A 113,264-nucleotide genomic window follows, 5' to 3' on the forward strand; every position below is an offset into this window, starting at 1 on the left:
GGCCATTCCGCATCGCGGCGACGGCGATGCGTTACAAGCGCGACACGCGGCCGGTGGTGCTGGCGGTGACGCACCCATATGGCGGCGGGGTTGAGCGCCAGATCGATGATGTGAAGGAGCTTTGTGCTCCGTACGCCCTGTTCCTGACCCTCCGGCCCGCCGCCGATGGCATGGTGCGCCTGGAAAGCGATACGCTGGACGGGGTCGAGGCTGAATACCATTTGGAGCTGGAGCGCGGCGATCTTATCCGCCAGCTCAAGGATTTCGGTGTCGAGCGCGTACACATCCATCATTCCATGGGGTACTCAGACGCCCTGCATGACCTGGTCAGGGAACTGGGCGTGCCGTTCGATTTCACTGTACACGATTATTATTCGATCTGCCCGCGGGCGCATCTTGGCGGCACGGAAAGCACCTATTGCGGCGAGCCGGACGAAGCCGCCTGCAATGCCTGTATCAAACGCGATTTCCCTGTCTATCACAGCACTATTTCTGACTACCGAGACCAGCAGGCGTGGACGGTTCGGGACGCCGACCGTGTGATCGCGCCCAGCGCCGATACCGCCCGCCGCATGACCCGCTATTTTCCGGATGCGGAAATCCGCACGATACCGCACACGCCGAAGCGGGCCTTGTCGCTGGACATTGGAGCGCCGCCTCTCGCACGTGACGAACGGCTGCGTATTCTCGTGCTGGGCGTCCTCGCGCCGCACAAGGGCCTGTCCCGCGTGGCCGAGTTTGTCCGGCTGGCCGATGAGGCCGGGGCACCTGTGGAGGTCCATCTTCTGGGCTCCGTTGGCGGCGCCATGCCGGAGTCAGACCGGTTCACCGATCACGGAACCTATATTGATGCCGAACTGGGCAAGCTTATCGACCAGGTCGATCCGCACCTGATCTGGTTCCCGGCGCAGGTGCCGGAAACCTTCAGCTTCACGCTGGGCGCGGCGATTGCCTCCGGGCGGCCTGTTGCGGCGGCGGATCTCGGCGCGTTGCCGGAACGCCTGTCCGGACGGCCCTGGTCCTGGGTGCTGCCATGGAAGCAGACAGCTGAAGAGTTCCTGGGCTTTGTCACCGATGCCCGCGAGAAATCCTTCCTGACAGGCGCGCCGCCCGTTGCGCCGCAGTCGGAACTTGCCGCGCCGCTGCCGACGGCGTTCTACCAGATTGACTACCTGGCTCCGATGCAGGCGAAGGCCCCGATGATCGGACGCGGCGCGCGGCGGCGCATCGTCGCCGTGGACCATAATGTCATGCCGACGGCGTGCGGCCAGATCAGGCTGGCCCTGCCGCTGACCCATCCTGCGCTCTCAAGCGATGTGGCGTTCAGTGTGCTGCCTCTTGAAGAGGCCATGAAGGCTGATGCGGATGCGATTGTCGTCCAGCGCACGGCCGTGCCGGATCCGGACATGGCCAATCGCCTGGCGGACCGATGCGACCGGAAGGGAATCCGGAAACTGTTCGAAATCGACGATGATCTCTTCGAACTGCCGGAATCGCACCCGGAAAAGGCCATCTACGCAGACTTGCTGCGCGGTGCCGAGGCGTTCATGACGCGGGCAGACCGTGTGGTCGTCACGACCGAGGTCATTGCCGAGCGGATGCAGCGCTACAATCCTGCCGTGACGGTGTTCCCGAACTATCTCGATGACCGGATCTGGTTCGCAGGCGCCTTCGGCGCCCCATTGGCGCGGGAAGCAGGGGAACCGTTGCGGGTCGCTTTTGCAGGCGGCAGCACGCACCGCGAGGATATCGATTCGATCATGGAAGGCCTGCGGGCGGCCGTGTCGAAGCGGCCCGGCAAGTTCGAGTTCCACATGGTCGGGGCAGGGCCGACGGACGATGCGGGCCTGCCGCTGATCCGGCGCCAGCCTCCGCCGGAGCGTGCAGGGCACTATGTCCGCTTCGTCGACTGGCTGCGCCGTTCGGCGGACTGGCATGCGGCGATTGCGCCGCTGGTGCCGGACCGGTTCAACAGGGCCAAGAGCCCGCTGAAATTCCTGGACTATGGCGCCCTCGGCCTTGCGGGTATCTATGCGTCTGGCGCGCCGTTCGAGGGCGTCGTGGCGGATGGCGAAACCGGTATTCTGGCGACCGACCCGGAAGAATGGGCAGAGGCGCTGATCCGCCTCGCCGATGACGAGGCCGCGCGCTTCGCCATGGCCGCCGCCGCCCGCGCCGAAATCCGCAACCACCACACGCTGGCCGCGAATGCGGAAACGATCCGCACCCTCTGGCAGGAGCTGGCCGGCTAGGCCTTGCGGCCCTATGCCGGGCCGTGTCCTATGCGGTGAGTCTGAGTCGGAAGTGTGAGGTTCCATGTCTGATCTTGTGACCGGCCGCAAAGCTGCGGGCCGATGGAGCAGGCTGCAACAGCCGGAATACCTGGCGGCATTGCTGGTTGCGGCTGTGTTCGCACTCATCCTGTCCCACCTCTGGGTGGGGGACCTCCTGAATTCCTACGCCTACATGTCAGACGACAGTTTCGACTGGGTGACCCAGGGCATGGCGCTGGTGGAATTCACGACGGGAGAAGACAGGTCTGCATGGCCCATCCTGCGGCCGCCGCTGTTCGTCCTGGTCTGGGCAATGGATTACCTTCTTGAACCGCCGGGGCTTGTCTTCCTGCTTTGCCAGGTGGCGGCGCTTGCAGCCGTGACCTTCGGGATTGCCCGGTTCGCCCGGATCAAAGGGGCAGGGGCCATCGCTGCTGCGCTCGCTGGTCTGGCTGCTCCCTTTTCGGTTCTGGGTTTCTATTCCCTCTGGGTCTTGTCCGACGCGATGGCGTCCAGCCTGATGACGTTGAGTGCCATCGTTGCGGTCCTGACGCTCGCACGCCCGGCGCCCGGCTCGCTTGGGGCGGAGCTGAGGCAGCTCGCGCCTGCCATCGCGCTCGGCGTTGCGGCAGGCCTCACGCAGACCTACGGGATGATCCCGATCATGGTCATCGGATTTGTGCATGGCGCAGATCGCTTTCTGCGCGGCGCAAAACCTGCGCGATGGTTCGCGCCCTTCCTCCTTTCCGTCATCACTGCAGTGATCGGGTTCGGGCTCCAGAAACTTTGGGCGCTCGTCATTCCCCACGGCATGCAGCCTGCGAATTTTACCCTGCTGGAACCGTCACTTGGCATGCTGGATTTCTATATGAATGTCTGGCCGCTCTGTTTTGGTGTGTTCCTGCCGGCGCTCGGCTGGGCGGCATGGCGCTACATTTCGGCGCGGACGCTGCCGGATGCCGGCTCGCTGTCGCTCATTGGGGCAGTCGGTGCGTTTGCGACGCTGAGCTTCGTCTATCAGTGGCCGGAATCGCGGATGACCTACATCTATATCCCGCTCTTCATCGTGATGGTCCTGTCACTGGTGCTGAATGCGCCGGCACCCCAGACGCAGAGTGCTGCGCGCAGTCCCGCGGCGGTTCTGCTGCCGACATTTGCCGCAGCGCTGCTGGTCACCCTGTTTGTCTTCCCGGGGGATTACTGGCGGCCATCCCTCGCGCGCACGCAGATTGCGCCGAAGGCGACCTGGATCGCCGCGGCCCTGCAGGCAGACCCGGTCGACCGCTACCGCTTGCGTATCGTCTGCGATGGCATGTCGGATGTCTGCGACCGCGCCGACGCCGGCCCGCAATCCAGCCCCTACCGCGACATGATGCTCAAGGAGTATCGCCGCCGGCAGTTGGAGTAGCGGCGCTGCGCGTTTCGGATCTCTTCAGAAGAACGTGCAACTGGCGCTGATAAGGTCCCGGGAAAGACTGGATTTCCGAGTAACCTGCGTTCTCCGCCGCGCTTGAGATGGCAGGGTCCGCCGTGACAAGGAAGTTCGCTGTATTGTTATCATCCGAGACGACGGGATTGGCCCATTCCGTCATGGGTACGTGTCTGAGCGCATCGCGATAACGGTAGCCGGTGTAAACATTTGCCGCCCAGGTCCAGGGTATCAGACCCGGAATGTCGGGATCCGCTATGACGAGGTCGACCTGTTCAGCCGGGATACCGCCGGACTTCGCTGTACTCACAACCGACGCAAATGCCGGGCGCAACCAAGCAGTCCATTCGTCATCTGTCATTGCTTTCAGATTGTTCGAGTAGACAAAGATTACCCCAACACAGACAAGCCAGGACGCAGGGATGGCGACCAGGCGCCCTTTTGCACTGGAAAGAGCGTCCAGGAATCCTGCGCAACCTCCGACCGTCAGGAATGCAATCGGGATGGCGGCAAAGCGAAGATAGAACTTGTCGACCACCAGTGGGGAAAAAACCTCGAGCATTGCCATCCCGATGAAACCGGAGACGATCAGCATGGTGTACCGTGTCGGGCCGCGGGCGATGGCGACGCAGTTCATCGCGATCAGAAGGATGGAGAAAGCGGGGAACTGGGCGAAAAGGCGTGTCGTGTAGCCGAAAATGAAGTTTGGATTCTGCTGGTCGAACATGCTACTCCAGTACGATTCATCGTGATCCAGGCTCTGCATGTGCCACATGGATATCGTCTTTATCTCGATGAGGGGGTCGCCAAAGGCGATCCACTCACTGACGATCACGATCGCGTACATTCCGACCGCGCCGATGGCAGGCCAGAGGCCAGCGAGGAATGCGTCTCTCAACCAATTGGAGGTCCGGGGGCCGGACATATAAGCGAGATACCAGATGATCGGCGCGGAAAAAATGACGACCTGAGCGGCATTGATTGCGATCGCAGCGCAGGCGCCGCCAAGCACAAGCGCAAGCCAGTGACGCTTTTCCCCTGCGAGTACAATGATCGCCGCACCAGCCATGAACCAGGCACAAGCGACGGGCTCACTCAGGATGCGCGGTGACAGAAGTTCGAAGGGGACGAGCGGAATGGCTGCGCAGGCGGCCAGGGGAAGGAGTTTCGATGGCGCGATCTTTTGCAGGATCAGAAGGAATGCAGCGCCAGCTGCAACGATATGCAACGGACCGAACAATTTGAGAATTACAGGTCCTGAACCGAACAGGGATTGCATTGCGCCAAGAGGCAGGATGACCGCCCATCTGAGATAATGGTGGAAGGGCGAAAACGGGGATGGAGGCTGATACAGGCCGTGCGAAAGCTTCCAAGCGGCGTCGATGTAGAACATGTCGTCCGTCGGACGAGGGCTGTTCAGTTGTTTGGAAAGCACGATGCAGAGAATGAAAACGATCGCGAACACCAGGAAAGCAACGCGCGGAGCCCACTTTGTGACTGTTTCCATTTCCAAACGGACCGGGAAGCGCGTGTCCGTTTTTGTGCCCGTCTCCAGCATTCCGTTTTCCTTCGCAAAAGGCTTGCAATACAAGGTTGAACCTTCAGGTGCGGATAGAATAAATTGGCGTGCAGCGCCATAGGGAATTGCAACAGTTACAGCAGATCAGTCAGCGTCGACCTGAGATCACCAAACCGCGAGAATACTGCATCCGGAGTCGCAGCGGCGTCGGGGGTGAACTTTTCCAGTTTGTGCACTTTCTGGAGGGTCGTGCAGCCGAGGGCGTCGCGCGCACCGGCAATGTCTTTGCCCGGATCATCTCCGATCATCCAGACTTTTCCTTCAACGCCGCCGATCTTTGCCAGCGCGAGGTGGAATATCCCGATGGCGGGTTTGTCCGCCCCGCTTTCTTCGGACGTTACCATCCAGTCCACATATTTATTGAGATTGAAGTAGAGTAGCTTTCTCAGCTGAATTTGTGCCGTCAGGTCCGTAACGATAATGGCTGGAATGCCAGCAATCCTCAGGTCGTCCAGGAATTCCAGAACCTCGTCGAACAGCGTGGCTTTGCTGAGGAACGCGCTCCAGTACACTTGCTCCATCTGCAACGCGTTCATGGGTTGGGTGGCGAGCCCCGCCTTTTCGAGCGTGCGCTGGAAATAGAGCAGCCGATGGTGGGACGACCCGGTGGGACCAAGGCGCTGCTTGATTTCGGCGCGGGCGGCGTGGAAACAGTCATCGAAATCTGCCGCGGAGATACGAAGCTGTTGTTCCGCATATTCCCGCACTGCATCCATGCCGGCGGTATGTGCCGGATCATATTCGTAGAGCGTATTGTCGAGGTCGAGCAAGACGCAGCTTGGCGCTTCGGACAACGCAATAGGGTTCAATATTTTCACTCTCTGCCTCCAGCAGCGGCTCGCACGCGATCGATCTGACTTAGAATAACAAGCTGAAGCAGGCCGGCCTGATCAGCGTGCCAGTTGGGATTGAGGGCCAGGTGTTCAGCCATGCCCGGCGTAAGCTCTGGCACCACACTGCCGATTTGTCCCTTTGTTGCTGTTCCCTCAATCAACAATTCGAACGACCCATCATCATGGACAAGGTCGATCACATTCAAACCGCAGGCGGATATGAGCAGGCGGGCCAGCGAACGCATGGAATCGAAATGCCGTCCGGATATGCGGATGCGCAGGGCAATGTCTTCAGGTGGGAGGTCGAAATCGAGCACATCCTGCTCCCGCACCGGCTCGAGCGATATAACGATGTCGGCCAATTGTTTCTGGGGCTGGATGTAAGCCCGGCTATCCGGATACCGATCTTCAATCGAGCGGAGGACCTTTTCCGGTGCATGTCCGCGGACCTTTACGTCACGGCGGATCTTGAAATAGCGACGAAGCCCTTCGTGCATATCGAGGAAGATTTTCAGGTCGAACCTCTGCGCCAATGTATGCGGATAGAGTGCATGCAGCCCAGAGACGATGACGAACTCCCGGGGTTCAATCCGGTGAGGCTTGGTCATTCGTCCCACAGAATGATCATAGTGCGGTGCGCGTACTGTTTGCCGTTCGCTCAGTGCCAGGACATCAGACTCAAAACGCACCAGATCATTGGCATTCGGGTGCAAGTGGGTCAGTGCGCGCCACATGGGCTTGTGCCGGTCCCACGAGTGATAATCGTCGCCGGAAATGGCCGATGAGGCATTCCTGCCGAACATGTCACGTATGAGATCGCTGAGTGTGTCTTTTCCTGCGCCGCTATCGCCTGCGATGCCGACCACGAACGGGCGCCGCGTCCACAAGTGATAATTTTCCTGGAGGATTTGTTCCCGGAACATCTGGATCGCAATCGCGACAGCGGTCACTGCCAGCAGGGAGAAGATCCATCCGGTCGGTTCGCCGATGGGAACGAGGCCGGCCGGGAGACTTAGTTCATCCAGATTCCAGTAGGGCGGAATGAGCAACCGGCTGCCGGTGGAGACCAGAAGGTGCAGGGCCACGAAGCTGATGTTGAGCGCGAGATACAACATGCCTGCCCGCAGTCCCGACTTGGCCGTGTGCAGGGCAAGGAAAACGGTGAACCAGAGTGCCCAGCCAGGTGCTGCGGGTGTCAGTATGTAAAGCGCCAGGAACACCAGGCCGACCAGACAGAGAAGGCCGTTGACCGACAACCGGCGGATACGCCAGATGGTGAGCAGAAGCCCGGCATAGACCATGGGCAGCAGATAGAGCGTCAGCCCGCCACCGTAATTGATCGCCAGCGCGATACTCTTCTGCAATTCCGGTGTGCCGAGTGCCATGGATTGAAAGCCGGGCAGCAGGGCACTGGGGCCGAAGGCCAGCAGGAACACGAGGACCGTTTGCGCGATATAGGCGATGGTATCCTTGTGGTGCCGGGGCGATCCCCACAAATACGCAAATACCAAGGGAGCTGCGATCACCATACTTATCTTGGCGGCGATCGCGAGGGCGAGGAATGCCGCAGAGAACGGAAGCCTGTTTTGCTTCAGCAGCAGCAGGCTGACCGAAAGGAGCAAGGTCGGCAGGATGTCGAGATGGCCATGCCAGTAGCCGATATATATCGTGATCGGTGACAGCCAATAGAGCAGCAGGAGCTTGCCTGACAGCGCGCGGGAGCCGAATGCCTGCAAGGTACGGAGCATGGCATAATCGAGCGCTATGATTGTCAGGCCCAGGCCGAGCTTGGCCCCCGCCGCTCCAGCGATGACGTTTCCCAGCACCGTAAGCGGCGCGTATGCGATCACATAGATGAAACCGTAAGGAAAGGCGTTGCTGGCGCCTCCGGAGGCGACGAAATCAGACCATAAGTCCAGGCTGTTCGAGGCGGGAGCGTGGGTCAGGAAAGGCAGGAACCAGTGCTCCTGGGTCCATGGCAGGACTGCCACAACCAGAACGAGCCGGATCAAAAGACCAAGCAGGAATAAAGGAGACTCTTGTTTCAATTGCTCGTTTCCCACAGATCCGGGCGTTTGGTGCAGACGGCATGGAAGGGAATTGTTTCACGAGACAGCATAGCCCGCATCTCGGGGATACTCGCGTCAGCCGGACGGCCCTGCAGTTCGGGGGAAACGAGGCACAGTTTGAACCCGGCATCAATCAAATGGTTTGCGCCCGCAGCATCCAGCGGAAACCTGGTGAAACAGTCGACCCAAACCCAGTCGACTTTACCCGCGAGAGACATGGCTGTCTCGGCGTGCTCGAACTCCGACACACGCACAGCACAACGGCGTTCGCCGGTCCGGGAAGTGCGGATCAGGAATGGAAAGGATTGGTCCAGGAAAAAGAAATCCTCAATTCCGTGCTTCTTCATCAGTTCCAGCAGGACGGATTCGAGGCCCTCTTCCTTGACGTTCAGGATCAGGGTTCCGTGCTTGTAGTGCGTGATCCATTCGCGGAAGTCTTCGCCATCCTCAAAGGGATCATGATGAATGATCAGCTCGCGGCCGCGGCTACGGATATCTACTTCGATCCCATACTGAGCCGGTGTTTCCGTCAGTTCCTCGATCGTGTTCTTTCGGTGTGCAATCAAGTGCATACGGCAAGTCCCTCAGGTTTGTTCCCGGTTCACGGAAAAACGCTTGCGTAGCTGAAAGCTGAATTCCACGGTTCTTTTGATGAACTTGTATTTCGATTGCCAGTTCACATTCCATGAAGACTGGCCCTGTTCGCGATTTGCGAAATTAACCGGGAAGCGCCTGACCTTTTTCTTCTGCCGTTTGGCGAGCGCGTACGCATAGAGGTCGAGCGAAAAATCGTGCGGCGGAGATGTCCAGGACTCAAAGAACTTGCGTGAGAACATGGTGGGTTGCGCATTCACGTCGGCAAGCACGTGACCTAGCAGGACTGTTTCGAACACAGTCATGCCCATGGTGAACACCGTGTCCGCGACCGGGCGTCCATAACGTCTGCCTTTTACGAACAGGTTTTCGGGATCGTCGCTGTTGGTGAAGAGTTTCATAGCGGCAACGGCATCCATGGGGTCTGTCTGCATGTCCGCGTGAGTCCAGCCGATTATGTCTCCAGACGCGGCTCTCAGACCCGACAGGATGCCAAACCCGTAACCCTGGTTCACCTCTACCGTCTCGATCCTTATTCCCGGTTTTCCTGCCGTGCACTCTGCGAGGACTTCCGCAGAGTTGTCGTTCGAGCCGTTGTTCACCAGTATGAACTCGCAATCGATCAGCGCGACAACTTCTTCGCAACGCTTCACCAGCCGCGGTATTCCGGCAGATTCATTGTAGCAGGGAAGAACGAGCGAAAGTTTCATCTGGCTGTTTATACTTTTCGAGGCTGTTGGTCGAGGCGGAAGTGAGGGGCGCTAAACGTAGTCCACTACTTGATTCCGTGGACGATGGTGGTCTTGTAAGCAGTGATCTGCTGATCTCCAAGCGGCGGTTCTCAACTCATTCGGACGGGATTGTGTACGGGGTGGCAATCGGGCAGCGGGAACCAGACTCCTGATCGACACCGTACAGGTTCACACTGCCTGACATGACCGGAACGAAGACGGAAAACCCGACATCATCACTGCCGAGTTCCGGGTATGCCGCGGCGACATCGGCCCGTCCGATTGGCGCACCGGAAGCACCGATGACCTTGCCGTCACTGTTCGCTGCGATGACGGCATCGAATTGGCTCGAAGGATTGCCATGCCATCCCCAGCCGCCGAGGACGACCCCTTCGCCAGCATTGCCGGCAATCCATTCTATGACGCCTTCCATGTGAACAGTGCAGCCTGGCATTTGTTTCGGAAACGCCTCGTCCATTGGCTGTCCGATGAATTCCTTCATGGAAGGCAGCATTTCCGGAAGTGTGTCTCTGAGGTGAGCTCTTCCACGTGCGCCTGCCGGGCGGTTGAAGACGGACATAACCAGGCCGGAGGAGGGGTCAGGGAAATCCTCTCTCTCCCAATGAAGATCGGTAAAATACTGGAGTGCACCATAGTCGGCTTCATTATCGACGATCAGGGCACCGATGTCCCGGTCAGAAACAACCCCGTCGAAATTGACAGACCAGCCGCTTCTGTGACGTTCGTTGACATTGGAGAACAAAGCGAATTGCGAGGCGCTGTCTCCCTGCAGAACAGCTGGAAATCCACCATACCAGTAGCCGATGTAATAAGGTGTGCTGCCCGGGCTTAGTTCGCGCGCCCGGCTGTAAGCGTGCCTGAAGTCGAACAGCGCGTCGGCAGAGGACGTGTGAGGCGGGGTTGGGTGAGGAAGGAAACGCGCGCCGTTATGGTCGACTGCAGCAAGTGCGAACAGATTTGCCGCAATCACGAGGCCCATGGGGGAGAGGCCGAGCAAGGCGCGCGCCCAATTCGGAAGGACTTCTGTTTGGCGCCACTGCAAGTTGGGCAGTTTGCCTCTTGAGCTGAATAGAAATGCAGACAAGCCAGCCGCCAGAATGGGCGTCGCCAGTTCCGCCTGGTATCTCGGAGTCCCCCACAGACTACTTTTCGTCGGACCATAGAAAACCAGGATGCCGAGCGTCAGGAAGCCGACCACTGCGGCGGCAAGGAACGCGCCATGGGTGCTTCGTATACGGATTGCATGACCAAGAAAGAAGAAAGGCACGAGCCCCATAACCGTGACGAGCGCAACAGCCGGAATGCCGCCGACAAGCGCTGTGAGCACCTGACGGGACGGGGGCGCTTCGGAAATAGCCGGGGTGCCAAACAGGATGAAGACGAGGGCGCCCGTGACCGCGAGTGCCATCAGTCCGACGAGGACGACGAGGTCAGATGTTTTTTGAGGACGGCGCGAGACAGCCAGGGCACAGAATAGAAACAGGGGGGCAAGCGCTATAAATCCCGGGGCTCGCATCAGCGCCGCAAGAGCGGTAACGACAGCGAGCGGCACAAGACAGGCGACGGGGCTGTTGTCATCCTCTGAGGCGGCAAAGAATGCAAATGTCATCCATCCCGCGAGCGGCGGCCAGATCGAGGCCTCAACCAGAGCCGAGGTCTGGAGAAGGCCGGGTAGACTGGCAATTGCAATGAGGCCAACGGCAGAATTCAAGCGGTCGAGCCGGGTTCTAAGAAGAAAATAGAAGGCCCACATCGCGGCCAGCAAGCCCGTAAAGCCGGCCATTCGAAACCCGAATGCGTCTGTCCCGAAAACGGCGCTCGAAACGATCAGTGGAAGCAGGCGGAGCGGAGGGTGCGGGTCACGCATAGACTCGTTTGCGAAGAGTACCGGGAACCCTTCCGATCCCTTCAGGAGCCCCAGATCGGTGGAAAACAGAACCCTTCCGGCAATGAGGGCCGCAATCCAAACCAGCGCTATCGCAAGCGGCCGGTTGCCCAGCAGGCGCGGTACAACGAAAAAGAGCACGAGCAGTGCGATTACGATGCCGCTGTGGACCAGTCGGATGAATGTTCCGGCATTCATTTCCAGGCCCGGGGTACCTGTTTCCGGATCACCACCCACCAAGCTGTACAGGAGCAATTGAGCCGGCCTGGATGCAATCGAGGCATGGTAGATCGCGTCGGACCAGAGATCAGCGGTAAGCCTCGAAAAAACAACAAGTCCGAGAGCGATCCACGTCAGAAACACTATCAGGGCATCCACAAGCTTGGTGCCTGGCGGGACCAGCTGCACGCTGAAACTGTTCATTCGAGAGGCATAGGCAAGAGTCAGCAACGCGAGGGCGGTTGCAACGACATGTACTGCTGCGAGTGGTGTCCGGATCCACGGGCCAGATGGGAACAGGGCGATAAAGAACAGGGCCATCGCGAGCAGGAAGGCAAAGTTCAGCACCGGCCCGCGAGATGCTGCTTTCTTGTTCGACATCCCGCGCCCCACCGTTGATGTGTTGGTTCTTTACAGGTTCTGGAGTCCGTCAATTTTGTATGCCGGTCAAGCATTGGTGCCAAGGTAACTCATGGTTGACTGACAATTGGGCGGCGTTAGGTGTAAAGTCTCCCAAAGAGATGATCCGGACGACACCATGACACCTGAATTGCAAGGGCTACGGGAGGTCTCGGCCCGTCTCGGAAGCGATCCATTGCTGGTGCAGGGAGGCGGTGGGAATGCCTCCCTCAAGGAAGGGGGCATTCTGCATGTCAAATCCTCCGGAACCTGGATGTCGGATGCGCTGAAAAGGGACATTTTCGTCTCACTTGACCTTGCAGGTGTCCGAAAAGGCGTAAAAGCGGGCGAGGAGGATTTTTCGAGCCTGGTGCTGCCTTCTGCCCAAGGGGACGGGCGCCCATCCATCGAGACTGCCCTTCACGCGATCATGCCACACGCGGTCGTGATTCACGCGCATGCGGTCAATTCGATCTGCACAACCCTCCTGCCTTCGGCGGTGGAGCGGCTGACGCAAAAGCTTGGCGGCATACGGTGGGCCATCGTGCCATATGCAAAACCGGGAGCCGACCTGGCGCGGGCTATTCAGGATGTCCTGGAAGCAGACGCGCCGGATGTCGTTTTTATGTCCAATCATGGCGTCGTCGCGGGTGGTGCATCAGCCCGGGAAGTCGAAGAACGGTTGCGGGACGTCGAGTCGCGACTGTCATTTGATCAGACAGTATCCTCCCAGCCTGCCGTTCAGGCTGATCGTCCGGATGTGGCTGGGTATCGTTGGCATGATGACGCAGGTTTAGGCGCGCTGGCCTTCGATCCCTCCCGGGCGCAAAAACTGTGTCGCCGGGCGCTCGTGCCGGATCAGGTCGTGTATCTGGGCGGCCCGGCAGTTTGGAGCGAAACGGTCGAGGATTTGTCAGACATCCGGGCGGAGTGGTTGCGCTCCAGAGGCGTAGAACCGCGTCTTGTCTTCGTCAGCGGCTTGGGTGCGCTGGTTCACGAAGATGTGGGATCGGGTGGAATGTCGATGATCTTCCTTTTGGGAGAAATTGCCCACCGGCTGCCGATCACGGTTGTGCCGTCGATGCTGAGTGTGGAAGACGAGTTGAAATTGCTCAACTGGGACGCAGAGAAATACCGTCAGGCGCTTGATGCTCAGCGCGGCTCTGCAGGCAACTGACCGGTGCCAGAAGAAAGGTGCAGCGATATGCAGATCGTCATTCCCATGTCTGGCTTTGGCGAGCGCTTCAGGCGTGCCGGATACGACACGCCCAAACCCCTGATCCCGGTCGATGGCAAACCCATTATCGCCCACGTGCTGGACATGTTTCCTGGCGAGACGGACGTCGTGTTCATCTGCAACAAGGACCATCTGTCCAATCCCGACTACCGGATGGCCGAGATCCTGCGCCGTTATTGTCCGACCGGAAAGATCGTGGCGATCCCGCCGCACAAGCTGGGACCGGTGAATGCCGTCCTGCTTGCACGGGAAGCCATCGACCCGGACAAGCCCGTCGTGGTCAACTACTGTGATTTCACCTGCTACTGGGACTATAAGGATTTCAGGCGTTTCGTGACGGAGACCGACTGCGATGGCTGCGTGCCCGCATATCGGGGCTTCCATCCCCACAGCCTCGGGTCGACCTTTTATGCCTATATGAAGCATACGGGGCTCTGGATGGACGATATCCAGGAGAAAAAGCCGTGGACGGATGACCCGCCGAGTGAATACGCGTCAAGCGGAACCTATTATTTCCGCAGCGGGGCACTCTGTCTTGAGACACTGGAAAAGCAGGTCCGCCAGGAACTGGACGTCAATGGCGAGTATTATGTGAGCCTTGCTTACCGGGTGCTCAAACAGGGCGGATACCGCACCGCCATCTATGACCTTCAGCATTTCATGCAGTGGGGGACCCCGGAAGACCTCGCAGAGTATGTCGCGTGGTCCAAAGCCTTTCGCCGCCTTGCGGTGGATGATGCCGTCCGGCCCCGGCATGGTGGCACGCTGCTTGTGCCCATGGCAGGCCTTGGCAAACGTTTTGCGGACGAAGGCTACGCGCAGGTGAAGCCGCTTATCCCTGTATCCGGCCGCCCCATGGCCATTCAGGCCACGCGCGACCTGCCCGAAGCGCACAAAACCGTTTTCGTTCTGCGGCGCGATATTCCCGGCGTTGAGGAGATCGAGCTGAAGCTGCTGACGTCCTTCGTCGGTGCCGAAACGGTGATGCTGGATGAGGTCACAGAGGGGCAGGCCATCACTTGCAAACATGGGCTTTCCCGCGTGGCTCCGGACCAGCCCGTGACGGTGGGGGCCTGCGATAACGGCATGCTGTACGACCCGAAAAAGTTCGAAGCCGCGATGGCCGGCGACGCGGATGTGCTTGTCTGGACCGTGAGAGGTCATGTGGATGGCAAGATGCGGCCGAAGCAGTTCGGCTGGGTTCAGGCCGACAAGGATGGTGCCGTCCGCGACGTGCTGGTGAAAGAGGCTCCCGAGGATCCGGCGACGGCACCAATGATCGTCGGCGCATTCACATTCCGAAGGGCGTCGGACTTTGCGGCATGCATCGATGCGCTCGTGGATCGTGATGGCCGGGTCAATGGCGAATTCTATGTCGACAGCCTGATTGCCGATGCGGTGGCGAAAGGGCTGAACTGCCAGATATTCGAAATCGATCATTATATTGGCTGGGGAACGCCGAATGACCTGAAGACCTTCGAATATTGGCAATCCTGTTTCCACAAATGGCCATCGCATCCCTACAAGCTGCAAAATGACCGCCGTATTCCAGGGGCAAGTATTGGTGGATTGGCAGACCGCTACGCCGCGACTGTTCCGGATCGTCCGGAAGGAGTGTCGGTCAAGACGGCTGAAGCGAAGGGCACTGCGAATCCCCTTCGTCAGATCCGTTCGATTTGGGATTTGGTCTCCGGTTCTTCGCCCAGATCATAAACAATCGGGAGCCGTTTCCGCCGGTGCTGATCTGGTGGTTGCACCGATGCGCCGTATTAGACTACAGCAGGTTGGCTGCTGATTTCCTGAGGCTGAATATGTTTTCAATTGCTAAGAACAGTCACTGGCTCCAAACGCTGGCGGCCAAGATGATCACGAGTGTCCACCCGTCGATTCGGCACAATGTCGAAAAGATCGAGGGCCTTCAGAAGGCTTTCTATCTGACCAACCTGGAAAGTATCCCCGGGGACTACATGGAATTCGGCATGTTCGAGGGGACTTCGTTCATCGGCGCGTTCGAAGCCAACCGGAAAACAGGCACGTCTGAATCGCCCAAACGAAAGTTCTGGGGGTATGATTCTTTTGAAGGGTTCAAATATTCGGACGAGAAAGACCGCCACCCGTTTTTCCGGGAAGGCGACTTCAAAAGCAGTTACGACAAAGTGTCAAAGCGCATCCGGAAACATTTCAAAGATGCGGCTCCTTGGGCCATTACAAAGGGGTATGTTGAGGACACGATCGGGGGAAAAACAGCCGCTGAAATAGGTATTCCAAAGGTCGCTGTCGCGCTTGTCGATCTCGATCTGGGTGCACCTGCGCGGGTTTGCCTCGAAGTCATGAGCGGGTCGCTCCAGAGAGGCAGTATCATCATATTCGACGACTATTTCGCCTATCAAGGACGACTCGACAGGGGGGTGGCGAAGGCCTTCGAAGACTTTAAGGTCGACCATCCGCGTTTCGTTTTCCGCAGACTGTTTGACTACGGAATGGGCGGACAAGCTTACATCGTTGCGGACGATGGTACGCCGGAAGACTGAGGGCGCGTTTGGTCATGCCGTCTGTCTCCAGTCTGGCGCGCGAGGTCTATAATCGCATACCGGTTTCGGTGAAGCGGTTTGCGGTCGCTGGCGGCGCGACGGTCGTCGTTGATGCGATTGCGTATTCCCTTTTCCTCAAGATTGGCGTGCCAATTGATATTGCCAAGGCAAGCGGTCTCGTCGTTGCAACGATCTTTGCTTATACGGTAAATCGGAACTGGACTTTCTCAGGCTCAGAAGGAAGCTGGAAAAGCATCATCCTTTTCCTGGTGCTGTATGTTTTTGCATCCGCGTCAAATGTGATCGTGAACCGGCTCGTGATCGACGCAATCACGAGTTTCCGTTTTGTCATTCCGGTTGCATGGTTCATCGCCACCGGGACATCCGCAACCATCAACTATCTCGGTATGCGGTTCATCGTGTTCCCGGTTCGCAAAGACACCTGAAGGCAACGATCAATCAGGTTTTTTTCAGGATCGTGTTGAATTCATTGTAGCCGTGAGGGGTGTTATAGACCCGTTCGACGGTGAAGTTGCAGGCTTTCCGGACAGACTTGTTGTTCATCAGTTTGCGGAAGCTTTCCGGTGTGTAGAACCAGGTGTGCACGTCGACATAGCCTCCGTCGGCCTCTTCCAGTTGACGTTCTGCTTCTTTCAGGCGGTCGTCGAAATCCGTCCGTGGGACGGGGCCGTGATCGCCGGCCCAGTGTGCGGCCGGGTTGTTGTGGGTCGAAAGCGTGTAGTGGGCAATCACCGCATCGCGCCCATGTACCTTGCGCTGCTCCTCGTGCGCCTTCAGCACTTCGCCCGGCTGGGTCGGCTCGCGATAATAGTCGAAGGTGAAGCGCATATCCGGAATGGTCAGCATGTACACGCCGCCCGGGTTCAGGATGCGGTGAACCTGTTGGAGGTGCGCAATCATGTCAGGCGTGTGCTCGATACAGTGCGCGCTGTAGACCACATCGAAGCCCGGCGGCACGACGGACAGGTCGCCCGTGGGCGAAACATATTCGATCCGCACGGGCTCGATGACCGGGTAATTGTGTTCCTTGGCCCGCTGGCGCAGCCCGTCCGGGTCAAGGACATCGAAATACTGGATGTTGTCGCCGCGTAGGGTCGGGGCGGTGAACGGGCCGATTTCCAGGACTTTCGCGTCTGGGGCGATGCCGGAGACGAACGCGAATCTGAGGTCGGCAGGGCTGCCCGTGCGGCCTTCGTCGCGGCCATGCCGGTCATAGTGGGATCGCAAGGCGCTGTCTGAAAGGTGCTGAAGGTCAGGGAACAGGCATCGGTAGTATTTGGGGATGCACTCATCCGGCAGCTCGCCCGTTTCGACGAACGCCTTCGCAAGGTTTTCAAAATGGATCATGGCGCCGCCGGAATACCCTCGAACTGATTTGCGACCTTATAGCAACGGTGTGAATCTTTGCCACTACAGGATGCCTGTTCGGCCGCTTCGCGTCGCGTGTCGGGTGTACGCCGGGCAACGCTGTCCGGCAATCCGCCAGGCGGAGCCGATTTGCATATGGTTACAAAAGAAACTAAATTGCACCTTTCGCGCCCTGCCTGCAGATGGCGCTCCTGGAGATTTGCTATGACGGCCAGCGATCCACGTCCGAAGAACAGATATGCCACCGCGCCTCGCGCGGCCGACTACACGATCGATCAGGCGTGGCAGACCTATTCCCGCGAGGAGCACGACCGTTGGGACCGGCTTTTCCACCGGCAGAAGGCGGTCACCAGGGGCAGGGCCTGCACGGCGGCCCTGGAGGCAATGGACAAGCTTGAGCTGTCTGCATCGGGCATCCCGCACATGGGCGAGCTTTCCGACAAATTGCAGAAGCTGACAGGCTGGCAGGTCGTGCCTGTCGCCGAGCTGGTTCCGGACGATGTGTTTTTCAATCATCTGGCGAATCGCCGGTTCCCCGCAGGGGCCTTTATCCGCCCCGAGGCGGAGTTCGACTATCTGCAGGAACCCGACGTCTTCCACGATATTTTCGGCCATGTACCGATGCTGGCCAATCCGGTGTTTGCGGACTTCATGGAGGCCTACGGCAAGGGCGGACAACGTGCGATGCGCCTCGGCCAGTTGCACAATCTTGCACGGCTCTACTGGTATACTGTGGAATTCGGCCTGATCCGCGAAGCTGAGGGCCTGCGCATCTACGGCGCCGGAATTCTCTCCAGCCCGCAGGAGACGGTGTTCGCGCTGGAAGACGACAGCCCCAACCGCATCGGCTTCGATGTGCAGCGTCTGATGCGCACAAATTACATCATCGACGATTTCCAGCAGACCTATTTCGTCATCGACAGTTTCGAAGCCCTGCTCGATGCGTGTTACCAGGATTTCGGCTCGGTCTACCATGATGTGAAGGGGAAGACGGATTTCGAACCGTTCCAGGTCGTGTCCGGCGACGAGGTCCTTCATCGCGGAACGCATGCCTATTTCGAGGACGCCTGATCTTCCGGAATAAAGGGGAGCTGCCGCAGGCTGATAGGACGGCTTGTTCCAACCAGACCTAGAGGATAGGTTCCGCCCGCTGGTTCGGCACTTGTGATTCAGGCTAGGTTTTTCATGCATTATGTCCCCCGTATTCTTGTCACCGGCGGTGCCGGCTTCATTGGCTCGTTTCTCTGCGAGCGCCTGCTGGAGACGGGGGCGGAAGTGCTCTGCGTGGACAATTTCTTTACCGGCCGCCGCTCGAACGTCGCCCACCTGATGGAAAACCCGCGCTTCGAGATCATGCGGCATGACGTGACCTTCCCGCTCTTCGTGGAGGTCGACCAGATCTACAACATGGCCTGTCCGGCCAGCCCGATCCACTACCAGTTCGACCCTGTGCAAACCACGAAAACCAGCGTGCACGGCGCCATCAACATGCTGGGCCTGGCCAAGCGGACCAAGGCGAAGATTCTCCAGGCGTCCACGTCGGAAGTATACGGCGATCCGGACGTTCACCCGCAGCAGGAAGAATACTGGGGCAATGTGAACCCGATCGGCATCCGCTCCTGCTATGACGAGGGCAAGCGCTGTGCCGAGACCCTGTTCTTCGACTATCACCGCCAGCACGATGTGAAGATCAAGGTGGCCCGGATCTTCAACACCTACGGTCCGCGTATGCATCCAAACGATGGTCGCGTCGTGTCGAACTTCATCGTACAGGCCCTGCGCGGCGACGACATCACGCTCTATGGCGACGGCCAGCAGACGCGCAGCTTCTGCTATGTGTCTGATCTGGTGGACGGGCTGATCCGGCTGATGAATTCCGACGATGACGTCACCGGGCCCATCAATCTCGGCAATCCCGGCGAGTTCAGCATGCTGCAGCTGGCCGAGAAAGTGCTGGAGCTTACCGGTTCGTCTTCCAAGATCGTCCATAAACCGCTGCCGCAGGACGATCCGCGCAAGCGCCGCCCGGACATCACGCGTGCCAAGGAAGTGCTGGAGTGGGCACCCACGGTGAAGCTGGAAGACGGCCTGCGTCCGACGATTGAATATTTTACCGCCGAGATCAGCCAGCTGGCATCCTGAACTGACTGGCACAGTCCGGTTCGCGAACTCAAAGAAGGCGAATGTGTCCATGAGCACTAACAAGACCATGGCGATCGTGACCCCGGTTCTCAATGACTGGGCGTCCTTTGCCATGCTGGTGAAAGACATCGCCCAGCAGGACAGCCTGGCTGCCTACGACATCACGGTCGTCGCGGTTGATGACGGCTCGACCGTGATCGAGCCGCCGCCGCCGTCCAGCCTGACAGGACCGGTAAAGCGGGTCGTCGTCATTGAGTTGAACGCCAATCAGGGGCACCAGCGGGCGATTGCGCTTGGCCTCGCTCATGTGCACCAGACGCTGAAGCCGGATGTCGTCATCGCCATGGACAGTGATGGGGAGGATGTTCCATCCGACATCGGATCCATGATGGATCTCAGCGCCGAAAAGCCGGGCACGCTCATCGTTGCACAGCGGGCCAAGCGGTCCGAGAACATCATCTTCAAAACGTTCTATGGCGTTTACAAGCTGGCCTTCCGCCTGCTGACGGGCAAGCTGATCTCGTTCGGGAATTTTTCCCTGATCCCGGCAGACCGCGTGCCGAACCTGATCTTCAATTCAGGCATCTGGAACAATTTTGCCGCGACCATGCTGAAAAGCCGGGTTCCGATCGATTTCGTGCCAACCCATCGGGGGACACGTTACCAGGGCGAGTCGAAGATGAATTTCACCTCGCTCATGATCCACGGGTTTTCGGCCATCTCCGTTTTCACGGATGTCGTCATTGGGCGGATCATCCTGGGCCTCGTCGGAACCAGCGTGCTCGCCGCGCTTCTGGTTTGTCTCGTCGTGTTCATGAAGTTCTTCACCACGGCATTCGTCCCCGGCTATGCGACGAACGTCATCCTGTTCGTGCTGACCGTGCTGGCGCTGACCCTGTTCACCGGTTTTCTTCTCGTCCTGTCGCTGCTGGCAGGCCGGGACAAGCAGAGCGCCCTGCCCACGGACCTGTTCGGCAAACTGGTTCGCCAGATCCGGCAGATCGACGCGGAGACGCTTGTTGAGGTTTCCGCGAAAAGCAGTGCAGGGGCCTGAACTTGCTGGCGAAATTCCTGTCCCCGGCATTTATCGCGCGCACATTCCGTTTCGCGATCGTCGGGATTGCCAGCACGATCATCTATGCGGCGCTCGCCTTCGGGCTGCTGGCTGCAGGCTTTGCGACGCTGTGGGCGCACTCCATCGCTTATGTGATCAGCATTCTGGCCTCCTATGCGGGCCAGAAAGTCTTCACGTTCGGCATTCGCGGCCAGCACCGGCGCAACATGCCCCGCTTCATCATCGCGACGATCGGCCTGGCTGTGACGCAATTCCTGCTGGTCGCGTTGCTGGAATTCCTGAAGGTCGACCCGAGGATCACGCTGGCGATCAGCACGCTCTATTATCCACCGGCCAGTTTTGTCGTTCACAATCTCTGGACGTTCCGCGGCTCATCCAGTCAGCCGGCTACGGAGGCCTGACGCAGGCCCAGCTGGAATCAGGGCGCCACAGGCGGGCAGGTCGTATCCACGACGGCCGCCTTGCCCGCGAACGGATCTGTCAGCTGGTCTGAGACCTCTCCCATCAGAACGCGCTTACGCGGCAACAATGTCTTGCGGTACCAGTTGGCGAACCGCGACAGGCGCTTGCCTTTCGGAGTCAGGATCACGCAGCCGTTTTCGATGTTCACGGTGCCGGACGTCACCTGTTCCGTCATGCGGACATCCACGAGCCGGAATTCCGGCATGTATTCCTTCACGAAGATTTCCGGCATCTTTGCCTCTGCGACCCGCCCGCCCCGCTGGTCGATCTTCTGGACGATATAGATGGACAGGGACCGGTCGATCACCGTTGGTCCCATCACGGCGTAGAGCATGATGAGGATAAAGCTGGCGATTCCGACAAGGCCGAACTCGGTCGAAAGCAACGGACCTTTCCTGAGGCGGAACCAGCCATACGGCCCCAGCACGAGAAGCCCGGCGATCAGCGCATCCCAGATGCAGGCATAAAGTATCACGCTGACCTGGATATTCTGGAAATGGATGTAGTTCACGATCAGGAACACAAGACCGAAGGCGCCCGAGAGCAGCGTCATTTCGATCAGTTTCGCTTTCACGCCGCTGCCCTGTGCAGTCAGTTCGTTCATCTGTGACAGTCCTTCGTGATGCGTCCGCGTGCGGAGATGCTGATGGTGGGCCCGGCAGGATTTGAACCCGCGACCAAACCGTTATGAGCGGTCCGCTCTAACCAACTGAGCTACAGGCCCACCGAAACATTCGTTTAGGCGGCTGCCGCGCGCCTTGCAATGGGCCTGATGAATCCGATCGAATCCCGTAACGGAGTCTTACCGCTCTTGTGGTTAACACCCTGAAACCCGGCGTAATTCTTGCTAGGCAGGGGCCATGACACGCGTACTTGTAACCGGCGGTGCCGGATATATCGGATCGCACACCTGCGTGGAGCTTGTCTCACGCGGCTACGAACCCGTGATCGTGGACAATTTCGTCAATTCCTCGCCCAAGGCGATCGACCGGATCTGCCAGCTGACCAATCGTCCGGTGGACTGGTACGAGGCCGATGTGCGCGACACGGCCCGCATCGCCGAGATCATTGCGAAGCATGAATGCGAGGCGGCCATCCATTTTGCCGGGCTGAAGGCGGTGGGCGAGTCGACCGAGAAACCGCTCGAATATTACAGCGCCAATGTCATGGGCACGCACAGCCTGATTGAGGCGATGCTGCAGTCCGGCGCCAGCCAGATCGTGTTTTCGTCCAGCGCGACCGTCTATGGCGAGCCGGAATTCCTGCCCTATACCGAATCCCATCGGCTGCGCCCGACCAATCCCTATGGCAATACCAAGCTCACTGCGGAAATGCTGCTGAACGACGTGGCCGGATCGGGCGCCCTGACGGATGTCGCGATCCTGCGCTATTTCAATCCGATTGGTGCGCATCCAAGCGGCATGATCGGGGAAGACCCGAACGATATTCCGAACAACCTGATGCCTTATGTGGCGCAGGTGGCCGTCGGCCGCCGGCCGCATCTCAACGTGTTCGGCAATGACTATGACACGGCCGACGGGACCGGCGTGCGTGACTATCTTCACGTCGTGGACCTTGCCCGCGCCCATGTGCTGGCACTCGACCGGTTCAAGCATACGCATGGCCCCTTTACCGTGAATCTTGGCACCGGCAACGGCTCCTCCGTCCTGGATGTCGTGCGGGCGTTCGAAGCGGCTTGCGGCAAGTCCATCGCCATGGAATTTGCGCCGCGCCGGGCAGGCGACATCGCTGCCTTCTGGGCCGACCCATCCCTGGCGCACGAGCTGCTCGGCTGGCACGCGGAGCTGACGCTGGAAGACATGTGCCGCGATCAGTGGGCCTGGCAGAGTCAGAATCCGCAAGGGTATGAAGCTGCCTGATTTGGTGTCGGTCTGAGACACAATCGGAACAAGATTGCCTCCCAGAGTGTTCCGTAGAACACTCGGATTTATACCATAGGGAGATTCTCATGCGCCGATTTTTGCCCCTCTTTACATCCACTGCCGCCCTGGCCCTGATCCTGCCGCAGGCGGCCTGCGCGCAGATGCAGGGCCCGGCTCTCGGCCTCACCCAGCAATCGGTGGCGGGTGCCTATCAGGCGCCGAACTCGATCCAGCCTGAAACCACGCTTTCGATCACGGCGCAGGCGACCGTGAAGCGGGAACCCGACATTGCCTACATCAATGCCGGCGTTCAGGCCGAAGGTGACACCGCGACGGAGGCCATGGAATCGCAGGCCGAGGCCATGACCAGCGTGTTCGACGCCCTGGAAACGGCGGGCGTCGCCGAGAAAGACATGCAGACATCCAATTTCTCACTCTGGCCGCGCTACACTTATATCGAGACCAAGCTGAAGGACGGCTCGTCCCGCGGGGAGCAGAAGCTGATCGGCTATACGGCCTCCAACCAGCTGACCATCAAGGTGCGGGATCTCGACAATCTGGGCGCAATGCTCGACAGCCTGGTGAAGGCGGGTGGCAACACGTTCAATGGCCTGAACTTCGCGCTCGACGACAATACCGAGGTACGTAACGAGGCCCGCCGCGAAGCCATGGCCCAGGCCCGTGCCCGGGCAGACCTTTATGCCGAAGCGGCCGGTCTGCGCGTGATGCGCATCGTGACAATCAGTGAAAGCGGCAACTACTCGCCCTCACCCATGCCGATGGCGCGTATGGAAGTCATGGCGTCCGACAAGGCGAACACACCGATGGCTGGCGGCGAGGTTGGCTACAATGCGACGGTGAACGTGGTCTTCGAACTCGGCCAGTAAGGTTCGGCATCAGCCGGATCAGACATACCCTTCGGCAAGCAGGTCCTTCATATCGATGATGCCGACCGGCTTGCCGTCGACTGTCACAAAGGCGTTTGAGATCCGCTGGGCCGTGAAGGTCTTGATGACCGTGGACATGCGGTCGTCCGGGCTCAGCGCCTTCGGGTCCGGCGTCATGACATCGGCCGCCGTTCCGGCGAGCTTGCCGGCGAGCATGGCGCGGCGCAGGTCGCCATCAGTGACCATGCCGACCAGCTTGCCATCCGCGTCGGTCACGCCGACGCAGCCCTTGCGGCCTTCGGAGACAGCCAGGATCACGTCCCGGACATCGGCAGACGCGCTGATGATCGGCATATGATCCGTTTTAGTCTCGATATAGTCGCCTGCAGTCTGCAGGGAGCGGCCGAGTTTGCCGCCCGGATGACGGAAGCCGAACTCCTCCCGCGAGAAGCCCCGGCGGGCCATGAGCACAATGGTCAGCGCATCGCCCAGCGCCAGCGCCATGGTCGTGGATGAGGTTGGCGCCAGGCCATTCGGGCAGGCTTCGGCCACGTCCGGCATTTCCAGCAGCACGTCAGACGCCCTGCCCAATGTCGATTCGGCCGAGCGCGTCATGCCAATGAGCGGGATGTTGTTGCCTTTGCAGAACCGCAGCAGGTCCACCAGTTCCCGGCTTTCGCCGGAATAGGAAATCGCGATCACGACAGAGCCGGGGACGACCATACCAAGGTCGCCATGGCTGGCTTCGGTCGGGTGCAGGAAGAAGCTCGGCGTGCCGGTCGAGGCGAGGCTGGCGGCGATCTTCTGGCCGATATGTCCGGACTTGCCGACGCCCGCGACGATCACATGCCGGTCGGTCGCCATGATCCGGTCTGCGGCTTCAGCGATGGAGGGGCCGATACTGGCTTCCAGCTGTTCAAGCGCATCCCGCTCAATGCGGATTGTGTTGCGGGCGAGGTCTTGATCGGATTCCTGGGCCACGGGCGCTGCTCCTGCTGGATCGGCGCGTGTTTTCCGGCAAGCCGGACGCCGTGACAACCCTACTTGGCCAGTTGGCGGCGGCGATACTCGTCCGGCGAGAAGGCCGGGGCGTCCGCAGCGGGCGCTTCGGCATAGTAGCGGCCGAGCGAGGTTGTCTCCGGATCGATCGGCAGGGATTGCTCGGGCTCAGGCGCCGACTCGGCGACCAGAACCGGTGCATCCATGGCGGGAATGACTGGGGTATCGTCGGCATCGCCCTGGGCCGATCCGGTCAGCTGATTGTCGTTGGCGGCCAGTTTTTGTGCAGCCGCTTCGGTCGCGAGGATCACCGACAATGGCTTGCCGTTCAACATGGGTTCGGCCGCCGCTTCCGGGCTCAGCGGTTCTTCCAGCATGGCGAAGGCGAGGCGGGTGCGCAGTTCCGGGTCGTCCGCCGGCAGCGTGTAGGAGCTGAAGGCGGCTTCAAGCAGGGCTTCGACGTGACGGTCGCGGGCGCGGGCTGTGGTGCCGCCGAGCATGATGGCAATGATCCGGTGTCCGTCGCGCTTGGCCGAGGCCATCAGGTTGAAGCCCGACGCGCGGGTGTAGCCGGTCTTGATGCCGTCCACGCCGTTCACATCACCCAGAAGGTTGTTGTGGTTCTTGTAGGTCTTGCGGCCCCAGGAGAATTTCTCGGTCGCGAAATAGTGATAATAGTCGGCATGGTCGGTCAGCATGGCATCGGCCAGCACGGCCATGTCGCGGGCCGTGGTCAGCTGGCGCGTATCCGGCAGGCCGGATGCGTTGACGAAACGCGTATTCTCCAGGCCAAGCGCCTTGGCTTTCACGGTCATCAGCTGAGCGAAACGGCGTTCGGTGCCTCCGAGACGTTCGGCGACCACGACAGCGACGTCGTTTGCGGACTTGGTGACAAGGGCGCCGATCGCATCGCGTACCTTGATGGTGGAGCCGGTTCTCAGTTTGAGATTCGATGGAGCCTGCGATGCTGCAAAACGGGACACCGTCATACGCTCATCAAGGGTGACCTCGCCGCTCTTGAGGGCGTCGAACAGCATGTAGAGTGTCATGACCTTGGTCAGCGAGGCCGGATAGCGCGGTTCATCGGCATGCCGGTCGTGAAGCACCTGCTGGGTGTCGGCGTCGATGACGATTGCGGCGTATTTTTCAGCCAGGGCAGTCCCGCCGCCGAACGCCATGACCGTCAGGATCGCTGCGGTGCAAACGGCTCGGTTCAGGGCTGCGAGTGCGCGCAGGAACATTCAGGTCTCCCGATTGTTAATCCCGGCCCTCCGGGATTTAACTTAGAATCGTGCAAATCCCTTGACCACACCTTAACGGCAGATGGAGGCACGGATTGCGAAATCGTAATGGAACCGATGCAAATAACGTGCAGACTGCCTTATGTTGCAGCGCACAAAAATATGTTGCGGAAGCGAAGGAAAAAGCGTATAAGCTCCCCTAGGGTAAGCGCAGGGTAGTTTATAAAGGAACGATCGATGACCAAGGCAAAGACAGCTAGCACCGCAAAGCGCGCAAAGGCCGAAGCCAGCGCAGCTACGGACACAACCACCAAGATGCTGGGCGAAGGCATGGAACAGTTTTCCGGATTTGCCGGCATGTTTGGCGATTATGCCGAAACCGGTCTGAAAGCTTTCAGCGAGCGCACCGCGGCTTCGACCGACATGGCGCGCGAGATCGGCAGCCGGAACATGGACTTCTTCACCAAGTCGCTTGAGCAGAGCGTTGAAGTCACACAGGCGATCACTTCCGCAAAAGATGTGCGCGAAGTGATGGAAATTCAGGCCGGATTTGCGAAAAACATGTTTTCCGCATATACAAAAGAAATGAACGCCCAGGCAGAACTTTGCATGTCTGCATGGCGCAGCGCCGCCAAGCCTTTCATGGGCTTCGCTGCGAAATAAGCTTCTGGGATCGGGCCACACCGCCTGATTGTAGAGTGCAGTAGACTGGAAAGAGCCGGACCTGATTGGTCCGGTTCTTTTGTTCCGGGGGCACGATTCGGCCGGTCCGGCCCCAAGCTGCAGGCCCGAAAAAAACCGGATTGGCCAGTCTGACACAACGGGATTAGATGCCACCATGTCACGTCTACCTGATCTGATTGAGTTTCCCGCGCTGAAGCGCCCCGCACGGCCGAACAATTGCCTGATCGCTCCGGAAGGCTTTGCCGGCATGGTGCGGGTTGATGAAACGGCACCTGTTTTCGACAAGACGCCAAAGCAGGTTTTTGACGTCGTGATGGACCTGGTGCTGGAGCGGGTGGAGTGGCGTTTACGTGCGTCAGACCCGGATACGCTGCGAATTTCGTTCATCGCGGTGACGCCACTGCTTAAATTCAAGGACGATGTTTATGTCCAGGCCGTGCCGGTGGACGGTGAGGCCGGCCGGTCCAGCGTGGCCATATATTCCGGTTCGCGCATTGGGTATTCCGATCTCGGAACCAACGAAAAACGGGTGAAGGAACTGCTCGAATTGATAGGTACACGTTGAGCACGCATGCCTTAAAAGCAGGCAGGAAATGAATTTGCCGCGTGTTACATCTTCAATCTCGCCCTGAACCGTATATCTTAAGAGTCATGAGCAAGGGCATTCCGCATTACCGAATGAACGATCCCGAGCCGCCGGCACCGCCCGGCGACGGAGGAACAGGCGACGACGGGATCGAGTATGGCCTGTCCACGCAGACCCGCGTGCGCACCAAGAAGCCCTCGCTCTATCGCGTGCTGTTGCTCAATGATGACTACACGCCGATGGAATTCGTCGTGTTCATTCTCGAGCGGTTTTTCAATCGCTCGCGAGAGCAGGCGACCCGCATCATGCTTCACGTGCATCAGAAGGGCGTCGGCCTGTGCGGGGTCTACACATATGAGGTGGCCGAAACAAAGGTTGCCCAGGTGCTTGACCTTGCGAAACGGCACGAACACCCTCTCCAATGTGTCATGGAGAAAGACGACTAGACCTCTAACCCCGGAAGGCTTCCACATTGCCACGCTTGTCCCCCTCCTTGGAAACGGCTCTCGAAAAGGCCCTCACTCTGGCCTCCGAACGCGAGCATGAGTATGCAACGCTCGAGCATCTCTTGCTGGCCCTGACAGATGATGAGCACGCCAAGGAAGTGATGGGGGCCTGCAAGGTCGATATAGAAGTCCTGACCGCAGAGCTCGTCCGCTACATTGATGACGAACTGACCAGCCTGATCGTCGAAGACGGCGAAGGCCGCGTCCAGCCGACCGCCGCCTTCCAGCGGGTGGTCCAGCGCGCTATTCTGCACGTCGAAAGTTCCGGCCGGGATGAAGTGACCGGCGCGAATGTCCTGGTCTCCATCTTCTCCGAGCGTGAAAGCCACGCTGCCTACTTCCTGCAGGAGCAGGACATGACCCGCTATGACGCGGTCAACTTCATCTCGCATGGCGTGGCCAAGCAGCCGGGCATGTCCCGCCCGTCCAGCCCGCGCGGTGCAGAGCCTGCCGAAGAAGAGGCCGTGAAGCAGGGGCACGAGGCGCTCGATGCCTATTGCGTGAACCTCAATGCCAAGGCCCGTGCCGGCAAGATCGATCCGCTGATCGGCCGCGACATGGAAATCAACCGCTGCATCGAGGTGCTTTGCCGGCGGAACAAGAACAACCCAATTCTCGTGGGCGATCCCGGTGTCGGCAAAACGGCCATCGCGGAAGGCCTGGCCAAGAAGATTGTCGATGGCGAAGCGCCCGAAATCCTCAACGAAGCCATCATCTGGTCGCTCGACATGGGCGCCCTTCTGGCGGGGACCCGCTATCGCGGTGACTTCGAGGAACGCCTGAAGTCGGTCATGAAGGAGCTGGAGCAGCAGGAGAAAGCGATCCTGTTCATCGACGAGATCCACACGATCATCGGTGCGGGCGCGACCTCCGGTGGAGCCATGGATGCATCGAACCTGCTGAAGCCTGCCCTTCAAAGCGGCGGTCTGCGCTGCATGGGTTCGACCACGTTCAAGGAATACAAGCAGCACTTTGAGAAGGACCGGGCCCTGTCCCGCCGGTTCCGCAAGATCGACGTGGTGGAGCCGACTGTGGCGGATGCCATCAAGATCCTGACCGGGCTGAAGTCCCGCTTCGAGGATTTCCACGGCCTTCGCTACACGAATGACGCGATCAAATCGGCTGTGGAACTGTCCGACCGCTACATCACCGACCGCAAATTGCCGGACAAGGCGATTGATGTGGTCGATGAAGCCGGCGCAGCGCAATGGCTGCTCCCGGCGAGCAAGCGGAAGAAGACCGTCGGCGTGCGGGATGTCGAGGCCGTCGTGGCCAAGATTGCCCGCATTCCTCCGAAACAGGTATCGACCGACGATGCCGAAGCGCTCCGGTCGCTCGAGTCCGATCTCAAGCGCGTGGTGTATGGTCAGGATGAAGCCATTGAGGCGTTGTCTGCTTCGATCAAGCTGGCCCGTGCCGGCCTGCGCGAACCGAACAAGCCGATCGGCTCCTACCTGTTCGCGGGCCCGACCGGTGTCGGCAAGACCGAAGTCGCCAAGCAACTCGCCTCGATCATGGGCGTCGAGATGCTGCGCTTCGACATGTCGGAATACATGGAACGGCACACCGTTTCCCGCCTGATCGGCGCGCCTCCGGGCTATGTCGGCTATGACGAAGGCGGCCTGCTGACCGATGGCGTCGACCAGCACCCGCATTGCGTGCTGTTGCTCGACGAAATCGAGAAGGCTCACCCGGACCTGTTCAATATCCTGCTGCAGGTGATGGACAATGGCTCGCTCACCGATGCGAACGGCCGCAAGGTCGACTTCCGCAACGTGGTCGTCATCATGACGACCAATGCGGGCGCGTCGGATGCCGCGAAGAATGCCATCGGCTTCGGCGCCGGCAAGAAGGATGACGAGCAGGACGAGGCCATCAAGCGCCTGTTCACGCCGGAATTCCGCAACCGTCTCGATTCGGTGATCACCTTCGGTGGCCTGACCCCGGAAATCATCGACCGCGTGGTCGAGAAGTTCATCCTGCAGCTGGAAGTCCAGCTGGAAGACCGCAACGTCTCGATCGAGATCTCCAAGGCGGCCCGCGACTGGCTGGCCAAGCGGGGCTTCGACGCCGACATGGGCGCCCGGCCTCTGGCCAGGACGATCCAGGAACACGTCAAAAAGCCGATGGCGGAGGAACTCCTCTTCGGCGAGCTTCAGAAGGGCGGCGTTGTCCATATCGACATCGACAAGGACGACGACAGCAAGCTGGCCTTCAAATACGTGGCCGAAAAGCCGAAGAAGAAGAAACCGGCTGCCAAGAAAGGTTCTCAGGAACCTGCCTGACGCAACAGCAAATTAGTTGGCGGATTGCCGCGACGTTATGGGGCCGTGCCGGAAGGTACGGCCCTTTTCGTGCTCGCATCCTCCGGCACGGGTGCTTATGCTCGCGGGAAAATACCGGGAGGAAATAAATGTCCGATAGCCAGGTGCACGGCACATGCGATCCGCGCTTCGAGGAAGTGAAGCGCGAACTCGAAAAGAATCTTGCAGAGCGCGGCGAGGTCGGCGCGTCAGTCTGCCTGTCCGTGAATGGCGAAACGCTGGTGGACCTTTGGGGCGGCATGGCCAACCCCGAATCCAATGACCCCTGGCAGGAAGACACGATCTCCATCGTCTTCTCCTGCTCCAAGGCGGCGACGGCGATCTGCGCGCATATCCTGATCGACCGGGGCGAACTCGATCCCGATGCGCTGGTCTCGGAGTATTGGCCGGAATTTGCGAAGAACGGCAAAGAGAAGACCACGGTTCAGATGATGCTGAACCATGAAAGCGCCCTGCCAACCTTGCGCGATCCGGTGAAGCCGGGCGGGTTTGCCGATTGGGATTACATGGTCCAGCGCATGGCAGACGAGGAACCGTTCTGGGAACCCGGCACCCGCAATGGCTATCACATGATCAATTTCGGCTGGACGGTTGGCGAACTGGTGCGCCGCGTGTCCGGCAAGTCGCTCGGCACATTCTTCCGGGAAGAAGTGGCGGAGAAGACCGGCGCCCGCTTCTGGCTGGGCCTTCCGGAAACGGAAGATGTCCACATTGCCCCGATCCGCCAGTATGAGCCGAAGCCAGGCGACGAGGCGACGGAGTTCGGCATCAAGCTGATGACCGATCCGGAATCGATCCAGCACAAGAGCTTCATGAATACAGGCGGATGGGATTTCAATGACCGCAAGGGCCAGGCCGCTGAAATCGGCGGCGGTGGCGGCTTGTCAAACGCGCGCGGGCAGGTGGCGATGTACACACCGCTGGCCACCGATGACGGATCATTGGTGTCGGAAGACCGTCTCAACAACATGACCATGGTGTCGACGGCGACGCATCGTGATGCGACGCTGCTTATTCCGACGCGGTTTGCGTCCGGCTTCATGAAGTCGATGGACAACCGGAAGCGCAAGATGGGGCCGGGCACCAGCGCGATCATCGGCGAGCGGGCCTTCGGGCATGTCGGGGCCGGCGGGTCCATCGGGTTTGCCGATCCTGATTGCGGTCTCGCCTTCAGCTATACGATGAATCAGATGGGCAATGGCATTCTACTGAATGACCGTGGGCAGAGCCTGATCGATGCGGCCTACCGGTCGCTCGGTTATCGGACGAATGCCCCCGGTGCCTGGGTGAAATAGTCCGGATTTCCGGAATGGCCCGCCGCATGGTACGCTCGCCGCGAGGGTGGTGGAGGAACATGCGTGATGCGGTATGCCGGTCTGTGCTCAATACTCCTGCTGATACCCGCCGCGTGTGACGATGCGGCAGGGTCGGCTTATCCGGGTGGTTCGTCCCCGATTGCGGTCGAGGGGGCCGATCCGGAAACGCCGTCCCCAGAGGATTCGCGTAGCGAAACTGTAACAGATGCTGCAGGAACGGCAGATGTTTCCGCCTCCGCCGCAGCGGAGGATCTGGAGGCGCGGGCGGCATCGCTCGGCCTGACACAAGAGATGGATTTCACTTGCGTTAGCGAGGGCGGCAATGACGGCGACAGTGCGCATGTCGTGCTCTACGGCAATGAAGAGCTGGCCGCCGTGCTGATTCCCCGAAAGGTGAATGTGCCGCTTTACCTGGACTGTTCGCCCACACGGATCGGTCCGGAATGCAGCGATGGCGTGTTCACAGCACTGATCAACACGCTTGAGGACAAAGCCCGGTTTGACGGCCTCGATGACGCTGCGCCGCTGACCTGCACTCTGGTGCAGCCGGGGCGGCCGCCTGACGTGGAATAGGCGGCGCCGGCCTCACTGACCGCGATCAGCCATCGTCGTCGGCTTCGCCAATGCCGCGGCGTTTCCCGGTATTTTCGATCATTTGTTGTGCACGGGCCACGCCTTCGCTGCGGGCCGGCGGGGCCATGATTTCCGGCGGATCGGTTTGCTGCATGTAGATTGTCCGGCTCGGGAAGGCGAAGCCCGTGCCGGCCTTCTCGATGATGTCCATGACCACGACGGCAAACTCTTCCTTGATCGCGAGCCACTCGCCCCAGTTCTTCGTGTGGGTGAAGGTGTAGATGAGAAAGTCGATGGAGCTGGCGTTGAAATTGTCGACGCGCACGAACAGCGCCGCTTCAGGCGGTTTGACGAAGCGGTCATCATTCCACAGCCAGGCTTCGATCTCGTCCCGGATGTATTTCAGCTGCTCGACCGTTGTGCGGTATTCGACGCCGATGGCCCATTTGATCCGCCGGTAGGTCATGCGGGAAAAGTTCGTCACCGCGGCGTCTGACAGGGCGCTGTTGGGCACATAGACCGGGCTCTTGTCGAATCTGCGGATCAGGGTTGAGCGGAAATTGATTTTCTCCACCGTGCCTTCGACGACCCCGTCCACCTTGATCCATTCGCCCGGCACGAAACGTTTCTCGGTAATGATCAGGATGCCGGAGATCAGGTTCTTGAACAGGTCCTGCGCGCCAAGGCCGACGGCAATGCCCAGAACGCCAAGGCCGGCCAGGAGCGGCGCGATCTGGATGCCCCACTGTTCGGCCACAGCGCCGAGGCCCAGAACGACGAGAAGCACCTGAAGCGCTTTCACCATCCAGTCGACCGCCGCCGAAGACAGCGCGTTGCGCAGCGTGCCGAACAAGAACTCGAAGGCGTTCACGGCGCGGGCCAGGGTCCAGAACACGGCCAGCGTAATGACCGAGCGCAGGATGCGGTCGGCATAGACTTCCGCCTCGCCCGATATGTCGGTGACCTGAAGCGCGATATAAATGCCGATGATGACCGGTACGACCTTCAACGGCGTCGCGATCGAATTGACCAACGCATCGTCGAACCGTGTTTTGGTGCCGGCCGTGAGCCGCATGATGGAAGACACGATGATTCGCGCGAACAGGCCGCGCACCAGCAGCGCGATGACCACAATCAGGACAGCCGTAATGATCTCGCCATAGGTCAGGCCATAATTGCCCTGGTTCCAGATGGTGGCGATATAGCTCGCGGCGTCCCTCGCCCATTGCGGCGCATTCTGATCGAACCAGCCACCGATGGACTGGAACTGGGCGATATTTTCCATTCTGGTTCCCCTTGGGCTTGGTGTTCCCTGTGGTGTCAGTGGCGCAATCTGCCCCGACTCCTGTGTTTCGGCGGCTGCGGCACATGGCCCTCGCGCCACTCGCCGGGCTGGAGGTTGCCGAGTTCCCACTCGCCAATGCGAACCCGGACCAGCCGCAGCGTCGGATGGCCGACGGTGGCCGTCATCCGGCGGACCTGGCGGTTACGGCCTTCCGTGATGGTGAGTTCGATCCAGCTGTCGGGCACGGACTTCCTGTACCGGATCGGCGGCACGCGCGGCCAGAGGGTTTCCGGTGCGGGCAGGGCGCTGGCTTTCGCCGGTGCGGTCAGGCCATCGGAGAGGTCCACGCCGTCGCGCAGGCGCTGCAGGGCGGCCTCATCCGGCACGCCTTCCACCTGTGCCCAATAAGTCTTGGGCATCTTGTTCGCTGGATTGGCGATGCGGTGCTGCAGGCGGCCATCATTGGTGAGAATCATCAGGCCTTCGGAGTCCTGGTCCAGCCGGCCGGCCGGATAGACGCCCGGAATGTCGATCAGTTCCGACAGGGTGCGCCGCTTCGATCCGGCGTTTCCCCGGTCGGTGAACTGCGAAAGCACCCCGAAGGGTTTGTTCAGCAGGAGGAGCCGCGTTTCCTGATCGGTAGTCCGCGTCACGCAGCAACCACCTCGTGCACCGCCTTGAGGGTTGTCAGCAGGCCTTCGGCGTCAGAAATCGGCAGGCAGCTCGGCCCGTCGCACAGCGCCTTGTCCGGATCGGTGTGGAATTCGAGGAAGACGCCGTCCGCGCCAGCGGCAATGGCTGACTTGGCGATGATCGACACCCCGTCCCGGCGTCCGCCTGTGGAAGCGCCTGCCGTGCGCGGGTCGGCCCCTGGCAGCTGGACGGCATGAGTTGCGTCGATGGTCACCGGGCAGCCGAGTTTCTGCATCTCCGCAATGCCCAGCATGTCGACGACCAGATTGTTGTAACCGAAGCTGGAGCCGCGCTCGCAAAGGATCACGCCGACCTCGGCCGCCTCGCCGATCTTGGAGACAATATTCTTCGTGTCCCATGGCGCGATGAACTGGGCTTTCTTCACCTGCACGATGCCGCCAGCCGCTGCGGTGGCTTTTGCGGTGGCGACGACCAGGTCCGTCTGCCGGCAAAGGAAGGCCGGGATCTGGACGATGTCCACCACTTCGGCGACCGGTTCGGCCTGGCCGGGTTCATGCAGGTCCGCGCAGATCGGCACGCCCAGCTTGGCTTTGACACTCGCCAAGGTCTTCAGGCCCGATTCCATGCCCGGTCCGCGATAGGATTTGATCGAGGAACGATTCGCCTTGTCGAAGCTGGCCTTGAACACATAAGGCAGGCCGAGCGCAGCGCAGATCCGCTTCAGTTCCGTGCCGATTTCAAGGGCGAGTCCCTCATCTTCCAGCACGTTCAGGCCCGCGATCACGGACAATGGCTTTCCCGTCCCGATGGTCCATCCGGAGGCGGTGTGGGTGAGGACGGTCATTGGCGGTTCTCCCTTAAGAATCCTGCAAGCCAGATAGCCGAATAGCGCCCCGGCGCGAACCCGTTTCGGCCAGCGATGGGGCCGATAGAGCCTGAAAAGGCTGCCGGAATCAAAGAAGCCGCCCAGATGGGGGCGGCTTCCGTGAGTCCGTTGAGGACAATGGTCCCGGCAGCGTTTCAGCGTGCCGGTACAAATCTCTAGGCACTGACCGGAGGCTGCTCCAGCCAGACACCATAGGACTTGGACCACTTGGCCTCACCTGGTTTCTCACTCGACATGGATCACCTCCTTTCAGGCGCGCAACAGGCGCGTACTTTTTGTCCGGGACCATCCCGGACGACTCAGAGTTAAGCATGATTTGCGCCATGCAAAAGTTAAGAACGCGACTTTTTGGCCTAAATTTGCGTGATGAACAGAAAACGCCCGGATGCCGGGAAGACATCCGAGCGTTCACCAAGCGGGCAGGACGCCCGATCAGCCTTAATCGTAGGCGAGCGCGCCGACGACGAGGCCAATGATTGCGCCTGTGGCCACCGAGGCGAGAATCGCGTCGCCGCGATCATAGTCGTGCACCCAGTAATATCCGGGCGGTGGGGCATACAGGCCGTAAGAGGCATAATCGCGAATGTAGACCGTGCGCGGGTGCGGACGGTAATAGCCGCCGATCCGGTAGGGCGAGATATAGCCCGAGCGGAAATACGGCCCTGTCCTGTAGCCATAGGTCACGTAGGAGCTATAGCGAGGCGGGGGCGCATAGTACCGGGCAGGCGGTCGCCGGTAAGCATAGCGCGGGTGGTGATAGCTGCGGCGGTAATCATGGCGGTCACGCCGCTCATGTCGGTACTGCCGGTCAGTGCGGCGGTGGTCTCCACGGTAGTCGCGACGGTCTCCGCGGCGATAGTCTTGCCGACGGTCGTGATCCCTGCGGCCACGATCACCGCGGTCCCCGCGATCCCATCCACCCCGGTCACGGTCGCCCCGGTCGGCACTTGCGATGGGGGCGATGGTCAGGCCGGCAATGGCCAGCGCGGCCATGGCTTTTCCGAATGTGTTCATCAATTTCATGGCAGGCCGAGCCTCCGTTGAAATGGCCTGCCGCTGTGTGATTGGCTGGCCGTCAGGTTGTCGCGCATTGCGCATTGGAGCAAACCTACATTTTCCGGCCTGAACGGTCTCTGAACGAGGGGTTAAGCTTTATCCATGTCCGATTTCGGCGATCTTCGCGTGTCAGACAGCCTTACCGTGCCAGCCTGGGAGCTGTCCGAAGCCTTCGTGCGCGCGTCCGGGCCGGGGGGGCAGCATGTGAACAAGGTTTCCACCGCTGTGCAGCTGACCTGGCAGGTCGAGGCGTCGTCCCTGCCGGCGGAGGTCAAGGCGCGATTCGTGAAGCTGTTTGGCAGCCGGATGACCAATGACGGGCGCCTGATCCTCGAAGCCAGCAGCCATCGCAGCCAGGTGCTGAACCGGGAAGCCGCCCGGAAACGGCTGGCGGAGATGATTCTCAAGGCCAGCCACAAGCCCAAGCGGCGCATCCGCACCAAACCGACCAAAGGCAGCATCCGCCGCCGCATCGCGGCCAAGAAGCACCGGGGCGAAATCAAATCCCTGCGCGGGAATGTGGACCGGACAGACGATTAGGGATCAACGCGCGGAATCGAGGGCGACCCGCAATTTGTTCAGGAGCGGCAGGAGCTGCTTCCATTCCTGGCGGGTCAGGGATGCCAACTCGCTTCTCGAGGCATCCAGCGCCTGCACAGCCGCTTTCCTCGCGGCCGTGCCGGCTGGAGTCACTCTGATCCGACGGATGCGCCGGTCATCCGGATCGGGAACCGGTGTCACCAGCCCTTTCTCCTCCAGCCGGCGGACCGTGGACGACATGGTCGGCTGGGAGACCTGAAGCGCGCGGGCCAGTTCGCCGATCGTCTGTTGTGTGTCCAGACGCAGCAAATGGTTCAGGACAGCGAATTGCGCCGTGGTCAAACCATCTGGCAGACGCCGGGCAAAGGCCGTATCCGCCAGATGGGCAATGATGGAAATCTCCGTCATTGCCGCAAACTCGACCGGATCGCCTGCGAGGCCTGCGGGCCGGCTCATGTGATGAGCCGCGATTCCAGCGGCCAGCGCGGGGACGCTCCCTGGCCGCCTGCATAGCCGAGCCGGAACAGGCCCTGGATTCGGCTCGGCAAAGTGACGCCGAAGCGGTCATGGATCTCCGCAAAAGGGCCTGCCATTTCGCTGTATTCCTCGAGAACCTGCGACAGAGGATGAAACCCGATGCCGACGGCTGCTGCGGCCAGCTGCAACCGGATCCAGACAGCGCCGCTGTCCAGCTGTTCGGACCGCGAATTGCCGGGGGTGGTGAACCAGACGAAGGTTGGCGCGCTTTCGATCAGGCCATTGTAGGTGGAGAGGGTCGCCTGCCATGCGGTGGAGCCGATTTCATCCATACTGTCCTGCGTCAGGATGCCGGTCATGCGATAGGCTTCCATCATCGGGCCTGCGAGGAAGATGCCATCTGGGTTGGCGTTGATCTGCTTTGCGCCAATCCGGGTGAGATACGCACTTTCATGGCAGGTCTCGGGTTTGCGCATCTCGATCTCCCAGGCGCGCTTGCAGATATCTCTCAGCCAGCTGACGGTTTCCGGCTTGCTGCTACCGGCCACATCGATCGCGCCAAGGCCGGGCAGGGCGTTGGATATCTCCATCAGCGCCGCCAGCTTGTCGGACGGCACCGGACGTCCGGGATCGAATTTCGCGCGTGCCGTGCGCCGCCTCAGCGCGTAGCCGAACAGCGGGTCACGCTCGACATCCGGATCCTGGACAAAGCGCACATGTGCGATGGGGCGTTCGTCCAGCCGGTCTCCCGGTTCGCCTTCCGGGAACCGGGTGATCTCCAGCCGGTGATCCTGTTCGGCCGCGGCCTGACGCAACAGCTCGAGGAAAGCGCCGAGGCCGATCGTCGTCTGGCGGTCTGGCGGGTCTGTTTCGGGCAGGCGGCGGTCCAGGTCGCAGAACAGGGTGAGGCTGTCGTCGCCGGCCAGCCGGATCATCCATGGCTGCAGATTGTGCGGACTGGGCGCAAGGATGGCATAGGCCGCGGCGTTGAGACGGGCATCGCCAAAGCCCTCGGTTGCCTGCCGCCAGGGCTCGCGTGCCGGGGCGATGTTGCTCATCGCAGAGAGGCCCGCATATCCGCCGCCAAGAACAAGAATGCTGGCGCCGCCAGTGATCAGGAGTGTTCGCCGGGAAAGCATCGCTGCCACCTTTCGTGATTATATATAGATATCTATATAATTTCACGAAGAAAGGCAATCCGGAGGAGTACTTATTCTTTCGGGATCAGCCGCAACAGCCGCCGGGCGAGGCGGGCGCTTCGTCCGCATCCGTGCTGGCGAACACATCCGGCGCGGCGCAGCCTGGGAACAGGCCGTAATGCGTAGCCCCGTCGCCGACCACGTCAAAGTAGGACGCAAAGCGTGTATCCATCAGCATGGCCAGCGTGTTGCCGCAGACAGGGAAAACCCGGCCGGCTTCGATACTGTGCTCTGCATCCAGCACGAACACCTGTTCCATGCCCGGAATACCGCCCTTGTAGATCACGGCCTGGCCGTAATCCTCGCAGGCCGCGTCCAGCCCGTCCAGTTTGATCAGGCGTGCGGTGACCGACGCGAAGCGGATCGGGCCGAGCTTGTCCTTCAGGGCTGGGTCGATAATGCCGAGGCGGCGATGGTTCACCGTGCGCGGGTCGGTAAAGCCGGCAGCCTTGGCGATGGACTGGAAGTCCCCCCAGTAAAGCGCGCCGGAGAGGCATTCGCCATACAGCACCGGGTCGGCGGCAAGGTCTGCCGGAATGCGCCGGTCGGCATAGACATCGGAGAAGTAGAGCTCACCGCCGGGCTTCAGCAGGCGGTGTGCCTGGCGGAAGACTTCCGGCTTGTCGGTGCACAGATTGATGACGCAGTTTGAAATGATCAGGTCGAACGTGTTCGGCTCAAGGTCCAGCTCACCCAGCTTTTCGAGATACCCTTTCACGAAACGGGTGTTCGGCGCGTCATAGCCGAACTGTTCGGCGTGCCAGGCTTCGTGTTCGCGGGCGACGTCCAGCTGCGCGTCGGTCATGTCGACGCCGGTGACGTGGCCGTCCGGGCCGACCAGTTTGGCGAGCGCAAACACATCACGCCCGGCGCCGCAGCCAAGGTCCAGTACCTTCAGGCCTTCGAGCAGGGAAGGAATGGCGAGGCCGCAGCCATAATACTTCGAGGCGACTTCATCATGCACGGCCGCAAGGGCAGCGGAGACATGCGGCGGCGGGCGGTCCGCCGTGGTGCAGGCATCGGTCTTCAGGTCGTTCGAAGTGGACAGGGTTTCCCCGTAATAGGTCTTCACGATGTCCTGAATCTGGTTCATGCCGCGGCTCCTTCTGATAGGCCCTTCTTCATATAAAGGCGGACGCTATCAGACGAATAACATTCTGGTGTGCAGGCCTTAGTGCTTGCTGCCCTTTTTCGAGGGCGGCTTCTGGAACCCGCCCGGCTTGTCGGCATAGGGGTTCTTGCCCTGCCGGACGAACAGGCGGATCGGCACGCCGTGCAGGTCGAAATCGCTGCGAAGCTCGTTGATCAGATAGCGCTTGTAGGTCTCCGGCATCTGGTCGCCACGTGACGCGATCAGCACGAATGTCGGCGGCCGCGACTTCATCTGCGCCATGTAGCGCGGCTTGATCCGCTTGCCCTGCACGGCCGGGGGCGGGTGGCGCTCGATCGTATGGCGCAGCCAGCGGTTCAGGTCGCCGGTTTTCACCCGTGCGGTCCAGTCCTTGTGGACCTGCAGGACAGCCGGCATCAGCCGGTCGACATGTTTGCCCGTCAGGCCGGACAGGTAGACGACTGGCGCACCGCCGGCATTCGGCATGAGACGGTTCGCGATGTCGCGGATATGGCGCGCGGCGCCGTCCTGATCCTTCACCGTATCCCATTTGGATACGACAAGAACGAGGCCGCGTCCTTCGCGCAGGCAGAGGTCTGCGATCTGCAGGTCCTGTTTCTCCAGCGCGTCGTGCGGATCCATCACCAGCGCGACGATCTCGGCATATTTCAGTGACCGGATGGTCTCGGCGGTGGACATGCGTTCCAGCCGTTCCTGCACCTTGCTCTTCCGGCGGAGGCCCGCCGTGTCGACGAGGCGCACGCGGCGGCCTTCCCATTCCCAGTCGAGCGTGACGGAATCCCGCGTGATGCCGGCTTCCGGGCCGGTCAGCAGGCGGTCAGACTTCAGCAATTGGTTGATCAGCGTGGACTTGCCGGCATTCGGGCGGCCGACAATGGCGAGCTTCACCGGCTTGTCGACTCGCGGAGGCTCCGGCTCGACATCGACGTCAGCCTCCTCAATCGCGGCGACAAGGTCGTCGTCGGACAGGGTGTCGTCGTCAATGTCGATATGCGCGAGCTTTTCGAGGATGTCGTCGCCGCCGCCGCGGGCGTAATCCGGCTCGGGCTCTTCCATCGCCTTTTCGAAGGCTTCCTCGCCGAGGGCCTGCCGGATGGCGCTGAACAGTTCGGCAAAGCCTTCGCCATGCTCGGCCGACAGCCCAACCGGCTCGCCGAAGCCCAGCGACCAGGCGTCCATCACCCCGGCCTCGCCCTGACGCCCTTCCGCCTTGTTGGCGGCCAGGACGATTGGCAGGCCGGATTTGCGCAGCAGCTGGGCGAAGGTCTCGTCATCCGGTGTGATGCCGGTGCGGGCATCGACCAGGAAGAGGCACAGTTCGGCTTCCGCGATTGCAGCTTCTGTCTGCGCACGCATGCGCGACTCCAGGCTGTCATCATGGACGCTCTCATAGCCCGCCGTATCAATCAGGATCAGCGGCATGGAGGCAAGGTTGCCTTCGGCTTCCTTGCGGTCGCGGGTGACGCCGGGCTGGTCGTCGACGAGCGCGATCTTCTTCCCGGCGAGCCGGTTGAAGAGTGTGGACTTTCCAACATTTGGACGTCCGACAATGGCGAGTTTAAGCGGCATGGCAGGCCCGTAGCGTAAACGGGGGTTCGCGCCTGCCGGCGCCGCCCCTTATTTGATTGCGATCAGTTTTGCATCATCCGTCAGGACAAGGACCTTGTCCTGCACAGCGATGGGTTCGAGGTAAACGCGGTCACCCAGTTTGGCAGACCCCACCTCTTCGCCTGTTTGCGGCGAGTAGGCGAGCAGGTGTCCGGTCGAGGAGACGACCAGCACGCGGCCGGACGCGACAATCGGGCCGGAATAGGAGATGCGTTTTTTCTTTTTCTTTTCCTTCTCGAACTGGCGCAGCTGGACAACCCAGTAGGCTTCGCCCGAGTTGGTGTTGAGGCAGGCGAGCTTTCCGTCCGTTCCGAGCACGAACATCTGTTCGCCGGTTACTGCCGGGGCCTGAACGGAGCCGATTTGCGACGACCAGATGCGCTGGCCGCTGCGTCCGTCGATGGCGATGGTGATGCCCGACTGGCTGGAGGCAAAGACAAGGCCGCCGGCAAGGACCGGGTGCGAGCCAATGTCATTGATTTCCGAGATGGGGGTAAACCGCCCGGCGCTGGAAATGGCATCGGTCCACAGACGGCGGCCGTTGGACGCGAGATAAGCGATCACTTCGCCGGAAGAGAAGGGCGCAATGACGAAATCTTCCACGGCGGCGGGGCTGGGGCTGCCCAGCACGCGGGCCGTTTCGGAGATGGCCTGGTCAGACCATTCGATCTCGCCGGTATCCTTCGCCAAGGCAAAGATCTCGTTATTGTTGGACTCGACGAAGATGCGGTCGTCCTTGATGGTCGGCGCGCCGGTCATCGGCGCGCTCATCGTGTTCTTCCACTTTTCGTCGCCGGTACTGGCATCGAGTGCGGTGACGTAACCGAAGCCGCTGGCCACGATCAGCGTGTCGCCATCGACGGCGAGTCCGCCGCCGAGCGCGGCCTTGTCACGCTTCGACAGGCCCTTCAGCTTCTTGCGCCATTTCGTGTTTCCGCTCGCCAGGTCCGTTGCGACGATCTGTTGTTCGGAGTCGAGCGTGAAGACGGTTGTCTTGCTAGCAACCGGCGGTGTGGAGATCGCAGACTTCTTGCTCGAGCCTTTGCCGACGCCATTGCGCCAGGCGATCGACAGTGTCTCGGCCGCCTTGATGTGCCCCACGACTTTCGCGGCGCTGGCACCGGCCTGGGGCCAGGAGTCGATTTCCCGCGGCGGGGGGAGGGTGATGGTTTCGGTGGCGAGTTCCGGATTGGCTTCGAGGTCGGTGTCCGACAGGACCATGGTGATCCGCCCGGCCTTTTCAGCCTCGGCCAGTTCCTTCGCCTTGCTGTTCCCGAAATTGAAGCTGGGAAGGCTTGAGCAGGCAGTCAGGCCCAGGAAGCCGAGCGCGGCTCCGGCCAGAAGGAACTTGCGGGTTGGGGTCATTGACCGGTCTCCTCGGTGGTTTCGGGCGCCTCTGCGGATGCAGCCTCATCAGCGGGTTCTTCTGCGGCGGCTTCCTCAGGGATCGGGATCGCAGCGAGGGCAATTTCCGCACGCCGGACCAGACCTTGCGGCGCGGCGGCATCGAATTTCAGCCGGTTGTAGGCCATCCGCGCCCGCGCCGTGTCCCCTTCGGTAAAGGCCTTTGCGGCGATCAGTTCCCGCGCCAGCGCGCCGAGACCGGATTCCTCTTCCTTCAGATCGCCCAGCAGGGCTTCCAGTTCGGCCAGCGACGCGGTGTCCGCCTTGGCATAGGCAGCTTTCAGCAGCGCCAGACGCTCGAACGGAGTTCCGTCGGCCTTGCCTGAGGCTTCCAGTACCCGGGTTGCGCCCGCGGCATCGCCGTTGCCCTCATACAGGGTCTGGGCCAGATAGTTCGCGGCGAGCGGTGACAGGCTCGATTCCTCGCTGACGAGCGTCTCGAAGCCGGCTTCGGCGTCGGTATAGTCGCCGTCTGCCAGTTGTGTCGCGGCTTGTTCGAAGGCCTTCGCCCGTTCGGCGCGGACCTGTGCGAAATGCGGGTGAAGCACGAATTCATTGAGGGCCACCGCACCGATCAGAAGCGCTGCGCCGCCATAGACAAACAGACGATAGCGCTTCCAGGCGGTCTCGATCTTGTCCTGGCGTAGGCTGTCGTCGACTTCTTCAAAAATGTCGCTCAAGGGGCCGCTCCGGTCGGGGTTCACAATTCTGGCGGGAACCTAGACGTCGCCGCCGCTGGCTGCAATGTGCCAGCGCTGTTCTCATCAAGGTTTTCGCAGGCTGTAGGTTTCAGCTTTTCCGGGGAATTTGCGGCTTCGGACGTCGTCGGCATAGGCCTTCACCGCGGATTCCGTCTCGGCGCGCAGGTCTGCATAGCGGCGGACGAATTTCGGGGCCCAGTCGAACAGGCCCAGCATGTCCTGCGCAACGAGAACCTGCCCGTCGCAGGAGGCCGAGGCGCCGATACCGATTGTCGGGCAGCTGACCTCGGCCGTTATCTCGGCGGCGAGGTCTTCGGCGACCCCCTCGATGACGATGGCGAAGGCCCCGGCGCGGTCGGCGGCGCGGGCTTCGTTGATGACGATTTCGCGTTCGGTTTCGGTCCGGCCCTTGGCGCGGAAACCGCCGTCGACATTGATCGCCTGCGGGCGCAGGCCGACATGGCCCATGACCGGGATGCCGCGTTCGACCAGATGCGAGATCTGTTTGGCGGCATAGGCGCCGCTTTCGATCTTCACCGCCTGGCAGCCGGTTTCCTTCATGATCCGAACAGCGTTCAGGAAGGCCTGGTCCTCGCTGGTCTCGTAGCTGCCGAAGGGCATGTCGACGACCACGAAGGCCTGCTCAGACCCGCGCATGACTGCCTGGCCGTGCAGGATCATCATCTCCATCGTCACGCCGACGGTGGACGGGAGGCCGTGGACAACCATGCCGAGGCTGTCGCCGACGAGCAGCATGTCCACATGCGGGTCCATCAGTTCGGCCATCGGCGCGTCATAGGCCGTCAGCATGACCAGTGGCGTGCCGCCCTTGGCCTTTGCGATGTCCTTGACGGTCTTGCGGGTGATCTGTGTTTGCTTTGACATGCGCTGCGGCTTATCCGGTCCGGCAGTTGCGGGCAAGAATTCCTTCCGGGATTACAAGGAAGTTATCCGGCCATTCAGCCCGGCCCGTTCAACCTGGCATGATCACCGGCACGCCGATCAGGACCCTGTGCAGGTACATGACAAATGCCACATACAGGACGATCCCGCCGACCACCGAGACGATATCAGCCCAGAGTTTGACGGGCGTCTCCGGCGCCGGGCCCGTGTCACCGCGCCGTTTCACCATGATCCGGTCGAAGACTGCGAAGGTGAGGAAGGCGGTAAACAGCAGGAAGGCGTTCAGCTGGCCGGTGGCGAAAAAGTGCCCCAGCGCCCAGAGTTTCACGGCCACCAGCATGGGATGTTTCGCCCATTTCTTGATCCGCCCGGCCGGCAGTTGCGAGGCCACCAGCAGAATGAGGGCAGGCGGCATCAGGGCGAAATTGACATGCTTGCCCCAGCTGGGCGGCGAATAGACAAGGCCCATGCCGCGGGTTTCGTTGAAGCCGACGCAGATCAGGAAGAAACCGATGATGGAGACGAAAGTGTAGGTCCCCATAAAGGGCCCGTATCCCATCTTCTTCTTGAGGTCCTTGCCAGGTTCACGTGAGCGCACGGCAGAAAACACGTGCGCGCCGAAAAAGATCACCAGACCGAGAATGAATAACGCCATGACGGAGGCCCTCCCTTGCGGGGCACACTAAGGCGGCTTGATGGGCGCGGAAAGGGAATCTTTGCCGAAGTCCGTGGTTTGCGATACTATTCTGTTTCCCAGAGACCGGCGTCTGCCGGGGAAACTTCCTCGAGACCGTTCGTAGCGAATTTCGCCATTGTCTGCCCTTCCGGGGCGGATCAGCTGGACTGGAGCTCGTCATGTCTGGAATTCTTACGGCACTGTACAGTGCCATTTGCTACGTCATCTTCTTTTTGACGTTCCTTTACGCCATCGGTTTTGTCGAAAACGCCGTCGTGCCAAAAACAATCGACAGCGGAACGCCGGGGCCATTCCTCCCATCCTTGCTGATCAACGCCGTGCTGCTGAGTGTTTTCGCCGTCCAGCACAGCCTCATGGCCCGGCCGAAATTCAAGGCGGCCTGGACGCGAATTGTTCCGCAGCCGGCAGAGCGGAGCACCTATGTCCTGTTCACCAGCCTGGCCCTGATCCTGTTGTTCTGGCTCTGGCAGCCCATGCCACAGACCATGTGGGAAACGCAGGGAGGCCTGGCGCAGTTCCTGTTCGTTTTATCGCTGCTCGGCTGGGCCATGGTCCTGGTCAGCACGTTCCTGATCAGCCATTTCCATCTCTTCGGCCTGCATCAGGGGTTTGCCCGGATGATGGGCTATGAACCAGCAGGCGGTCCGTTCGTCACGCCGCTGTTCTATAAATATATCCGTCACCCGATCTATGCGGGCTTCATCATCGCCTTCTGGTCAGCCCCTGTCATGAGCCTGGGCCACCTTGTCTTCGCGGTTGCGACAACCGGCTATATCCTGATCGGCATCTGGTTCGAGGAACGCGACCTGACCACGCATTTCGGTGAGCGCTACACGCTTTATCAGAAGGATGTGGGGATGCTTGTGCCGAAAGTCGGGCGGGGCGGCCGGGGGCATTCGCCGACGGTGGAATAGGGCCGGGGCTTATTCGCCTTCGCCGTCCTTGATCCAGACTTCGACCTTGCCCTTCAGCTTCAAGGTCAGCGGCTTGCCCTTGCGGTCAAGCGCCTTGCCGGCGGCCACTTTGATCCAGCCTTCGGAGATGCAGTATTCCTCGACATTGGTTTTTTCCGTGCCGTTGAACAGGACACCGATCTCCTTCTGGAGCAGGTCCGGATCGTGGAACGGGCTATCGGGGTCGACGCAGAGGCGGTCGGGAAGCTGGTCAGTCATGGCAGGGGTTTTAGCGCGGGCCGCGCCAACGGCAAGAGGGAGCAGGCAGGCAAGTTTGCGGCCAGCACGTGCGGCGCCCGTGAAGGCGCTTATGGAAGTCGTCTGAATTTCAGGGAGACAGGCCCGGTCAGGTTTCCGGCAGGGGCAGGAGTCCGGCGGCCGCCCGGCGGCAGGGGGCAGGCGTCAGGATGGACGGCGCCCGTGCGTCGGCGCCGCCGCGGCCTTCACCTTGGCGCACAAGGCATTGCAGCCAGGCCGGGGTCAGGAGACGTCCATCGCAGGCCGCCGCGACGCGGTCGCTGGCGTGGAGGCGAGGCTTCAGCCATGCGCGGTCCGCCTTCTGGAACGGGATCCAATCGATCGAAGTCAGGAAGACACGGCCGTATGGGCTGACGCTCCAGTGATACTGCACGCCTTTGCCATAGGCCGCCCGGACCGCTGCGCGCAGCAACAGCAGCTGGCCCCATATCAGGGGCCAGATCACGGCAAGGTGTGGCGGGAAGCCGGAAGGCGGATGCAGGAATGACATGGCGCCATCCTGAACCGGCCCGTTACCTGTTGGATTGCCGCGCGGGACACGCAATGATTGCAGCAGATCGCGCGAGTTGGCCGGGGGACATCCCGGCAGCCATCCAACATGTTAAACAGATGCTTAACCAAGCCCGCAAATTCGCGCCCGGAATCCACTGAAGATTAGGGAATGCGGTTTAGTCAGGAGAGACTAAACCTGGCGGAGAGCATGCTCAAAAGGACGAATATCAATACGTATCGGAGGATGCTGCAAAACGCGCGCACGCCGGAAGAGGCCGTGACGATGGAGCAGCTGCGGGCGATCTCGCAGAATATTCCAGCGCTCTACCTGATGCTGACGGTTGCGGCCATCGCCCTGGGGGCGACGTTTATTGGCAACGCTCCAACCCTCCTGACGGTCGGTGTTCCGGGTATCTTCGTGGCCCTCAGCACCATTCGTCTGGCCTTCTGGAAATTCGGCGACAGTCGGCTGATGCATCCGGAAGAGGCACGCACCAAGCTGAAGCAGGTTGAAGTGCTCACGTCGGTCCTGTTCCTTTTCCTGGGTGTCTGGGTCTGGACATTGCTGCCTTATGCCTCCGGCGAGGAGCGGCTCTACCTGTCCTTCTTTACGGCCTTTACCGGCGCGTCCTCGACCATTTGTGCCATTTCACGGCCGCGGCTTGTCGGCGTGTGCCTGTTCATGACTCTGGGCGTATTCTGCCTGCTGTTCTTCGACTGGAACGAGCGGTTTTATTTCTACGCAACCATGCAGCTCGGGGTCACTTATCTCGTTTTCTTCCTTGCGTCGCGGACATACAAAATGCGTCTTGCGCAGTCCGTTGTGCTGCTCAACCGGCTGAACGCAGAAAACCGGCGCTCATCGGAACTGGCGGACACGAACGAGTCGATGGCGTTGACCGACATGCTGACCGGCCTTCCGAACCGGCGGCAATTCTTCCAGGATGTGGAGGCGTCCTATGATCCGAAGACGGATGAAAAACTGCCGGTGATCGGCCTGATCGATCTGGACGGGTTCAAACCAATCAATGACGTGTTCGGACATACGGCAGGCGATACGGTGCTTGTTGAAACGGCCCGCCGCCTGAAACGTGTCTTGGGCGACAAGGCAAGTGTTTCCCGTCTCGGCGGCGATGAATTTGCCTATATCCTGCCCAGGACGGTGAGCCAGAAAGAAGCCAAACGCATCGCCCAGCAGATCGTCAATGCGATGAACGAACCGGTGCAGTTGCCGAACAGGGATACGAGCCGCGTGTCAGCATCCGTTGGCTATTCCTCGCGGGCGTTCGCTGTAAAGTCTGCTCACGACCTCTTGGAACAGGCCGACTTCGCCCTGTTCCGGGCCAAGGAACACAAGGTGGGGCAGGCAATCGAATTCTCCGCGAGTCATGCGGAAAGCCAGTTGCGCGAAGCGGTGGTGCACCAGGCACTCAAGAAAGCCGATCTCGAAAAAGAGTTGCGGCTTGTCTTCCAGCCGATCGTGAACTCCACCGATGGCGCCGTGAACCGGTGCGAGGCGCTCGCCCGTTGGGACAGCCCGCAACTTGGCTCTGTGCCGCCGCTCGAATTCGTGGCCATTGCCGAGAAGATGGGCATGACCCAGCAGCTGACCCGTGTCGTGGTTCGCAAGGCGCTGGAGCAGCTGCGCAGATGGCCTGAACTGCCATCCATGTCGGTGAACCTGTCGGCCCAGGACATTATCAGCCGCGAGACCAGCGACTCTCTGGTGGCGATGATCCTGGCCGAACCGGAAAGCGTGCGCGAGCGGCTGGTTCTGGAAGTGACGGAATCGTCGCTGCTGAACGACATGGAAGAAGCGCGCTACAATCTGATGAAGTTCCGCTTCATGGGCCTGAAGATCGCGCTCGACGATTTCGGCACGGGCTATTCCTCGCTGCGTTACCTTCAGGAACTGGAATTCGACATTGTGAAGATTGACCGCAGCTTCGGCGCCGCGATCAACACCACGGCGCGCGGCCTCGGACTTGTCGCGACGATCCAGCACCTGTGCCGGTCTCTCGCCATCGAGTGCATCATCGAAGGCATCGAAACACGCGAGCAGCTGGAAACGGCGCGCAGCGCCGGGTGCCGGCTGGTTCAGGGCTATCTCTATGCCGCGCCGCTGGACGCGCTGGAACTGCACGCCTACCTGACCGGTGAGAAGAAATTCCCGTCATACCGGGAGTTGCTGGAAGGGCCGGCGCGCGACGTCGCCTGAGCCAGCCCGCCGGCCCGCCCGCGGACTCCGGCTTCCCTTGCGTCTCCTCTTGCCGCTTCGGCAGGGTCGGCGCATGATTTCCGGTATAAAATATACCGGGAGGACATCATGAAAGATCTGGCAGGCAAGGTTGCCTTTGTAACCGGGGCCGCTTCGGGCATCGGACTCGGCATCTCCACCGCGTTGGCGCAGGCCGGCGTGAAGGTGATGATGTGCGACATCGAAAAAGATGCGCTGGACGATGCGATCAGTGGACTGAAGCAGACCAATGCCGATGTCGACGGTGTCATCGCCGACGTCTCGCTGAAGGAACAGCTGCAGGCGGCGGCCGATGCCACGATGGAGCGGTTCGGCCGGGTGGACATCCTGGTCAACAATGCGGGTGTCGGCGGCGGCGGCCGCTATGGCGAGTGGACCGATGCAGGCTGGAACTGGACCATCGGGGTGAACCTGATGTCGGTGGTGTGGGGGATCGAGATCTTCGGCCCGCTGATCGAAGCACATGGCGAGGGCGGACAGATCGTGTCGACGGCCTCGATCGCCGGCATGCTGCCGGCCACCAACCCGCCCTACAATGTCACCAAGTTCGGCGTTGTGGCGCTCAGCGAAGGCCTGCGGGCAGAGCTGGAGCCGCGCGGTATCGGCGTGTCGGTCCTGTGCCCGGGATTCATCCGGACAAAGATCATGGAGTCTGCCCGCAATGTACCGGATCGCTTCGCCGGTGCACGCGACACGACGGGGGAGGACGCCGACATGTCCGATTCCGAATTCGCCGAAATGGCGCGCCAGGCCATCGCGCACGGCATCGACCCGCTCTATGTGGGCGAACTTGTGCGCGAAGGGATTGAAGGCAACTGGCCCTACATCTTCACGGACACCGAGTTCGAACCTGCCATCATGGAACGCTTCGCCAATGTGAAGGCAGGCTTCGATCTGATCCGTGACCGGATCCCGCGCCACTAAGGATCTTGTGTCGTGCTGCAGCCATTTGTGCTAGCGCAATAGGCAACACCCGGAAAACCGGGGGCTCAGGGAGGACAGGATGACACTCAAGGTTATCAGTGCCGGCTTCGGCCGGACGGGGACGATGTCCCTCAAACTCGCGCTGGAACAACTGGGCCTCGGGCCCTGCCATCACATGATCGAAGTGATCGGGAATGGCGAGAAACAGGTGCCGCTGTGGAACGACGCGCTGGCCGGCAAGCCGGACTTCGACGCCATCTATGACGGCTACAATTCGGCGGTGGACTGGCCGTCTGCTGCTTTCTGGAAGGACCTGGCGGACTATTACCCCGACGCGAAAATCATCCTGTCGTCCCGCTCTGCCGAGAGCTGGTACGGCAGCATTTCCGAGACGATCCTCGCCGCGGTCTGGGCGCCGGAGAACTGGCCGCCGCAGGCCGTCGAATGGTTCACCATGGTCAGCAAGGTGCTGGAACGCAGCTTCGATGGCGCAAAGACGAAGGAAGAACTGATCGAAGTCTTCAACGCGCACGAAGCCGCCGTGAAGGCCGCCATCCCGGCAGACCGCCTGCTGGTGCATTCGGCCAAGGATGGCTGGGACCCGCTCTGCGCCTTCCTCGGCATGCCCGTGCCGGACGGCGATTATCCCCGCACCAACAGCAAGGAAGAATTCTTCCAGCACATGACCAAAACCGACGATCTGTAGACCGGCAGGTTTACACGCCATCGCCGCGCGCTTACCTGACGCTGTCGGGGCAGCACGGGGCGCACAGATGGCAATATCCCAGAAATGGTGGGACCGCTGGTGGGACGAGGATTATTCCTGGGACGGTCTGGCGAAGAAGGACTGGGATGGCTGGGTCGTGCCGGAGGATGGCGTTCCGGTGCCGGGCAAAGTTGGTGTGGACGGCGATCAGGCTACGCTGCAGGATTATTGGCGGCGCGCAGGCCTCGAGGAGGATATCAAGCGTGAGGGGCATACGTGTCCCAAAACGGGCAAACAGTTCACCCGCATCCACCTGCCCCTGACATTCGAAGATGGCAGCGAGACGCTGAAGGGGAACGACGACAAAGCCTTCCTGGAGGAGGTGTATGATGTGCTTCGTTCCGAACTGGCCCGGCCGATCATGGAAACCAAATATCTGGATTGGGGCGAGCTTGAAGGGCCGGACCACCGGATGCAGTGGCGCGGAGTCGTCCTGCCGCATTTCGACCTTGAAGACCTGTCCGCCCAATCCCGGGACGAGGATGACAGGATTCCCCTCTCCCTGCATGCAATAGATGCCGCCTTCTTGGGAGACGCTTGGTTCAACAGCGCCGCCTTCTCGGGAGACGTCAGCTTCTACAGCGCCGCCTTCTCGGGAGACGTCAGCTTCTACAGCGCCGTCTTCTCGGGAGACACTCGCTTCGACAGCGCCGTCTTCTCGGGAGACGCTCGCTTCGACAGCGCCGCCTTCTCGGTAGACGCCAGCTTCTACAGCGCCACCTTCTCGGGAGTTGCTGAATTCGAGAGCGCCGTCTTCTCGGGAGACGCCATTTTCTACGGCGCCGCCTTCTCGGGAGACGCCGGGTTCAGCAGCGCCGCCTTCTCGGGAAACGCTCGCTTCGACAGCGCCTCCTTCTCGGGAGACGCCGGCTTCTACGGCGCCGCCTTCTCGGGAGACGCCGTGTTCAGCAGCGCCGCCTTCTCGGGAAAGGCCCGCTTCTTCAGCGCTGCCTTCTCGGGAGACGCCAGCTTCAACAGCGCCGCCTTCTCGGGAGTTGCTGAATTCGACAGTGCCGCCTTCTCGGGAAACGCCAACTTCGATAGCGCCACCTTCTCGGGACACGCCCGCTTCAACAGCGCGGCCTTCTCTGGATACGCCAGCTTCGAGAGCGTCACGTTCTCGGGAGACGCCGTCTTCGCCAGCGCCGCCTTCTCGGGAGATGCGATCTTCGAGAGCGCCGCGTTCTCGGGAAACACCAACTTCGATAGCGCCGTCTTCTCGGGATACGCCATCTTCGAGAGCGCCGCCTTTTCGAGAGGTGCCATCTTCGAGATCGCCACCTTCTCGGGAGATGCTTGGTTCGACAACGCTGCCTTCTCAGAAGACGCTTGTTTCGCCAGCGCTGCCTTCTCGGGAGAAGCTCATTTCAACTGTGCTGTCTTTTTAGGTGATGCCGATTTCGGCGGGGAGGGGCGCAGCCTGATGAGCGAGCGGCGTTCCATTCAGCGTTTCGTCGCCAATGGAGCCATGTTTCTGGGGCCCGCCAACTTTTCCAATCGGAACTTTCTGAGTGGGCCTGAGGGTGTTGAATCCGATTTCGATGATGCTCACTTTTTCCATCTGTTCAAACTCCATGACAGTTCGCTGCACCGTGGCATCAACTTTGGGAAAGCCCGTGTTGAGTTAGCTCTGGAGCAGGGGAAGGCTCAGGAGTCTTGTCTGCCAGTCCCCGGTGCGCTGATGGAAGGACTGGAGACTTTGAAGCGGGCTGTTCCGGAAAAGCCGCAGCCGCCCAAGGAAGATGCGCTTGAATCGAATAAAGAGCAGTATGTGCGAGACGCCTCAAAATGGTCAGCGCTTTATGAAGGTGGCCTTGAGGAATTTCAGGCGTGGCGGCGGAGTGAGGCGCAGGCTTTTGCGGAAGGTTCGGTCGAAGATCGGAACGAGTACTTTCGCGCTCTGGAAGACTGCTATCGTACCCTGAAGCTGTTCAATGAAGACAGGCGGGACAGGGTGGAAGAGGGCCGTTTCCACCGGCTGGAACTGATCGCCCGGCGCAGGCGTGGCCGCCCGAAATATACGCCGCTTCAAATGCTGGCCTTCTGGCAGGAGAAAGAGGGCATCCCGATCTGGGAACGGGTTCTGTCTCACATCTATGGTGGGGCATCCAGGTATGGAAACTCAGTCGTGTTGCCGATTGTCTGGCTAATTTGCGGTGTTCTGCTGTTCGCCGCGATTTATGCCGCGATGGCATCCTTTCCGCATCACACGCCTACGGTGAGCGAGCTCGAAAACGCGCTCTCATTTTCGGCAGGCCGGGTGTTGCCATTTGGTCCGTGGGCGGATCCGGAGGCGTGTTCCCGCATTGGACAAATGCTGGAAACAGCGGGTCGTGAAAATTGCACCGGAGGTGCAATTCACTATGGCACATGGGTGCCGTTTGGCCTGCGCCTGCTGGCGAGCTTTCAGTCGCTGACCGCGATTATCCTGGCCTTCCTGTCAGGTCTCGCGATCCGGCGGCGGTTCCAGATGAACTAGTAGCTCTTCGGCAGGCCCAGGACGCGTTCGGCGATGAAGTTGAGGATCATTTCGCGGCTGACCGGGGCGATGCGGGCGAGCATGGCTTCGCGCATCATGCGCTCGACATGGTACTCTTTCGCATAGCCCATGCCGCCATGGGTCAGCACGGCAGTCTCGCAGGCGGTGAAGCCGGCTTCGGTGCCAAGGTATTTCGAGGCGTTGGCTTCGGCGCCGCACTCCTCGCCCTTGTCGTACAGCCCGGCCGCCTTGTAGGCGAGCAGCTCAGCGGCGGAGAGTTCCGCCCATGACCTGGCCAGCGGATGCTGGATGCCCTGGTTCTGGCCGATCGGCCGGCCGAACACGACGCGCTCATTGGCGTAGCGGGCAGCGCGTTCCAGCGCGGCAAAGCCGAGGCCAACGCTTTCCACCGCGAACAGCACACGTTCCGGGTTCAGGCCCTGCAGCAGGTATTTGAAGCCCGCGCCTTCCTCGCCGATCAGGTGTTCCTTCGGCACTTCCAGATTGTCGATGAAGAGCGTGTTGCACTCCACCGCCTTGCGGCCCATTTTCGGGATCGGATTGGCTTCGATCCGGTCACGGTTGAGATCGGTATAGAACAGCGACAGGCCGAGGTGCGGCTTGGAACACTGATCCTTCGGCGTGGTGCGCGCGATGATCAGGATCTTGTCGGCGCGCTGGGCGCCGGTCGTCCAGATCTTGCGGCCATTGATGACATAGCCATTGTTCGTGCGCTCGGCCTTGGTTTCCAGGCTGGACGTGTCGAGGCCGGAATTCGGCTCGGTCACCGCAAAGCACATCTTCTCCTCGCCGGAGATGATTTTGGGCAGGTTCTCCTGCTTCAGTTCCGGATTGCCGAACTTCTCCAGCGGCTTCGGCCCGAAGATGTTGAGGTGAATGGCGGAGGCGCCGGAAAAGCCTGCGCCGGTGCGCGTCACCGTCTGCATCATCAGCGCCGCTTCGGTCAGGCCGAGGCCCGCGCCGCCATATTCCTCCGGAAAGGCAATGCCCAGCCAGCCGCCGGCCGCCATGGCATCGCAGAACTCTTCCGGCCAGTTGCCGGTCTCGTCCACTTTACCCCAGTATTCGTCGTCGAACGGCTCCAGCGTCTTCTCGACGGCGGCCTTGATGGCTTCCTGGTCCTCGGTCATCGGCGCAATCTGGTACATCCGGTGGTCTCCTCTTGTGGCAGGGAGACTTAAGCCTCGCGGCCGGAAGCGTCCAGATGTGGCCCTGCGTCACTCAGCCGGGGGTGGGCATCGTCCGGGAGGAGCCATCCGGAATAGCTGACCACATGGCCGCCAAATGGCAGGTCTATCCTGACGCTGAAACAGGCGCGGCCTTCGGGATCGACGAATTCTGCCGTTGTACTGCGCGGCAGCAGGAATGCGGGCCAGGGGATGCCGAGGAAACTGCCCGAAAGGACGGGGTATTCGAGGCGGCCTTCTCGCACCTGCAGGCCGATGCGGAAGCGCATCAGGCCGAAGCGTTCCTGTATCCGGCCACTGCCGGGCGGCCCGGCGGGGGAAAGGAAAGAGCGGAAGCGGCGGGCGCCGAAAGTGCGCACCCAGGTTTCCTTGGTGCCGCGGCGGGTCATCTCGACGGAGACGGGCACGTTTTCCCCCGCGGGCGGGAAGCCGGCAAATGCCCCGGCGAGGCGCGAGATGAGGCCGGTGCCGCGTTCGATGCGGGCACGGCCCGTCCAGCGGCGGGCATGGGTGATGGCGTGCAGTTCCCGTATCTCTGACGGCAGGGCAGACCAGGCCTCGCCGAGGATATTTTCGAAGATGAAAGGCGTCTCCTGCCGGGTGCGGGCGGTGGCGGTGCGCAGGCGGGCGAGGGCGGCTTCGGCCTCCGCCAGCGTGAATTCACCAAGGCAGGGCCGGGCGCCGGGCGGCACGGTTCCGGCGGCAAGGCGGCGGCAGAGGATTTCGGCGGGGATTGCCGGAATGGACGGGCCGTCGCCGCCGCGCACGATCAGCGTCCAGTCGCGTTGTTCAGGTCGTCCGTCCATCGTGACGCCGGAGACCGACACGCGCATGCCGCCGGTGGACGAGCCGAAGGGCTCCAGCCGGTCGGCCATCCATTTGAGCGCGGGGGCGAGGGGCGACAGGCTTCGGATGAGCCCCCACCGAACCGGCAGCGACAGGAAAGCGAGGCCGCCATGCATCAGCTTCAGGTCCAGCCCGGCGCGGAAGGTGACCGAGCGGGCATGGAAATGGTCCGGAAAAAGGGTGAGGTCCGGTGCGCCGATCAGGCTGGCCCAGCGGTTGCGGACGGGGCGCGCGCCGGGGGCATCCAGCGTGATCGTGCGGCGTTCGCCCCAGCCGGTGGCGGAGACGAGGCGCCCGGCCCGCCAGAGCGGCAGCGGCTGGCCGGCCTGGCCGACAATGGCCCGTACGACAGAGAGGCCGCGTGGCGCCCGGTTGCCCGGCAGGATGACGCTTTCGATGTGGTCGATCTCTGTGAGGTCTTCGGCGAGCGAAGCGACGGCCGCCGAGGACAGCGCCGGCACGCTGGAGACGCCGGAGAGGACGGTGAGGCCTTTTGCGGTGGCGGTCGCATTGAGGACGCTGATGCCGCTGGTGAATGCTCCGTCATCGGAGAGGTCCAGATAGTGCGCGCCGCAGGCGAGGGCGGCTTCGGCAACGCGGTAGGGGGCGTCGCTGCGTGCCTGGAAGGGGCCGGAGGCGTCGACAACAATAAACGGACGCGCGCCGGCGAGGGTGGCGGCAAGGTCCGGTGCGGCGGTGTCGAGCAACAGGGGACGGCAGGGCTTGCCTTCGCAGAAGCGTTCGGCGCTGGACAGGCTGCGCCCGGCGACGATGACATCGAAAGCCGGATCGTCGGAGAGGGCGTCTGCGAGCTTGCCGCCAAAGACGCCGTATCCGCCGATGATGAGGATGGTTTTACTCAATCAGGCGCGCCTTCAGTTCGGGCGAAGGCATCGGACAAGCCCGGCGGCCGAAACGGTAGCGGTTGCGAGCGATGAACAGGTAGACCGGCTTCGAGATGGCGTCCGGCAAGAGACCCAGCACGGCGGCGGCCTTCCATGGCCAGGCGAGCGTGCGCACCGCGGCGGCGAAGGCGTGCATGTGCGTGTGGGCCTTGCCATCGACGATGACGATATTGGTCTCCATTTCGACCGGATCGAGATTGTATTGCCGGTAGAGATTTTGCCCGGTGGGCGAATGCGCCGTCACGAAGCGGAAGCGGCGGGCCGTGTCATGCCGCGTCATGAATTGTGCGAAGCCGGAACAGAAGACGCAGGTGCCGTCAAAGACGATGAGGTCTTCCGGCGTGTCTTGCTGGACGGCGGCGGGCATCGGGATCGGCTCCATCGGTCTTTCTGCAATCTAGTGTTGCAGAGGTTTCCATTCCATCAAATTCCGTGCGGCACATTGTCAAAGCGCCAGCGTCCGCGTGACGCCGATGGCGTTCAGGAAGGCCGGGTCGTGGCTGACGAGCAGGATGGCGCCGTCCCAGGCGTTGAGGCCGGTTTCGAGGGCTTCGATGGCGCGGAGGTCAAGGTGATTGGTCGGCTCGTCGAGGATCAGCAGGTCTGGCGGCTCGGGCCGGGCGAAGACGCAGGCGAGGCCCGCGCGCAGTTTCTCCCCACCGCTCAGCGTGCCGGCCACCTGAAGCGCATCGTCATTGCGGAAGCCGAACCGGGCGAGGGCGGCATGCGCGGCATTGGCGCCGAGGCCGGGGTTCAGCCGGTGCATGTTCTCGAGAATGGTCTCGTCCGCCGCCAGCAGGCTGACATGCTGATCCAGCAGGGCGAAGTTTTCAGTCAGGCGGGCGGCCGTCCCAGAAGTGGGTTGCAGGTCGCCCGTGACGAGACGGAGCAGGGTGGATTTGCCGGAGCCATTCGGCCCGGCAATGGCGACCCGTTCCGGCCCTGTCAGCATGAAGTCCAGCGGGCCGAACAGGTGCCGGTCCCCGAACTTCATTTCGACGCCGCGGAACTCGATCAGGCGCCGTCCGGACGGCAAGCCGCACAGCGGCAGGTCCATCGTGAGGGGGGCGAGGATTTCGATCCGCTCGCGGGCCTCGGCGACGTGCGCCTCGCTTTCTGACATCTGCCGCGCGGCGAGGGTGCTGCCTTTGCCGCGGGTCGCCTCGGCGCGTTCCTGGCGCTTGTCGAGCAGCATTTTCGGGGCGTCGCCTTTCGCTCTTGCGGCGCGGCCCGCCTTGTCTCGCCGGTCCTGCTTTTCCTTTGCCTGCTGGGCGCTCTTCCGTGTGCGTTTCAGCGCATCGCTCGCGCGGGCCAGATCCGCTTCGGCGGCTTCGCGGGCGGCCTCCCGTGCTGCCGCATATTCGTGCCAGCCGCCGGAGAAGATGGTGATGCCGACAGGGGAAAGCTCCACGATCCGGTCGACCTGTTCCAGCAGGTCCCGGTCATGGCTGGCAATCAGCAGCCCGCCCGGCCAGGTGCGCAGGAGGGTCGAGATCGCCTCTCGGCCTTCTGTGTCCAGATTATTTGTCGGTTCGTCCAGCAACAGCAGATCCGGCGCTTCAATGATCTGCCGGGCAAGGGCGGCGCGCATGCGTTCGCCACCACTCAGTATGGCGACGGGGGTGTCGAGCGGGATCTGGCGCAACCCCGTCTCGGTGAGTGCCTGTTCGATGCGTGATGGCAGCGTCCAGTCTGCTGCGGCCGCGTCCTCGACGTTGCCTTCACCCGCTTCCAGCCGGGCGAGGCAGGCAAGGGCGCCGGTGACGCCGAGCGCGCCGGCAAGGTCCTGCGTTTCGTCCAGGACCTGCTGAAGCATGCCGACTGTGCCGCCGGAATGAATGTGTCCGCCCGAAGGGGGCACGTCTCCCATGATGGCGCGCAGCAGCGTGGACTTGCCGGAGCCGTTGCGGCCGACAAGGCCCACGCGCTCCCGGCCGAGCGAGAGCGTCAGGTCACGGAAAAGCGGCGTGCCGTCAGGCGTGGAAAGGGAGAGGGCGTCGAGCGTGAGAAAGCAGGTCATGGAAAGGCCGTGAAATGAAGGAAGAACGCAGGGCGAAGTGCGGTGCGTTGTTCATTTCAGACCTCCTGAAGCTTTCTGGCGAGGTTCGCCGAAAGGCCGATTTAGAGGCCGGGCGAGCCGATTGCAAGGGGTTGAGGAAAGTTTCAGGCGGCCGTGCAGAGACGGCCGGGCGCGAAACTCTCATGCAGTTCCTTCAGCGGCTTGCACAGCATCAGGTCTGCGATGATCCGTGCCGTGATCGGCGCCAGCAGGATGCCGTTCCGGTAATGGCCAGCTGCAACGAACAGGCCCTGCGCGGCAGTTGCGCCGATCATCGGGGCGCGATCCGGCGTGCCGGGGCGGATCCCGGCCCAGGTCTCGATCACCGGCAGATCATTCAGCACAGGGCAGAGACGGGCGGCGCGGGCGTGCAGGGCCGCGATGGCGTCCGGCTCGGGCGTTTCGGTGGCAACGCCTGGTTCCACCGTTGCGCCAATGATCACGCGGTCGGCCTTGGGGGCGATGTAGATCGCGCCGCATCGCAGCGTCGTTTCCGGCGACCCGTAGCCATGGGCGACCGACAGCATCTGCCCGCCATAGCAATCAATCTGGTCGAGGGCCGGATCCCAGTTCACGAGGCTAAGCGGCTGGCCGTTTTCTTCCACCTTGATCGCGGCAGTGTTCCAGCCGCCAGCGGCGAGGATCAGGTCATGACCCTCCAGCGTGAGGCGGCCCCCTTCGCTGCGCAGGGGCGCGGCTTCACTGCGAAGCGTCGCCAGCGGGCTGCGTTGCAGGGCCATGATCAGAGCACGGACGACGGCGCGGTTGTCCACCTGACCGTCGGTCGGCATCTGCAGGGCCGCGATCAGGTCTTTCGCAATGGAGGGTTCCAGCAGGTGCGCCGTGGCGGGTGGCAGCTCCTCATGCGCAATGCCGCGCGTATCGAGGGCACGGGCCAGCTTGTGCATGGCGGCGGTCTCTGCCTTGTCGAAGGCGAGTGCCAGCGACGGCCGGCCGCTATAGCCGGAATCGGTGTCGGCGGCGTGGGCCAGGTCGATGGAGAAGTCCGGCCAGAGTTCGGCGGCCTCCAGGCACAGGTCGAACAGGTGCGGGTGCACGCCCTCTTCAGCGGCGGCCTCGTAGGCCGGGGCCAGCATGCCGGCAGCGGCCCAGCTGGCGCCGCGGCCCATTGGAGCGGGATCGTAAATCGTCACCGGCACGCCGCGTTTGACGGCCAGTTCGAAGGCGGTCGCAAGGCCGATAATGCCCGCGCCAAGGATGGCGACTTTCGGTGTGAAACTCGAAATCGGTGGAGGCAGGGGCGGGCTCATGGCCCTTCATTTAGGAGGTTTGCGCGCGAAGGTGAACTATCCGCTTTGACGCGGCGGCAAATGGTCTAGTTTCAGGCCCGGATCAGGCGGCGTCGACCTGGTTTTTCTGGACTTCCCAGAAATTGAGGAAGGCGTCGGCCCATTTCCGGTCCTGGAAGATCACCGCTTTGGAGACTTCGCCGTCCGGCGTGAAGGCCGTACGGACCATCATGTCCGGTGCGTCGCTGCCAAAGCGGTTCCGTCCCAGGAACTGCTGCACGAATGCGTCTGCCACAGTTGCAAGAAGGGCGATTTCTTCCGCCGACTTCAAGCCAAGATCCACCACAATGTCGGTTGTCATAACCACCAACCCCCATGTTCCCTGGGTTTCGATTTAGTAAATCGGAAACCGTCGGAATTTTGAAGTTCATTCCCCCAATCCGGGAGAATTTCCATTCGCATGTGCAAAAAACGGGCAAAAGGTCGCGACAACGCTTTGTTGCGAATTATTCTCAACTATGTTTGATGGCCTGAAAAGCAGAAAACAGGCTCTGATATGACCGGAATTCGCCTATGGCTCACCGCCGCCACCGTCCTCCTCGCCTCATGCGGGAACCCAGGCACGCCTGCCTCGGATTCAGGCAAATCTGTAACTGAATCAGGGGACAAGCCGCAAAACGCGGGTGTGCTCAATGTTTACTCTGCCCGCCACTATGATTCCGACAAGGCGATGTACAAGGCGTTCGAGGCCGAGACCGGCATCAAGGTCCGCTTCCGCGAGTCGGGCGCGCCGGAACTGCTGGAAACAATGAAAGCCGAGGGCGATGCGAGCCCGGCGGATGTGGTGATTTCGTCCGATGCTGGCACGCTGTACCGTTTCGAAGCAGCCGGTCTTCTGCAGCCCGTTCAGGACACATTGCTGGACGACAAGATCCCGGAACACTTCCGCCAGAAAGATGGTTACTGGTTTGGCCTGGCCCGCCGGGTGCGCGTAATCGCGTACGATCCGGCGCGTGTGACACCGGATGAGGTGGCCCATTACAGCGACCTCGCAGATCCCCGGTTCAAGGGGGAAGTCTGCATGCGGTCCTCAACCAATATCTACAATCTGTCTCTCATGGGCGAGCTGATCGGCCGTATGGGGCATGATGCGGCGCAGGCCTGGGCCGATGGTGTTGTCGCGAACTTCGCCCGGCCGCCGCAGGGCGGGGACATCACCCAGATCGAATCCATTGCCGCAGGCGAATGCTCGGTCGCGCTGACCAATCATTACTACTACGTCCGCATGACCACCGGCGCCCCGAGCCAGCAGGCCGCGGCCGCCAAGGTGAAGCTGAGCTTCCCGGAGCAGGATACGACCGGCACGCATGTGAACGTCACGGGCGCTGGTGTCGCCGCCAACGCGCCGCACCGCGAGAACGCGATCCAGTTCATCGAATGGCTCGCCAGTGTCGACGGCCAGACCTGGCTGACCGGCGAAACCAAGGAATATCCCATGATCGAAGGCGCGCCCCTGCCGGACGGGCTGGAGGCCCTGCCGGACTTTAAGAAGAGCGACTTCCCGCTGGACGAACTGGGCACGCACCAGTCCGAAGCGCAGGAGATCTATGACAAGGCCGGCTGGAACTGAGGCGCACGCGCTTGGCCGGTCTTCCCCTTCCTGCGCGGATGTTCATCCCGAAGCGCCTGAGCTTCCGGCCCGCTGACGCGCCGGCTTTGCTTGCGGGCGTCATCATTGCTGTGCCCGTTATCTCCGTGCTGGTGGCCGCTCTGTTCATGGGCGGTGGGGAAGCCTGGCAACATATCCGCGACACGCTGATGGTGTCGTATCTGGGCGGCACGCTGGGCACACTGTCCATGGCGGCCTTCTTCATGCTGGTGTTTGCCGTACCCGCTGCCTGGCTGGTGACGATGCATGACTTTCCGGGGCGGCCTGTCTTCGAATGGCTGCTGATCCTGCCACTGGCGGCGCCTGGCTATGTGCTGGCCTATGCCTGGGGAGACCTGATGGGCGTCGGCGGACCGATCCAGTCGGCCCTGCGTGACATGACAGGCTGGTCGGCGCGGGATTATTGGTTCCCGTCGATGCGCTCCATGCCGGGCCTCGCCTTCGTGCTGGCCAGCGGTCTTTACCCTTATGTCTACCTCACCGCGCGGACGGCCTTTGTCTCCCAATCCATTTGTGCGCTCGAAGCCGCCCGCAGTCTTGGGGCTTCACCGTTGCGCAGCTTCTGGAGTGTGGTGTTGCCATCGGCCCGCCCAGCGATTGCCGCGGGGCTCGCGCTGGCCTTGATGGAAACGGCGGCGGACTACGGCGCGGCGGAATACCTCGGCGTGCCGACGCTGACCTTCGGCATTGTGCGCGCCTGGAAGAGTTTCGGAGAGCCAGCCGCGGCGGCGCGCCTCGCCGTGATCCTCCTGGTTCTGGTCGTCGGCCTGTTGCTGGCCGAGCGATGGAGCCGGGGACGGGCGGGCAGCCAGCAAAGCTCCACCCGCTGGCGCGCCGTTTCACGGACGAAACTGGCCGGCTTGCCGGCCTTTGGCGCCGCCATGTTTTGCCTCGTCGGCTTTTCCATCGGTTTTCTTGTGCCTGTTTCCCGCCTCCTGTGGCGGGCCCTTGAGGCGCGGGAATATGTTGCCCCGGTTGGGGAAGCCCTGAAGAATACGCTGATCCTGGCGGGCGCCGGCGCCGCCTTCGGGTTCGTGCTGGCGCTGGTGATCGCGCTGGCAGGACGCGGGAAAGGCCCGGCGGCTGCCTTTGCGCGGCTGACGGCATCGTCTGCCTATGCCATTCCGGGGGCCGTGCTGGCGCTGGGCGCGCTGGTCGTTCTGGGAGGGCTGGGTTTGACGCTGACAGGGATTGTGCCGGTACTGGCATTGGCCTGGGTCTATGCCAGCCGGTTCACGACAACCGGGGCCGAGCCGATGGTGGCGGCGCTGGCCCGCGCCCCTGCATCTCTTGGACATGCCGCCGAAAGCCTTGGGGCCTCGCCGCTGCGCCGGGCGCGGGAGGTGGACCTGCCGATCGCGCTGTCCGGGGCGAGCGCCGGGGCACTGATCCTGTTTGTCGAATGCCTCAAGGAATTGCCGGCGACGCTGATGCTGCGTCCGTTCAGCTGGGATACTCTGGCAGTGCGCGCCAATGCCTATGCCTCTGACGAACGGCTTGCGGCCGCAGCCTTGCCGGCACTGCTGATCACGGTGGCGGGGCTTGTCCCCGTGATCCTGTTGTCATGGCGCCTGTCTCATTCGCGGCCCGGTGAGCACACGCATGAGTGACAGCCTGTCCGCCATTGGAGTGAGCCGCGCTTATCACGGCGTGCGTGTGGTCGATGCCGTATCGCTAGACCTGAAGCCCGGCAGGGTTACCGCGCTGCTGGGCGGGTCTGGGGCTGGCAAATCGACCCTGTTGCGCCTTTTCGCGGGGCTGGAACCGGTGGACGAAGGTGAAATCCGCCTGGGCGGCCGCGTCTTGTCCTCGACGAAAACGACCCTTCCGCCGGACAAGCGCCATATCGGACTGATCTTTCAGGACTTTGCGCTCTTTCCGCACCTGACAGCGCTGCAGAACGTTGCGTTCGGTCTGAAGCCACTGGGCAAGGAGGCGGCAAAGGCCGAGGCGCTGGCCTGGCTGGGCCGGTTGGGTCTGACCGAGCGGGCAGATGCATATCCGCATGAATTGTCGGGCGGGGAGCAGCAGCGTGTTGCCATCGCCCGAGCACTGGCGCCAAAGCCGGCGGCCATCCTGATGGACGAACCGTTCTCCGGTCTCGACCCCGCCTTGCGCGCCAGCGTGCGCGACGAGGCACTGGAGGCCGTCCGGGCAGCCGGTATTCCGGCCCTTCTGGTCACACATGACCCGGTCGAGGCGCTGGAGGCGGCAGATCATGTCGCCATCATGCGTGGCGGCAAGGTGCGTCAGGAAGGTCCGGCGGCCGAAGTGTACCTGAACCCTGTCAGCGCCGACGTGGCCGCTTCGCTCGGCCCGGTGAACCGGTTGGCAGCGGCAGGTGTGCCGGCAGGGCTGGCGGATGTGGCACCGGGAACGGAACTGGTCGTACGCCCGGAGGGAATTTGCCTCGATCCCGGGTCAAAGGTGCGCGCGAAGGTGCTGGCCAGTCAGGTGACGGGCGCGATGAACCGGCTGGTTCTGGACCTCGGCGGGCAGCGTCTGGTGGCGCTGGTGCCGCGGCACGAGGCCCCGAAAGCGGGCGATGAGGCCGGAATCCGGCTTGATCCGGCGCTTTCGTTCATCTTCTGCTCAGCCAAAGCCTGACATTTCTGTTATCCTGTAGCTTCCCCCTCGCAATTGCTGGCTCAGGCCCGTAGATTCAAAGGCATTGGCGGAAACGGAGACAGGACCCGCATGGCCCGTACTTTCCTGCGATATATCGCAATGGCGGCAGTCTCGCTGACCGTGGCTGTGTCGGCTTCGGCGCAGAGCCTGATCCGGGATGCCGAGATTGAAGAGACCCTGCGCGAATGGACCGATCCGATCCTCGATGTGGCGGGCCTCAATCCGAAGGATGTCGGCCTTTACGTCATCAACGATCCGTCGCTGAACGCCTTCGTGGCCAATGGCCAGAATATCCATATCCATACCGGCCTGATCATTGCGGCGGACTCGCCCGGACAGATCAAGGGCGTGCTGGCGCACGAAACCTGCCACATCGCCTGTGGCCACACGGTCACCCGTGCCCGTGCGGCGGGGGTCGCCTCGCGCCCGGCGCTGATCTCCATCGGTCTCGGCATCCTGGCCATTGCGGCCGGGGAGGGCGGAGCCGGCGCTGCGCTGATCGGATCTTCGCAGCAATTCGCGGCCCTCAACTTCTTCGTCCATACCCGCTCCGAAGAAGCGATGGCGGATACCGCAGCTGTGTCGTACCTGACCGAGCTTGGCCAGTCGCCGGAAGGCATTGTGGAGTTCTTCGAGAAGTTCCGTGCGCAGGAAGTGCTTTCGCAGGCGCGGCGCTATCCGTATTTCCGGTCTCACCCGCTGGCGTCCGACCGGATCCGCAATGTGCGGATGCTGGCCAATGAATCCCCGACGCGGGATGTTCCGCCTACAGACCGGGCGCAACACCAGTACGAAATGATGCGTGCCAAGCTAATCGGTTTCCTCGATACGGCCGGCAAGGTGCGCCGGGAGTATCCCGACAGCGACCAGAGCGAGCCTGCCCGCTATGCCCGCTCCATCGCCGCCATGCAGGCGTCCGATATGCAAGTGGCCCTGGACGGGATCAATTCGCTGCTCGTGGATGAGCCGGACAATCCCTATTTCTGGGAGCTGAAAGGCCAGATCCTGTTCGAAGGCGGGCGAGCCGCCGAGTCGGTGGAACCGCATCGCAAATCGCTGGAACTGAAGCCCGGGCAGCCGCTGCTCCTGATCAATTATGCCCGGTCTCTCAACAGCCGGGATGAGCCGGGCGATGTGGAAACGGCCGAATCCGCCCTTCGCGACGCCCTGATCGCCGAACCCAACAATGCGTTTGCCTGGCAACAGCTGGCCATCACGCTGGAGAAGCAGGGCCGCCGCGCGGAAGCCCAGCTGGCAACGGCTGAGTCCGCCTATGCCGTCGGAGACCTGCAACGTGCCAACATTTTCGCGCACCGGGCCCGCGAACAGCTGGAGCGCAATACGGTGGACTACCGCCGGGCCGACGACATCCTGCTGATCACCGACCCGAACAATCCGGACAATCGCGATTTCTATCGCCGCGTCTCCCGGCGCGGCGTGAGCCAGTTCTCCATTACTGCTGGTGAGCACTGAATCCGTTCAACTTTCTGTCAGGACTGATGGACGGGCGTGCCCGTGCCGGTATAGTCCCGCTGAATCGAAACAGCCCCTGATGGGCCTGGAAAGGTATTGATGATGATCCGCCCCCTGCTTGCAGCCGCCGCTGTCGCTACGGTTGCCATGACTCCCGCCTGTGCCGAAAGCGGCAAGACTCCCGTCAGCATGGACCGGGCCGAGCTAGAGACGGTCATTCACGAATATATCGTGACCCACCCGGAAGTGATTGAGGAGGCGATCATCGCCCTCAACGCCCGCGACCGGGCGGATGCCGCAAAGGCGGCCAAGGCAGCGATCAGCCAAAACAAGGACCAGCTGTACAATCTTGATACAGATCACTTCATCGGTCCGGCCGACGCACCGGTAACGGTGGTGGAATTTTTCGATTACCGTTGTGGCTACTGCAAACGCTCCCTGTCTTTCGTGCAGGCGCTGCCGGAGGAGTTCGACAACAAGGTGCGGGTCGTCTTCAAGGAATATCCGATCTTCGGTGGCATCAGTGAGACGGCGGCGCTTGCGGCGCTCGCGGCCGGCAAGCAGGACAAGTATTACGACATGCATGCCGCCCTGATGCAGCTGAAGTCGAATGATGCGCTGACCGAGAAGAAGATCGACGAAATTGCCGAAGACATCGGCGTCGATGTCCGCAAGATGCGCGCAGACATGCAGTCGGTGGCGCTGAAGAAGCAGCTCGACGACATGCAGCGGCTGGGGCACGCGCTGAATCTGGACGGTACGCCGGGCTTCTATATCGGTGATACGGCCATCGGCGGGGCGGATGAGCAAGGCGTCAAGAACGCCATCCGGGACGCCCTGAAAGGCTAGCCGTCAGATCGGCTTCGACGTGTCGTAGGGACTGTCGAGCGAGAAGGCGGGGATCAGGGCAACCAGTTCGCCGCCTTCATCATCCACCAGGTCATAGGTGCCGCGCATCATGCCGGACGGGGCCGACAGCGGCGCGCCGGACGTGTAGCTGAACCGTTCGCCGGGGCCGATGGTCGGCGTCTGTCCGATCACACCCTCGCCGTCGACCTCCTGCAACCGGCCCATCGCATCGACGATTTCCCAGTGGCGCCGGATGATGGTCCAGGTGTGATCGCTCTCGTTTTCCACGTCGACTGTATAGGACCACATGAAGCGGCCGGCCGCCGGTTCGGACTCGTCATACATGAATTTCGGGCGCACGCGGATGCGCACTCCGTCAGTGACGTGTTCGTACTGGGGTGGGGGCGACCTTCGAGCCATTCGATGAAATTGCCCGCTGTTTGTTTACGCCTTGTTAAGAGCCTGAATCAGGTCCGCTTCAAGGTCGTCGGCATCTTCCAGACCAACCGAAAAGCGGATCCAGGAGCGGTCGAGTCCCATCGTTGCCTGTTCCTCATCGCTGAGGGCGCGGTGCGTCGTGGTCGATGGGTGGCAGGCCAGCGATTTGGTGTCGCCGAGATTGTTGCAGATATCGACCAGCTCCAGCGCATTGAGGAAACGGAAGGCCGATTCCTGGCCGCCTTTCACCGACAGGGCCATCATCGTGCCGCCCATGCGCATCTGCTTCTTGTGGACTTCGTAATGCGGATGGTCCTTGCGGTGCGGGTAGCGCACGGCGGCAATGGCGGGATGGTCGGCGATGGCGTCGGCGAGGCGTGCGGCACTGCGGCTTTGCTCTTCGACGCGCAGTTTCAGGGTTTCCAGGCCCTTGAGCACGACCCAGGCGTTAAACGGCGATGCCGCCGGGCCCATATGGCGCAGCCAGGGGTCGTAGATTTCGGTCATCCGTGCTTCGTCACACAGAATCGCCCCGGCCATGACGCGGCCCTGGCCATCCATATGCTTGGTCGCGGAATAGACGACGACGTCGGCGCCGAGTTCCAGCGGCTTCTGCAGGATCGGCGTGGCGAACACATTGTCGACCACCAGCAGGGCGCCGGCCTTGCGGCAGAGGTCCGACACAGCGGCAACGTCCACACCGTCTAGCAGCGGATTGGCGGGACTCTCGATCAGAACCAGCTGGCAGCCCTTGGCGATCTCGCGTTCCCAGGCCTCCATGTCGGCGCCATCGACGAAGACGGTTTCAATGCCGTATTTCGGCATCTGGTTGGCAATGATCCAGCGGCAGGAGCCGAACAGGGCCTTGGCGGCCACAACCCGGTCGCCCGTTTTCAGGGGGGCCATGATGGCCGAGGAAATCGCGCCCATGCCTGAACCGGTGACACGGCAGGTTTCCGCGCCTTCGATCAGCGCGAGGCGTTGCTGCAGCATCTCGCAGGTGGGGCTGCCATAGCGGGAATAGACGAAGCCCGGCTCTTCCCCTGCCATGCGCCGCATCGCCTGTTCGGCGCTGTCATAGGCATAGCCGGAGGTCAGGTAGAGGGCTTCGGCGATCTCCCCATGTTCGGAACGCATGAGGCCGCCGCGCACCGCTTTGGTGGCAGGTTTCCAACCTTTTTTGGCGTCTCCGCCCGATGCGTCTGCCATGGCAGCTATTTCCTTGTGTTTCCGCGTCTGGCCCTTATGCCTGAGAAGGCGAGGGGTGCAAGAGATGGCACAGGATACAGGTGTTCTTCCCGACCGGGAAATCGAGGCGCTGGTGGCTTCCGGCGCGATCCGGACTGACACGCCGCTGGACGAGGGACAGGTCCAGCCGGCCAGCCTCGACCTGCGCTTTGCCGAGGATGCTTATCGCCTGCGGGCGAGCTTCCTGCCGGGCAAGGAACGCACTGTCGCCGAGATGCTGCAGGAGCCGGGCATTCACCTGCACCGAATCGATCTCACGCAAGAAGGCGCGGTGCTGGAAACGGGCTGTGTCTATCTCGTGCCGTTGCAGGAACACCTTCGCCTGCCAGCCGGTATCGCCGCGCGGGCCAACCCGAAAAGCTCGACCGGCCGGATCGATGTGTTCACCCGTCTGGTGACCAATCGCTCCCGTGCCTTCGACGAAGTGCCGACGGGGTATTCCGGCCCGCTTTATCTTGAAGTGTCGCCGCGGACCTTTCCGATCATGGTGCGCCCCGGCGACCGCCTTGCGCAGATCCGGTTCAAGAAGAAGAAGCCTGAGGCGCTGAAAGAGAAGGTCGTTTCCATCGACCTGGAGCCTGAAGCGTGCCAGCCGGCGGGATATCGTGCCAAGCAGCATTCCGGTGTCGTGGACCTGCGCGGGATCGGCGCGCATGACGCATCCCAGTTCTGGGAGCCGGTCTACCCGCGCGACGGGCGGATCGTGCTGAACCCGGAAGAGTTCTATATTCTCGTCTCACGCGAGACCGTGAAAGTCGCGCCGAACGAGGCCGCGGAAATGGCGCCCATCGCACCGGAGCTGGGCGAGTTCCGTGCCCATTATGCCGGCTTCTTCGATCCGGGCTTCGGCACCAATACGGGCGGCAGCCGCGCTGTGCTGGAAGTCCGCTCGCGCGATGTACCGTTCATCCTTGAACACGGCCAGCCGGTGGCGAAGCTGGTCTATGAACCGATGCTGGCCAAACCCGCTGCGCTCTATGGCGGCAAAGGCTCAAACTATCAGGGACAGGGCCTGAAACTGTCGAAGCATTTCCGGTTGTGATGCGGTGGCGGGCAGCGCTGTGCCGCCCGCCCCGGAATGTGATCAGGCAGGTTCAGTCATCGCGGCCGGCCAGGCTGGCCATGCCGCATGGGCGAAGTAGCGCGCCTTCATCCGGTCGATATAGGCCACAAGATTCGGGTGCTTGTGGACGAGACCGCTGAGCGGCGTGTCGAAAAATTCCGTCGCGCAGGCGATCAGCACCGCCGCAACAGCAGCATCGGCGCAGGTGGGCGCTTCGCCTAGCAGGTAATCCTGCTCGCCAAGCTGCAGGGCGATCGCGCCGATGTCCCAGTCGGCCAGTTGCATGCGTTCGGCTTCGGTAAAGCGGCCTGTGCCTTCCCCCATGTGAGATGCTGCGACGCCCTCGCGGACTTCCTTCAACACCACCGGGCGAGCCGGGGCGGGAACATCAATGAAGAACTGGGCCGGGCCCTTGTTGAAATTGTCGTCCTTCATCCAGCGCTCATAAGCCATGATCTTCGCCAGCTGGCCTTCCGCCATGCGTTCCAGTGCCCAGCTGAGGGCGATGTCCTTGCCGCTGAAGCCATCATAGAGGCCCTTGCCGAGCTTGGTCTCGAAGTGGATGCGGATGAAATTGCTGTCTTCGATCAGTTGGCCATCATCAATGACATAAGGCGCCTTGTGCTTTGGCACGGCATCAAGATCGGCAATGGCGCGGGTGAAATCGACGCCCAGCATCTGCAGCTGGATGTCGGCCTTCATGACAAAGGGGCTGGGCGAGGGGCAGTCGAACATGGGCCCCCATCCGTAAAGCGTGATCATCGTCTTTCTCCTGGTTCGGGTTGCGATGAGGGCTTGATAGCGGGGGGCTGCTGACAGCATGGTGTCAGTAGCGTGGCAGTAGGGTCCATTTCATGAGACGCACCGAGAGACTTTTCCAGATCATCCAGATCCTGCGTCGGAAGAACCGTCCGGTGACGGGGCGCGAACTGGCAGAGGAGCTGGAGACCAGCCTGCGCACGCTTTACCGCGACATGGCCGAACTGATCGCGCAGCGCGTGCCGATCCGCGGGGAGGCAGGTACCGGCTATGTGCTGGATGCCGGATACGACATGCCGCCGCTTATGCTGACGACGGACGAACTGGAGGCTGCCGTGCTGGGCGCACGCTGGGTGGCAGCGCGCGGGGATGCCCGGCTGGTGCGCGGGGCGGAAGACCTGATTGCGAAATTGTCCACGGCGGTGCCGCTGGACCTGCAGCCCGTCATCATGGATTCAGGGCTCGTTCCGGTCAGCTTCCGGAAACGCCCGGAGGATTCCTTTGATGTGGCGCTTGTGCGTGAAGCCATCCGGACACAGAAGAAGCTGGATCTCGGTTATGCCGACGAAGCAGGAAACATCACCCGCCGCACCGTGTGGCCCTTCCTGATCGTCTATGCGGATCATATCCGCATGATGTGCGCCTGGTGCGAGCTGCGCGATGGCTTCCGCCACTTCCGCACTGACCGGGTGAAGCAGATCGACATGCTGGATGCGCGCTTTCCCGAACGGGTGGCGCGCCTGCGCAAACGCTGGGAGGCGGTGCGCGAAGCGGAACGTTGCCGCAAGGCTACTCGTCCAGATTGACGCGCATCTCGGTGATGTAGGGCGCGAAGCCGGCCTTCTCATAGGCGCGGATCGCCGGCGCATTGGTCGAGTAGACCGTCAGGCGGATCTCGCTGAGGCCGTTCGCCTTTGCCCAGCCGGTGAGATAATCGATCAGCAGCTTGTTCAGGCCACGCCCGCGAAACTCCGGGCGGACGAACATGAAGCCCAGGAAGGCGTGGTATTCGTGCTGGATATAGTGCTTCGAACGCTGCCTGTGAGCATAGCCGGAGGCGACGATTTCGCCGTCAATCTCGACGACCGCGACCTCCGCATCATCGGAATCGATCAGCTCTCCGATATCATAATAGCTGATCGGGTCTGGTTTCAGCGTATGGTCATAGGGACGTTCAGCCGTGATGATGCCCTGTTCGAAATCCTTCAGGAGCGGCAGGTCTTCGCGGGTCGCGGACCGGATGGCCGGTGTGGCAGACATCAATGCGCGGCAGCGACTTCACGGTAGTTGATCAACTGGCCCGTCCGGGTCTCGTCCTTGCTGACCAGTTTGACCAGTTCGGCGGCCACATCATCTGCGGACGGAATGCTCATCGGATCTTCGCCCGGCATCGCATCGGCGCGCATCGCGGTACGGGTGCCGCCGGGATTGAAGAGGTTTGCGCGCAGGGACAGGTTTTCCTGTTCATCGGCCCAGCCGAGTACCATGGCTTCCAGCCCGGCCTTTGCGGCCTGGTAGGGGCCCCAGAATGCACGCGGATGGCGCGCTACGCCGGAGGTGACGAACACGGTGCGCGGGGCATCGGACTTGTGCAGCCATGGGCCGAGCGCGCGGATCAGGTGGAAATTCGCTGTCAGGTTCACCGCAATGGTTTCCTCGAAACTGCGCGGGCCGCAGGTCTCCAGCGGGCCCAGCGTGCCGAGAATGCCGGCATTCGCAACCAGCCCGTCGAGACGTCCGAACTTTTCGCCGATCACCTTGCCCAGTGTTTCGATACCTTTGGTGTCTTTCAGGTCCATCGGCACCAGAACAGCTTCGCTGCCGATGGCGCGGATCTCGTCGTCGAGCTTTTCGAGCGCGAGTTTTGAGCGGGCAATGGCGATGACGACGTCACCCTGCCGGGCAAGGTGCAGGGCGGCGGACCGGCCAATGCCGCGCGAGGCGCCGGTAACGAGGATGAGACGGGGCTGAGTCATGCAGCGCGTCTAGCGCAGGGCTTACGCGTCGTCCAGCAGGGAGAGCTGACGCTCCTTGTCGCTCTCGTCATGCTCGTAATCGACCAGCGGAGTCGGGTATTCGCCCGTGAAGCAGTGGTCTGCGAACTGCGGCATCATGTTGTTGCGCACCGGTTCGCCAATCGCACTGTAGAGGCCGGGAACCGACAGGAAGCCAAGTGAGTTTACCTTCAGCTCACGCACCATTTCCTCATGGGTGTGGATTGCGGCGAACAGTTCGGACTTCGCGGCCATGTCGATCCCGTAGAAATCCGGGTTGATGATCGGCGGGCTGGCGGAGCGGAAATGGATTTCCTTGGCGCCGGCCTCCTTGACCATCTGGACAATCTTTTTCGACGTGTTGCCGCGGACGATGGAGTCATCCACCAGCACGACGCGCTTGCCTTCCAGCACGGCCTTGTTCGGGCTGTGTTTCTTGGAGATCGCGCTCTGGCGGCCGGTCTGGGTCGGCTGGATGAAGGTCCGGCCCACATAATGGTTCCGGATAATGCCCATCTGGAAGGGGATGCCGGACGCTTCGGAGAAGCCGAGTGCGGCCGGCACGCCGGAATCCGGCACCGGCACGATGACATCCGCGTCGCACGGGGTTTCGGCGGCCAGCTGGTGGCCCATGCGGCGGCGCACTTCATAAACAGAGCGGCCCTGAACGATACTGTCAGGGCGCGCAAAGTAGACATATTCGAAGATACAGGGACTGGCCGGACGGGCCTGGGCGAAGCGATGGGATTCGATCCCCTTGTCGGAAATGACGACGACTTCGCCATTTTCCACTTCGCGCACGAATTCGGCGCCGATAATGTCCAGCGCGCAGGTTTCCGACGCGAGCACATAGGCATCGCCAAGGCGTCCGAGAACCAGCGGGCGAAGGCCCACCGGGTCACGCGCACCGACCAGTTTCTTGCCGGTCAGGCCGACCAGGGCGTAACCGCCTTCGACCTTCTGCAGCGCGTCGATCAGGCGCTCAAGGAAACGGGGGCGGCTGGACCGGGCAACGAGATGAAGGATCACCTCGGTGTCCATGGTCGACTGGAAAATCGAGCCGTCCTGCACCAGCTGGTGGCGCAGTTCGCGGGCATTGGTCAGATTGCCATTGTGCGCCATGGCAAAGCCGCCGCCGGCAAGGTCGGCAAAGATCGGCTGGATGTTGCGAAGCATCGGCCGGCCCTGCGTCGAATACCGGTTGTGGCCGATCGCGGCATGGCCCGGCAGGCGCGCGCGAAGGTCGCCGCCGAAATGTTCGCCCACCATGCCCATATGGCGTTCGGAGGGGAAACGCTTGCCGTCGAATGAGGTAATTCCGCAGGCTTCCTGTCCGCGGTGCTGCAATGCGTGCAGGCCGAGCGCGGTGAGAAGGCTGGCTTCGTGATTTCCGAAAATACCGAAGACGCCACACTCTTCGCGGGGCTTGTCGTCATCGTGATCAAAGTGGACCATACGACAGGCGCTCCTGAATGACAGACTTGCGACAAGGGCCTATTGCCCGTTTTCCTCTTCAGAGGAAAGGGGGGCTTGCACTTCTTTTCCCACCTTGGCTGCTTCAATGTTCACAAAATCGGCCAGATTCCGCAGTGGCGGATAGGTCATTCCGTTCTGAATGAAGCTTGGAATCCGGCTTTGTTCGAGCACGAGACCCAGAAGGACTACAAAGAAAACAAGGGCTACGAAGCCACGCAGCACGCCGAACACGGCGCCGGCCACATGGTCGAACATGCCGATGCCTTCGGCCCCATGGATGTTTTTGGAAAGTCGCTGCCCAATCCATGCAATCAGCACATAAACGATGATGAAGGCGACGATCAGGAGAATCACGTCCGCCGTCCAGGGCGCCAAGTTTGGCGGCAACAGGGCGGAAAGATCATCATGGAAGAACACGCGGGCGTAATAGGCGGCGGCCAGTGCGCCGATAAATGCGCCGAGCGTGGCCAGTTCCCTGAGAAATCCACGGGCAAACCCCATGATCCCTGAGATCACAATAACCGCCAGCGCGATTCCGTCGAAAGCTGTAATGGATTCAAGCATTCAGTGCGTCCGGGGCAAGCAACTCCACAAGGTCGATAAGCCGTTTAATCGGCGTCACGGTCAAGCCATCCACTGCGGTCGGCGCGCCTTCCGGGACGAATGCGCGCTCGAATCCGAGCCGTTCGGCTTCCTTCAGGCGCTGTTCCATCCGGGCGACCGGGCGAACGGCGCCGGACAGGGCGACTTCGCCGAAGAAGACGCTGCGCTCCGGCGCAGGATTGGCGGATAGCGACGTGAGCAGGGCCGCGGCGGCCGAGAGGTCTCCGGCAGGCTCCATGATTCTGTAACCCCCGGCGACGGAGAGGTAGACATCCATCCCCGCCAGCGTGATGCCGCAGCGCGCTTCCAGCACGGCCAGCAGCATGGCGAGGCGGCTCGAATCCCAGCCGACCACGCTGCGCCGCGGCGTGCCGTAGGCGCTCTTGGCGACGAGCGCCTGCACTTCGGCCAGCACGGGACGGGAGCCTTCCATCGCGGCGAAGACTGCGGCGCCGCCTTCGCTCTCCCCGTCGGAACTGAGGAACAGGGCCGAGGGCTCCTTGGCGGGGGCGAGGCCATATTGGTGCATTTCGAAAATGCCGATTTCGTCTGTCGGGCCGAACCGGTTTTTCACCGCGCGCAGGATCCGGAACTGGTGGCCGCGCTCGCCTTCAAAATAGAAGACGGCGTCGACCATATGCTCCACCACGCGGGGGCCGGCGATATTGCCTTCCTTGGTGACGTGGCCAACCAGGACGACAGCCGCGCCGGACTTCTTGGCCCAGCGAGTCAGTTCCTGCGCGCAGGCGCGGACCTGGGAGACAGAGCCGGGGGCGGCCTCCAGGCTGTCCGACCAGAGCGTCTGGATCGAGTCGATCACGACAAAGTCCGGTTCGGCAGCTTTTAGGGCCGTTATGATCTTGCGTAAGTCCGTTTCCGTCGCGAGCTGCACAGGGCTTTCAGCCACTTTGAGGCGCTTAGCGCGGTCCTGAATCTGTGGCGCGGCTTCCTCGCCGGAGACATAAACCGTCTTCAACCCATTGCGGGCAAGGCGCGCTGCGACCTGCAGCAGCAGGGTCGATTTGCCGATGCCGGGATCCCCGCCGATCAGCGTTGCGGAGGAGGGCACAATGCCGCCGCCGAATACCCGGTCGAGCTCGTCGACCCCCATCACAATGCGGGCGGGCGCCTCGGCGGTGTCGTTCAGCGCAACGAATTCCACCTTGCTGGAGCGTTTCGTCCCCTTCTTCGGCGCGGCAAGGCCGCCCGGTACGCCGCCGGTGACTTCTTCCACCAGCGTGTTCCACTCTCCGCAGCCATTGCACTTGCCGCTCCACTTGGAGTGCACTTCCCCGCAGGACTGGCAGACAAAGGCGGTGGTTGCGATTTTGGCCATATGGTTTGGATAAGGGCGTTTGCCGGTTGGGGGAAGACCCTACAAAGCCGGCTGGATGGGGCCCTCGGCGCGTCCGTGTACGAACTGGTCGACATAGGCGTTGCCGCTGTCTTCCACTTCGGAAGCCTTGCCGCGCCAGATGATCTTGCCTTCGAACAACATGGCGACTTCGTCCGCAATCTTGCGGGCCGAGGCCATGTCGTGGGTGATGCTCACCGTGGCAGCGCCGAGGCCGCGGACCTGTTCGATGATCAGGTCGTTGATGGCGTCCGCCGTGATCGGGTCGAGGCCTGTGGTCGGCTCATCGAAGAAAATGAGGTCCGGTTTGGAGATGATCGAGCGGGCGAGCGAAACGCGCTTTTGCATGCCGCCGGAGATCTCTGCCGGGTAAAGATCTGCCACATCGGCGCCGAGGCGGACCTTGCTGAGCGTTTCGATGGCGCGGTCCTTTGCCTTGGCACGGCTGACCACGCCGGAGTTCACGAGACGGAACGCGACATTCTCCCAGACGGTGAGGGAGTCGAACAGCGCACCGGACTGGAACAGCATGCCGACACGTTCGCGCATGCGGGCGCGGGTCTTGCCCTTCGCCTGGGTCACATCCTCTCCATTGAACAGGATCTGTCCCGAATCCGGTGTCATCAGGCCGAGGGCGCTCTTCAGCATGACAGACTTGCCCGAACCGGAGCCGCCAATCACGACAAGGCTCTGGCCGGGGGCGACGTCCAGTGTCACCCCGCGCAGGACGTGGTTCTTGCCGAAACGCTTCTCGACATTCTGCAGACTGAGAATTGGGGTCGTCACAGGCCAAACTCCACGAAGATGGTCGACATGACATAGTTGGCGGCAAGCACCAGCACGGCCGCGCCGACCATGGACAGCGTCGCGGCCCGGCCAACGCCCGTTGCCCCGGCCTTGGACTGGTCACCCTGATAGCATCCCATCAGCGCGATGATGCCGCCGAACACGAATGCCTTGATGATGCCGGTGAGCACATCGTTGCGGGTCATGAAATCCAGCGTGTTGCGCAGGTAGACCGTAGAGTCGAAGCCGAGGCCGAAGACCGAGACCAGCCAGCCGCCCATCACGCCGATAATGTCTGCCACCACGACCAGCATGGGCACGGCAATCAGCGCAGCGAGGAAGCGCGGCGCATAAAGGTAGCGATAGCGGGACGCTGAAAGGGATTCCAGCGCGTCGATCTGTTCGGTCACCCGCATGGCGCCGATCTCGGCGGCGATCCCGGCGGAGACCCGGCCAGCCAGCATCAGCGCCGTGATGCTGGCGCCCAGTTCGCGTGTGATGCCCAGGACAACAATGTTCGGCACGAATTGTTCGGCGCCGAAACGGCCGCTGCCCTGATAGATGTTGAGTGCCAGCGCGGCGCCGATGAAGATCGCCGACATGCCGACCACCGGCAGGGAGTAGAACCCGATCTGGACGAATTGCTTCCAGATCTGTCCAAAATACCAGCGGGGCGAAAAGGCAGCCGCCTTCACCTGGGCCGAGAATGTGGCCAGCCGGCCGATCTCGGCAAAGAAGCCGAGGGTTGCTGAGCCGATCCAGGCCAGCGGATTGGGTATCCCGCGTTTACGGGTAGAGGCGTTCGACACGGGTCCCGATTCCTGTAAGTAATTCGTAGCCGAGTGTGTTGGCTCGCGCGGCCTGATCTTCGAGTTTGGCATGCGGACCAAGGAATTCAACGCGGCGGCCTGCTTTTGCCGCCCGCTGTGCTTTTGAAACATCAATCGTGATCAGATCCATCGTCACCCGCCCGGTTACCGGACAGGGTGTGCCGTCGAGCCAGCCGATGAAACAGTTGGAGGCCGATCTCAGTATGCCGTCTGCGTAACCAAGTCCAACGGTTGCCAGCAGCATGTCCTGCTTGGCTGTAAACGTCGCGCCATACCCGACGGTTTCCCCCGCCTTGACCGGGAAAACGCTCAGGATCTCCGCTTCCAGCGTCACAGCGTGTTCGATCTGCACGCGGGCGGGCGGGGTGGAGCCGCCATAAAGGGCGATGCCGGGGCGGGTGAGCTGGAAACCATAGTCACGGCCGAGATAACAGCCGGCGGAATTGGCAAGGCTTGCCGGCACGCCGGGGAAGGCGGCGGCGATCTCGCTAAAGGCGCCAAGCTGGGCGGCGTTCATTGCGTGGTCCGGGGTATCGGCGCAGGCCAGATGGCTCATCACCAGGACCGGTTTCAGGGCCCGCAAGGCGTCGCCTTCCGTCTCCAGCGCACTGGCGGGCAGGCCCAGCCGGTTCATGCCGGTGTCGAAATGCAGCGCGCAGGGCAGGTTCGCCGCATCGGCCCACAGCCTGATCTGCGCGTCGCTGTTCAGCACGGCGGTCAGGGCGTTTGCATGGAACAGGTGCATGGTCGAGGAGGCCGGACCGTTGAGAACGAAGATGGCCGGTTTGGCGCCGACCGCCTTGCGCACGATGGCGCCCTCTTCAGGATAGGCGACAAAGAAGGTTTCACACCCTGCCGCAGCGAGCGCTGCTGAGACACGTTCCGCGCCCAGGCCATAGGCATTCGCCTTTACGACCGCCGCTGTGTCTGCCTTCGGGTTCAGCCCCGCCAGCGTCCGCCAGTTGGCGACGATATGGCTGAGGTGAACAGTGGCACGCGGCTCGGACGACATGATTGCACGGGTTAATTGGCTTCTGCGCAATTGTCAGCCCGTCAAAGGCGGCACTTTCAGGCCTTTTGGCTATGGGCGAGCCAGGCAGAGCCTTTCATGTTCCAGACAGGGGTGAAGAAGACCATCCAGATGATCAGAGTGATCATGCCGCCCGCAGGCACGATGGCGATCTTCTCCGGCCCGAACAGGTCGACCAGGGCCCCCATCAGGAAAGCGCCGAACGGGGCGCCTGCCATGAAGCCCAGCTGATAGATCGACAGGACCCGGGCGAGCTTCTCTTTCGGGGCTGCGTCCTGCACGATTGAGCGGCTCATGGCGATGGAGATGCCTGCGGCGAGCCCCCAGACAAAGACGATGGTGAGGAAGCCCCAGTGAGGGATTGGCCACATCATCAGAAGAATACTGACCGACGCCAGGAACTGCGCGATCAGCAATAAGCGCCCCTGCCGCTTGATACGCTTGAAGATCGAGAGAACGACGGACGAGACGAACGCGCCCATCCAGAACGTCACGAACATGTCCCGGATCCCATCCGGCCCGAAGCCGTAGACATCGCGGTTCACGATGGGCAGCACGACGAGGAAAGCGCCGATCACGAAGATGCCGACACCGAACATCAGGGCCGTCATGGCCCAGAGCTTGCCGTCGGACCGGACGGCGTGGAACCCGTCGGCGATGTCGGCAAAGGCGCCCTGGATGCCCCGTCCGCTGCTGAGAAGCTGGCGCCCTTTGCCAAGCCAGAGTGCAAAAATGGCGCCGAGCGCGAGCACGGCGCCCTGAATGAAAAGAAGTTGTTCGGCCGGGATCGGGCCAATGCCGAACCCGCCCAGCCAGTCCGGCATCTTGGTCAGTTTGTCGGCATATCCGCCAATGATCAGGCCGCCGATCTGGGCGACGAACTGTGCCATCGTAGCCAGGGTCACGCCGAGTTGCAGGGTTACGCCGGACCCGACCCGGGCGCGGCGCTCGACCACTTCATTCACGATGGAGTCGCGGGCGGGCATCATGAAGGCACCGACCGTACCGATGGTCAGGCCGTAAGCGATCATGGCGGGATAGGTCAGCGTGCCTTTCCAGACAAAGGCTGCAAGGGCCAGGGCAGGGGCTGCCGCCATCAGGTGCAGCAGGATGAGCAGGCGTTTGCCGTCCGCCCGTTCGGCGACCACGCCCCCCAGCAACAGGAAGATCACGGACGGGCCAGACAAGGCCATGTTGGCGAGGCCCAGTGCGAGGCCGTCCCGGTGCAGGTGATTAGGGTCGGTGATCAGGTAGGGGAACAGCACCATCTGCAGGCCGAACGCCATGAACCAGCTGCACTGAACGAGAAGATAAGCCGGCAACTCGATCTTGACGACACGGCGGACGCGGCGCGCCCGCCAATGCGTCGCCGTGGATAGCAGCGAAGCCCCGGCTGTCAGCGCTTCGCTGACGCCGCTGACCGGCGACGTGATGTCGTCCGCGCCTTCCTCGGAAATCTCGTCGGCAATGGATTCGGCTGGTTCTTCCATTCATCCTCCCGCTCGGTGCGGGACATTAGGTAGGCCCGGCTGGGATGGAAAGCCCGCTTCGCCACAGAAACGCCGGGTTTCAACCAGTTGCGCTGCAGCGTTACGACCGGTAGCGTTAATGGACCTGCCGGTTTTCAGGGTGAACCATGCGTATATTCAGACATCTCATCAGTTGGGCGCTCGCGCTGTTCCTGATCGCCATGTTCATCCAGTCCACGATCGCGCCCTTGCCGAATCCGCCGGAGGGCTCGGTAAAGCTGTTCGATGCGCCAGGCCAGAACATCGTCTTCCAGACCATTGCCGAACGCTCGGGCGTTTCCCTGTTCGAACCGGCTGGCCGGTTCGTGATTGCGATTGTCGAATTGCTGGCCGCCTTTTTCCTGCTGCTGCCGTTCTCGCGGCGGTTCGGAGCGGCACTTGCGGCACTGGTTTGCGGCGCTGCCATTGCGTTTCACCTGTCTCCCTGGCTTGGCCGGGAAGTACCTGTCTCACTGGATCCGGCGAGCACTGCGACAGATGGAGGACAGTTGTTCATGCTGTCGATCCTGATGCTGGTGGCCAGCCTGCTGGTGCTGGTTGTGCATCCGGGCCGTATCCGCGGCTAGCCAACCGGCGCGCATTCCACCCCTCGTTAACTGTTTCCTGCGACCCTTTCCCGGTTCAACGGATACGAATTCGACATGGAATCGATCGAACAGGCCGAAAAGCCACGCACCGGGCGCGCGCGGAACACGCTGTTCCGGCGTCTGGTAGATATTGTTTCGATGCCTTCCGGCGGGCGGCTGACACAGCAGGACCGCCATATGGCAGCCGATATCCTGCTCGATATGCTGTTCCACGCAGACAATGAGGACCGCGCCATGTGCGCCCGGCGCCTGGCCCAGAGCAAGGAAGCCCCGCGGCGTCTGCTGCGCTATCTCGCGCAATGCCCTTACAAGATCGCGGCGCCTCTGCTGGAGGAGAACGAAGCGTTCGACGCCTGCGACCTGCGGGATATTGCCATGACCGGTACGCCCGATCACCGGCTGGCGATTGCCAAGCGCAAGAACATTCCGGGCATGGTCAGTGATTATCTCGCCGAAGAAGGCGAGGATCACGTGCTGAAAGAGCTGGTCTCGAACAATGGCGCAGAGTTGCCGGAGCAGGCCATCGACAAACTTGTGCGCCGGTCACGCGACGTGCCGGCCCTGTGCCCGATCATTGCAGACCGGCTGGAGACGATCCCGTCACATGCGCTGACATTGTTCTGGTGGGCCGATGGGCCGACCCGGAAGCGGATTCTCCAGCGCTATGCGTCCGACCGGCTCGAAATCATCGACTCCTGCAAGGACGTCTTCGAGATGATGGCGGATGAGCAATGGGCTGATCCGGTGGCACGAAAGGCCATCCAGCTGATCGAGCGCCGCCAGCGCAACCGCGCCGCGCTGGAACGCAGCCCCTTCGACAGCCTGGAAAGCGCGATCAATGCAGCCGCTCTTAACGGCATGGATGCGCAGACCGCCCAGGAGATCGGCTACCTGTCCGGTGTCAAACCTGTGACAGCTGCCAAGATTTTGGGCGATGAAGGTGGAGAAGCCCTGGCCGTGCTGTGCAAGGCGACCGGTGTGAAGCGGGATTTCCTGCCCGTCCTTTGGGTGGCGTTGAAGAAACCCCTGGAACTGGAGGAGGGGGTTGTTCATCCCCAATACCACCATGTCTCTGAAGTTTATGAGATTTTGAGCGTGGCGAAGGCGCAGACCATCCTGCGCTACTGGAACTGGGCGTTGTCGTCCGCTTATTCGCCCGGCGCCGTTCAGGCCGGCGCAGGGACGTCCATGCCGGCGAATGAGGAAGCAGAGTTCTCCGCAGCACAGCGTACAGCACGTCTGGTTTTTGGCAGATAACCGTTCAAAACTGCAAAACAGTCCCCAACGGGCTTTTCAAAACCACTTTACACCTTTAGTCCCATCCCGGTTAAGGGCGATAGAAAGAGGGTTGCGCGTGGCGTATTTCCTGGGGCTGGTACTGGCTTTGGCGGCGTTCTGGCTCGGGATGTCCGGCCATAACACGCCGTTGATTCTATCGTTGGGCGGCATTTCGCTCATCGTGACGTGTATTCTGGCCTACAGGCTGGACATCATCGACCGTGAAGGCTCGCCCTATGTGCGCCTCGTTGGTTTCATTCTTTACTTCCCCTGGCTGGCCAAAGAGATCGTGAAAGCGAACCTCAGCGTCATCCGCGCCTGCTTGAAGGCCGATCTGGATATCGCGCCGGCCCTGGTGAAGGTGAAGACGGTTTGCAAGTCAGACCTCGCCAAGGTGACCTTCGCCAATTCCATCACACTGACGCCCGGGACCGTGACCGTAGAGATCGAAGGCGACAAGCTGCTGGTGCACGGACTCTACGAACAGGATTCCCAGCCGGAAGCCTTCGTTGAAATGGACCAGCGCTCCGCCCGCGCGATTGACGGAAAGGGAGCCGCTGCATGATTGCCGCCGCGCTGATCGCGATTTTGTTCGGTATGGGGCTGCTGCTGCTGCGCGCCTTCATCGGACCGACGCTCTATGACCGTATTCTCGCGGTGAACTCGTTCGGAACCAAGACCGTGCTGGCGCTCGGCCTTCTGGGTTTCGTGATGGATCGCCCCGAATTTCTCGACATTGCCATCACCTATGCGCTGATCAACTTCGTTTCGACGATCGCGATCCTGAAATTCTTCCGCTACCGGTCTTTCCAGGTGCCGCTTGTGCGCCGCGGCCAGGGAGGCAATGCCGATGGCTGAGTTCTTCGCTGACCTTCTGGGATACTGGGAAGTCATCCGGTTTCCGCTCGGCGCTCTGTTGAGCCTTGGCGGCGCCCTCCTGTGTCTGATCGGCACCGTGGGCGTGCTGCGCTTCCCGGATATCTACACACGGCTTCATGCGGCTTCGATCACCGATACGTCCGGCGCAGCCCTGGTGCTGATCGGCATGATGCTGATTTCACCCGGCTGGCTGGTGATTTCCAAATTGTTCGCGATCTGCGTCTTCATATTCCTGACCAGCCCGACCGCGTCGCACGCGCTTGCCAATGCGGCCCATACCGCGGGTGTCCAACCGATTATCGGGCGGGTCGGAACATCTGAAGCGGAAGGGGAGGACGCCTGATGCACTCGATGTTCAATGGCGACTTTGGCGTCGTCCTGGTCAATATTTTCCTGCTCGGCATCCTGTTCGCCACCGGCGTGGCCATCGCACGGATGCGCAGCCTGTTTGCCATCGTGATGCTGTCGGGCATCTACTCGCTTGTTTCGGCCGCCTGGTATGTCGCTGTCGACGCCGTCGATGTGGCCTTTACCGAAGCCGCCGTTGGCGCTGGCATGTCGACCGTGGTGCTGCTGGGCGCGATGCTGCTCACTTCGCGCACGGCGAAACCGGAAAAATTCTTCTTCCGCCTTGGTCCCATGCTGGTCTGCCTGGCGACAGGCGCAGCCCTTATCTATGCCACTGTCGACCTGCCGGCGCTTGGCGACGCCTCGTCTCCGGCAAATACCGGGGTTGGCTTCACTTACCTTCAGGTCGCCTGGTTCGACACCGGCATTCCCAACGTCGTGACCCCCGTGCTCGGCAGCTATCGTGGCTTCGATACGCTGGGCGAGACATGTGTTGTGTTTACCGCTGGCCTGGCCGTTGCGTTGCTGCTGGGCTTTGGCGAACGCTCGCTGGCCGAGCGTATCCGCAATGAGGGCCGTTCAGGCGGTCACAGTGCGAACAAGACCGCGGCTGCCCGTGACGAGGATCCTTCATGAATACCGATCACCACGTCATCCTGCGCGTTATTGCGAAGATGCTGATCCCTGTGATCACCATGTTCGCCTTTTATGTTCAGTTCCACGGCGATTTCGGCCCGGGTGGTGGTTTCCAGGCCGGCGTGATTATCGCTGTTGCGATCATTCTTTATGCATTGGTCTTCGGCGTTCCGGCAGCGATGCGTGCCGTTCCGCCCGGTTTCACGCGCTCGCTCGCTGCGGTCGGCGTGATGATCTATGCCGGTGTCGGCTTCTGGGCGATGCTGCAGGGCGGTCACTACCTGGAATACCAGGCCCTGTTCCACGAGCCGCCGGGCGAGCACCATGGCCAGCACATCGGGATTCTCCTGATCGAGCTTGGCGTGCTGTGCGGTGTGTCCGGCGCCATGCTGACGATCTTCTACGCCTTTGCCGGTCGTGTGGCCGAAATCCGCGACGAGGACTGGTAAGCCATGCTGGAATTCCTGCTCGAACGCGCCAATTACTGGGTCGTCATCGTTCTGATGATGATCGGTCTCTATATTACTTTTGCGTCGCAGAACCTGATCAAGCGGATGGTTGGCCTCGGCCTGTTCCAGACAACGATCTGCCTGTTCTATGTGACGCTTGGCAAAGTCTCCGGCGGCACAGCGCCGATCCTGTTCGGGGATGACGCCATTGAACATCATGGCGCGGGTCATGCGGCGGAGGCCGAAGGCGGCCATGCCGCACTGGACGCCGTGCTCGCCGCCGGGGGAGAGCACGCAGAGCGCGTGGCGCATCTCACCAACACCTATTCCAACCCGCTTCCGCATGTCCTGATGCTGACGGCAATCGTCGTCGGCGTGGCGACGCTGTCGGTCGGCCTCGCCCTGGTCGTGCGGATCCGGGAAGCCTATGGCTCGATCGAGAATGACGAAGTGAACGAAATCGATCTTGAAACCGCGCTGGCCCAGCATGCCGAGGCCGAAAAAGCCGTGAGCGAGGCGACTGCATGATCGACGCTATTCTGAACGCTGCGCCAGCATGGGCGCTGACGCATGCCGCGCCGCTGCTGGTCATGGTGCCGCTGTTCCTGGCGCCGGCGCTGGCCCTGGTGCCGACAGGGCGCATCGCGTGGCTGGTTTCCATTGCTGCAACGGGTATCAGCTTCCTGTTCGCCATCATCCTGCTCGGCCTTGTGCAGACGTCACCGGTTGGCGTCGTGTCCTACGAGATCGGCAACTGGTCGGTGCCGCTGGGCATTGAGCTGCGGGTCGATGCGCTGAATGCCATGATCCTGCTGATCGTCACGACGATCGGCTTGCTCGCCTCGGTCTTCTCCTGGCCGACCGTGGTTGCGGAAATCCCGAAGCCGAAACGGTCGCTGTTCTATTCCGCTTTCCTCGTGTGTTTCGCCGGTCTCAATGGCGTGGCGATCACGGGGGACGCGTTCAACCTGTTCGTCTTCCTCGAGATTTCCTCGATCTCCACCTACGTTCTGGTCGCGCTCGGATCTAGCCGCGACCGCCGGGCCCTGCCGGCCGCTTTCAACTACCTGATCATGGGCACGATCGGCGCCAGCTTCTACATCATTGGCATCGGCTTCCTTTATGCGGCGACCGGTACGCTGAACATGTACCAGATCTCCACGCTGCTGCCGGAGCTGGCGGGGCACCGCAGTGTGCAGGCGGGCTTTGCATTCATCCTGGTTGGCCTGGGCCTGAAGGCGGCGATGTGGCCGCTGCACCAGTGGCTGCCGAATGCGTATTCCTACAGCCCCACTTTCGTGACGATGTTCCTGTCGGCGACAGCGACAAAGGTCGCGCTTTACGCGCTGATTCGGTTCCTGTTCACCGTGTTCCGTCCGGATTACGGCTTCGAGATTTCCGCCTTCAGCGCGATCCTCATGCCGCTTGGCATTGCAGCGATGGTCGTCTGCAGCTTCCAGGCGGTCTTCCAGACCGATGTCCGGCGTATCCTTGCTTATTCCTCGGTTGCGCAGGTGGGGTACATGATCCTCGGCGTGTCCATCGGGACGACCGCGGGCCTGTCAGCCGGCCTGTTCCATCTGATCAACCATGCCATGATGAAAGGCGCCCTGTTCATGGCGGTCGCCGGCGTGGTTCTGACCTACCAGGGGACGACGATACGGGACTTTGCCGGACTTGGACGGTCCGCTCCGTGGACCATGACGGCATTTGCCATTGCGGCCCTGTCGCTGATCGGCGTGCCGCTGACAGCCGGCTTCCAGTCAAAGCTCCAGCTCGGCTTCGCCCTGTTCGACCAGGGCCTGTGGTGGGCGGTCGCCCTCGTCGTGTTCTCGTCCTTCCTGGCAGTGATCTATATGGGCCGCGTCCTGGAGGCGGTGTTCTTTCAGCCCCCGGTCAATCCGCGCAAGACGCGCAAGGAGGCGCCTGTCCTCCTGCTCGTCCCGCTCTGGGTCCTGGCCCTCGCCAATTTGTATTTCGGTATCGCGGCGGACTTCCCGCTCGGCCTCGCGCGTGACGCGGCTGCCGCGGCCTTCGGTGTGGAGGCGTTCCGATGAGCCCTGAGACCCTGATCCTCGCCGCGCTGGTCCTGCCGCTGCTGATTGCGGGCGGTATTGCCGTCATGGGCTGGTCGCCGAACCTGCGGGAAGGGGTGACCTTCACCGGCGCAGGCCTGCTGTTTGTCGTGATCATCCTGCTGACCATGCATGTGGCCGGCGGGGAACGCCCCGAGCTGAACCTCGGCCAGGCGGCGCCGGGACTCAGCATGGCGTTCAAGCTGGAACCGCTGGGCATGCTGTTTGCCCTCGTGGCCAGCGGCCTGTGGATCGTGAACTCGTTCTATTCCGTCGGCTATATGCGCGGGAACCGAGAGCGGAACCAGACGCGCTTCTACATCTGCTTCGCGATTGCCATTTTCGGCGCCATGGGCGTCGCGATGTCGGCGAACCTGTTCACGCTCTTCATCTTCTACGAAGTGCTGACGCTGTCGACCTATCCGCTGGTGGCCCACAAGGGCGATGCCGCGGCCAAGCGCGGCGGCCGCATTTACCTGCTCACCCTGATGGGCACCTCGATTGGCCTGCTGCTGCCGGCCGTGATGTGGACCTGGGTGCTCGGCGGGCAAAATCTCGACTTCGTGCCCGGCGGCCTTCTGGCCGGGGCAGACATCAGCCCGGCCGTGGCCAGCGCGCTGTTGATCCTGTTTGCTTTCGGTGTCGGCAAGGCCGCGCTGATGCCGGTCCACTTCTGGCTGCCGAACGCCATGGTCGCGCCGACCCCCGTGTCGGCCCTCCTGCACGCTGTGGCGGTTGTGAAAGCCGGTGTGTTCACCATCATGAAGATCGCCATCTTCATCTTCGGGACGGACCTTCTGGAAGCGACGCCCGCGCGGGAATTCGTGCTCTGGGTGGCCTGTTTCACCATGGTGGTCGGTTCGCTGATTGCCATGACAAAGGACAATCTCAAGGCGCGGCTTGCCTATTCGACGATTGCGCAGCTGTCCTATGTGGTCGCCGGCGCGATGCTGGCCGACCCGGCCGGCTGGCTGGGCGGCAGCCTGCAGATCGCCGCGCACGCAGCCGGCAAGATGACGTTGTTCATGTGCGCAGGCGCGATCTACGTCGCCACGGGCCTGACCAATATTTCCGACATGCGCGGCCTTGGCCGCAAGATGCCGCTGGTCTTCATCGCCTTCATGATCGGATCCTTGTCGATCATCGGCTTGCCGCCCTTTGCCGGGGCCTGGCCGAAATATGAGCTGATGCAGGGCGCCATCGACCATAACAATGTCTACCTGTCTCTGGTCCTGATTGCGTCGTCGTTGCTGAACATCGCCTACCTGCTGCCGATCCCGCTGCTGGCCCTGATGCCACCGCCGGGTACAAAGGAGCCGAAGCCTTTCAAACGTCCGGACGGGGCACCGATGCCCACCGTGGTGGCGCCGCTGATCACCGCCACGCTGTGCATCATCCTGTTCTTCGCCGTCGGACCGATTTCAGATTTCCTTGCCCCGACTGTGGGTGACCGTGTCGAATACATCGCGGATGGAGGCCAGCCATGAGCGACCCGACCGACAATGGCCGCGACGATTCCGGCCGCTTCGTGAAGCGCGCAGCAGAGTCCGTGCACAAGCTGAACACGCCATCGGCAGAGGGCATTCATCCGCTGTCGCAGATCCTGTTCGGCTGGACGCACCGCAAGGGCATCGGCAACATCATCTTCTACGTGCTTCTGGGCCTGTCGCTGATCATGCTGTCCGTCGACTTCTTCGTGGTGCGGCACGACTATCTGAAATTTGCAAATTATTCCGGCTTCTACGGCATCTGGGGCTTCGTCTGTTTCTCCTTTGCCGTGATCATGGGCTGGCCTCTGGGCCACATGCTGCGCCGGGACGAGAACTATTATAACGACGCCGGCGGACCGCCCGAGGGCGTCGATCCGGAGGCGCCGATGGCAGATGACCTGCCAGCGCCGCACCACACTTCCGAGGGAGACGCGTAATGCCGACCATGCTGGCAGGTCTCAATCCCGGATGGGTGCTGATTATCGCAGGTGTCGCGAGCCTGTTCATCACCATGCGCAGCGTGCGCCAGGTGGTGACCATTGCCGCGCCGCTGCTGGCGTTGCTGCTGCTGGTGTTCGCACCGCAGAATGCCGATCTCGTGACGACGCAGGTTCTGGGCCTGAAAATGGTGCTCTACCGCGTCGATGCGCTGAACTTCATCTTCAGCCTCGCCTTTCTTATCGCCGCCGTTCTGAACGGCATCTACGCCCTGCATTCGGACGACCGGATCCAGGATGGAGCGGCGCTGTTCTACGCCGGGGCGGCCGTCGCCGCGACGCTCGCAGGCGACCTGATGACCCTGTTCGTGTTCTGGGAACTGACGGCCATCAGCTCCGTCTTCCTGATCCTGCGGGCGCAGACGCGTGCGGCTTACTATGCGGCCATGCGGTATCTGGGCGTACAGGTCCTGTCGGGCGTGCTGCTGCTGAATGGCCTGGCCTATGTGCTGAAGTCGCGCGGGGACCTGTCGCTCGAAGCCTTTACCGATCTGTCCGATCCGGGCGTGCTGTTCATCTTCATCGCCTTCGGCATCAAGGCGGCATTCCCGCTGCTGCACAACTGGCTGCAGGATGCCTATCCGAAGGCCACCGTTGTCGGATCGGTCGTGCTGTCGGTCTACACGACCAAGCTGGCCGTCTACGCGCTGGCCCGCATGTTCCCGGGACAGGACCATTTGATCTGGATCGGCGCGACGATGACGGTCTTCCCGGTCTTCTTTGCCGTGATCGAGAACGATCTGCGCCGCGTGCTGTCCTATTCGATCAACAACCAGGTCGGCTTCATGGTCTGCGGTGTTGGCGTCGGCACACCGCTGGCGATCAATGGCGTCGCCGCGCACGCCTTTGCGGATATCTTCTTTAAAGGCCTCCTGATGATGTCGATGGGCGCCGTGCTCTATCGGACCGGGACGGTGAAAGCCAGCCAGCTGGGCGGCTTGCACCGCTCCATGCCGTGGACCACGGTGTTCTGCATTATCGGCGCGATGGCGATCTCGGCCTTCCCGCTGTTCTCGGCCTTTGTGACCAAGTCGATGATCATTTCGGAAGTCGCCTCGGCCGGATATGCCGTGATCTTCCTGATGCTTATGTTCGCTTCGGCCGGTGTGCTGGAACACTCAGGCATCAAGATTCCGTATTACGCCTTCTTCGGCCACGACAGCGGCCTGCGTGTGAAGGAAGCGCCCTTCAACATGCTGCTCGCCATGGGCATCGCGGCGTTCCTCTGCATCTTCCTGGGGCTGCCTGCGCTGTTCCCGGGCTTCGGGCATGAATGGCTCTATGGGCTGTTGCCTTACAGAGAGGAGGCGATGGGCTATTCCCATCACCACCTGTTCTCGTTCGAGCACATTCTCACCCAGTTCCAGCTCCTGGTGCTCGCCATCTTCGCCTTTGTCCTGCTCAAGCGTGTCCACGCTTACCCGCCGGAGAAACGCGGCGTGATCCTCGACAGCGACTGGACCTACCGCAAGGTGGGCTACAACCTGGTCAAATGGGCCGGCACTGTATGGGGCAAAGCCGGACCTGCGATGACGGCGGCCTTCTTCCGGATTACCAGCCGGGCCTACAACTGGATCGAAGCGGCTTTCAGCCCGCGGGGCGAACTGGCCCGGGGCGGCGTGCTGAATGGCGCGATGACAATCTGGACGGCGGCGCTGCTGGGCATTGTCCTGCTGCTGTCCTTCATGGCTGTCGGCTAGACAGACCTGCCTGAAACTGAGGCATGGACGCGGCCCCCACCGGTGTGGCGGAGGCCGCGTCTGAAATTTTGAGATATACGTTTTCGGACTTGTGCGAAGGTGCAGGCCGGTCATTGGGATGCGGGGGCAGGGTAATAGGTGTCAGATACAAACAAGGGTGAGCAAGACCAGCCGGGCCTGGTCGGCTACGCTTCCAAAATCGTCGCCGCCTATGTCGGCAACAATACAGTTGCATCGGATGACTTGCCGGATCTGATCCGTCTCGTGCATGACTCCCTGTCGGCCGTTGCGGGGAGTGAGGCCGACAAGCCCCAGCTCAAACCTGCCGTGCCAGTTGCGAAATCCATCTCAGACAATTTCCTGATCTGTCTGGAGGACGGCAAGAAGTTCAAATCGCTGAAACGCCACCTGCGTACGTCCTATGACATGTCGCCGGAAGAATACCGGGCGAAATGGCACCTGCCGTCCGACTATCCAATGGTTGCGCCGGGATATTCGCGTCAGCGTTCAAAGCTTGCCAAAAAGATGGGCCTGGGCCGCGCAGACAAGTAAAAGAACTCAGGCGCGAATACTTGTTGTTCCGGAAACGAAATAAAACATTCCGGTAACCTTGGTTAACAAAACATCACAAAGACTCTTGATTCGGACCCACAACTCGCGCGATAGGTGATTCTATCGAATCACCACGGGGGTGGCTGAAGATGACCAAACAGAATGTTTTCAGAGGCGTAACGGCCGTCCAGCGCAGCCTTGTCGACTATTGGTGCCGACTGGGCGAATCGGACGGTGTCCCGCGCCGCGAATCGGTGGACCCGGGACACCTGCGGTCCGTGCTGGCCAGCATTTCCATCGTAGAGTTCGACGAATCGGGGGCCGGGCGCTTCCGAATCGCCGGATCCCGCCTGCGCGACCTGCTCGGTTTCGAAGCCCGCGGCCGCCTGATCGAGGAGGTTGCCGGCACCGCTGCCGAGACCTATGCGCTGGGCCTGTCCGCCGCGATCGACCGGGCCATGCCGGTGGGCGGCGTGATTGAAACCGGCAACCGGCTGCATGCCTGGCTTCGCCTGCCGCTGACCGGGGCCGATGGCCGGATCAATCAGGTGTTGTGCCATGACGAGGAACTCGCCAGCCGCCACCTGCTGCTGACGCCGCCGGGTGGGGCCGCTATCCACCAGAAATCGAACCTCTACGCCGCCTGAATCCCTTGCTGCGCCTGGCACGGCGTTGCGCGGATAGGAAAGTTATCCTACACTGCCTGATCTCGGGTAGTCTTCTGCCTGTTCCATATAGCAGGAGGATGACTTGTCGGATTTCGACCCCAGGAAAGATGAAGACCGCGCCTATCTCGCCGGTGCCCTGACCGCTTATGCGCTCGGGCTCAAACCGGAGGAGGTGCTGAGCGGCGGGCGCGGCTCCCCGGCGGAGGCACGGGCCCGGCAGGTCGCGATGTATTTGTTGCGCGCCAGCCTCGGCATGAGCCTCAGCCGGGTTGCGCGGGCATTCAGCCGCGACCGCTCGACGGTGTCCCATGCCTGCCACGTCATCGAAGACCTGCGTGACGATCCGGACTTCGACATCTGGGTGGAACAATTGTCCGTGGGCCTGTGCAGCGTGGCCGTTTTGGGGGGGGCATCCTTTGACGATGCGCGGGTGGCCTGTGCCGGGTAAGCGCGACCGTATCCTGTCGGGCTGGCGGGCCCGGCGCCTGTTGCGGACGGGCGGCCTGATTGTGCGGGACGGCGCGGCATTCCGGCTCCATCAGTGGGCAGATGAGCGAAGCCGCCGCTGTGGCCGACTGCCGGCCCATGTCGTGGTGCGCCTGAAAGCGGCCGACCTGCTGGCTGCTTTCCGGGGCGATCCTGACCGTCTGGTCCAGGCAGGCGACGTGCCCTTGGAGACGCCAAGACCGGTTGCCGTTCTGCACAGTCCAAACGGGACGCCGCCGGTCCGGGTGCTGGAACACATTGCTGCGTCATCGCCGCTCGGGGTCCGGCTGCGCGCGGCGGCCGGGCGGTTCCGGGCGGACTACCACCTGGCTGCGTCCCCGGGCCGGTTGCGCACCGACGCGCCGAAACAGCTGGCGGCGGCGTGCGAGCGGTTGACGTCCATCGAAACCGCGCTCGGCCCTGACACGGCCGGCTTGATCGAAATGCTGGTGCTGGACAGGTTCACCGTCTCGGCGTTGCGGCACGAAACCGGTGGCGGGCTTGACCGGGCGAGGGATGCCCTGGCGCGACTGACCGAGGCCTACGGCCTGCTTTGTCCGGATCAGGAGGCGGGCAGGGCTTTCGCGTCGTCCTGAATACGAGACAGCATGGAGGCGAGGCCGTTTGAGCGCTGGGCCGTCAGTGCGCCGCTGACGCCGATTTCGTCCAGGAAGGCCTTCGCGTCGAAAGACAGGATTTCGTTCCGGCTGGCACCGGAATAGAGCTGGACGAGCAGGGCGATCAGGCCGGAAACGATCATGGCATCGGACTCGGCCCGCAAGACCATCTTGCCGTCTTCCCAGCCGGTCACCAGCCAGACCTGGCTGGCACAGCCGCGGACGCGTGTTTCCTCTGTCCGCTCGTGCGGCTCCAGGGGCGGGTTCGCTTTGCCAAGGTCGATGATGTGGGCATAGCGCGCCTCCCAGTCATCGAGCCAGGAGAAGTCTTCACGGATGTCTGCGGCGGTTTCGGCAATACTCATGGGCGCTGACATGGGGCATCCAGCCACAAAAGAAAACCCCCGGCGGCCATGGGCCCCGGGGGTCAAGGTTGAGAGATGGAGGGGGCTTACTGGTAGACCCCACCGATACACTTACCCACATCGGCGAGCGCGTGCTCTCCGATACAGAAAGGTACTTCGTACTGCTGGTTCGCAGCGGCAACGCATTGTTGCAGGTTCAGGTTGGCCATGTTCATGCAGCCGCGGGTCTCGCGTTCGGACATGGCGCTGGACATCTGAGCCGGGGTTGCGGCTTCAGCGCCCATGACGCGGAAAGCGGCGAGTGTGGCGATCTGGTCAGCGATCGGTTCCTTGCCGTATTTCACGCGCTTGCGGTTGAGTTTGAGGCCGGACGTCACGGCGACCGGGAAACGGACAGCACTGGCGGCGCCGGAGACATTGTCCCAAAGCGACGGGGCGCCGGGGACACCGGCCTGCACCAGCACGCCGTCGATGTCAGCGGCGCTGAAGGCGTTGACCAGCGGTTGGCTGGCCGGGATGCCGGCCTTCTGGATCTTGTCGAGGGTTGTGGCCTTGGCGCCTGAATTGCCGATCTTGGCCTTGGCCCAGCCGGATGCCTGCAGCGAGTAGGCCTGTTCCTTCACGAACGCCGCAGCGCTGGAAAGGCGGCGGCTGTCAGCCTCGGTCGCGGCGAGCGCGGCGCTGACGGCATTGTCGCCCCCACTCAGCGTACGGGCATAACGGACGTCATTGGCGAGGCCGTTCATCATGGCGTCACGGCCATAGAAATCTGCGATGTCACGTACGGCGGCGCGATACTCAGCGTCCTGAGAAGCGATAAGGGCGGAATAGGAAATCCAGCCTTGCGACAGCTGGTCCGGATTGTGTCCGCCAAGTGAATTCAGGGCGTTGTCGATGTCGCCCGCAGAGCCGAGCGGTTTCGTTTTAACGTCCGTCACTTCGGATTGGTAAGTGGCGTAAACGGCGGCGGATTTCGAGATCGCGTCCCCGGTTTTCTTCTCTTCAGGCTGGCCTTCCTGTGCGGAGGCCCCAAGAGCCATCCCCATAGCGATAACAATGGCCCCGATCGTTCTGATGGAATTCATGTTCGCTTACTCCCTCACGCGTCACACGATACTTTCTGCCTGAACTTCCCCAACGGGGGAACAGCAGCTTGCCCGCTTCTTGCATTACAAATACAGCAAGAAACCGCCGACACCGTCACAATGCCTAATGAATCTCACCGGGGTATTAATATGTTGCCCCAAAAGCAGCGTCAGAGATTACGAATTATCCATCTTGGCTGGCTGGCCATGGTGGTCGCGGTTGCCTGTTCTATTCTCGTATCACGCGAAAAAGAAGCATTGTCGTTCGCTTGGCTGGGGTTGGCCTCCCTCCCGGGACTGGCGGGTTATCTGTTGCTTGGGCCTGACCGGCTCCTGAACCAATTTGCCCCGTCTTTTCTGGTGATTACGTGGACTGTGTTCGCCGCGTTTGCCCTCGCGCTGAGCGGTGCGGCGATGTCTCCGCTGGCCGTTCTTTTCGTGATCGCGCCGCTTGTCGCGCTCAACCTCCAAAACTCCAGCATGGCGGCCGAAGCGTCGATCTTCGGGGCCGGGGCTTATTTCGTGGCGATTCTGTTGTCCGAAATCGGGATTCTGCCAATGGGGGAGACCGTTCCGGGCTTCTCCAGCGTCGCCCGGCTGCTGGCTTTTGCAGCGCTTGTCATCTGCGCGCTGCTGGTCTGGTACCTGGCCCGCGGTCAGGAACAGCGCGCCGCAGCCGACCAGATCCAGCCTGTCGAGGTTTCCCATCCCGCGAAGGCGACCATACCGGTTCCGGCGGGGTCCGGCGTTCTCCTTCTGGACGTGACGCCTGACGGAATGATCCGCGGCGCTGACGGCGACAAGCTCGGCCTGCCGGCGATTGGCGCGGGCACGCTGTTGCGCGATGTCCTTGATCCGGCGACACCGCCTGCAACGCTTCAGGGGCCATCCCCGATGGCGGGTGAGGCGACGCTTGTCAGCGGCCGCAAGGTCGGGTTCTGCGCCACGCCATATGAAGGCGGCACGCATCTGGTGCTGATCGACCGCCAGTCACAGGACGAGAAAGTCCCGCCTGTCGATGCCGAAACGCATGCGCGCGACGCCGTTCGCCAGCGCACCGCGTTCTTTGCCTCGCTGGGGCATGACCTGAAAACACCGCTGAATGCCATCATCGGCTATGCTGACATGATGCGCCACGGCGTCCGCGGGCCGCTGCCGGAAGCCTATCAGGACTATCCGGCCATCATTCATGACAGCGGGCAGGAACTGCTCCTCATGGTCGAGGATATGCTGGACCTCGCCCGTGCGGATGCCGAACGCTACCGTCTGGAGCCGGAACCGGTGGACCTGACCGCCTCCGCGCAGTCGGTGCTCCGCCAACTGGAAAACCAGGCCGAACGGGCCGGCGTGAAGCTGCGCCTGAAGGCCGACGAAGAAGTCTGGGCCCAGGCCGATGCGCGTGCCGTGCGCCAGATCTGGCAGAACCTGGTGTCCAACGCGATCAAATACTCGAACAGCGACAGTGCCGTGGTGCTGGACGCCGAGATCAGCGGCAATGCCGCCATCCTGTCGGTGACTGACAAGGGCGCGGGCATGAGCGAGGATGACGTACGCCTCGCGCTGGAACCCTTTTCCCAGGGCGGAAATGCCCGGGGTGTGAAGGGTACGGGGCTGGGCCTCGCCGTGGTCAAACGCTTTGCGGAGATGCACGGCGGCCAGATCGATATCCGCTCGGCGCCCGGCAAAGGCACCCGCGTTACTGTGACCCTGCCGTGCGCACAGGACGCGGACATCGACCCCATGGGCGATGCCGCGCAATAGCGCTTCGATCATTTTCTAGATGTCTTCGTCGTCCGGCAGGTTGGCCCGTACCAGCAGGAACAGGCCGCCAAACGTGGCGGCGCCAATTGCGAACAGGGCAATGGATGTGATCAGGAACAGCACGTCACCCGGATAGTTTGCGTGCTGCATCAGGCCTGTCAGGCCACCGGCAAAGGCAATCGCAGGCGCGAGCAGGATCAGGTCGCTGCTTTTCATGCTGTGGCCCCTTCCGTCCATGGTTACCAGTGCGCTAACACTGAACCGGAAACTGCAAGCGCCATGCCGCTTCGGAGGAGTTTCACGATGATGGACCGCCTGCCCACACGCCTCTGGATCGAGGCCCTGATCCGCCGGGCCGAGGTGGCAGGGGCATCCGGCTTTATCGTCCAGCATGGGGATGACTCCCGCGGCGACGTGCTCGTGAAGGTCGCGCGGCTGGACGGAACGGCGGCGGCCTACATCCCGTCAATGGGAATGGATGGCGACCGTATTTTCATGAATCTCGCTGGGCAGGGCATCGGCCCGGACGAGCGGGCTGTGGATGAGTATGTCGCCCGCGCCCGCAAACGCGACAGTGATCTTTGGGTCGTTGAAATCGAAGACAAGGAAGGGCGCCATTTCCTGACCGAACACGTCGAGGAAGGGGCCTGAATCCTGTTGCAGCACCGGTCAAATTCCTTTGCCTCCTGCAAGCCTGCGTTAACCCCTCGCTAACCCCGGGCGGGCAGCTTGAAAATTGAATCAGGATATGGGGCAAGGCGGGATTATGCTGTTTCTCTTGAACGAACAGATCGTCGACGTGGCGATCCCTGAAATCCACCTGTCAAAGCGCTGGAAAGTGCTGGGCTGTGGGGATCCGGGAAGCATGCGGGCGCGTGAGGCGCTGGAATTCGTTGCGCGGGTCGTGTCGGCGCATGTTCAGGAAGGCGTCGCGATGGAGGTCAGCCTCGTCGAAGACCTGGCGGCCCTGATTATCGCAAAAACAGGCGCGAATGCGGCCCTGTTCCCGGTGAAGGAGAAGCGCGTCGGCGAAGCGCGCCTGACGATCCTGCCGGAAACCATCCTCGCCAGCCTGCGCAAGCGGCACGAGCATGAAGGCCAGGCGCCGGACCTCGCACAGATCTGGCCAAAGGCCGCCTGACGCACCGCCGGAAAACCGCAGCCTGATACCGGCCCTTCTATATGCGGCCCAAATCGGCTAGGGGCTCGGCCTGGAAAACACGAGCCGTTTCAATATGTCCCACGCTGCAGAAGCCGCCCGCCGGCGGACCTTCGCCATCATTTCACACCCTGATGCGGGCAAGACCACGCTGACGGAGAACCTGCTTCTGGCGGGTGGCGCCATCCGTGCGGCCGGGGAAGTCGCGGCGCGCGGTGAAGCGCGGCGCACAACGTCCGACTGGATGAAGATCGAGCGCGACCGCGGCATCTCCGTCTCGGCCTCCGTCATGACGTTCGAGTTCGAGAACCTCGTCTTCAACCTGCTCGACACGCCGGGCCACGAAGACTTCTCCGAAGACACCTATCGCACGCTGACTGCGGCTGACTGCGCCGTCATGGTGCTGGACGCCGCAAAAGGCATCGAGCCGCAGACGCTGAAGCTGTTTGAAGTCTGCCGCCTGCGCGACATCCCGATCGTGACCTTCATCAACAAGATGGACCGCGAGGCGCAGGATCCGATCGCCCTTCTGGATGAAGTACAGGAAAAGCTGCAATTGGATACGGCGCCGCTTTACTGGCCCGCTGCCAGCGGCCAGCGCTTCTCCGGCATGGTCGATCTTGCGACCAATGAACTGATCCAGTTCGAACGCCGCCCCGGCGAAGCGCCGAAAATCGGGGCCGCGCCGCGTATTGCGGCAGACGAGTCGACGCTTCAGGCAAACCTCGACGAGAGCGTCTATGGCGAACTGGCCGAAGGCAGGGAGATGGCCACGGGACTGCTGCCGGAATTCGACAAGGAAGCCTTCCTTGGCGGGCACATGACGCCGGTCGTATTCGGTTCGGCCCTGCGCCATTTCGGTGTTCTGGAACTGCTCCGCACCCTGCATGCCTATGCACCGCCGCCGCGTGACCAGAAAGCCGAGAAAAAAGGCGAGCCGATCATCGTCCATGCTGGCGACAAGTCGGTGGCGGGTTTCGTCTTCAAGATTCAGGCGAACATGGATCCGAACCACCGCGACCGCGTGGCGTTCCTTCGTCTGTGCTCTGGCGAGTTCAAGCGCGGCATGCGTCTGAAGACGGCAGGCGGCAAGCAGCTGAACATCCACAATCCGATGATGTTCCTTGCGCAGGATCGCGAGATCGCCGAGACGGCCTATGCCGGTGACGTGATCGGCGTGCCGAACCATGGCCAGCTGCGCGTCGGCGACAGCCTGTCGGAGACTGGCGACATCAAGTTCGCGGGCATTCCCAACTTTGCGCCGGAATTGCTGCGCCGCGCCCGCGTCAAAGATCCAATGAAAGCAAAGCATTTGCGCAAGGCCCTCGAAAGCCTCGCGGAAGAGGGCGTTACCCAGCTGTTCAAGCCGGCCATCGGGTCCGACATGATCGTCGGCGCCGTCGGTCAGCTCCAGTTCGAAGTGATGACCGAGCGTGTGGCGGCGGAATATAATCTGGAAGTCGTGTTCGAACCCGCGCCCTATAATGTGGCGCGCTGGCTCTCATGTGACGATCCGAAAGTGCTGGAAGCGTTCCTGGACAAGAACAAGTCCACGTCCGGCACGGACCTCGATGATGCGCCGGTCTATCTCGCCAAGAATGCGTGGGATGTCGGCTACGCTCAGGAAAAGAATCCGGACATCCGCTTCACGGCCACGAAAGAGCGCTCGCTCTAGGGGCCGTTACTCGCTTTCGGGGCCGCCTTCGAGTTCAGGCTTCGGCTCCGGGATGAACTTCGCCGCAAGTGTGGGCGAAACGCCGGATGTTGCGAGCGGGTCCGGCCGGGCCTTGCCGCCGCCGCGCTTCAGTTCGCAGCGGGCATCGGCGCCTTCGAAGGTCGCGACATAGCTCCACGCGACGCATTGCGCATCGCCTGCGCAGCTCGTCTGGCAGGCCGAGGCCGTCTCAACGGGCATGACGGAATAGGTGGCGCCAAAGCGATAGACGCCAGCCTCCTGTCCTTTGACCGGTTCAGGCTTGTCAGGTTTCATGCTGGGGGTGTCCGCGAAAGCCGGGGCTGCCAGCAGGACAATCGCGCTCGAGGCGGCAAGAAGGGGTACCAGGCGCATGGGCGTCGTCTCCATCTAACGGGCCCAGCTTAGTAAGACCTGCTTAATGAAGTGTTCGCCGCCGCCCGAACATTTTGGCCCGTTTATCTGGCAAGCGTTTCGCGCTTTTCCTCGATTTCCAGCCATTCCATTTCGGCCATGTCTAGCTCTTCGCGCGCGGTGCCGACACGGGTGGACTTTTTGTTGAACGCCTCCGCATCGCGGGCATAGAGATCAGGATCGGCCATGTCCTGTTCCAGCTTTGCGATTTCGGCCTGAAGCTTCGGGATCAGCGCGTCCAGTTCTTTCTGGCGATGCTCGTCCTTGAAGGAGAGTTTCGTCTGAGGTTTCGGGCGTTGTGTATTGTCTGTCTTCGGTTTTTCTGCCTTCGGAGTATCCTCTGCCCGCCTGCGCCGGAAGCCTTTCAGCTGCTCCTGCGCATCGCTCCACCCGCCGGCGGTGATGATCCAGTCGCCGTCGCCAACCGGACACAGGCAGCTCGTGACGGTGGCATCGAGAAAGGCCCGGTCGTGGCTGACGAGGATCAGCGTGCCCTCATAGCCGAGCAGCATGTCCTCCAGAAGGTCCAGCGTCTGCATGTCGAGATCATTGGTCGGTTCGTCCATCACCAGCAGGTTCGAGGGCCGGGCAAGCCCGATGGCGAGCGCAAGCCGGTTGCGTTCCCCGCCGGAGAGGGCGCCGACCGGCTGGCGCAACTGATCCGGCGCGAACAGGAAGTCCTTGGCATAAGCCGCGACATGCCGCTGGCGGCCCTGTACCATGATCGAGTCACCCCCATTCGGGGCGAGGGCTTCCCAGATCGTGTCCTTCGGGTTCAGCGTCTCACGCGTCTGGTCCTGATAGGTGACCTGCAGCGTCTTCGAATGCTTCACGCTGCCGCTGTCCGGCTCGATTCGTCCGAGGAGGAGTTTCACCAGGGTCGTCTTGCCGACGCCGTTCGGCCCGATAATGCCGATCCGGTCGCCGCGCAGGATTTTGATCGACAGATCATTGACCAGGGTAAGGGGGCCGTCCGGGCCATCATAGGCCTTGGTCAAGTGACGCGCCTCGATCACTTTCTTGCTCATCGAGTCCCCGGCATCGACGCTGAGGTCGGCCGTGGCTTTCCGGTCCTGCAGGGCGGAACGCATCTGCGCGTGTTCTGCGCGCAGGTCTTTCAGCTTTGCGAGACGGCCCTGATTCCGTTTGCGGCGCCCGGTCACGCCGCGGGCCAGCCAGTGCTGTTCGTCCTTCAGGTGCGTCGTCATCCGGCGCAGCTGGCGTTCTTCTTCCACCTCGATCTGTTCGGCCCATTCGTCGAACTTCACATAGCCATCGGGGCTCTTCAGCACCTTGCCCTGGCGCAGCCACAGCGTGTTGGTGGAGATGTTCTCCAGGAAGCGCCGGTCGTGGCTGACGACCAGCACGACGCCGTTGAAGCTTTTGAGGCGTGCCTCCAGCTGTTCGATCATCGGCACGTCAAGATGGTTGGTCGGCTCGTCCAGCAGCAGCACGTCCGGATCGGCCGCGAAGGCCTTGGCGAGGGCTGCCCGGCGCAGCTGGCCGCCGGAAAGCGTGGCCGGGTCTGCGTCTGCCTCGACACCAAACTCCATCAATTCGGCTTCGGCCATATAGGACGCCCCATCGAGGCCTTCGCTGGTATAGGCAAGCACCGTGTCGAAACCGGCAAGGTCCGGTTCCTGCGCGACACTGGCGAATGTGATGCCCGGCTGGCGCCAGACATCGCCGCTATCGGCCTCGACCCGCTCGGAGATGATTTTCATCAGCGTGGACTTGCCCGCGCCATTCCGGCCCACCAGCGCGACGCGCTCGCCCTTGGACAGCGAGAAGCTGACCCCGGTGAAAAGGGGCTTGCCTCCGAAGGAGAGGCGGACATCGGTGAGGGTAATCAGCGGGGGCGCGGCCATGCGCGCGATGTAGCGTGCGCGGGGGCGTGGCGCTAGGGGGCGGCACCAGCGTTTCCCGCCGGCAGAGGACCTGCTACACTTGCGAAAAATATAATCTGGAGGAAACGGTATGGCCTATTCGGAGAATGAGACCGCATTCACGCAATTTGAGGCTCGCCGCCTCTCGCCCGCCATCGGCGCGGAACTGATCGGGGCGGACCTGACTACCCCCACGGATACACTGGTTTCCGAAGTGCGTGCGGCGCTGCTGCGCTATCAGGTCGTCTTTTTCCGGGATCAGGACATCACCCGCCAGCAGCACATTGCCTTTGCCCGCAAGTTCGGGGAGCTGGAAATCCACCCGGCCACACCGAAGGAACAGCCGGACCGCGAAGTCCTCCGCATTGCGCACGGGCCCAATTCGCGCGGCATCGAGAATTCCTGGCACTCGGACGTCACCTGGCGGGAGGCCCCGTCGCTTGGCTCCATCCTGCGGGCCATTGAGTTGCCGGAGGTGGGCGGCGATACGCTCTTCTCCAACATGGTAATGGCCTATGAGGACCTGGATGATGGCCTGAAAGAGCGGCTGTGCCAGATGACGGCCGTGCACGACATCGCCCGTGTGTTCGCCAAGCGCCTGAACAAAGACCCGACCGAACTTCACGACAAATACCCGCCGATGGAGCATCCCGTCATCCGGACCCATCCCGAGACGGGGCAGCGGCTGCTCTACGCCAACACCGCGTTCACGGATCACATCAAGGGCATGGACCGCAAGGAGAGCGACGATCTGTTGAAATATCTCTATTCCCGCGCGGCCATTCCGGAATACCAGTGCCGTTTCCGCTGGGCACCGGGCTCGCTCGCCTTCTGGGACAATCGCGCCTGCCAGCACTATGCGGCCAGCGACTATTTCCCGAACGTCCGCATCATGGAACGTGTCACCATCGCGGGCGACCGGCCGTATTTCAAAGCGGCCGCCTAACCGAGGGAGGCAACTTCTTCTGCCGTCAGAAGGCGCCATTCGCCCTCGGGCAGGTCACCAAGCGTTAGCGGGCCGAAGGCGGCGCGGTGGAGCGCTTCGACATGATTGCCGGCAGCGGCGAACATGCGGCGCACCTGGTGGTAGCGGCCTTCGGTGATTGTGAGGCGGGCCGTGCGTTCGCCGGTCACTTCGAGCTGCGCCGGCAGCAGCGGCTTGTCTTCGCCGCGCAGCATCAGCGTGCCACTGGCAAACAGATCGGCCTCGTGCCCTTCCAGCGGGCGGGCGAGGGTGGCTTCATACGTCTTCGGCAGGTCTGACTTCGGTGAGATCAGCCGGTGCAACAGCTTCCCATCATCCGTAAACAGAAGGAGTCCGGTCGTGTCCGCGTCGAGGCGTCCGACGCTGGAGAGGGGCGGGTCCCGGAGCAGGAAGCGCGGTGGTAACAATTCATAGACCAGCCGGCCCTGATCGGCGCGGGAACAGGTGAAGCCGGCAGGCTTGTTCATCAGGATGACCATGCCGGGCGGCGGGTCCAGCGGCTCGCCATCGAAGCGCAGGTCTTCGCCTTGGCCGGTCACGCGGCCGCGGCGGATGGCGGCCTCCATCTCCCTGCGGCTGCCATAGCCGAGATGGGCAAGGTATTTGGCGAGCTGGCGGTCTTCCTTCATCGCCCGCGCTCTACCTTTTCCGCTTCGGCTTCTCGGCCTTGATGATCTTGTAGCCGCCTTCGTCTTCCAGCATCTCGTGAGATTTGAAGCACTCGCTGAGCACGCTCTCATAGGGCAGGTGCCGATTGCCCACGAGCCAGAGCGTGCCGCCGGTCTTCAAGGCGCCGGCCACCGCACGGATGAAATCCTGCCCGAGCGATGTGCTGTCGGCCCGGCCCGTGTGGAAGGGTGGGTTCATGACGGCAAAGTCGAACTCCGCTTTGGGCGCGTCCTTCGTGACGTCAGCCCAGTGGCTCGTCCAGTTGGTGAAGCCTTCGAGGTTCTTTTTCTGGCAGGCGAGCGCGCGATACTCCGCTTCGAACAGGGTCATGCTTTCGACATGCGGGCAGTTCGCGAGAACTTCGCGGGAGAGAAAGCCCTGGCCAGCGCCGAAGTCGGCCCCGCGTCCGCGGATCCATTCCGGCACGCTGTCGGCCAGCAATTCGCTGCCTGCATCGACGCGGTCCCAGCTGAACAGGCCCGGCTGGCTCCACAGGGCGCCGCCGTCGACTTGCTGAGGTGTATCGAAGGCGATCCACTCATCCGCCAGCTGAGCGTTCCAGTCTTCGGTCTTTACGGCCCAGAAGGCTCGGCATTTGTGTTTCGACAGGCTTTGCGTTTCCCCGGCGAGCTCTGCGAGGATCTTTTCGCCCGTCTTGGCGCCCAGCGTATTTGGCAGGCTGGCGACCACGACGCCGCCGACGGGGGCATCGCGCATGGCGCGGGCAAACAAGGCGCGGGTCTCGTCCCGCTGGCGGGGCGGCATGATGATGGTCAGGGCGGCCGGGGGGAAGCTTTCCGCCTCTGGCGGCAGGACGGCGAACCCGGCGGCTTTCAGGGCGTCATGATCCGGCTTGAAACTGTTCTGGCAGGTCAGGCGGTCTTTCGGCAGCTGCATCAGGAAGGGCACGGCCTCGGCCCGCAGGCAGAGGATGGCGCCCGTTTCCGGCAACAGGTCAGCCTCTTCAAAGGCAAGGGAAAGCGTATCGAAAACAACGGTGTCAAACATGGCCGCTCTCTACGCGCATGATGCCGCGCGCGCAATCGGGTGATGCGGTGACTTACCGTTCGACGCGGTAACCGCTGCGCCCTGCCAGGGGCTGGCCCGCTGCGATGGAAAAGGCCTGCGACAGGCCGCGATAGAAGGCGATGCGGGCTTCGGCCTCCTCGCTGATGACCAGGCCGCTTTCGGCGCCGATCAGGCGTTCCGGTGTCTTCCCTGCATGGGCGAGTTCCATCATGTCCGACCAGAGGTCTGCCGGAAGGCCGCCGCCGGTAACTTTCTTCATCGGTTTGTCGTCGTCATTGCCGACCCAGATGCCGCCGACATACTCCGCCGAGTATCCGATGAACCAGGCATCGCGCCAATCCTGGCTGGTGCCTGTCTTGCCTGCGACCGTCCACTTCGCGATGCGCGCCCGCTGGCCGGTGCCGATGTCGGAATTGACGACGCGGTAGAGCATCGCGTTCATGTCACGGGAGAGGTCTTCCGAGTACACACGGTCACGCTCATAGTCCGGCCGCTCATAGAGCACCGTGCCGCGGGAATCCTCGATCTTCTCGATCAGCCACGGGTCCAGCCGCAGGCCGCCGGACTGGAACACGCCATAGGCGCGTGTCAGTTCCCAGAGGGACACTTCCTGGCTGCCGAGGGCGATGGAGGGATAGGCCTCCAGTTTCGTGGTGATGCCGAAGCGGCGCGCCGTTTCGGCCACGCGGGCAGGGCCGGACAGCTGTGTCAGTTCTACCGCAACCGTATTGATGGAGCGGGCAATCGCCTCGCTCATCGTCATCGGGCCAAGATAGGCGCTTGTATAGTTCGACGGGCTCCACTTGCCGATCGTGATCGGGGCGTCCTCGAACACGTCATAGGGGGAGTAGCCGTCCTCCAGCGCCGTGGCGTAGACGAACGGCTTGAAGCTGGAGCCTGGCTGGCGCAGGGCCTGTGTGACACGGTTGAACTCTGTCGAGGTGTAATCGGTTCCGCCCACAAGGGCCGCGACCCGGCCGTCTTTCGCGATCAGGACAGCGGCAACCTGGCTGGCGCCTTCGGCCGCCCCGTCGCTTTCCATACGCTTGGCCAGCTGGGCGCGGATCTTCTCCTGCAGGTCGATGTCCAGCGAGACGGTGACGACGAGATCGCCCGGAATACGAGGCAGCATCGCCTTGACCCGTTCAGACACTGCATCCAGCGCATAGCCGAGCTGGGGGTCATAGGTCGGCGGCGCGATGATCGTGATGTCTTCGGCCCGGGCCTGTTCGGCTTCGGCAGGGCGAATGAAGCCGAGGTCTACCATCTGGGCCAGCACGTAATCCTGGCGCGCTTTCGCGCCTTCCAGGTTTTCCCGCAGGTTCAGTTTGGACGGGGCCTTGGGCAGGGCGGCCAGAATGGCGGCCTCCGCCACGGTCAGCTTCTGGGGCGGCTTGCCGAAATAGTAGCGCGCCGCCGCGTCGATGCCATACAGGCCGGCGCCGAAATAAACCCGGTTCAGATAGAGCGAGAGGATCTCGTCCTTGCTCATTTCTTTTTCGAGTTCGCGCGCCAGTTTCACTTCCTGCGCCTTGCGCCTCACTGTCTGGCGGCTGGTGAGGACGAGGTTCTTGATCAGCTGCTGGGTAATGGTGGAGGCACCGGAGACAGTCTCGCCCGCGCGCAAATTCGACCACGCGGCCCGGGCAATGGCGGCGTCGTCGGCCCCGTCATGTTCATAGAAGCGCTTGTCTTCGGCGGCGATGAAGGCCTGCGGCACGTATTCCGGCAGCTGGTCGACGGACGTCGCCCGGCCATAGCGGGGGCCTCGGACGTCCAGCGTATTGCCGTTATGATCGATGAATTCGATCGCCGCTTCGCGCTTTGCGCTCCAGAGCTCGGCGATTTCGGGCAGTTTCGGCATGCCGGCATATAGCGAGCGCCATTTCCAGAATCCCCATCCACCCGCAACGAGCAGGACGACCAGAAACGCGGTCAGCGTGTAGCGCACCAGCCGGGGGTGGCGGGAGGCAAAGCCGCCGCCTGGCACCTTGATCGTCCGCCCGGCCGGGGCCTTGTTACCCTTCTGCGCCATGTTCGCCTGCCAATAGAATCGATAATTCCAGAGGGTAAATGAGAGAGGATTACGGCAGTGTGAAGGCATGCCCGGCCTGTCGTGCAGGCGGAAACCCGGAAAATTGGTATGACCGCCCGGTCCGCCTCGAAAAGCGCACGCAAACATGCGCGACTGCCGCGACGTCATACGGGGTCTCCCGTAGTGCGAGGGGATTTTTTCTGGTTTCAATGGAAGATGCGGAATTGCGCTTTCGGGTGGTCCGATTGCGCGCCATCAGATGGACGGAGAGCCATGACAGGGACGGAAACGAAAGCGAGGCCGGCTGAGGCCAAGGTAGAACATTTCGATGTGCTGATCGCGGGGGCCGGTATTTCCGGCGTCGGCGCGGCCTATCACATGAAGACGCAATGCCCCGGCAAGAGCTATGCAGTGCTGGAAAAGCTGGAAAGCTTCGGCGGCACCTGGCTCTGGCACAAATACCCGGGGATCCGGTCTGACTCCGACCTCTATACGTTTGGCTACCGTTTCAAGCCGTGGACCGGCACGCCGATCGCCACGGCCGACGAAATCCGCGCCTATATGGGCGAAGTGATTGAGGAGAATGACCTCGGCAAGCACATTCGCTACGGGCACCAGATCCTGTCGGCCGAATGGTCCTCCAAGGACAGCCTGTGGACGCTGAAAGTGCGCCGCATCGAAACGGATGAGGTGCTGACCTTCACCTGCAACTTCCTCTGGATGTGCCAAGGCTACTATAACTACACCAAGCCCTACACGCCGGACTGGCCGGACATGGACAAGTTCAAGGGCCAGATCATCCACCCGCAGCTGTGGCCGGAAGACATCGACCTCAAAGGCAAGAAGGTCGTCTGCATCGGCTCCGGTGCGACTACCGCCACCGTTGTGCCCGCGATCGCAGGCGATGTGGAACACGTGACGGTGCTGCAGCGTTCGCCGACCTATTTCATCCCGGGGCGGAATGAAAACGAAATGGTCACCGAGCTGGAAAAGATCGGCATTGACTGGGATACGATCCACCGGGTTGCCCGCCAGAAAGTGCTGTTTGACCAGCACGATTTCACCCGCCGTTGCCTGGAGGAGACCGATGAGGTCACGCAGGAACTGCTGGAAGGCGTAAAGGCCTTCCTCGGCGAAGACTATCCGATCGACAAGCATTTCACGCCGAGCTACCGCCCGTGGCGCCAGCGTATCGCTTTCGTCCCGGACGGGGACCTGTTCCAGGGCATCGCCTCCGGCAAGGCCGATGTCGTGACCGACGAGATCGAGCGCTTCACGGAAAAAGGCATCCTGACCAAGGGTGGACAGGAACTGGAAGCCGACATCATCATCACGGCGACAGGCTTCAATCTGTCCGTTCTCGGAGATATTCCGTTCACGGTGGATGACGAGCCGGTCGACTTCTCCAAGACGGTCACCTATCGCGGCATGATGTTCACCGGTGTGCCCAACATGGCGTGGGTGTTCGGCTATTTCCGCGCCTCCTGGACGCTTCGGGTCGACCTGATGGGAGACTTCATCACCCGGCTGCTGAAGCATATGGACGAGAAGGGCTTCTCGCAGGTTCGTGTGAAGCTGCGTGAGGAAGACAAGGACATGGAGATCCTCCCCTGGATCGACCCGGAGGACTTCAATCCCGGTTACCTCATGCGGTCCATGCACCTCCTGCCGAAGCGCGGCTCCAAATACATCTGGCAGCACACGCAGGACTACTGGAACGAGAAAGAAGAAATCCCGAACATCGACCTTGATGCGGAGGAGTTCGACTATTCCGGGCAGACGGCCAAGACGCCGGAACCCGCCGGGGCCTGATCAACCGGACACGAATAAGAGGACCCTCCTGCAACCCGCAGGAGGGTCCTTTTTTATGGGATAAACGCCTGTCCGGGGCCACGCCTGACCAGCCAGTTGCAGATCGCGTGTTGGCCGAGACTTGCGCCACCCTTATAAATGTCTATCGGTTACTTAAGGCTTTTCAATTCCTGAGATTCAATCTAAAGGGGTTATGTGAGTATGAGAGAAGACTTTGTACGCCCCCGGTCTGAGCGGGAGAACGCTGCCCGCCGGGTGGCGATCCTCGATGCGGCTGAAGCGCTTGTGCTCGAAACTCACAATCAGAGGTTCTCCATCAGCGATGTCGCGAAACGCATCGGCGTGTCGCAAAGCACGATCTTTCTGCATTTCAGGAACCGGGAAGAATTGTTGACCACGCTGTATACGCGCGTCGGCAAAAATTTCTTCGATACGTTTGTCGGCCGGCTTCATGAGGGCATGTCTGACAAGGCATTCTCCGAGGCCTTCATCGATACGGCGCTGGAGTATCCCGGCTTCCGTCTGATGCGGCCCATGGTCATGCGGGTCGTGGAAGAAAGCCTGAACAAGGAATACATCCACGATGCCGTGAAGGAGATCTTTCTCTACCGGACGGCTGCGGCCGACAAGGTGGAAGAGATCCTGAAGCTCGGGCCGGGCGACGGGCGCAGATTGATGAAGAGTTTCGTCAATCTGATGTGCGGCGCCGTCCAGGCAGACATCCGCAAACTCCTTGCAACGGAAGACCTGGATGAAAACGTCGTCGAGGGCGTCCGATCGTTCGATTTCAGGAGTGGCTTTCTCAACGGTGCAGACCTTCTGATGAAGGGCATTCGTGCAGGCGAGTAGCTCCTGACGTTGTGACGTTGCTGTCACCAACACCATCTATAAAGTACCCCAACAGGGAATGAGTCGTCTGTTTCGGGTGGAATTCACTTGGCTTGCGCTGAACGTCCCATGATTGTGAGACATTTGATCCATCCGGGCCAGTGCAAGAGGGGGCATGATGGCAATTCGTGAAGACTTCCAGCGCGCGCGCTCGGACCATGAGAAAGCCGCTCGCCGCGTTGAAATTCTCGACGCAGCGGAAGATTTGCTTCTCAAATTGGGAAATGAGCGATTTGCGGTATCGGCGCTGGCGGCCCGGGTTGGCGTGTCGAAAAGCACCGTCTTTCTCTATTTCGGCAACAAGGAAGAAATGCTCCTGGCCGTCTATGAGCGCGCCTTCATGCGGGCCTTCAGGCAGCTGGGCGAGCGGCTGACGCCGGGCATGTCCGGAAAGGCCTTCGCCGTCGCATTCATCGACAGCATGATCGACCATCCCTCCTTGCTGATCGTGCGGGCACAGCTTGCCCGGACGATCGAGCGGAATGTTTCTCTGGAATCGCTGGTATCGACCAAGAAGCGTCTCCTGGAGTGCGGGACCGTCGTATCGGAAAAACTGGACGAGGTGATGGATCTGGAAAGCGGCTGCGGTAAGCGCATGGTGATGGCGCTGGTGAATCTGGCAGCGGGAGCCGTACAGGTGGATTCTCTTCCCTATGTCGACGCAAAGGCCGTTCCGCAGGAAATTGCCGATCTTCTGCATACGGCGTCCATCCGAAATATTTTCATGGACGGGGCGGAATTCATCTTCTGCGGTGCGACCGGCCGGTCCTTCGGATGATGGCCTTCCCTCTGGAGTCGCAGGTCAAACGCCTTTAGTTTGCCAGTGGAACGGAGACGGAGGGACGCTTATGCGGCGAACAGCAATTGTTGGTGCGCTCGGACTTGCCATGGCAATGATCGTTGCCACCCCGGCGCAGGCAGAAGGGGAGGCCGGACTGGATTGCGGCGGCGGCCTCGTCGGGTCCGTCCTGCAGGCGGTGAAGGGTGTCCGCTCGGGCCAGGCCAGTCTGGATGATCTGTTGCCGGCCTTCGATGGCGCGGCGACACGATGCCCCGGCAATGCCTATGCGCTGCACTACGCAACTGTTGCCCACCTCACCAAGGCCCAGAATCTGAGTGCGGCGCAGGCCGACGCCGATGCCATCATGTCGGAAATCGACAAGGCGTTCGGGTTCAGCCAGGCCTTCTGGGCACTGGAAGATCGCGATCGCAAATATACCGTGGCGCAGGGTGACGTGCCCGTCGATATGAGCCTGTCTTACAATGAGCAAAGCGACCTGCGCGAAAGCCTGATCTCGGCCTTGCTGGACATGCAGCTGCGTGCGGGCAAGACACATCCTTATCTGTCCTCCGATACGGCGCCGGAATCTTGCGGAGACGTGGCGCTTCAGGACGTCTCGGCCGCGGCCAGCTGGTTCAACCAGAACCGGAGATATGGGCATGTGGTGCTGCCGTTTGCTGAACGCGTCGCCAGTGCCTGCCCGAATGCAGAGGCGGCAACCAGCACGCCCCGGCTGGTCCGTAGGTCACTCGCCAACCTGCAGCTCAGCCGCGCAAGCGATATTGTCGGGGAAGATCCGGAAACCGCCCGTGACCTGGTCAATAAGGTGAAGGCTTACCGCGATTCCGTACTGGGGCCGGGCGAGACCTCCAATACCAGTTGGAGCAACCACAGTGTCATCATCCTTGAGGGGGTTGAGGCCAAACTGCCTCAGCCGATTGTCGTTCCGACGGAAACAACGGATCCGCTGGTCTCAGGCGGGCCGGTGCCAGCCGAAGACTGGTTCAGCGGCATCGCCGACGAGGCTCAGGTGATGGAGTCCATGGGGCGCACGTTCGACGCCTATGTCAGCGCGCGCGGGTCACCCGGTTTCTATTCCGTGCTCGGAAAAATGTTCGGTGCCACGGTGCATGCGCCGGACAGGAAAGCGGCTTGCAATCTCATCTATCGTGCCGCATCGGCCTATCAGCAAGGCAAATGGCGGTCTGCGGAGACTGCCGACGAAGCGTTTCCGGCGTCGACCATTGCGTGGCTGGAAAACTGGGAACCGGCCCCCGCTACGGACAGCCAGTAGCCTTGGCGAGAATGTTCCGGTGCACTTCACTGGTGCCGGAGTAGATCGTCGCCGCGCGGGTGGCCAGGTATTTGGCCTGCGCGAAATCGCTGTCCGGGGCCGCTTCCAGACCGGCTTCCGTGATGGCCTGGTGCAGTTCTGTCGCCAGCAGCTTCAGCTGGGACGCGGCCGGGCCGCCGACCAGCGTGCCGAGCCCATTGTTCGTACGCTCATCAAGCGCTTCGATCGTATCGATCCGCATCTCAAGTTCGGCGAAGCGCATCTGCAGCGCGGCAGGCATCGCGCCGTTCAGCGCAGCATTCCGCCGCGCAGCGCGCATGGCCCGGCGCAACAGGCCTGTCGTGGTGTTGTTGCCGCGTGCGATGGACATCAGCTGTTTGGCCGTCTTCCAGCCTTCGCCAATCTCGCCGACCCGGTCTGCGACAGGGGTGCGCACACCGTTGAAGAACACTTCGTTCGTTTCGTACTCGCCATCGAGAAACTTGATCGGCCGCACGTCGATCCCTGGCCGGTCCATCTCCACCAGCAGGAAGACGACGCCGCTGCCGCCATGCGTGCCCGGGTCGCACCGGGCGAGCAGGAACATGTGCGTCGCGTACTGGGCGAAACTCGTCCAGATCTTGCTGCCCGTCAGGATGAAATCGTCGCCATCGCGCTCTGCCTTCATGGACAGGGCAGACAGGTCAGACCCGGCCTGAGGCTCGGAGAAACCCTGGCACCATTCGTGTTCGCCATTCAGGATGGCGGGCAGGTAGCGGGCCTTCTGTTCCGGCGTCCCGGCCTCGATGATCAGGGGGCCGATCGTCCGGACACCCGAATTCATCAGGATGGGCGCGTCACGTTCGGCGGACGCGTTCTCGAAATAGATGCGCTGTTCCGCGGTCCATCCGGCACCGCCATGCTCTACCGGCCATGTCGGGGCATACCAGCCACGTGTGTTCAGCTTTTCGCGCCAGATCCGGCAGGCTTCCGCATCGGATTTCAGGCCGGTCGTCTTGCGTCCGGCGGCGCGCAGGTCTTCGGTGAGTTCGGTGTCGAGAAATTCGTCTACTCCGGCGCAGAATTCATCCCACTCACGCTCGTCCTCTCGAGTATGAGCCGACAATTCTTCCGAGTAAAAGCTGCCATCCATGATGCACTCCCTCCACCGGAGTAGACATCCCATTACCGCGCACTGAGGCGAATCCAGCAATCAGGGAAACTACGTGGGTGACGGAGGGGGAGGAGGAGCGGAATCGCGGGAATTCCGTCCTTTCCACCTTGCCGCAGGCGTGCTTCAGAAGCCTTTTGCTTTCACGCGGTCGCGTCCGGCATGCTTGGCTTCGTAGAGGAAATTGTCGGCCTGTTCGATCATGTCGCGCGGCGTCATGCCCGGCTCGAAGCGGACGAGGCCGAAAGAGGCCGTGACATCCTTGAGCGTCTTCAGCGTGCCTTCGATTGGGGTCTCGGCGCTCTTGAAGTTGTATTTGATCTTCACAAGCAGATTATAGGCAGAGAACAAGTCCGTTTCCGGAAGGATGATCGCGAATTCCTCGCCGCCATAGCGGGCGACCATGTCCTGGCCCTTGATGTTCTGTGTCACAACGGCCGCGAACTGCTGCAGCACCGCATCGCCGACCTGGTGGCCATAGGTGTCATTGACGTTCTTGAAGTGGTCGATGTCGGCCAGGGCAAGGCAGAGCTTCTCGCCGGTTTCAGCGGCGGCGCACACTTCCCGTTCCAGCCGCTCGTCAAAGGCGCGGCGGTTGGCGATGGCGGTCAGCGGGTCGCGCATGCACTGGGTCTGCACTTCCTCCAGCTCCTGGTTGAGCGTGGCGATCTGCTTTTGCGATTCCATCAGGCCCTGGTTCAGTTCCCGCGTGGTTTCGGCCATGCGCTTGTTGTCTTCCATCAGGGTGGAGACCAGCGTGGCCAGTTGGTCGCCGGATGCCGCGCCGGGCAATTCCTCGTTCGCCTTGTCGAGCGAAGCGCCGAAATCGTCGCTGTTCTGAACACCCTGCTGGATGATCTTCATGACTTCATCGATTTCCTTTTCGATGGCCATGCCGATCGTATGACGCGCCGAAACAGCGGCAGGTTCTTCGGTCAGCAATTCCTGGAAAATCGCGCTGATATCGTAAGGCGTCAGCGTGCCATTCGCGGCAATCGCGTGATCGACGCGCTCAATAACGCGTGTGTCGGCCGCCTCCACATAGGCGTACCAGACGGCATAGGTCTTCGGGTCCGGCGGCGTGCGATGCTTCTGAATCAGGTCAAAGGCGCGTTGCGCGTTTCGGAATACCTGCTTCAGATCCGGCCCATTTGAGGGCACCGCTGCGGGCTTGGCTTCGGCCATAGCGACTGCTTGCATGAACTTGTCCCCGTCCCAAAAAATTAACTCTCCACCCTGAGGAAACTAAGCGGACCTGCTTGATTGTCGGTTAACAGCCCCTGCGACCAAATGGTCGCGGCTCGGGGGTTTCTGCCGGTCTCGGTGAGGGCGTCTGGGGCAGTAAAGCCACCCAATCGTTCCGCAGGCGGCGCATTATCTCCCGGCAGGTTGCACCGGGGCGTCAGGCCAATCCCGGCCGCCAGGCGTCCCGGATGTGCCGGGGCAGCTGCCATGGGGCGATGGCGACAATGTCGTAGCGCCAGCCGCACGTGGCGAGGGCAGGGTGGCGGGCCATCCAGTATTCCGAGGCGCGGTCGATGCGCTGCCAGCTGCGTTGCGTGACGCTATCAGCCGCCAGGTCCAGCGTCTTGCGGTGCTTCACTTCCACAAAGGCGACCACGCCGCTCCGTTTGGCAATCAGGTCCACTTCGCCCATCGGCGTGCGCACGCGCCGGTCCAGGATGCGATAGCCTTTCGCCCGCAGGTAAAGCGCCGCCAGCCTCTCGCCCTTGCGGCCCCGTCTTTCCGCTGCCTGCCGTTTCGCTTCAGCCATTTGTCGTCTCGATTTATCCGGGCGGTCATCTCTGGTAGAATTGGACGTGAGGCATTCCGGCCTCTCTTATGGAGGACCAGGCGGACGATAGCCATGGACATTGCCTACATACATAAAGGCCTGATTACGGGCTGGCGGTCGGCCTGCGAACAGGTGGCGGCAGAGAAGGCCTATCTCGGTCTTGTTTCCCTGCCGCCTTTCGATCCGGAGCGCGCCCTTCCAAACCGGATGATCGCCCGGAACTGGCCTATGTATTGCGCATTGGACGAGGGCCGCGTCGTGGGCTGGGTCGATATTATTCCAAACGAGGTTCCGGAATGTGCGCATCGCGGCACGCTCGGCATGGGCCTGCTTGCCTCTCACAGAGGGCGGGGGCTCGGCAGCCGGTTGCTGGAGGCGGCCCTGGGGCATGCCCCTGAAAGCGGTCTCACCAAGGTGGAACTGGCCGTCTATACGAGCAATGTCTCGGCCATTTCCCTGTTCCTGAAGTTCGGGTTCACGGAAGCCGGGATGTGGCGGGATTACCGCCGTCTGGATGGCGTAACCTATGACGCCTTGCTGATGGAGCGTTTCCTGGTGTGAGGCCTTGCCTCAACCATCGGCCTTGATCCGCAGGGCGCGTTGGTAAACTTCCCGCTTTGGCAGGCCGAGCGCGTCGGCGACGGCATTGGCGGCGGCCTTGGTCGGCTGGTCGGCGAGGGCTTCGCGCAACGCCGCGTCAAGGCGCTGGGGCGTCACGGCCTCATCCAGCGGCGGTCCGGTCAGCACGACGATCTCGCCCTTCGGGCCGCCGGCTTCGGCATAGTGCGCGGCCAGCTCTTCCAGCGTGCCGCGGCGGGTTTCCTCGAACATCTTGGTCAGCTCGCGCGTCACCGCGCCTGTCCGCTGAGACCCCAGCACGGCGGCCATGTCTGCCAGCGTGTCGGCGAGCCGCGGGCCGCTTTCATAGAAGATCAGCGTTGCTGGAACGGCCTTCAGGCTTTCGAGGGATTGCTTTCGTGCGCCTTGTTTTGGCGGCAGAAATCCCGCGAAGCAGAACCGGTCGCTGGGCAGGCCGCTGGCCACCAGCCCGGCTAGCATGGCTGAAGCGCCGGGGACGGGGAACACGCGGTGGCCGGCTTCCAGCGCTTCGTGCGCCAGTTTCCAGCCGGGATCGGAGACAAGCGGTGTGCCGGCATCGGAGACCAGCGCGATCCGCGCGCCCTCGGCCAGCTTGCGCAGGAGTTCGGGTCTCCGTTCCGCCCCATTGTGGTCATGGTAAGGGCTGAGGCGGGCCTTAACCCCATAGGCGGACAGGAGTTTCCCCGCGACGCGCGTGTCCTCGGCCAGCACTTCGTCGGCCGCGGCCAGCACGTCCAGCGCGCGGAGCGTAATGTCCCGCAGGTTGCCGATCGGCGTGGAGACGACATAGAGACCCGGGGACAATGCCTGTGCCGATGATTGGGGCGGTTGCCCGTCCGGCCCGGCCCCCCTAGAGTCGCGCCAGCCGGGAATCGTCTGCGCGCCGGATGCTTCAGGAGATGTTTCAGGAGATGACATTGCTGCAACCATTGCTCAGGACGATCAAAGCGCCAAGCTTTCTTCTCATAGGTTTCCTGTTCGCCACCGCCTGCGCCAGCGCGCCCGCGCGTCCGCCGGTCCAGATCGGCACCGGCAGCCCGCGCGCCGAACCGATTACCGAGCCCAC

At 61.9% G+C, this 113,264-nt stretch carries 111 protein-coding genes, 1 tRNA gene and 1 pseudogene (2 of these 113 only partly in view); 58 read left to right on the top strand and 55 right to left on the bottom strand.

The annotated features are described in order from the left end of the window. Both HAD_RS17935 and HAD_RS08550 read left to right on the top strand, forming a co-directional pair. Positions 1-2,252, top strand: partial view of a glycosyltransferase gene (locus HAD_RS17935; RefSeq protein ID WP_051596045.1) — the 3' end only. 2,332 nt of this gene lie to the left of the window's left edge; the window shows 2,252 of its 4,584 coding nt (coding positions 2,333-4,584); the start codon falls outside the window, past its left edge; its stop codon occupies positions 2,250-2,252. Between the two features lie 64 nt (positions 2,253-2,316). Then, a complete protein-coding gene (locus tag HAD_RS08550) occupies positions 2,317-3,681 on the top strand; it encodes a hypothetical protein (RefSeq protein ID WP_035570510.1) in 1,365 nt (454 codons plus the stop codon). Here HAD_RS08550 and HAD_RS08555 read toward each other — a convergent pair. The 6 genes from HAD_RS08555 to HAD_RS08580 form a co-directional block, all read right to left on the bottom strand. Further along, positions 3,650-5,260, bottom strand: coding sequence for a hypothetical protein (locus tag HAD_RS08555; protein WP_035570512.1), 1,611 nt, complete (start codon positions 5,258-5,260; stop codon positions 3,650-3,652). The genes HAD_RS08550 and HAD_RS08555 overlap by 32 nt on opposite strands. Positions 5,261-5,355: 95 nt before the next feature. After that, on the bottom strand, positions 5,356-6,099 hold the full coding sequence (locus tag HAD_RS08560) for an HAD family hydrolase (protein ID WP_035570514.1): 744 nt from the start codon (positions 6,097-6,099) through the stop codon (positions 5,356-5,358). Continuing rightward, positions 6,096-8,162: a phosphoribulokinase/uridine kinase gene (locus HAD_RS17940; protein WP_241765330.1), complete on the bottom strand. Its 2,067-nt coding sequence runs from the start codon at positions 8,160-8,162 to the stop codon at positions 6,096-6,098. Before HAD_RS17940 ends, HAD_RS08560 begins: the two co-directional genes overlap by 4 nt. Continuing rightward, complete coding sequence (locus HAD_RS08570) at positions 8,159-8,755, bottom strand: phosphatidylinositol-specific phospholipase C/glycerophosphodiester phosphodiesterase family protein (protein WP_035570516.1); 597 nt, start codon at positions 8,753-8,755, stop codon at positions 8,159-8,161. The genes HAD_RS17940 and HAD_RS08570 overlap by 4 nt, the downstream gene beginning before the upstream one ends. A gap of 12 nt (positions 8,756-8,767) precedes the next feature. Then, positions 8,768-9,487, bottom strand: coding sequence for a glycosyltransferase family 2 protein (locus HAD_RS08575; protein ID WP_035570518.1), 720 nt, complete (start codon positions 9,485-9,487; stop codon positions 8,768-8,770). Positions 9,488-9,623: 136 nt separating this feature from the next. Continuing rightward, positions 9,624-12,014, bottom strand: coding sequence for a glycosyltransferase family 39 protein (locus HAD_RS08580; RefSeq protein WP_035570519.1), 2,391 nt, complete (start codon positions 12,012-12,014; stop codon positions 9,624-9,626). A 157-nt stretch (positions 12,015-12,171) separates the two neighbouring features. On the opposite strand from HAD_RS08580, the gene HAD_RS08585 reads away from it, so the two are divergent. Genes HAD_RS08585 through HAD_RS08600 form a run of 4 tightly spaced genes read left to right on the top strand, consistent with a single transcriptional unit; the run spans position 12,172 to position 16,246 of the window. Beyond that, complete coding sequence (locus tag HAD_RS08585; protein WP_084331839.1) at positions 12,172-13,209, top strand: class II aldolase/adducin family protein; 1,038 nt, start codon at positions 12,172-12,174, stop codon at positions 13,207-13,209. A gap of 27 nt (positions 13,210-13,236) precedes the next feature. Beyond that, positions 13,237-14,982 carry an NTP transferase domain-containing protein gene (locus tag HAD_RS08590; protein ID WP_084331840.1) on the top strand — a complete coding sequence of 582 codons (1,746 nt, stop codon included), beginning with the start codon at positions 13,237-13,239 and terminating at the stop codon, positions 14,980-14,982. Between the two features lie 23 nt (positions 14,983-15,005). Next, complete coding sequence (locus HAD_RS08595) at positions 15,006-15,800, top strand: TylF/MycF/NovP-related O-methyltransferase (protein WP_156942208.1); 795 nt, start codon at positions 15,006-15,008, stop codon at positions 15,798-15,800. A 14-nt stretch (positions 15,801-15,814) separates the two neighbouring features. Further along, on the top strand, positions 15,815-16,246 hold the full coding sequence (locus HAD_RS08600; protein WP_035570522.1) for a GtrA family protein: 432 nt from the start codon (positions 15,815-15,817) through the stop codon (positions 16,244-16,246). A gap of 13 nt (positions 16,247-16,259) precedes the next feature. On the opposite strand, the gene HAD_RS08605 is transcribed toward HAD_RS08600, so the two are convergent. Further along, positions 16,260-17,168, bottom strand: a complete 909-nt coding sequence (locus tag HAD_RS08605) for a class I SAM-dependent methyltransferase (protein ID WP_051596047.1) — start codon at positions 17,166-17,168, stop codon at positions 16,260-16,262. Positions 17,169-17,393: 225 nt separating this feature from the next. Between HAD_RS08605 and phhA the strand changes: the two genes are divergently transcribed. The 4 genes from phhA to HAD_RS17945 all read left to right on the top strand — a co-directional run bounded on the left by phhA (position 17,394) and on the right by HAD_RS17945 (position 20,807). Further along, positions 17,394-18,260, top strand: a complete 867-nt coding sequence (gene phhA / locus HAD_RS08610; protein ID WP_035570523.1) for a phenylalanine 4-monooxygenase — start codon at positions 17,394-17,396, stop codon at positions 18,258-18,260. Between the two features lie 114 nt (positions 18,261-18,374). Further along, on the top strand, positions 18,375-19,331 hold the full coding sequence (locus HAD_RS08615; RefSeq protein ID WP_035570524.1) for a UDP-glucuronic acid decarboxylase family protein: 957 nt from the start codon (positions 18,375-18,377) through the stop codon (positions 19,329-19,331). Between the two features lie 49 nt (positions 19,332-19,380). Then, complete coding sequence (locus HAD_RS08620; protein ID WP_084331841.1) at positions 19,381-20,385, top strand: glycosyltransferase family 2 protein; 1,005 nt, start codon at positions 19,381-19,383, stop codon at positions 20,383-20,385. Between the two features lie 2 nt (positions 20,386-20,387). Further along, positions 20,388-20,807: a GtrA family protein gene (locus HAD_RS17945; RefSeq protein ID WP_051596049.1), complete on the top strand. Its 420-nt coding sequence runs from the start codon at positions 20,388-20,390 to the stop codon at positions 20,805-20,807. 17 nt (positions 20,808-20,824) lie between these two features. Here HAD_RS17945 and HAD_RS08630 read toward each other — a convergent pair whose 3' ends face one another. Further along, entirely contained in the window at positions 20,825-21,472 is a 648-nt protein-coding gene (locus HAD_RS08630; RefSeq protein ID WP_051596050.1) for a hypothetical protein, read from the bottom strand. A 43-nt stretch (positions 21,473-21,515) separates the two neighbouring features. Continuing rightward, positions 21,516-21,592 (bottom strand) — tRNA-Ile (locus HAD_RS08635). 136 nt (positions 21,593-21,728) lie between these two features. On the opposite strand from HAD_RS08635, the gene galE reads away from it, so the two are divergent. After that, the gene (gene galE / locus HAD_RS08640) at positions 21,729-22,748 is read left to right on the top strand and encodes a UDP-glucose 4-epimerase GalE (protein WP_035570525.1); all 1,020 of its coding nucleotides are present in this window, start codon (positions 21,729-21,731) and stop codon (positions 22,746-22,748) included. 89 nt (positions 22,749-22,837) lie between these two features. Then, positions 22,838-23,638, top strand: coding sequence for an SIMPL domain-containing protein (locus tag HAD_RS08645; protein ID WP_035570527.1), 801 nt, complete (start codon positions 22,838-22,840; stop codon positions 23,636-23,638). An 18-nt stretch (positions 23,639-23,656) separates the two neighbouring features. Here HAD_RS08645 and HAD_RS08650 read toward each other — a convergent pair whose 3' ends face one another. Then, positions 23,657-24,619, bottom strand: coding sequence for a KpsF/GutQ family sugar-phosphate isomerase (locus HAD_RS08650; RefSeq protein WP_035570529.1), 963 nt, complete (start codon positions 24,617-24,619; stop codon positions 23,657-23,659). Positions 24,620-24,678: 59 nt separating this feature from the next. Beyond that, complete coding sequence (locus tag HAD_RS08655; RefSeq protein WP_051596051.1) at positions 24,679-25,878, bottom strand: D-alanyl-D-alanine carboxypeptidase family protein; 1,200 nt, start codon at positions 25,876-25,878, stop codon at positions 24,679-24,681. Positions 25,879-26,115: 237 nt separating this feature from the next. Between HAD_RS08655 and HAD_RS08660 the strand changes: the two genes are divergently transcribed. The 6 genes from HAD_RS08660 to HAD_RS08685 all read left to right on the top strand — a co-directional run bounded on the left by HAD_RS08660 (position 26,116) and on the right by HAD_RS08685 (position 31,867). Beyond that, on the top strand, positions 26,116-26,541 hold the full coding sequence (locus HAD_RS08660; protein WP_035570531.1) for a phasin family protein: 426 nt from the start codon (positions 26,116-26,118) through the stop codon (positions 26,539-26,541). 175 nt (positions 26,542-26,716) lie between these two features. Continuing rightward, positions 26,717-27,127: a DUF1499 domain-containing protein gene (locus HAD_RS08665; RefSeq protein WP_035570533.1), complete on the top strand. Its 411-nt coding sequence runs from the start codon at positions 26,717-26,719 to the stop codon at positions 27,125-27,127. A 113-nt stretch (positions 27,128-27,240) separates the two neighbouring features. Then, positions 27,241-27,594: an ATP-dependent Clp protease adapter ClpS gene (clpS, locus tag HAD_RS08670; protein WP_035570534.1), complete on the top strand. Its 354-nt coding sequence runs from the start codon at positions 27,241-27,243 to the stop codon at positions 27,592-27,594. A gap of 26 nt (positions 27,595-27,620) precedes the next feature. Then, a complete protein-coding gene (clpA, locus tag HAD_RS08675) occupies positions 27,621-29,939 on the top strand; it encodes an ATP-dependent Clp protease ATP-binding subunit ClpA (protein ID WP_035570535.1) in 2,319 nt (772 codons plus the stop codon). A gap of 128 nt (positions 29,940-30,067) precedes the next feature. After that, positions 30,068-31,273: a serine hydrolase domain-containing protein gene (locus tag HAD_RS08680; RefSeq protein ID WP_035570537.1), complete on the top strand. Its 1,206-nt coding sequence runs from the start codon at positions 30,068-30,070 to the stop codon at positions 31,271-31,273. 66 nt (positions 31,274-31,339) lie between these two features. After that, a complete protein-coding gene (locus HAD_RS08685; protein WP_035570539.1) occupies positions 31,340-31,867 on the top strand; it encodes a hypothetical protein in 528 nt (175 codons plus the stop codon). A 25-nt stretch (positions 31,868-31,892) separates the two neighbouring features. Here HAD_RS08685 and HAD_RS08690 read toward each other — a convergent pair whose 3' ends face one another. The 4 genes from HAD_RS08690 to HAD_RS08705 all read right to left on the bottom strand — a co-directional run bounded on the left by HAD_RS08690 (position 31,893) and on the right by HAD_RS08705 (position 35,715). Beyond that, positions 31,893-33,152 carry a mechanosensitive ion channel family protein gene (locus HAD_RS08690; protein ID WP_051596052.1) on the bottom strand — a complete coding sequence of 420 codons (1,260 nt, stop codon included), beginning with the start codon at positions 33,150-33,152 and terminating at the stop codon, positions 31,893-31,895. A gap of 35 nt (positions 33,153-33,187) precedes the next feature. Beyond that, positions 33,188-33,805, bottom strand: a complete 618-nt coding sequence (locus tag HAD_RS08695; protein ID WP_051596053.1) for a pseudouridine synthase — start codon at positions 33,803-33,805, stop codon at positions 33,188-33,190. Next, the gene (kdsA, locus tag HAD_RS08700; protein ID WP_035570541.1) at positions 33,802-34,650 is read right to left on the bottom strand and encodes a 3-deoxy-8-phosphooctulonate synthase; all 849 of its coding nucleotides are present in this window, start codon (positions 34,648-34,650) and stop codon (positions 33,802-33,804) included. The genes HAD_RS08695 and kdsA overlap by 4 nt, the downstream gene beginning before the upstream one ends. Positions 34,651-35,130: 480 nt before the next feature. Next, entirely contained in the window at positions 35,131-35,715 is a 585-nt protein-coding gene (locus tag HAD_RS08705) for an RcnB family protein (RefSeq protein ID WP_051596054.1), read from the bottom strand. Between the two features lie 135 nt (positions 35,716-35,850). Between HAD_RS08705 and arfB the strand changes: the two genes are divergently transcribed. Then, a complete protein-coding gene (gene arfB, locus HAD_RS08710; RefSeq protein WP_035570543.1) occupies positions 35,851-36,288 on the top strand; it encodes an alternative ribosome rescue aminoacyl-tRNA hydrolase ArfB in 438 nt (145 codons plus the stop codon). Between the two features lie 3 nt (positions 36,289-36,291). Here the strand turns inward: arfB and HAD_RS08715 are convergent, their stop codons facing one another. From HAD_RS08715 to HAD_RS08750, 8 genes are all read right to left on the bottom strand, one after another. Beyond that, positions 36,292-36,744 carry a MarR family winged helix-turn-helix transcriptional regulator gene (locus HAD_RS08715; RefSeq protein WP_035570545.1) on the bottom strand — a complete coding sequence of 151 codons (453 nt, stop codon included), beginning with the start codon at positions 36,742-36,744 and terminating at the stop codon, positions 36,292-36,294. Continuing rightward, positions 36,741-37,904, bottom strand: a complete 1,164-nt coding sequence (locus tag HAD_RS08720) for an Acg family FMN-binding oxidoreductase (protein ID WP_035570547.1) — start codon at positions 37,902-37,904, stop codon at positions 36,741-36,743. Before HAD_RS08720 ends, HAD_RS08715 begins: the two co-directional genes overlap by 4 nt. A gap of 85 nt (positions 37,905-37,989) precedes the next feature. Next, a complete protein-coding gene (locus HAD_RS08725; protein WP_035570548.1) occupies positions 37,990-39,057 on the bottom strand; it encodes a methyltransferase domain-containing protein in 1,068 nt (355 codons plus the stop codon). Positions 39,058-39,135: 78 nt separating this feature from the next. Next, on the bottom strand, positions 39,136-40,665 hold the full coding sequence (gene der, locus HAD_RS08730) for a ribosome biogenesis GTPase Der (protein WP_035570550.1): 1,530 nt from the start codon (positions 40,663-40,665) through the stop codon (positions 39,136-39,138). A 48-nt stretch (positions 40,666-40,713) separates the two neighbouring features. Then, a complete protein-coding gene (locus HAD_RS08735) occupies positions 40,714-42,069 on the bottom strand; it encodes an outer membrane protein assembly factor BamB family protein (RefSeq protein ID WP_035570552.1) in 1,356 nt (451 codons plus the stop codon). Continuing rightward, complete coding sequence (locus HAD_RS08740; RefSeq protein ID WP_051596055.1) at positions 42,066-42,788, bottom strand: hypothetical protein; 723 nt, start codon at positions 42,786-42,788, stop codon at positions 42,066-42,068. Before HAD_RS08740 ends, HAD_RS08735 begins: the two co-directional genes overlap by 4 nt. A gap of 84 nt (positions 42,789-42,872) precedes the next feature. After that, positions 42,873-43,694 (bottom strand): 3-methyl-2-oxobutanoate hydroxymethyltransferase, encoded by an 822-nt coding sequence (panB, locus tag HAD_RS08745; RefSeq protein ID WP_035570553.1) that lies wholly within the window; start codon positions 43,692-43,694, stop codon positions 42,873-42,875. 88 nt (positions 43,695-43,782) lie between these two features. Further along, a complete protein-coding gene (locus HAD_RS08750; RefSeq protein WP_035570554.1) occupies positions 43,783-44,367 on the bottom strand; it encodes an NnrU family protein in 585 nt (194 codons plus the stop codon). Between the two features lie 200 nt (positions 44,368-44,567). On the opposite strand from HAD_RS08750, the gene mddA reads away from it, so the two are divergent. Continuing rightward, positions 44,568-45,323 carry a methanethiol S-methyltransferase gene (gene mddA, locus HAD_RS08755; protein ID WP_035570555.1) on the top strand — a complete coding sequence of 252 codons (756 nt, stop codon included), beginning with the start codon at positions 44,568-44,570 and terminating at the stop codon, positions 45,321-45,323. A gap of 9 nt (positions 45,324-45,332) precedes the next feature. Here the strand turns inward: mddA and HAD_RS08760 are convergent, their stop codons facing one another. Both HAD_RS08760 and HAD_RS08765 read right to left on the bottom strand, forming a co-directional pair. After that, complete coding sequence (locus tag HAD_RS08760; protein WP_035570556.1) at positions 45,333-45,581, bottom strand: DUF3297 family protein; 249 nt, start codon at positions 45,579-45,581, stop codon at positions 45,333-45,335. A gap of 127 nt (positions 45,582-45,708) precedes the next feature. Further along, the gene (locus HAD_RS08765) at positions 45,709-46,110 is read right to left on the bottom strand and encodes a hypothetical protein (RefSeq protein ID WP_035570557.1); all 402 of its coding nucleotides are present in this window, start codon (positions 46,108-46,110) and stop codon (positions 45,709-45,711) included. Positions 46,111-46,320: 210 nt separating this feature from the next. Between HAD_RS08765 and HAD_RS08770 the strand changes: the two genes are divergently transcribed. The 4 genes from HAD_RS08770 to HAD_RS17950 all read left to right on the top strand — a co-directional run bounded on the left by HAD_RS08770 (position 46,321) and on the right by HAD_RS17950 (position 52,538). Then, positions 46,321-48,330, top strand: coding sequence for a putative bifunctional diguanylate cyclase/phosphodiesterase (locus HAD_RS08770; RefSeq protein WP_162177484.1), 2,010 nt, complete (start codon positions 46,321-46,323; stop codon positions 48,328-48,330). Positions 48,331-48,438: 108 nt separating this feature from the next. After that, entirely contained in the window at positions 48,439-49,293 is an 855-nt protein-coding gene (locus HAD_RS08775; RefSeq protein WP_035570561.1) for an SDR family NAD(P)-dependent oxidoreductase, read from the top strand. A 79-nt stretch (positions 49,294-49,372) separates the two neighbouring features. Beyond that, positions 49,373-49,999 carry a sulfotransferase family protein gene (locus tag HAD_RS08780; RefSeq protein WP_035570563.1) on the top strand — a complete coding sequence of 209 codons (627 nt, stop codon included), beginning with the start codon at positions 49,373-49,375 and terminating at the stop codon, positions 49,997-49,999. Positions 50,000-50,066: 67 nt separating this feature from the next. Further along, positions 50,067-52,538, top strand: a complete 2,472-nt coding sequence (locus tag HAD_RS17950; RefSeq protein WP_051596056.1) for a pentapeptide repeat-containing protein — start codon at positions 50,067-50,069, stop codon at positions 52,536-52,538. On the opposite strand, the gene HAD_RS08790 is transcribed toward HAD_RS17950, so the two are convergent. The 6 genes from HAD_RS08790 to HAD_RS08815 all read right to left on the bottom strand — a co-directional run bounded on the left by HAD_RS08790 (position 52,535) and on the right by HAD_RS08815 (position 59,167). Further along, positions 52,535-53,707, bottom strand: coding sequence for an acyl-CoA dehydrogenase family protein (locus HAD_RS08790; RefSeq protein WP_084331845.1), 1,173 nt, complete (start codon positions 53,705-53,707; stop codon positions 52,535-52,537). The genes HAD_RS17950 and HAD_RS08790 overlap by 4 nt on opposite strands. Before the next feature lie 29 nt (positions 53,708-53,736). Beyond that, the gene (locus HAD_RS08795) at positions 53,737-55,455 is read right to left on the bottom strand and encodes a saccharopine dehydrogenase family protein (RefSeq protein WP_084331846.1); all 1,719 of its coding nucleotides are present in this window, start codon (positions 55,453-55,455) and stop codon (positions 53,737-53,739) included. Then, complete coding sequence (locus HAD_RS08800) at positions 55,448-55,864, bottom strand: thiol-disulfide oxidoreductase DCC family protein (RefSeq protein ID WP_035571949.1); 417 nt, start codon at positions 55,862-55,864, stop codon at positions 55,448-55,450. The genes HAD_RS08795 and HAD_RS08800 overlap by 8 nt, the downstream gene beginning before the upstream one ends. Positions 55,865-55,942: 78 nt before the next feature. Next, the gene (locus tag HAD_RS08805) at positions 55,943-57,517 is read right to left on the bottom strand and encodes an ABC-F family ATP-binding cassette domain-containing protein (RefSeq protein WP_035570565.1); all 1,575 of its coding nucleotides are present in this window, start codon (positions 57,515-57,517) and stop codon (positions 55,943-55,945) included. A 143-nt stretch (positions 57,518-57,660) separates the two neighbouring features. After that, positions 57,661-58,827: an NAD(P)/FAD-dependent oxidoreductase gene (locus tag HAD_RS08810; RefSeq protein ID WP_051596057.1), complete on the bottom strand. Its 1,167-nt coding sequence runs from the start codon at positions 58,825-58,827 to the stop codon at positions 57,661-57,663. An 82-nt stretch (positions 58,828-58,909) separates the two neighbouring features. Further along, positions 58,910-59,167, bottom strand: coding sequence for a hypothetical protein (locus HAD_RS08815; RefSeq protein WP_035570567.1), 258 nt, complete (start codon positions 59,165-59,167; stop codon positions 58,910-58,912). Positions 59,168-59,491: 324 nt separating this feature from the next. Here HAD_RS08815 and HAD_RS08820 point away from each other — a divergent pair, with 324 nt between their 5' ends. The 5 genes from HAD_RS08820 to HAD_RS08840 all read left to right on the top strand — a co-directional run bounded on the left by HAD_RS08820 (position 59,492) and on the right by HAD_RS08840 (position 65,425). Continuing rightward, on the top strand, positions 59,492-60,436 hold the full coding sequence (locus tag HAD_RS08820) for an extracellular solute-binding protein (protein ID WP_241765331.1): 945 nt from the start codon (positions 59,492-59,494) through the stop codon (positions 60,434-60,436). Between the two features lie 11 nt (positions 60,437-60,447). Then, entirely contained in the window at positions 60,448-62,085 is a 1,638-nt protein-coding gene (locus HAD_RS08825; RefSeq protein WP_241765332.1) for an ABC transporter permease, read from the top strand. Next, positions 62,078-63,082, top strand: coding sequence for an ABC transporter ATP-binding protein (locus HAD_RS08830; RefSeq protein WP_035570573.1), 1,005 nt, complete (start codon positions 62,078-62,080; stop codon positions 63,080-63,082). Before HAD_RS08825 ends, HAD_RS08830 begins: the two co-directional genes overlap by 8 nt. Before the next feature lie 90 nt (positions 63,083-63,172). Beyond that, entirely contained in the window at positions 63,173-64,576 is a 1,404-nt protein-coding gene (locus HAD_RS08835; RefSeq protein WP_051596058.1) for a M48 family metalloprotease, read from the top strand. A gap of 99 nt (positions 64,577-64,675) precedes the next feature. Beyond that, a complete protein-coding gene (locus HAD_RS08840; RefSeq protein WP_051596059.1) occupies positions 64,676-65,425 on the top strand; it encodes a DsbA family protein in 750 nt (249 codons plus the stop codon). Positions 65,426-65,428: 3 nt separating this feature from the next. Here HAD_RS08840 and apaG read toward each other — a convergent pair whose 3' ends face one another. Together apaG and metZ are read right to left on the bottom strand one after the other, a co-directional pair. Further along, positions 65,429-65,845: a Co2+/Mg2+ efflux protein ApaG gene (gene apaG, locus HAD_RS08845; protein ID WP_035570574.1), complete on the bottom strand. Its 417-nt coding sequence runs from the start codon at positions 65,843-65,845 to the stop codon at positions 65,429-65,431. Between the two features lie 24 nt (positions 65,846-65,869). Next, positions 65,870-67,072 carry an O-succinylhomoserine sulfhydrylase gene (gene metZ / locus HAD_RS08850; protein ID WP_035570576.1) on the bottom strand — a complete coding sequence of 401 codons (1,203 nt, stop codon included), beginning with the start codon at positions 67,070-67,072 and terminating at the stop codon, positions 65,870-65,872. Positions 67,073-67,136: 64 nt separating this feature from the next. Here metZ and HAD_RS08855 point away from each other — a divergent pair, with 64 nt between their 5' ends. Continuing rightward, entirely contained in the window at positions 67,137-68,153 is a 1,017-nt protein-coding gene (locus tag HAD_RS08855) for a 2'-deoxycytidine 5'-triphosphate deaminase (protein ID WP_035570578.1), read from the top strand. A gap of 42 nt (positions 68,154-68,195) precedes the next feature. Here the strand turns inward: HAD_RS08855 and HAD_RS08860 are convergent, their stop codons facing one another. Next, positions 68,196-68,936 carry a glutathione S-transferase family protein gene (locus HAD_RS08860; RefSeq protein ID WP_162177485.1) on the bottom strand — a complete coding sequence of 247 codons (741 nt, stop codon included), beginning with the start codon at positions 68,934-68,936 and terminating at the stop codon, positions 68,196-68,198. 92 nt (positions 68,937-69,028) lie between these two features. Between HAD_RS08860 and HAD_RS08865 the strand changes: the two genes are divergently transcribed. Beyond that, the gene (locus HAD_RS08865) at positions 69,029-69,739 is read left to right on the top strand and encodes a helix-turn-helix transcriptional regulator (protein ID WP_035570579.1); all 711 of its coding nucleotides are present in this window, start codon (positions 69,029-69,031) and stop codon (positions 69,737-69,739) included. Here the strand turns inward: HAD_RS08865 and HAD_RS08870 are convergent. From HAD_RS08870 to HAD_RS08910, 9 genes are read right to left on the bottom strand one after another with little or no spacing between them, the layout of a single operon-like run. Further along, positions 69,723-70,193: a GNAT family N-acetyltransferase gene (locus tag HAD_RS08870; protein ID WP_035570580.1), complete on the bottom strand. Its 471-nt coding sequence runs from the start codon at positions 70,191-70,193 to the stop codon at positions 69,723-69,725. The genes HAD_RS08865 and HAD_RS08870 overlap by 17 nt on opposite strands. Then, positions 70,193-70,909 carry an SDR family NAD(P)-dependent oxidoreductase gene (locus HAD_RS08875; protein ID WP_035570581.1) on the bottom strand — a complete coding sequence of 239 codons (717 nt, stop codon included), beginning with the start codon at positions 70,907-70,909 and terminating at the stop codon, positions 70,193-70,195. The genes HAD_RS08870 and HAD_RS08875 overlap by 1 nt, the downstream gene beginning before the upstream one ends. A gap of 21 nt (positions 70,910-70,930) precedes the next feature. Beyond that, the gene (gene purF, locus HAD_RS08880; protein WP_035570582.1) at positions 70,931-72,382 is read right to left on the bottom strand and encodes an amidophosphoribosyltransferase; all 1,452 of its coding nucleotides are present in this window, start codon (positions 72,380-72,382) and stop codon (positions 70,931-70,933) included. Between the two features lie 39 nt (positions 72,383-72,421). Then, positions 72,422-72,967, bottom strand: a complete 546-nt coding sequence (locus HAD_RS08885; RefSeq protein WP_035570583.1) for a CvpA family protein — start codon at positions 72,965-72,967, stop codon at positions 72,422-72,424. After that, on the bottom strand, positions 72,960-74,342 hold the full coding sequence (radA, locus tag HAD_RS08890; protein ID WP_035570584.1) for a DNA repair protein RadA: 1,383 nt from the start codon (positions 74,340-74,342) through the stop codon (positions 72,960-72,962). Before radA ends, HAD_RS08885 begins: the two co-directional genes overlap by 8 nt. Positions 74,343-74,381: 39 nt before the next feature. Next, on the bottom strand, positions 74,382-75,146 hold the full coding sequence (locus HAD_RS08895) for an ABC transporter ATP-binding protein (RefSeq protein WP_035570585.1): 765 nt from the start codon (positions 75,144-75,146) through the stop codon (positions 74,382-74,384). Beyond that, positions 75,143-75,955, bottom strand: coding sequence for an MlaE family ABC transporter permease (locus tag HAD_RS08900; RefSeq protein WP_035570586.1), 813 nt, complete (start codon positions 75,953-75,955; stop codon positions 75,143-75,145). The genes HAD_RS08895 and HAD_RS08900 overlap by 4 nt, the downstream gene beginning before the upstream one ends. Beyond that, positions 75,933-76,988, bottom strand: coding sequence for an alanine racemase (alr, locus tag HAD_RS08905; RefSeq protein ID WP_035570587.1), 1,056 nt, complete (start codon positions 76,986-76,988; stop codon positions 75,933-75,935). The genes HAD_RS08900 and alr overlap by 23 nt, the downstream gene beginning before the upstream one ends. 56 nt (positions 76,989-77,044) lie before the next feature. Beyond that, positions 77,045-78,496, bottom strand: coding sequence for an MFS transporter (locus HAD_RS08910; protein WP_035570588.1), 1,452 nt, complete (start codon positions 78,494-78,496; stop codon positions 77,045-77,047). A gap of 146 nt (positions 78,497-78,642) precedes the next feature. Here HAD_RS08910 and HAD_RS08915 point away from each other — a divergent pair, with 146 nt between their 5' ends. The 16 genes from HAD_RS08915 (at position 78,643) to HAD_RS08990 (ending at position 90,776) form a co-directional block, all read left to right on the top strand. Further along, entirely contained in the window at positions 78,643-79,101 is a 459-nt protein-coding gene (locus HAD_RS08915; RefSeq protein WP_035570589.1) for a hypothetical protein, read from the top strand. A gap of 75 nt (positions 79,102-79,176) precedes the next feature. Beyond that, positions 79,177-80,379, top strand: coding sequence for a DUF2336 domain-containing protein (locus tag HAD_RS08920; protein ID WP_035570591.1), 1,203 nt, complete (start codon positions 79,177-79,179; stop codon positions 80,377-80,379). A gap of 97 nt (positions 80,380-80,476) precedes the next feature. After that, a complete protein-coding gene (locus HAD_RS08925) occupies positions 80,477-80,965 on the top strand; it encodes a Na+/H+ antiporter subunit E (protein ID WP_035570592.1) in 489 nt (162 codons plus the stop codon). Continuing rightward, on the top strand, positions 80,962-81,258 hold the full coding sequence (locus HAD_RS08930; protein WP_035570593.1) for an MrpF/PhaF family protein: 297 nt from the start codon (positions 80,962-80,964) through the stop codon (positions 81,256-81,258). Before HAD_RS08925 ends, HAD_RS08930 begins: the two co-directional genes overlap by 4 nt. Then, positions 81,251-81,622: a monovalent cation/H(+) antiporter subunit G gene (mnhG, locus tag HAD_RS08935; RefSeq protein WP_035570594.1), complete on the top strand. Its 372-nt coding sequence runs from the start codon at positions 81,251-81,253 to the stop codon at positions 81,620-81,622. The genes HAD_RS08930 and mnhG overlap by 8 nt, the downstream gene beginning before the upstream one ends. Beyond that, positions 81,622-82,263 (top strand): DUF4040 domain-containing protein, encoded by a 642-nt coding sequence (locus HAD_RS18785; RefSeq protein ID WP_084331848.1) that lies wholly within the window; start codon positions 81,622-81,624, stop codon positions 82,261-82,263. Before mnhG ends, HAD_RS18785 begins: the two co-directional genes overlap by 1 nt. Further along, positions 82,260-82,712, top strand: coding sequence for a Na(+)/H(+) antiporter subunit B (locus HAD_RS18790; protein WP_035570595.1), 453 nt, complete (start codon positions 82,260-82,262; stop codon positions 82,710-82,712). Before HAD_RS18785 ends, HAD_RS18790 begins: the two co-directional genes overlap by 4 nt. A gap of 3 nt (positions 82,713-82,715) precedes the next feature. Further along, the gene (locus tag HAD_RS08950) at positions 82,716-83,240 is read left to right on the top strand and encodes a cation:proton antiporter subunit C (protein ID WP_035570596.1); all 525 of its coding nucleotides are present in this window, start codon (positions 82,716-82,718) and stop codon (positions 83,238-83,240) included. After that, the gene (locus HAD_RS08955) at positions 83,237-84,769 is read left to right on the top strand and encodes a monovalent cation/H+ antiporter subunit D family protein (protein WP_051596061.1); all 1,533 of its coding nucleotides are present in this window, start codon (positions 83,237-83,239) and stop codon (positions 84,767-84,769) included. The genes HAD_RS08950 and HAD_RS08955 overlap by 4 nt, the downstream gene beginning before the upstream one ends. Continuing rightward, complete coding sequence (locus HAD_RS08960; protein WP_035570598.1) at positions 84,766-86,274, top strand: monovalent cation/H+ antiporter subunit D family protein; 1,509 nt, start codon at positions 84,766-84,768, stop codon at positions 86,272-86,274. The genes HAD_RS08955 and HAD_RS08960 overlap by 4 nt, the downstream gene beginning before the upstream one ends. After that, a complete protein-coding gene (locus HAD_RS08965; protein WP_035570599.1) occupies positions 86,271-86,714 on the top strand; it encodes a hypothetical protein in 444 nt (147 codons plus the stop codon). Before HAD_RS08960 ends, HAD_RS08965 begins: the two co-directional genes overlap by 4 nt. Then, positions 86,714-88,474 (top strand): Na(+)/H(+) antiporter subunit D, encoded by a 1,761-nt coding sequence (locus HAD_RS08970; RefSeq protein WP_035570600.1) that lies wholly within the window; start codon positions 86,714-86,716, stop codon positions 88,472-88,474. Before HAD_RS08965 ends, HAD_RS08970 begins: the two co-directional genes overlap by 1 nt. A 138-nt stretch (positions 88,475-88,612) precedes the next feature. Continuing rightward, positions 88,613-89,026: a Ros/MucR family transcriptional regulator gene (locus tag HAD_RS08975; protein ID WP_241765333.1), complete on the top strand. Its 414-nt coding sequence runs from the start codon at positions 88,613-88,615 to the stop codon at positions 89,024-89,026. A gap of 149 nt (positions 89,027-89,175) precedes the next feature. Next, positions 89,176-89,673, top strand: a complete 498-nt coding sequence (locus HAD_RS08980) for a PAS domain-containing protein (RefSeq protein ID WP_035570602.1) — start codon at positions 89,176-89,178, stop codon at positions 89,671-89,673. Positions 89,674-89,776: 103 nt separating this feature from the next. Further along, entirely contained in the window at positions 89,777-90,142 is a 366-nt protein-coding gene (locus tag HAD_RS08985; RefSeq protein ID WP_051596062.1) for a helix-turn-helix domain-containing protein, read from the top strand. Then, on the top strand, positions 90,117-90,776 hold the full coding sequence (locus tag HAD_RS08990) for a hypothetical protein (protein WP_035570604.1): 660 nt from the start codon (positions 90,117-90,119) through the stop codon (positions 90,774-90,776). The genes HAD_RS08985 and HAD_RS08990 overlap by 26 nt, the downstream gene beginning before the upstream one ends. Here HAD_RS08990 and HAD_RS08995 read toward each other — a convergent pair. Further along, positions 90,743-91,174 carry a SufE family protein gene (locus HAD_RS08995; RefSeq protein ID WP_035570606.1) on the bottom strand — a complete coding sequence of 144 codons (432 nt, stop codon included), beginning with the start codon at positions 91,172-91,174 and terminating at the stop codon, positions 90,743-90,745. The genes HAD_RS08990 and HAD_RS08995 overlap by 34 nt on opposite strands. A 74-nt stretch (positions 91,175-91,248) precedes the next feature. Beyond that, a complete protein-coding gene (locus tag HAD_RS09000) occupies positions 91,249-92,247 on the bottom strand; it encodes a hypothetical protein (RefSeq protein WP_035570608.1) in 999 nt (332 codons plus the stop codon). Positions 92,248-92,397: 150 nt separating this feature from the next. Here HAD_RS09000 and HAD_RS17955 point away from each other — a divergent pair, with 150 nt between their 5' ends. Further along, positions 92,398-94,008, top strand: coding sequence for a sensor histidine kinase (locus HAD_RS17955; protein ID WP_162177486.1), 1,611 nt, complete (start codon positions 92,398-92,400; stop codon positions 94,006-94,008). Between the two features lie 15 nt (positions 94,009-94,023). Here the strand turns inward: HAD_RS17955 and HAD_RS09010 are convergent, their stop codons facing one another. After that, on the bottom strand, positions 94,024-94,224 hold the full coding sequence (locus tag HAD_RS09010) for a hypothetical protein (protein WP_035570610.1): 201 nt from the start codon (positions 94,222-94,224) through the stop codon (positions 94,024-94,026). Positions 94,225-94,311: 87 nt separating this feature from the next. On the opposite strand from HAD_RS09010, the gene HAD_RS09015 reads away from it, so the two are divergent. The 3 genes from HAD_RS09015 to HAD_RS09025 all read left to right on the top strand — a co-directional run bounded on the left by HAD_RS09015 (position 94,312) and on the right by HAD_RS09025 (position 96,842). After that, entirely contained in the window at positions 94,312-94,659 is a 348-nt protein-coding gene (locus tag HAD_RS09015) for a DUF1491 family protein (RefSeq protein ID WP_241765334.1), read from the top strand. A gap of 115 nt (positions 94,660-94,774) precedes the next feature. Next, entirely contained in the window at positions 94,775-95,149 is a 375-nt protein-coding gene (locus tag HAD_RS09020) for a hypothetical protein (RefSeq protein ID WP_035570612.1), read from the top strand. 94 nt (positions 95,150-95,243) lie between these two features. Then, positions 95,244-96,842, top strand: coding sequence for a peptide chain release factor 3 (locus HAD_RS09025; RefSeq protein WP_035570613.1), 1,599 nt, complete (start codon positions 95,244-95,246; stop codon positions 96,840-96,842). A gap of 6 nt (positions 96,843-96,848) precedes the next feature. On the opposite strand, the gene HAD_RS09030 is transcribed toward HAD_RS09025, so the two are convergent. Continuing rightward, the gene (locus tag HAD_RS09030) at positions 96,849-97,235 is read right to left on the bottom strand and encodes a PAN domain-containing protein (protein ID WP_162177487.1); all 387 of its coding nucleotides are present in this window, start codon (positions 97,233-97,235) and stop codon (positions 96,849-96,851) included. A gap of 83 nt (positions 97,236-97,318) precedes the next feature. Then, positions 97,319-99,151, bottom strand: coding sequence for an ABC-F family ATP-binding cassette domain-containing protein (locus HAD_RS09035; protein WP_035570617.1), 1,833 nt, complete (start codon positions 99,149-99,151; stop codon positions 97,319-97,321). Between the two features lie 100 nt (positions 99,152-99,251). Here HAD_RS09035 and HAD_RS09040 point away from each other — a divergent pair, with 100 nt between their 5' ends. Beyond that, positions 99,252-100,106, top strand: coding sequence for a TauD/TfdA dioxygenase family protein (locus HAD_RS09040; protein ID WP_035570619.1), 855 nt, complete (start codon positions 99,252-99,254; stop codon positions 100,104-100,106). On the opposite strand, the gene HAD_RS09045 is transcribed toward HAD_RS09040, so the two are convergent. Genes HAD_RS09045 through HAD_RS09055 form a run of 3 tightly spaced genes read right to left on the bottom strand, consistent with a single transcriptional unit; the run spans position 100,103 to position 103,878 of the window. After that, positions 100,103-100,774, bottom strand: coding sequence for a pseudouridine synthase (locus tag HAD_RS09045; protein WP_035570620.1), 672 nt, complete (start codon positions 100,772-100,774; stop codon positions 100,103-100,105). The two genes, HAD_RS09040 and HAD_RS09045, sit on opposite strands and share 4 nt — an antisense overlap. A 10-nt stretch (positions 100,775-100,784) precedes the next feature. Continuing rightward, positions 100,785-101,822 (bottom strand): class I SAM-dependent methyltransferase, encoded by a 1,038-nt coding sequence (locus HAD_RS09050; protein ID WP_035570621.1) that lies wholly within the window; start codon positions 101,820-101,822, stop codon positions 100,785-100,787. Between the two features lie 52 nt (positions 101,823-101,874). Continuing rightward, positions 101,875-103,878, bottom strand: a complete 2,004-nt coding sequence (locus HAD_RS09055) for a transglycosylase domain-containing protein (protein ID WP_241765335.1) — start codon at positions 103,876-103,878, stop codon at positions 101,875-101,877. 273 nt (positions 103,879-104,151) lie between these two features. Here HAD_RS09055 and HAD_RS09060 point away from each other — a divergent pair, with 273 nt between their 5' ends. The 4 genes from HAD_RS09060 to HAD_RS09075 all read left to right on the top strand — a co-directional run bounded on the left by HAD_RS09060 (position 104,152) and on the right by HAD_RS09075 (position 108,653). Next, positions 104,152-105,690 (top strand): flavin-containing monooxygenase, encoded by a 1,539-nt coding sequence (locus HAD_RS09060; protein WP_035570622.1) that lies wholly within the window; start codon positions 104,152-104,154, stop codon positions 105,688-105,690. 201 nt (positions 105,691-105,891) lie between these two features. Further along, entirely contained in the window at positions 105,892-106,539 is a 648-nt protein-coding gene (locus HAD_RS09065; protein WP_035570623.1) for a TetR/AcrR family transcriptional regulator, read from the top strand. Between the two features lie 154 nt (positions 106,540-106,693). Next, complete coding sequence (locus HAD_RS09070) at positions 106,694-107,356, top strand: TetR/AcrR family transcriptional regulator (RefSeq protein WP_035570624.1); 663 nt, start codon at positions 106,694-106,696, stop codon at positions 107,354-107,356. A 70-nt stretch (positions 107,357-107,426) separates the two neighbouring features. Then, positions 107,427-108,653 (top strand): hypothetical protein, encoded by a 1,227-nt coding sequence (locus tag HAD_RS09075; protein WP_035570625.1) that lies wholly within the window; start codon positions 107,427-107,429, stop codon positions 108,651-108,653. Here HAD_RS09075 and HAD_RS09080 read toward each other — a convergent pair. From HAD_RS09080 to HAD_RS09090, 3 genes and pseudogenes are all read right to left on the bottom strand, one after another. Next, a complete protein-coding gene (locus HAD_RS09080; RefSeq protein ID WP_035570626.1) occupies positions 108,637-109,785 on the bottom strand; it encodes an acyl-CoA dehydrogenase family protein in 1,149 nt (382 codons plus the stop codon). The two genes, HAD_RS09075 and HAD_RS09080, sit on opposite strands and share 17 nt — an antisense overlap. Positions 109,786-109,929: 144 nt before the next feature. Further along, positions 109,930-111,003 carry a GGDEF domain-containing protein gene (locus HAD_RS09085; RefSeq protein ID WP_084331850.1) on the bottom strand — a complete coding sequence of 358 codons (1,074 nt, stop codon included), beginning with the start codon at positions 111,001-111,003 and terminating at the stop codon, positions 109,930-109,932. A gap of 202 nt (positions 111,004-111,205) precedes the next feature. Then, positions 111,206-111,619 (bottom strand): annotated as a pseudogene (locus tag HAD_RS09090) (YraN family protein); the annotation flags it as partial. Positions 111,620-111,670: 51 nt separating this feature from the next. On the opposite strand from HAD_RS09090, the gene HAD_RS09095 reads away from it, so the two are divergent. Continuing rightward, entirely contained in the window at positions 111,671-112,159 is a 489-nt protein-coding gene (locus tag HAD_RS09095) for a GNAT family N-acetyltransferase (protein WP_035570630.1), read from the top strand. A gap of 9 nt (positions 112,160-112,168) precedes the next feature. On the opposite strand, the gene rsmI is transcribed toward HAD_RS09095, so the two are convergent. Further along, positions 112,169-113,002 carry a 16S rRNA (cytidine(1402)-2'-O)-methyltransferase gene (gene rsmI / locus HAD_RS09100; protein ID WP_051596066.1) on the bottom strand — a complete coding sequence of 278 codons (834 nt, stop codon included), beginning with the start codon at positions 113,000-113,002 and terminating at the stop codon, positions 112,169-112,171. A 107-nt stretch (positions 113,003-113,109) separates the two neighbouring features. On the opposite strand from rsmI, the gene HAD_RS09105 reads away from it, so the two are divergent. After that, positions 113,110-113,264, top strand: partial view of a penicillin-binding protein activator gene (locus tag HAD_RS09105; protein WP_162177488.1) — the 5' portion only. 1,156 nt of this gene lie beyond the right edge of the window; 155 of the gene's 1,311 nt are visible here — the first part of the coding sequence; the start codon lies at positions 113,110-113,112; its stop codon lies beyond the right edge, outside the window.

It is taken from the genome of Hyphomonas adhaerens MHS-3, from assembly GCF_000685235.1.
In the GTDB taxonomy this organism is placed as follows: domain Bacteria; phylum Pseudomonadota; class Alphaproteobacteria; order Caulobacterales; family Hyphomonadaceae; genus Hyphomonas; species Hyphomonas adhaerens.

Bases quoted from the DNA above. Each gene is read 5' to 3' on its own strand.
- HAD_RS08550 (WP_035570510.1), top strand. From the start codon at position 2,317: ATGTCTGATCTTGTGACCGGCCGCAAAGCTGCGGGCCGATGGAGCAGG.
- HAD_RS08555 (WP_035570512.1), bottom strand. From the start codon at position 5,260: ATGCTGGAGACGGGCACAAAAACGGACACGCGCTTCCCGGTCCGTTTG.
- HAD_RS08570 (WP_035570516.1), bottom strand. From the start codon at position 8,755: ATGCACTTGATTGCACACCGAAAGAACACGATCGAGGAACTGACGGAA.
- HAD_RS08575 (WP_035570518.1), bottom strand. From the start codon at position 9,487: ATGAAACTTTCGCTCGTTCTTCCCTGCTACAATGAATCTGCCGGAATA.
- HAD_RS08580 (WP_035570519.1), bottom strand. From the start codon at position 12,014: ATGTCGAACAAGAAAGCAGCATCTCGCGGGCCGGTGCTGAACTTTGCC.
- HAD_RS08585 (WP_084331839.1), top strand. From the start codon at position 12,172: ATGACACCTGAATTGCAAGGGCTACGGGAGGTCTCGGCCCGTCTCGGA.
- HAD_RS08590 (WP_084331840.1), top strand. From the start codon at position 13,237: ATGCAGATCGTCATTCCCATGTCTGGCTTTGGCGAGCGCTTCAGGCGT.
- HAD_RS08600 (WP_035570522.1), top strand. From the start codon at position 15,815: ATGCCGTCTGTCTCCAGTCTGGCGCGCGAGGTCTATAATCGCATACCG.
- HAD_RS08605 (WP_051596047.1), bottom strand. From the start codon at position 17,168: ATGATCCATTTTGAAAACCTTGCGAAGGCGTTCGTCGAAACGGGCGAG.
- phhA (WP_035570523.1), top strand. From the start codon at position 17,394: ATGACGGCCAGCGATCCACGTCCGAAGAACAGATATGCCACCGCGCCT.
- HAD_RS08615 (WP_035570524.1), top strand. From the start codon at position 18,375: ATGCATTATGTCCCCCGTATTCTTGTCACCGGCGGTGCCGGCTTCATT.
- HAD_RS08620 (WP_084331841.1), top strand. From the start codon at position 19,381: ATGAGCACTAACAAGACCATGGCGATCGTGACCCCGGTTCTCAATGAC.
- HAD_RS08630 (WP_051596050.1), bottom strand. From the start codon at position 21,472: ATGAACGAACTGACTGCACAGGGCAGCGGCGTGAAAGCGAAACTGATC.
- galE (WP_035570525.1), top strand. From the start codon at position 21,729: ATGACACGCGTACTTGTAACCGGCGGTGCCGGATATATCGGATCGCAC.
- HAD_RS08645 (WP_035570527.1), top strand. From the start codon at position 22,838: ATGCGCCGATTTTTGCCCCTCTTTACATCCACTGCCGCCCTGGCCCTG.
- HAD_RS08655 (WP_051596051.1), bottom strand. From the start codon at position 25,878: ATGTTCCTGCGCGCACTCGCAGCCCTGAACCGAGCCGTTTGCACCGCA.
- HAD_RS08660 (WP_035570531.1), top strand. From the start codon at position 26,116: ATGACCAAGGCAAAGACAGCTAGCACCGCAAAGCGCGCAAAGGCCGAA.
- HAD_RS08665 (WP_035570533.1), top strand. From the start codon at position 26,717: ATGTCACGTCTACCTGATCTGATTGAGTTTCCCGCGCTGAAGCGCCCC.
- clpS (WP_035570534.1), top strand. From the start codon at position 27,241: ATGAACGATCCCGAGCCGCCGGCACCGCCCGGCGACGGAGGAACAGGC.
- HAD_RS08680 (WP_035570537.1), top strand. From the start codon at position 30,068: ATGTCCGATAGCCAGGTGCACGGCACATGCGATCCGCGCTTCGAGGAA.
- HAD_RS08685 (WP_035570539.1), top strand. From the start codon at position 31,340: ATGCGGTATGCCGGTCTGTGCTCAATACTCCTGCTGATACCCGCCGCG.
- HAD_RS08690 (WP_051596052.1), bottom strand. From the start codon at position 33,152: ATGGAAAATATCGCCCAGTTCCAGTCCATCGGTGGCTGGTTCGATCAG.
- kdsA (WP_035570541.1), bottom strand. From the start codon at position 34,650: ATGACCGTCCTCACCCACACCGCCTCCGGATGGACCATCGGGACGGGA.
- HAD_RS08705 (WP_051596054.1), bottom strand. From the start codon at position 35,715: ATGAAATTGATGAACACATTCGGAAAAGCCATGGCCGCGCTGGCCATT.
- arfB (WP_035570543.1), top strand. From the start codon at position 35,851: ATGTCCGATTTCGGCGATCTTCGCGTGTCAGACAGCCTTACCGTGCCA.
- HAD_RS08715 (WP_035570545.1), bottom strand. From the start codon at position 36,744: ATGAGCCGGCCCGCAGGCCTCGCAGGCGATCCGGTCGAGTTTGCGGCA.
- HAD_RS08720 (WP_035570547.1), bottom strand. From the start codon at position 37,904: ATGCTTTCCCGGCGAACACTCCTGATCACTGGCGGCGCCAGCATTCTT.
- HAD_RS08725 (WP_035570548.1), bottom strand. From the start codon at position 39,057: ATGAACCAGATTCAGGACATCGTGAAGACCTATTACGGGGAAACCCTG.
- der (WP_035570550.1), bottom strand. From the start codon at position 40,665: ATGCCGCTTAAACTCGCCATTGTCGGACGTCCAAATGTTGGAAAGTCC.
- HAD_RS08735 (WP_035570552.1), bottom strand. From the start codon at position 42,069: ATGACCCCAACCCGCAAGTTCCTTCTGGCCGGAGCCGCGCTCGGCTTC.
- panB (WP_035570553.1), bottom strand. From the start codon at position 43,694: ATGTCAAAGCAAACACAGATCACCCGCAAGACCGTCAAGGACATCGCA.
- HAD_RS08750 (WP_035570554.1), bottom strand. From the start codon at position 44,367: ATGGCGTTATTCATTCTCGGTCTGGTGATCTTTTTCGGCGCGCACGTG.
- mddA (WP_035570555.1), top strand. From the start codon at position 44,568: ATGTCTGGAATTCTTACGGCACTGTACAGTGCCATTTGCTACGTCATC.
- HAD_RS08760 (WP_035570556.1), bottom strand. From the start codon at position 45,581: ATGACTGACCAGCTTCCCGACCGCCTCTGCGTCGACCCCGATAGCCCG.
- HAD_RS08765 (WP_035570557.1), bottom strand. From the start codon at position 46,110: ATGTCATTCCTGCATCCGCCTTCCGGCTTCCCGCCACACCTTGCCGTG.
- HAD_RS08770 (WP_162177484.1), top strand. From the start codon at position 46,321: ATGCTCAAAAGGACGAATATCAATACGTATCGGAGGATGCTGCAAAAC.
- HAD_RS08775 (WP_035570561.1), top strand. From the start codon at position 48,439: ATGAAAGATCTGGCAGGCAAGGTTGCCTTTGTAACCGGGGCCGCTTCG.
- HAD_RS08780 (WP_035570563.1), top strand. From the start codon at position 49,373: ATGACACTCAAGGTTATCAGTGCCGGCTTCGGCCGGACGGGGACGATG.
- HAD_RS17950 (WP_051596056.1), top strand. From the start codon at position 50,067: ATGGCAATATCCCAGAAATGGTGGGACCGCTGGTGGGACGAGGATTAT.
- HAD_RS08790 (WP_084331845.1), bottom strand. From the start codon at position 53,707: ATGTACCAGATTGCGCCGATGACCGAGGACCAGGAAGCCATCAAGGCC.
- HAD_RS08800 (WP_035571949.1), bottom strand. From the start codon at position 55,864: ATGCCCGCCGCCGTCCAGCAAGACACGCCGGAAGACCTCATCGTCTTT.
- HAD_RS08805 (WP_035570565.1), bottom strand. From the start codon at position 57,517: ATGACCTGCTTTCTCACGCTCGACGCCCTCTCCCTTTCCACGCCTGAC.
- HAD_RS08810 (WP_051596057.1), bottom strand. From the start codon at position 58,827: ATGAGCCCGCCCCTGCCTCCACCGATTTCGAGTTTCACACCGAAAGTC.
- HAD_RS08815 (WP_035570567.1), bottom strand. From the start codon at position 59,167: ATGACAACCGACATTGTGGTGGATCTTGGCTTGAAGTCGGCGGAAGAA.
- HAD_RS08830 (WP_035570573.1), top strand. From the start codon at position 62,078: ATGAGTGACAGCCTGTCCGCCATTGGAGTGAGCCGCGCTTATCACGGC.
- HAD_RS08835 (WP_051596058.1), top strand. From the start codon at position 63,173: ATGGCCCGTACTTTCCTGCGATATATCGCAATGGCGGCAGTCTCGCTG.
- HAD_RS08840 (WP_051596059.1), top strand. From the start codon at position 64,676: ATGATGATCCGCCCCCTGCTTGCAGCCGCCGCTGTCGCTACGGTTGCC.
- apaG (WP_035570574.1), bottom strand. From the start codon at position 65,845: ATGGCTCGAAGGTCGCCCCCACCCCAGTACGAACACGTCACTGACGGA.
- metZ (WP_035570576.1), bottom strand. From the start codon at position 67,072: ATGGCAGACGCATCGGGCGGAGACGCCAAAAAAGGTTGGAAACCTGCC.
- HAD_RS08855 (WP_035570578.1), top strand. From the start codon at position 67,137: ATGGCACAGGATACAGGTGTTCTTCCCGACCGGGAAATCGAGGCGCTG.
- HAD_RS08860 (WP_162177485.1), bottom strand. From the start codon at position 68,936: ATGATCACGCTTTACGGATGGGGGCCCATGTTCGACTGCCCCTCGCCC.
- HAD_RS08865 (WP_035570579.1), top strand. From the start codon at position 69,029: ATGAGACGCACCGAGAGACTTTTCCAGATCATCCAGATCCTGCGTCGG.
- HAD_RS08870 (WP_035570580.1), bottom strand. From the start codon at position 70,193: ATGTCTGCCACACCGGCCATCCGGTCCGCGACCCGCGAAGACCTGCCG.
- HAD_RS08875 (WP_035570581.1), bottom strand. From the start codon at position 70,909: ATGACTCAGCCCCGTCTCATCCTCGTTACCGGCGCCTCGCGCGGCATT.
- purF (WP_035570582.1), bottom strand. From the start codon at position 72,382: ATGGTCCACTTTGATCACGATGACGACAAGCCCCGCGAAGAGTGTGGC.
- HAD_RS08885 (WP_035570583.1), bottom strand. From the start codon at position 72,967: ATGCTTGAATCCATTACAGCTTTCGACGGAATCGCGCTGGCGGTTATT.
- radA (WP_035570584.1), bottom strand. From the start codon at position 74,342: ATGGCCAAAATCGCAACCACCGCCTTTGTCTGCCAGTCCTGCGGGGAA.
- alr (WP_035570587.1), bottom strand. From the start codon at position 76,988: ATGTCGTCCGAGCCGCGTGCCACTGTTCACCTCAGCCATATCGTCGCC.
- HAD_RS08910 (WP_035570588.1), bottom strand. From the start codon at position 78,496: ATGGAAGAACCAGCCGAATCCATTGCCGACGAGATTTCCGAGGAAGGC.
- HAD_RS08915 (WP_035570589.1), top strand. From the start codon at position 78,643: ATGCGTATATTCAGACATCTCATCAGTTGGGCGCTCGCGCTGTTCCTG.
- HAD_RS08920 (WP_035570591.1), top strand. From the start codon at position 79,177: ATGGAATCGATCGAACAGGCCGAAAAGCCACGCACCGGGCGCGCGCGG.
- HAD_RS08930 (WP_035570593.1), top strand. From the start codon at position 80,962: ATGATTGCCGCCGCGCTGATCGCGATTTTGTTCGGTATGGGGCTGCTG.
- mnhG (WP_035570594.1), top strand. From the start codon at position 81,251: ATGGCTGAGTTCTTCGCTGACCTTCTGGGATACTGGGAAGTCATCCGG.
- HAD_RS18785 (WP_084331848.1), top strand. From the start codon at position 81,622: ATGCACTCGATGTTCAATGGCGACTTTGGCGTCGTCCTGGTCAATATT.
- HAD_RS18790 (WP_035570595.1), top strand. From the start codon at position 82,260: ATGAATACCGATCACCACGTCATCCTGCGCGTTATTGCGAAGATGCTG.
- HAD_RS08950 (WP_035570596.1), top strand. From the start codon at position 82,716: ATGCTGGAATTCCTGCTCGAACGCGCCAATTACTGGGTCGTCATCGTT.
- HAD_RS08955 (WP_051596061.1), top strand. From the start codon at position 83,237: ATGATCGACGCTATTCTGAACGCTGCGCCAGCATGGGCGCTGACGCAT.
- HAD_RS08960 (WP_035570598.1), top strand. From the start codon at position 84,766: ATGAGCCCTGAGACCCTGATCCTCGCCGCGCTGGTCCTGCCGCTGCTG.
- HAD_RS08965 (WP_035570599.1), top strand. From the start codon at position 86,271: ATGAGCGACCCGACCGACAATGGCCGCGACGATTCCGGCCGCTTCGTG.
- HAD_RS08970 (WP_035570600.1), top strand. From the start codon at position 86,714: ATGCCGACCATGCTGGCAGGTCTCAATCCCGGATGGGTGCTGATTATC.
- HAD_RS08980 (WP_035570602.1), top strand. From the start codon at position 89,176: ATGACCAAACAGAATGTTTTCAGAGGCGTAACGGCCGTCCAGCGCAGC.
- HAD_RS08990 (WP_035570604.1), top strand. From the start codon at position 90,117: ATGCGCGGGTGGCCTGTGCCGGGTAAGCGCGACCGTATCCTGTCGGGC.
- HAD_RS08995 (WP_035570606.1), bottom strand. From the start codon at position 91,174: ATGTCAGCGCCCATGAGTATTGCCGAAACCGCCGCAGACATCCGTGAA.
- HAD_RS09000 (WP_035570608.1), bottom strand. From the start codon at position 92,247: ATGAATTCCATCAGAACGATCGGGGCCATTGTTATCGCTATGGGGATG.
- HAD_RS17955 (WP_162177486.1), top strand. From the start codon at position 92,398: ATGTTGCCCCAAAAGCAGCGTCAGAGATTACGAATTATCCATCTTGGC.
- HAD_RS09010 (WP_035570610.1), bottom strand. From the start codon at position 94,224: ATGAAAAGCAGCGACCTGATCCTGCTCGCGCCTGCGATTGCCTTTGCC.
- HAD_RS09015 (WP_241765334.1), top strand. From the start codon at position 94,312: ATGATGGACCGCCTGCCCACACGCCTCTGGATCGAGGCCCTGATCCGC.
- HAD_RS09020 (WP_035570612.1), top strand. From the start codon at position 94,775: ATGCTGTTTCTCTTGAACGAACAGATCGTCGACGTGGCGATCCCTGAA.
- HAD_RS09025 (WP_035570613.1), top strand. From the start codon at position 95,244: ATGTCCCACGCTGCAGAAGCCGCCCGCCGGCGGACCTTCGCCATCATT.
- HAD_RS09030 (WP_162177487.1), bottom strand. From the start codon at position 97,235: ATGCGCCTGGTACCCCTTCTTGCCGCCTCGAGCGCGATTGTCCTGCTG.
- HAD_RS09040 (WP_035570619.1), top strand. From the start codon at position 99,252: ATGGCCTATTCGGAGAATGAGACCGCATTCACGCAATTTGAGGCTCGC.
- HAD_RS09045 (WP_035570620.1), bottom strand. From the start codon at position 100,774: ATGAAGGAAGACCGCCAGCTCGCCAAATACCTTGCCCATCTCGGCTAT.
- HAD_RS09050 (WP_035570621.1), bottom strand. From the start codon at position 101,822: ATGTTTGACACCGTTGTTTTCGATACGCTTTCCCTTGCCTTTGAAGAG.
- HAD_RS09055 (WP_241765335.1), bottom strand. From the start codon at position 103,878: ATGGCGCAGAAGGGTAACAAGGCCCCGGCCGGGCGGACGATCAAGGTG.
- HAD_RS09060 (WP_035570622.1), top strand. From the start codon at position 104,152: ATGACAGGGACGGAAACGAAAGCGAGGCCGGCTGAGGCCAAGGTAGAA.
- HAD_RS09065 (WP_035570623.1), top strand. From the start codon at position 105,892: ATGAGAGAAGACTTTGTACGCCCCCGGTCTGAGCGGGAGAACGCTGCC.
- HAD_RS09070 (WP_035570624.1), top strand. From the start codon at position 106,694: ATGATGGCAATTCGTGAAGACTTCCAGCGCGCGCGCTCGGACCATGAG.
- HAD_RS09075 (WP_035570625.1), top strand. From the start codon at position 107,427: ATGCGGCGAACAGCAATTGTTGGTGCGCTCGGACTTGCCATGGCAATG.
- HAD_RS09080 (WP_035570626.1), bottom strand. From the start codon at position 109,785: ATGGATGGCAGCTTTTACTCGGAAGAATTGTCGGCTCATACTCGAGAG.
- HAD_RS09085 (WP_084331850.1), bottom strand. From the start codon at position 111,003: ATGCAAGCAGTCGCTATGGCCGAAGCCAAGCCCGCAGCGGTGCCCTCA.
- HAD_RS09095 (WP_035570630.1), top strand. From the start codon at position 111,671: ATGGACATTGCCTACATACATAAAGGCCTGATTACGGGCTGGCGGTCG.